The sequence below is a fragment of the Pseudocitrobacter corydidari genome, from assembly GCF_021172065.1.
GTDB lineage: Bacteria > Pseudomonadota > Gammaproteobacteria > Enterobacterales > Enterobacteriaceae > Pseudocitrobacter > Pseudocitrobacter corydidari.
The window spans coordinates 2,987,667-3,103,009 of the sequence record NZ_CP087880.1 but is presented as its reverse complement, the minus strand read 5'-3'; the positions used below and the strand labels follow the sequence as shown (position 1 = coordinate 3,103,009).

The 115,343-nt window shown below is 54.1% G+C and carries 99 protein-coding genes, 1 pseudogene and 1 riboswitch (2 of these 101 cut by a window edge); of the genes and pseudogenes, 59 read left to right on the top strand and 41 right to left on the bottom strand.

Annotated elements, in window-relative coordinates; translation table 11 throughout:
* From G163CM_RS14440 to nhaR, 7 genes are all read left to right on the top strand, one after another.
* A protein-coding gene (locus G163CM_RS14440) for an RHS repeat domain-containing protein (protein ID WP_231825423.1) crosses the window boundary here: on the top strand, positions 1-4,302 show its 3' portion. It extends 540 nt beyond the left edge of the window; only the last 4,302 of its 4,842 coding nucleotides appear in the window; its start codon lies off the left edge, out of view; its stop codon occupies positions 4,300-4,302.
* A 158-nt stretch (positions 4,303-4,460) separates the two neighbouring features.
* The gene (locus G163CM_RS14435) at positions 4,461-5,390 is read left to right on the top strand and encodes a hypothetical protein (protein WP_231825422.1); all 930 of its coding nucleotides are present in this window, start codon (positions 4,461-4,463) and stop codon (positions 5,388-5,390) included.
* A 16-nt stretch (positions 5,391-5,406) separates the two neighbouring features.
* A complete protein-coding gene (locus G163CM_RS14430; protein WP_231825421.1) occupies positions 5,407-6,033 on the top strand; it encodes a hypothetical protein in 627 nt (208 codons plus the stop codon).
* Positions 6,017-6,376 carry a hypothetical protein gene (locus tag G163CM_RS14425; protein WP_231825420.1) on the top strand — a complete coding sequence of 120 codons (360 nt, stop codon included), beginning with the start codon at positions 6,017-6,019 and terminating at the stop codon, positions 6,374-6,376. The genes G163CM_RS14430 and G163CM_RS14425 overlap by 17 nt, the downstream gene beginning before the upstream one ends.
* A 136-nt stretch (positions 6,377-6,512) precedes the next feature.
* Positions 6,513-6,869, top strand: coding sequence for a phage holin family protein (locus G163CM_RS14420; protein ID WP_231825419.1), 357 nt, complete (start codon positions 6,513-6,515; stop codon positions 6,867-6,869).
* A 143-nt stretch (positions 6,870-7,012) separates the two neighbouring features.
* Positions 7,013-8,182 (top strand): Na+/H+ antiporter NhaA, encoded by a 1,170-nt coding sequence (nhaA, locus tag G163CM_RS14415; protein WP_231825418.1) that lies wholly within the window; start codon positions 7,013-7,015, stop codon positions 8,180-8,182.
* A 71-nt stretch (positions 8,183-8,253) separates the two neighbouring features.
* Positions 8,254-9,150 (top strand): transcriptional activator NhaR, encoded by an 897-nt coding sequence (gene nhaR / locus G163CM_RS14410; RefSeq protein ID WP_015965986.1) that lies wholly within the window; start codon positions 8,254-8,256, stop codon positions 9,148-9,150.
* A 64-nt stretch (positions 9,151-9,214) separates the two neighbouring features.
* On the opposite strand, the gene rpsT is transcribed toward nhaR, so the two are convergent.
* Positions 9,215-9,478 (bottom strand): 30S ribosomal protein S20, encoded by a 264-nt coding sequence (gene rpsT, locus G163CM_RS14405; RefSeq protein ID WP_041686324.1) that lies wholly within the window; start codon positions 9,476-9,478, stop codon positions 9,215-9,217.
* 106 nt (positions 9,479-9,584) lie between these two features.
* Between rpsT and G163CM_RS14400 the strand changes: the two are divergent.
* The 11 genes and pseudogenes from G163CM_RS14400 to caiF all read left to right on the top strand — a co-directional run bounded on the left by G163CM_RS14400 (position 9,585) and on the right by caiF (position 23,178).
* Positions 9,585-9,801 (top strand): annotated as a pseudogene (locus G163CM_RS14400) (DUF2575 domain-containing protein).
* Between the two features lie 7 nt (positions 9,802-9,808).
* Positions 9,809-10,747 (top strand): bifunctional riboflavin kinase/FAD synthetase, encoded by a 939-nt coding sequence (ribF, locus tag G163CM_RS14395; RefSeq protein WP_015965984.1) that lies wholly within the window; start codon positions 9,809-9,811, stop codon positions 10,745-10,747.
* A gap of 36 nt (positions 10,748-10,783) precedes the next feature.
* Positions 10,784-13,633, top strand: coding sequence for an isoleucine--tRNA ligase (gene ileS, locus G163CM_RS14390; RefSeq protein ID WP_231825417.1), 2,850 nt, complete (start codon positions 10,784-10,786; stop codon positions 13,631-13,633).
* Complete coding sequence (lspA, locus tag G163CM_RS14385; protein WP_041686323.1) at positions 13,633-14,130, top strand: signal peptidase II; 498 nt, start codon at positions 13,633-13,635, stop codon at positions 14,128-14,130. Before ileS ends, lspA begins: the two co-directional genes overlap by 1 nt.
* Positions 14,131-14,247: 117 nt before the next feature.
* Positions 14,248-14,697 carry an FKBP-type peptidyl-prolyl cis-trans isomerase gene (gene fkpB, locus G163CM_RS14380; protein ID WP_015965981.1) on the top strand — a complete coding sequence of 150 codons (450 nt, stop codon included), beginning with the start codon at positions 14,248-14,250 and terminating at the stop codon, positions 14,695-14,697.
* A 1-nt stretch (position 14,698) separates the two neighbouring features.
* Complete coding sequence (ispH, locus tag G163CM_RS14375) at positions 14,699-15,649, top strand: 4-hydroxy-3-methylbut-2-enyl diphosphate reductase (RefSeq protein ID WP_015965980.1); 951 nt, start codon at positions 14,699-14,701, stop codon at positions 15,647-15,649.
* Positions 15,650-15,716: 67 nt separating this feature from the next.
* On the top strand, positions 15,717-16,631 hold the full coding sequence (gene rihC, locus G163CM_RS14370; RefSeq protein ID WP_231825416.1) for a ribonucleoside hydrolase RihC: 915 nt from the start codon (positions 15,717-15,719) through the stop codon (positions 16,629-16,631).
* 265 nt (positions 16,632-16,896) lie between these two features.
* A complete protein-coding gene (gene dapB / locus G163CM_RS14365) occupies positions 16,897-17,718 on the top strand; it encodes a 4-hydroxy-tetrahydrodipicolinate reductase (protein WP_231825415.1) in 822 nt (273 codons plus the stop codon).
* A gap of 454 nt (positions 17,719-18,172) precedes the next feature.
* On the top strand, positions 18,173-19,321 hold the full coding sequence (gene carA / locus G163CM_RS14360) for a glutamine-hydrolyzing carbamoyl-phosphate synthase small subunit (protein ID WP_015965977.1): 1,149 nt from the start codon (positions 18,173-18,175) through the stop codon (positions 19,319-19,321).
* Positions 19,322-19,339: 18 nt separating this feature from the next.
* A complete protein-coding gene (gene carB / locus G163CM_RS14355; RefSeq protein ID WP_231825414.1) occupies positions 19,340-22,561 on the top strand; it encodes a carbamoyl-phosphate synthase large subunit in 3,222 nt (1,073 codons plus the stop codon).
* 221 nt (positions 22,562-22,782) lie between these two features.
* Entirely contained in the window at positions 22,783-23,178 is a 396-nt protein-coding gene (gene caiF / locus G163CM_RS14350; protein WP_015965975.1) for a carnitine metabolism transcriptional regulator CaiF, read from the top strand.
* 38 nt (positions 23,179-23,216) lie between these two features.
* On the opposite strand, the gene caiE is transcribed toward caiF, so the two are convergent.
* The 6 genes from caiE to caiT all read right to left on the bottom strand — a co-directional run bounded on the left by caiE (position 23,217) and on the right by caiT (position 30,447).
* The gene (gene caiE, locus G163CM_RS14345) at positions 23,217-23,807 is read right to left on the bottom strand and encodes a carnitine operon protein CaiE (protein WP_231825413.1); all 591 of its coding nucleotides are present in this window, start codon (positions 23,805-23,807) and stop codon (positions 23,217-23,219) included.
* A 114-nt stretch (positions 23,808-23,921) separates the two neighbouring features.
* Positions 23,922-24,707: a crotonobetainyl-CoA hydratase gene (gene caiD / locus G163CM_RS14340; protein ID WP_231825412.1), complete on the bottom strand. Its 786-nt coding sequence runs from the start codon at positions 24,705-24,707 to the stop codon at positions 23,922-23,924.
* A gap of 104 nt (positions 24,708-24,811) precedes the next feature.
* Positions 24,812-26,353: a crotonobetaine/carnitine-CoA ligase gene (caiC, locus tag G163CM_RS14335; RefSeq protein WP_231828381.1), complete on the bottom strand. Its 1,542-nt coding sequence runs from the start codon at positions 26,351-26,353 to the stop codon at positions 24,812-24,814.
* A 60-nt stretch (positions 26,354-26,413) separates the two neighbouring features.
* On the bottom strand, positions 26,414-27,634 hold the full coding sequence (gene caiB, locus G163CM_RS14330) for an L-carnitine CoA-transferase (RefSeq protein WP_231825411.1): 1,221 nt from the start codon (positions 27,632-27,634) through the stop codon (positions 26,414-26,416).
* Positions 27,635-27,759: 125 nt separating this feature from the next.
* Positions 27,760-28,902 (bottom strand): crotonobetainyl-CoA dehydrogenase, encoded by a 1,143-nt coding sequence (caiA, locus tag G163CM_RS14325; RefSeq protein ID WP_015965970.1) that lies wholly within the window; start codon positions 28,900-28,902, stop codon positions 27,760-27,762.
* A 30-nt stretch (positions 28,903-28,932) separates the two neighbouring features.
* Positions 28,933-30,447, bottom strand: coding sequence for an L-carnitine/gamma-butyrobetaine antiporter (gene caiT, locus G163CM_RS14320; RefSeq protein ID WP_149463062.1), 1,515 nt, complete (start codon positions 30,445-30,447; stop codon positions 28,933-28,935).
* A 482-nt stretch (positions 30,448-30,929) separates the two neighbouring features.
* Here caiT and G163CM_RS14315 point away from each other — a divergent pair, with 482 nt between their 5' ends.
* The 9 genes from G163CM_RS14315 (at position 30,930) to folA (ending at position 39,276) form a co-directional block, all read left to right on the top strand.
* On the top strand, positions 30,930-31,703 hold the full coding sequence (locus tag G163CM_RS14315; protein WP_015965968.1) for an electron transfer flavoprotein FixA: 774 nt from the start codon (positions 30,930-30,932) through the stop codon (positions 31,701-31,703).
* An 11-nt stretch (positions 31,704-31,714) separates the two neighbouring features.
* A complete protein-coding gene (locus G163CM_RS14310; protein ID WP_231825410.1) occupies positions 31,715-32,656 on the top strand; it encodes an electron transfer flavoprotein subunit alpha/FixB family protein in 942 nt (313 codons plus the stop codon).
* A 51-nt stretch (positions 32,657-32,707) separates the two neighbouring features.
* Positions 32,708-33,994: an FAD-dependent oxidoreductase gene (locus tag G163CM_RS14305; RefSeq protein WP_231825409.1), complete on the top strand. Its 1,287-nt coding sequence runs from the start codon at positions 32,708-32,710 to the stop codon at positions 33,992-33,994.
* Entirely contained in the window at positions 33,991-34,278 is a 288-nt protein-coding gene (gene fixX / locus G163CM_RS14300; protein WP_149463066.1) for a ferredoxin-like protein FixX, read from the top strand. The genes G163CM_RS14305 and fixX overlap by 4 nt, the downstream gene beginning before the upstream one ends.
* A gap of 123 nt (positions 34,279-34,401) precedes the next feature.
* Positions 34,402-35,733 (top strand): MFS transporter, encoded by a 1,332-nt coding sequence (locus tag G163CM_RS14295; protein ID WP_231825408.1) that lies wholly within the window; start codon positions 34,402-34,404, stop codon positions 35,731-35,733.
* Positions 35,734-35,835: 102 nt separating this feature from the next.
* Complete coding sequence (locus G163CM_RS14290; protein ID WP_015965963.1) at positions 35,836-36,069, top strand: YgdI/YgdR family lipoprotein; 234 nt, start codon at positions 35,836-35,838, stop codon at positions 36,067-36,069.
* Positions 36,070-36,206: 137 nt separating this feature from the next.
* Positions 36,207-36,737: a glutathione-regulated potassium-efflux system oxidoreductase KefF gene (kefF, locus tag G163CM_RS14285; RefSeq protein ID WP_231825407.1), complete on the top strand. Its 531-nt coding sequence runs from the start codon at positions 36,207-36,209 to the stop codon at positions 36,735-36,737.
* The gene (gene kefC / locus G163CM_RS14280; protein WP_015965961.1) at positions 36,730-38,598 is read left to right on the top strand and encodes a glutathione-regulated potassium-efflux system protein KefC; all 1,869 of its coding nucleotides are present in this window, start codon (positions 36,730-36,732) and stop codon (positions 38,596-38,598) included. The genes kefF and kefC overlap by 8 nt, the downstream gene beginning before the upstream one ends.
* Positions 38,599-38,796: 198 nt before the next feature.
* Entirely contained in the window at positions 38,797-39,276 is a 480-nt protein-coding gene (gene folA / locus G163CM_RS14275) for a type 3 dihydrofolate reductase (protein WP_041686321.1), read from the top strand.
* Between the two features lie 63 nt (positions 39,277-39,339).
* Here the strand turns inward: folA and apaH are convergent, their stop codons facing one another.
* From apaH to lptD, 6 genes are read right to left on the bottom strand one after another with little or no spacing between them, the layout of a single operon-like run.
* Entirely contained in the window at positions 39,340-40,188 is an 849-nt protein-coding gene (gene apaH / locus G163CM_RS14270) for a bis(5'-nucleosyl)-tetraphosphatase (symmetrical) ApaH (protein WP_015965959.1), read from the bottom strand.
* 6 nt (positions 40,189-40,194) lie between these two features.
* Positions 40,195-40,572, bottom strand: a complete 378-nt coding sequence (gene apaG / locus G163CM_RS14265; protein ID WP_015965958.1) for a Co2+/Mg2+ efflux protein ApaG — start codon at positions 40,570-40,572, stop codon at positions 40,195-40,197.
* Between the two features lie 3 nt (positions 40,573-40,575).
* Positions 40,576-41,397 (bottom strand): 16S rRNA (adenine(1518)-N(6)/adenine(1519)-N(6))-dimethyltransferase RsmA, encoded by an 822-nt coding sequence (gene rsmA, locus G163CM_RS14260; RefSeq protein ID WP_015965957.1) that lies wholly within the window; start codon positions 41,395-41,397, stop codon positions 40,576-40,578.
* Positions 41,394-42,383 (bottom strand): 4-hydroxythreonine-4-phosphate dehydrogenase PdxA, encoded by a 990-nt coding sequence (gene pdxA / locus G163CM_RS14255; RefSeq protein ID WP_231825406.1) that lies wholly within the window; start codon positions 42,381-42,383, stop codon positions 41,394-41,396. Before pdxA ends, rsmA begins: the two co-directional genes overlap by 4 nt.
* On the bottom strand, positions 42,383-43,669 hold the full coding sequence (gene surA / locus G163CM_RS14250) for a peptidylprolyl isomerase SurA (protein WP_015965955.1): 1,287 nt from the start codon (positions 43,667-43,669) through the stop codon (positions 42,383-42,385). The genes pdxA and surA overlap by 1 nt, the downstream gene beginning before the upstream one ends.
* A 56-nt stretch (positions 43,670-43,725) precedes the next feature.
* Positions 43,726-46,065, bottom strand: a complete 2,340-nt coding sequence (gene lptD / locus G163CM_RS14245; RefSeq protein ID WP_231825405.1) for an LPS assembly protein LptD — start codon at positions 46,063-46,065, stop codon at positions 43,726-43,728.
* 184 nt (positions 46,066-46,249) lie between these two features.
* On the opposite strand from lptD, the gene djlA reads away from it, so the two are divergent.
* Positions 46,250-47,068, top strand: coding sequence for a co-chaperone DjlA (gene djlA, locus G163CM_RS14240; RefSeq protein WP_149463075.1), 819 nt, complete (start codon positions 46,250-46,252; stop codon positions 47,066-47,068).
* Positions 47,069-47,217: 149 nt separating this feature from the next.
* Here djlA and rluA read toward each other — a convergent pair whose 3' ends face one another.
* The 5 genes from rluA to G163CM_RS14215 all read right to left on the bottom strand — a co-directional run bounded on the left by rluA (position 47,218) and on the right by G163CM_RS14215 (position 54,540).
* Complete coding sequence (rluA, locus tag G163CM_RS14235; protein ID WP_231825404.1) at positions 47,218-47,877, bottom strand: bifunctional tRNA pseudouridine(32) synthase/23S rRNA pseudouridine(746) synthase RluA; 660 nt, start codon at positions 47,875-47,877, stop codon at positions 47,218-47,220.
* A gap of 12 nt (positions 47,878-47,889) precedes the next feature.
* Complete coding sequence (rapA, locus tag G163CM_RS14230; RefSeq protein ID WP_231825403.1) at positions 47,890-50,796, bottom strand: RNA polymerase-associated protein RapA; 2,907 nt, start codon at positions 50,794-50,796, stop codon at positions 47,890-47,892.
* A gap of 132 nt (positions 50,797-50,928) precedes the next feature.
* On the bottom strand, positions 50,929-53,286 hold the full coding sequence (gene polB, locus G163CM_RS14225; RefSeq protein WP_231825402.1) for a DNA polymerase II: 2,358 nt from the start codon (positions 53,284-53,286) through the stop codon (positions 50,929-50,931).
* An 81-nt stretch (positions 53,287-53,367) separates the two neighbouring features.
* Entirely contained in the window at positions 53,368-54,003 is a 636-nt protein-coding gene (locus G163CM_RS14220) for a hypothetical protein (RefSeq protein ID WP_231825401.1), read from the bottom strand.
* 6 nt (positions 54,004-54,009) lie between these two features.
* Entirely contained in the window at positions 54,010-54,540 is a 531-nt protein-coding gene (locus tag G163CM_RS14215) for a hypothetical protein (RefSeq protein ID WP_231825400.1), read from the bottom strand.
* A 1,002-nt stretch (positions 54,541-55,542) separates the two neighbouring features.
* Here G163CM_RS14215 and G163CM_RS14210 point away from each other — a divergent pair.
* Positions 55,543-56,007 (top strand): hypothetical protein, encoded by a 465-nt coding sequence (locus G163CM_RS14210; RefSeq protein ID WP_231825399.1) that lies wholly within the window; start codon positions 55,543-55,545, stop codon positions 56,005-56,007.
* A 520-nt stretch (positions 56,008-56,527) separates the two neighbouring features.
* Here the strand turns inward: G163CM_RS14210 and G163CM_RS14205 are convergent.
* The 4 genes from G163CM_RS14205 to araB all read right to left on the bottom strand — a co-directional run bounded on the left by G163CM_RS14205 (position 56,528) and on the right by araB (position 61,373).
* A complete protein-coding gene (locus G163CM_RS14205) occupies positions 56,528-57,058 on the bottom strand; it encodes a hypothetical protein (protein ID WP_231825398.1) in 531 nt (176 codons plus the stop codon).
* 93 nt (positions 57,059-57,151) lie between these two features.
* Positions 57,152-57,847 carry an L-ribulose-5-phosphate 4-epimerase gene (araD, locus tag G163CM_RS14200; protein WP_015965948.1) on the bottom strand — a complete coding sequence of 232 codons (696 nt, stop codon included), beginning with the start codon at positions 57,845-57,847 and terminating at the stop codon, positions 57,152-57,154.
* Between the two features lie 303 nt (positions 57,848-58,150).
* The gene (gene araA, locus G163CM_RS14195) at positions 58,151-59,653 is read right to left on the bottom strand and encodes an L-arabinose isomerase (protein WP_231825397.1); all 1,503 of its coding nucleotides are present in this window, start codon (positions 59,651-59,653) and stop codon (positions 58,151-58,153) included.
* Between the two features lie 10 nt (positions 59,654-59,663).
* A complete protein-coding gene (araB, locus tag G163CM_RS14190; RefSeq protein WP_231825396.1) occupies positions 59,664-61,373 on the bottom strand; it encodes a ribulokinase in 1,710 nt (569 codons plus the stop codon).
* Positions 61,374-61,711: 338 nt separating this feature from the next.
* Here araB and araC point away from each other — a divergent pair, with 338 nt between their 5' ends.
* Positions 61,712-62,557, top strand: coding sequence for an arabinose operon transcriptional regulator AraC (gene araC, locus G163CM_RS14185; RefSeq protein WP_015965945.1), 846 nt, complete (start codon positions 61,712-61,714; stop codon positions 62,555-62,557).
* A gap of 129 nt (positions 62,558-62,686) precedes the next feature.
* Positions 62,687-63,454, top strand: a complete 768-nt coding sequence (locus G163CM_RS14180; RefSeq protein WP_015965944.1) for a DedA family protein — start codon at positions 62,687-62,689, stop codon at positions 63,452-63,454.
* Between the two features lie 36 nt (positions 63,455-63,490).
* On the opposite strand, the gene thiQ is transcribed toward G163CM_RS14180, so the two are convergent.
* The 4 genes from thiQ to sgrR all read right to left on the bottom strand — a co-directional run bounded on the left by thiQ (position 63,491) and on the right by sgrR (position 68,590).
* Positions 63,491-64,222, bottom strand: a complete 732-nt coding sequence (gene thiQ / locus G163CM_RS14175) for a thiamine ABC transporter ATP-binding protein ThiQ (RefSeq protein ID WP_231825395.1) — start codon at positions 64,220-64,222, stop codon at positions 63,491-63,493.
* Positions 64,206-65,816, bottom strand: coding sequence for a thiamine/thiamine pyrophosphate ABC transporter permease ThiP (thiP, locus tag G163CM_RS14170; protein ID WP_231825394.1), 1,611 nt, complete (start codon positions 65,814-65,816; stop codon positions 64,206-64,208). The genes thiQ and thiP overlap by 17 nt, the downstream gene beginning before the upstream one ends.
* Positions 65,792-66,775, bottom strand: coding sequence for a thiamine ABC transporter substrate binding subunit (gene thiB / locus G163CM_RS14165; RefSeq protein ID WP_231825393.1), 984 nt, complete (start codon positions 66,773-66,775; stop codon positions 65,792-65,794). The genes thiP and thiB overlap by 25 nt, the downstream gene beginning before the upstream one ends.
* Before the next feature lie 30 nt (positions 66,776-66,805).
* Positions 66,806-66,898: riboswitch (TPP riboswitch) on the bottom strand.
* A gap of 36 nt (positions 66,899-66,934) precedes the next feature.
* Complete coding sequence (sgrR, locus tag G163CM_RS14160; RefSeq protein WP_231825392.1) at positions 66,935-68,590, bottom strand: HTH-type transcriptional regulator SgrR; 1,656 nt, start codon at positions 68,588-68,590, stop codon at positions 66,935-66,937.
* Between the two features lie 87 nt (positions 68,591-68,677).
* On the opposite strand from sgrR, the gene sgrT reads away from it, so the two are divergent.
* Both sgrT and G163CM_RS14150 read left to right on the top strand, forming a co-directional pair.
* On the top strand, positions 68,678-68,830 hold the full coding sequence (gene sgrT, locus G163CM_RS14155) for a glucose uptake inhibitor SgrT (RefSeq protein WP_231825391.1): 153 nt from the start codon (positions 68,678-68,680) through the stop codon (positions 68,828-68,830).
* A gap of 85 nt (positions 68,831-68,915) precedes the next feature.
* On the top strand, positions 68,916-70,094 hold the full coding sequence (locus tag G163CM_RS14150) for a sugar efflux transporter (RefSeq protein ID WP_231825390.1): 1,179 nt from the start codon (positions 68,916-68,918) through the stop codon (positions 70,092-70,094).
* 201 nt (positions 70,095-70,295) lie between these two features.
* Here the strand turns inward: G163CM_RS14150 and leuD are convergent, their stop codons facing one another.
* The 5 genes from leuD to leuL all read right to left on the bottom strand — a co-directional run bounded on the left by leuD (position 70,296) and on the right by leuL (position 75,156).
* Positions 70,296-70,901: a 3-isopropylmalate dehydratase small subunit gene (leuD, locus tag G163CM_RS14145; RefSeq protein WP_231825389.1), complete on the bottom strand. Its 606-nt coding sequence runs from the start codon at positions 70,899-70,901 to the stop codon at positions 70,296-70,298.
* A 10-nt stretch (positions 70,902-70,911) separates the two neighbouring features.
* A complete protein-coding gene (leuC, locus tag G163CM_RS14140; protein ID WP_231825388.1) occupies positions 70,912-72,312 on the bottom strand; it encodes a 3-isopropylmalate dehydratase large subunit in 1,401 nt (466 codons plus the stop codon).
* Between the two features lie 2 nt (positions 72,313-72,314).
* Entirely contained in the window at positions 72,315-73,406 is a 1,092-nt protein-coding gene (leuB, locus tag G163CM_RS14135; protein ID WP_231825387.1) for a 3-isopropylmalate dehydrogenase, read from the bottom strand.
* On the bottom strand, positions 73,406-74,977 hold the full coding sequence (gene leuA / locus G163CM_RS14130; RefSeq protein WP_231825386.1) for a 2-isopropylmalate synthase: 1,572 nt from the start codon (positions 74,975-74,977) through the stop codon (positions 73,406-73,408). Before leuA ends, leuB begins: the two co-directional genes overlap by 1 nt.
* 92 nt (positions 74,978-75,069) lie before the next feature.
* The gene (leuL, locus tag G163CM_RS23550) at positions 75,070-75,156 is read right to left on the bottom strand and encodes a leu operon leader peptide (RefSeq protein WP_108475533.1); all 87 of its coding nucleotides are present in this window, start codon (positions 75,154-75,156) and stop codon (positions 75,070-75,072) included.
* A gap of 599 nt (positions 75,157-75,755) precedes the next feature.
* On the opposite strand from leuL, the gene leuO reads away from it, so the two are divergent.
* The 23 genes from leuO to mutT all read left to right on the top strand — a co-directional run bounded on the left by leuO (position 75,756) and on the right by mutT (position 102,951).
* Entirely contained in the window at positions 75,756-76,727 is a 972-nt protein-coding gene (gene leuO, locus G163CM_RS14125; RefSeq protein ID WP_231825385.1) for a transcriptional regulator LeuO, read from the top strand.
* 388 nt (positions 76,728-77,115) lie between these two features.
* Positions 77,116-78,840 (top strand): acetolactate synthase 3 large subunit, encoded by a 1,725-nt coding sequence (ilvI, locus tag G163CM_RS14120; protein WP_231825384.1) that lies wholly within the window; start codon positions 77,116-77,118, stop codon positions 78,838-78,840.
* Between the two features lie 2 nt (positions 78,841-78,842).
* The gene (gene ilvN / locus G163CM_RS14115; RefSeq protein ID WP_015965932.1) at positions 78,843-79,334 is read left to right on the top strand and encodes an acetolactate synthase small subunit; all 492 of its coding nucleotides are present in this window, start codon (positions 78,843-78,845) and stop codon (positions 79,332-79,334) included.
* Positions 79,335-79,511: 177 nt separating this feature from the next.
* Complete coding sequence (gene cra / locus G163CM_RS14110) at positions 79,512-80,516, top strand: catabolite repressor/activator (RefSeq protein ID WP_015965931.1); 1,005 nt, start codon at positions 79,512-79,514, stop codon at positions 80,514-80,516.
* Between the two features lie 591 nt (positions 80,517-81,107).
* Positions 81,108-81,566, top strand: a complete 459-nt coding sequence (gene mraZ / locus G163CM_RS14105) for a division/cell wall cluster transcriptional repressor MraZ (RefSeq protein WP_041686318.1) — start codon at positions 81,108-81,110, stop codon at positions 81,564-81,566.
* A 1-nt stretch (position 81,567) separates the two neighbouring features.
* The gene (rsmH, locus tag G163CM_RS14100; protein ID WP_231825383.1) at positions 81,568-82,509 is read left to right on the top strand and encodes a 16S rRNA (cytosine(1402)-N(4))-methyltransferase RsmH; all 942 of its coding nucleotides are present in this window, start codon (positions 81,568-81,570) and stop codon (positions 82,507-82,509) included.
* Positions 82,506-82,871 carry a cell division protein FtsL gene (ftsL, locus tag G163CM_RS14095; protein WP_015965928.1) on the top strand — a complete coding sequence of 122 codons (366 nt, stop codon included), beginning with the start codon at positions 82,506-82,508 and terminating at the stop codon, positions 82,869-82,871. The genes rsmH and ftsL overlap by 4 nt, the downstream gene beginning before the upstream one ends.
* A 15-nt stretch (positions 82,872-82,886) precedes the next feature.
* Entirely contained in the window at positions 82,887-84,653 is a 1,767-nt protein-coding gene (gene ftsI, locus G163CM_RS14090; RefSeq protein ID WP_149463100.1) for a peptidoglycan glycosyltransferase FtsI, read from the top strand.
* Positions 84,640-86,127, top strand: coding sequence for a UDP-N-acetylmuramoyl-L-alanyl-D-glutamate--2,6-diaminopimelate ligase (gene murE, locus G163CM_RS14085; protein WP_015965926.1), 1,488 nt, complete (start codon positions 84,640-84,642; stop codon positions 86,125-86,127). The genes ftsI and murE overlap by 14 nt, the downstream gene beginning before the upstream one ends.
* Complete coding sequence (gene murF / locus G163CM_RS14080; RefSeq protein ID WP_231825382.1) at positions 86,124-87,482, top strand: UDP-N-acetylmuramoyl-tripeptide--D-alanyl-D-alanine ligase; 1,359 nt, start codon at positions 86,124-86,126, stop codon at positions 87,480-87,482. Before murE ends, murF begins: the two co-directional genes overlap by 4 nt.
* Positions 87,476-88,558, top strand: coding sequence for a phospho-N-acetylmuramoyl-pentapeptide-transferase (mraY, locus tag G163CM_RS14075; protein WP_015965924.1), 1,083 nt, complete (start codon positions 87,476-87,478; stop codon positions 88,556-88,558). The genes murF and mraY overlap by 7 nt, the downstream gene beginning before the upstream one ends.
* Before the next feature lie 2 nt (positions 88,559-88,560).
* Entirely contained in the window at positions 88,561-89,877 is a 1,317-nt protein-coding gene (murD, locus tag G163CM_RS14070) for a UDP-N-acetylmuramoyl-L-alanine--D-glutamate ligase (protein ID WP_015965923.1), read from the top strand.
* A complete protein-coding gene (gene ftsW, locus G163CM_RS14065) occupies positions 89,877-91,121 on the top strand; it encodes a cell division protein FtsW (RefSeq protein WP_015965922.1) in 1,245 nt (414 codons plus the stop codon). Before murD ends, ftsW begins: the two co-directional genes overlap by 1 nt.
* The gene (murG, locus tag G163CM_RS14060) at positions 91,118-92,185 is read left to right on the top strand and encodes an undecaprenyldiphospho-muramoylpentapeptide beta-N-acetylglucosaminyltransferase (protein WP_231825381.1); all 1,068 of its coding nucleotides are present in this window, start codon (positions 91,118-91,120) and stop codon (positions 92,183-92,185) included. Before ftsW ends, murG begins: the two co-directional genes overlap by 4 nt.
* A 55-nt stretch (positions 92,186-92,240) precedes the next feature.
* Complete coding sequence (gene murC / locus G163CM_RS14055) at positions 92,241-93,716, top strand: UDP-N-acetylmuramate--L-alanine ligase (protein ID WP_015965920.1); 1,476 nt, start codon at positions 92,241-92,243, stop codon at positions 93,714-93,716.
* Entirely contained in the window at positions 93,709-94,629 is a 921-nt protein-coding gene (locus tag G163CM_RS14050; protein ID WP_231825380.1) for a D-alanine--D-alanine ligase, read from the top strand. The genes murC and G163CM_RS14050 overlap by 8 nt, the downstream gene beginning before the upstream one ends.
* Before the next feature lies 1 nt (position 94,630).
* Complete coding sequence (gene ftsQ / locus G163CM_RS14045; RefSeq protein WP_015965918.1) at positions 94,631-95,464, top strand: cell division protein FtsQ; 834 nt, start codon at positions 94,631-94,633, stop codon at positions 95,462-95,464.
* The gene (gene ftsA, locus G163CM_RS14040; RefSeq protein WP_015965917.1) at positions 95,461-96,723 is read left to right on the top strand and encodes a cell division protein FtsA; all 1,263 of its coding nucleotides are present in this window, start codon (positions 95,461-95,463) and stop codon (positions 96,721-96,723) included. The genes ftsQ and ftsA overlap by 4 nt, the downstream gene beginning before the upstream one ends.
* A gap of 114 nt (positions 96,724-96,837) precedes the next feature.
* On the top strand, positions 96,838-97,989 hold the full coding sequence (ftsZ, locus tag G163CM_RS14035) for a cell division protein FtsZ (RefSeq protein WP_015965916.1): 1,152 nt from the start codon (positions 96,838-96,840) through the stop codon (positions 97,987-97,989).
* 100 nt (positions 97,990-98,089) lie between these two features.
* Complete coding sequence (gene lpxC, locus G163CM_RS14030; RefSeq protein ID WP_015965915.1) at positions 98,090-99,007, top strand: UDP-3-O-acyl-N-acetylglucosamine deacetylase; 918 nt, start codon at positions 98,090-98,092, stop codon at positions 99,005-99,007.
* 214 nt (positions 99,008-99,221) lie between these two features.
* Positions 99,222-99,734 carry a secA translation cis-regulator SecM gene (gene secM, locus G163CM_RS14025; protein WP_015965914.1) on the top strand — a complete coding sequence of 171 codons (513 nt, stop codon included), beginning with the start codon at positions 99,222-99,224 and terminating at the stop codon, positions 99,732-99,734.
* 60 nt (positions 99,735-99,794) lie between these two features.
* A complete protein-coding gene (secA, locus tag G163CM_RS14020; protein ID WP_231825379.1) occupies positions 99,795-102,500 on the top strand; it encodes a preprotein translocase subunit SecA in 2,706 nt (901 codons plus the stop codon).
* Between the two features lie 58 nt (positions 102,501-102,558).
* The gene (mutT, locus tag G163CM_RS14015) at positions 102,559-102,951 is read left to right on the top strand and encodes an 8-oxo-dGTP diphosphatase MutT (protein WP_015965912.1); all 393 of its coding nucleotides are present in this window, start codon (positions 102,559-102,561) and stop codon (positions 102,949-102,951) included.
* 218 nt (positions 102,952-103,169) lie between these two features.
* Here mutT and yacG read toward each other — a convergent pair whose 3' ends face one another.
* From yacG to coaE, 3 genes are read right to left on the bottom strand one after another with little or no spacing between them, the layout of a single operon-like run.
* The gene (gene yacG, locus G163CM_RS14010; RefSeq protein WP_015965911.1) at positions 103,170-103,364 is read right to left on the bottom strand and encodes a DNA gyrase inhibitor YacG; all 195 of its coding nucleotides are present in this window, start codon (positions 103,362-103,364) and stop codon (positions 103,170-103,172) included.
* Positions 103,365-103,373: 9 nt separating this feature from the next.
* Complete coding sequence (gene zapD, locus G163CM_RS14005) at positions 103,374-104,117, bottom strand: cell division protein ZapD (RefSeq protein WP_231825378.1); 744 nt, start codon at positions 104,115-104,117, stop codon at positions 103,374-103,376.
* Positions 104,117-104,737 (bottom strand): dephospho-CoA kinase, encoded by a 621-nt coding sequence (gene coaE, locus G163CM_RS14000; protein ID WP_231825377.1) that lies wholly within the window; start codon positions 104,735-104,737, stop codon positions 104,117-104,119. The genes zapD and coaE overlap by 1 nt, the downstream gene beginning before the upstream one ends.
* 228 nt (positions 104,738-104,965) lie before the next feature.
* Here coaE and G163CM_RS13995 point away from each other — a divergent pair, with 228 nt between their 5' ends.
* Positions 104,966-106,009 (top strand): GMP reductase, encoded by a 1,044-nt coding sequence (locus G163CM_RS13995; RefSeq protein ID WP_015965908.1) that lies wholly within the window; start codon positions 104,966-104,968, stop codon positions 106,007-106,009.
* Positions 106,010-106,040: 31 nt separating this feature from the next.
* On the opposite strand, the gene hofC is transcribed toward G163CM_RS13995, so the two are convergent.
* From hofC to nadC, 4 genes are all read right to left on the bottom strand, one after another.
* Entirely contained in the window at positions 106,041-107,243 is a 1,203-nt protein-coding gene (hofC, locus tag G163CM_RS13990; RefSeq protein ID WP_231825376.1) for a protein transport protein HofC, read from the bottom strand.
* Positions 107,233-108,618, bottom strand: a complete 1,386-nt coding sequence (gene gspE, locus G163CM_RS13985; protein WP_231825375.1) for a type II secretion system protein GspE — start codon at positions 108,616-108,618, stop codon at positions 107,233-107,235. The genes hofC and gspE overlap by 11 nt, the downstream gene beginning before the upstream one ends.
* Before the next feature lie 13 nt (positions 108,619-108,631).
* A complete protein-coding gene (ppdD, locus tag G163CM_RS13980) occupies positions 108,632-109,069 on the bottom strand; it encodes a prepilin peptidase-dependent pilin (protein WP_231825374.1) in 438 nt (145 codons plus the stop codon).
* 201 nt (positions 109,070-109,270) lie between these two features.
* On the bottom strand, positions 109,271-110,164 hold the full coding sequence (gene nadC, locus G163CM_RS13975; protein ID WP_015965904.1) for a carboxylating nicotinate-nucleotide diphosphorylase: 894 nt from the start codon (positions 110,162-110,164) through the stop codon (positions 109,271-109,273).
* An 87-nt stretch (positions 110,165-110,251) separates the two neighbouring features.
* On the opposite strand from nadC, the gene ampD reads away from it, so the two are divergent.
* The gene (gene ampD / locus G163CM_RS13970) at positions 110,252-110,815 is read left to right on the top strand and encodes a 1,6-anhydro-N-acetylmuramyl-L-alanine amidase AmpD (RefSeq protein WP_015965903.1); all 564 of its coding nucleotides are present in this window, start codon (positions 110,252-110,254) and stop codon (positions 110,813-110,815) included.
* A complete protein-coding gene (ampE, locus tag G163CM_RS13965; RefSeq protein ID WP_231825373.1) occupies positions 110,812-111,666 on the top strand; it encodes a beta-lactamase regulator AmpE in 855 nt (284 codons plus the stop codon). The genes ampD and ampE overlap by 4 nt, the downstream gene beginning before the upstream one ends.
* Before the next feature lie 113 nt (positions 111,667-111,779).
* On the opposite strand, the gene G163CM_RS13960 is transcribed toward ampE, so the two are convergent.
* From G163CM_RS13960 to aroP, 3 genes are all read right to left on the bottom strand, one after another.
* Positions 111,780-112,730 (bottom strand): glycoside hydrolase family 43 protein, encoded by a 951-nt coding sequence (locus G163CM_RS13960; protein ID WP_231825372.1) that lies wholly within the window; start codon positions 112,728-112,730, stop codon positions 111,780-111,782.
* The gene (locus G163CM_RS13955; RefSeq protein WP_231825371.1) at positions 112,730-114,136 is read right to left on the bottom strand and encodes a glycoside-pentoside-hexuronide (GPH):cation symporter; all 1,407 of its coding nucleotides are present in this window, start codon (positions 114,134-114,136) and stop codon (positions 112,730-112,732) included. Before G163CM_RS13955 ends, G163CM_RS13960 begins: the two co-directional genes overlap by 1 nt.
* Positions 114,137-114,299: 163 nt before the next feature.
* Positions 114,300-115,343, bottom strand: the 3' portion of a protein-coding gene (gene aroP / locus G163CM_RS13950) for an aromatic amino acid transporter AroP (RefSeq protein ID WP_231825370.1). 333 nt of this gene lie beyond the right edge of the window; only the last 1,044 of its 1,377 coding nucleotides appear in the window; the start codon falls outside the window, past its right edge; its stop codon occupies positions 114,300-114,302.

Here is a 115,343-nt window from a genome sequence, read left to right as displayed (position 1 = left end):
GGTTTTACTGCTATCACTGTATGGCCAGGCAGTATTGAGGAAAAAAACATTAGAATTATTCAAACGAATAATCAATTAACTTCTTTCAGCATTTTAAAAGACACTGATAGCCCACAGTGGAATCTTCAGTATCAAACAATTGGTACAATTACTTTGCTTAAAGGAATGAGTACCCCGTCGGGAATGTCAGAAAGTGTCATTTATGTAGCGAACCAAATTCAATTTCCAGGGACAGCGAAACAAGCCTCTCTGCCTCGGGTCACCTCGCATACGCGCTCCCCAGGTGCTTTACAGCCGCCTATTACGCGGACTTATCAGTATTCAACGAATAATTTTCTGGGATATGGACTCACCGCGCCATGGTCTTCCGGGAGTGATTATTTATACAATATTGCAGTTGATTATAAATACTGGAGTGAAGAGAGAATGAGTAGCGCGGATGAACTCATTGTTACGCGCCGAGTTTTTGATAAATTCCACTTGCTACGAGAAGAAAAAATACTTCAAAGTAGTTCTCAGCAGCTGACTACTACAGATTATTATGCTATCGAAAATGCGACATATGATCAGCAACCTGGAAATTTTCTGTGTCAAAAAAACAAGGTCGTCACGTTTAGTGATATCGTTACTGGAGCTGCACGTAGCGAAATAACAACGTATGAGTATAGTACCGAAGGGAATATTTTGAGTCAGACGGAATCTGATGGTAAAAAAACGTCATGGGAATATTATCCTGCTACTGCCAGCGCCGAATGTCCGGCTGATCCTCATGGCTTCTGTCGTTATATCAAAAGAGAGATTATTACTCCTGCACCATCAGACTTCACTGCAGTAATCAAAGTAAAATATTATACCTATAGCAATATAGCTGTTGCTACTGGTGCTAAAGAGCACCTGGAAAGAGCTGTCGTAAAAAGCGCTGAACTCTCACTTGCCAATGATAACCTTCTCATGAGGGTTGTGCCTGAATACCTGGAGGATAACTCATCTCCGTATTATGGACGCGTTAACAAAAAGACTATTGAAAAAGCGGGTGAAGAAGGGGAGGAACTAAATTATGTTTCGGTAGAGGAAACAACCTGGCAAGAAGAAAACGATTTTGCTACCCGGGATGTCATCTTTTATCCATATGATTATAATTCTGATAACTCCACATCAACAAAGGTAACATACTATCCGTTGTCATTAAAGGAATTCATTGTCACGGATAGTGATGGTAATACTCTGGAATACCACTATGATGAGCAAGATCGAATTATACAAAGTATAAAAAATAAAAATACTGAATATGAAGCCAATGTTTACTATTCTTACCAAATGGAAGAATTAGAGGAGGGTGTTTTTGCACCAGTGATGGTTGTCACTGACGAAAAAGGGAATATTTCCAAGAATATATATGATGGTTTGGGTAATCTCATTCAGCAGCTGAAGCTTATAAATAATGTTTGGATGATTTTATTAACAAGACAATATGATGAATTTGGACGTGAGCATTATAATGAAAGACATGATCAGTATGATGATGTTACTGCTGTTGTCTCTCAGACTATGTCATATAATAACTGGGGGATCGTTAACTGCATTAGTTATAATGATGGTCATTATGAATATAATGAGTATAATCCTATTACCTTGCAAGCGATGCTTTGGCAGGAATCACCTGATGCTTTTACTGGTAAAGTCGTCACAACCTATAATGTAAATGGAGATGTTATTGCGCAAGCAAAAATTGATGAAAAGGGCGAATCTATTGGTCTGAAAAAACTCAAGTATGATGGATTGAGGCAGCTAAGAGAAATCCTCGATGAGAATAATTATTCACTATCATACGAGTATGATAGTTATGGCCGCGTCAAAAACACCATATTGGCTGATGGTACTATTATTCGGAAATTTTATGCGCCACATACAACGGAAAAACTAACAACACGAATTCTCGTCAATGGACAGCTAATAGGTGAGCAAAAATTTGATGGTCTGGGCCGTTTGAAAGAATCAAACGTTGCTAACCGCCTCGAACAGTATTTTTATGATTATGATAGTAAATATCCTTACCAAACTATCAGGCCAGATGGTGAGGTACTACAATATGAGTATATCCCTGAATTAGCCTATGTAGTTAAGAAGGTAAAAGATGGCAATGGGCTTATTCTCCAGGAGCTTAGCTACGACCCAGCGACCGGTGATGTATTGAGCGGACAAACTGTCGAAGGCGCTCGTTTTGTAAATACCTATAATTCAGATTCATCATTATCTAGCGAAACTATTACCGATAATGGCCGGACAGTATCAACCGGTTATACCTTCTCTCCTCAAGGGGTATTAACTAACTATGTTGGCGTTGCGAATGATGTTCGGCACCTTAAGTTTAATACACTTGGTCAGTGCTGGCATATGGATGATGGCGCCATTAGTACGGAAAATGAATTTGATACACTTGGGCGTGTTAGTAAAATCACGACAAAAGACAATAATACCAATGTGGAAAGTGTCGTTGATATTATCTATGATTATTTTGGACGAGAATGGATTCGAAATTTCAAATCAGGTAATGATAGTCGTTCAATTGAACAACTCTACTTTCCTGATGATAAGTTACAGACCCGTATTACGCGGCAGGGAGACAACGTTTTACTGACTGAAAACTATTCCTATACGAATCGCAATCAACTATATACTTATTCTGCTACCGGAAGTCTGCAGCCTACAGACAAATATGGTAACAGCATCCAGTCTCAGGTTTTTACATATGATGAATTAGGGAATATTCAATCCATCCAAACTATTTTTTCTGAAGGGGTTAATGACGCTGTTTATTATTATGACCAAACCGATCCGTGCCAGTTGAAACGTATATCTAATTCCCATAGCAGCTACCCCTTAGAGGTGATTTTGAAGTATGACCTCTCTGGGCGTTTGACAATTAATGAAGTTGGGCATCAGCTTGCTTACGACAATCTTGGTCGAATTAGTCATGTTCAGCAAGCGGGAAATACACTGGCAACCTATCGCTATGATGCTCTGGATCGGTTGATCCGGCAGGACACCGTATCTGATGGCAGCAAGAATATTTACTATCGTGGTGAAAGTGTTGTGGCTGAATATGATGAGGAGGCATCACAGGATATTGCATTCGTCAAAATAGCAGAAAATATGCTGGCAAATGTTAATCCAGAACAGACACAAATATTCCTGACAGACTTTAAAGGGACGCCGCTAAGCTTAATTGATTCACATACTCGTTCAATCACTGATGCTTCCTTCACTGCATTTGGCTCTCTATCTACAGATGTATTAACTGCCATGAGCCCTGCTTTTAATGGAAAACTACGGGATGCAGTTACAGGATACTATCATCTGGGAAACGGTTATCGCGCCTATAATCCTGAGTTGATGCGTTTTAATACCCCGGATTCCTGGTCTCCATTTGGTTTCGGAGGCATTAATCCCTATGCTTATTGCCAGAATGATCCTATTAATTTTGTGGATCCTACGGGGCATATGAGTTGGCAGGCGGGGGTAAGTATTGGGCTCAGTGTGCTGAGTCTGGTGTTGACCATTGTGACGGCAGGCGCGGCGATCATTGTGGCTGGAGGTGTCGCAGCAGCAGCGGCCTCTGCGGGAATTGCCACCATTGTGTTGGGTACAGTAGGTGTTATCGGTGATGTTGCATCGATAACTTCGACAGCGCTCGAGGAGACTAACCCAGAGCTATCAAATGCTTTTGGCTGGGTTTCTAAAGCTTGCTCAATTATCAGTTTTGGCAGCGTCATTCCTAAAGTTCCGGGATATATTAAGCAAGCGCCGGAAACGATCGTCGAGTTGTGGTCGAAGGCGCGCGGGCATACTGGGTCTTATGTTGTGAATAAGATACATGATACTCGTGGCCTTCTTATCAAAACGGCAGATCGCTATTTGGAAATTACGGATTCCACTGCGTTTAGTGTTGCTTATCACGTGGCAACTGGCGGTACACGATTGGGAGTGAAAGTCTATGATTTCGTCTCGCAAAAGAAAGAGGACTCAACGTCAGCCAAAAGTGGAAGCCAGCCATACGATAATAATAATGTACAGCCAGATTCCGGGGACCTCAAGTCATTGACTCGAATGAAACATTACTATTCCAGTAATGGTATGCAAACTGTGGAGGAAACTGAATCACGAGTTAAATATGTATCTCGTTCCAGTGATATGACTGATGCTTTATCACCGCTGGTAACCCAACTTAAGCAAACCGGCGTTCGTCTGGTGAATAAGAACAGCTTAGTACCATGGTTTTCAACTGTAAAAACTAACGCGTAATCAATATGGAAGCCGACAAAACCCTGTTGGCTTCCATGATCCCCATCTAAATTAAGAATATTTGTGGTTGTTTATATTGTTTTATCTTTATTGATTTATTGAATGGGTTAAAGCTGTTTATGATAGCTCACGCAAATTAATATATTTTTGAGGGAAATATGAGTAAGTTATTTGAGTATGTTTCTTATCTTAATGTAAGCTTAAGTTCAGGCAGCGATCGTGATTATCTTTATGCGAATGAACGCAATCAGGTTGCATTAATCATTGATTTTGTGGTTACTGATATTAATTATAATCAGATTATTTTAACAAAAGAACAGATTCTCCAGTGTGTTTTTGTGGGGGACTATCATACAGGAAAATTTTTCAGCCAAAACAATCTGTCGGATGGTTGGATCTATAGTGATGAACCAGGAGAGTTTATTACTGCTAGCATTCAACATCTTGAATGTAAAGAGGCGTTAACATCGGAGCAAAACAGCCAATTACAGCATCAAACTATTACTTATTACATGGGATGTAAAGAGTATGAAGTGTTCTCTCGAACCTTTTGTGCATTTTTGACTCCCGATAACTTCGATACCTATTTTACCACTGGGTTAGGCACTCAATTTGACTCTGGTGTAACCATCACACCGCGTCCACCCATCTCATATGATTACACCGATCTTGATTTTGAGCGTGTAGATGATAGTTCTGCTGATTACGGCAACCATCATGTTGATCAGGACGATTATTATGCGTCGATTCCCTCCATTGATATCAAAAAAACCGTATATTCTGTTTACACACAAGCTAATTATTATCTCATGGATATCGCTGAAAGCGAATATCGGCAGTATTGCTACAATGTTGGTCCTGAAGGAACGTATGATATCATTCTTGAAGATAAAACCAGGATCCCGCTTGTTTACAATAAGCGTGCCGGGAAGCTTAATTTGATTAGATTAAGCATCTCATCTGCAACAGCATCCTACCTGCGTGACGACAAATGCTATATCAGCATCTTTGATATTTATGGGAATAGGGGATATCTCCACTTCTACCCAACAGAAAATGGCAATCGTATTGAAATGGAAAATGCATAATTTAAAGGTTAATAAGATGTCAAAAAATTTCTCATATCTATCGTTCTTAAAGGTTTCTTTGCGTAGTAACATTCAAAACGGTCTTATCTATGCTAATGCGCGTAATGAAGTTGAAGTTGTCGTAAGTTTCATTGCGCTTGATGATAATGGGGCGCAAATTTTTCTGTCTGACTCTGAAATTAATTCATCTCTCTCGCTTTGCGACTATTATACACGCGAATCAATTGAGAGGGCCGGTTGGCATGTCGGTGCCGGAAATGGAGAGTTTATCTCAGATGGGATTCTCCTGGATCATTATTCGAGGTCAAGTGATACAGTGGACACCCTCAAACTCAAAAGTGCAGGGGGCCCCGGCTATCTTACCCCACAAAGTTTTTTGCTGCGGGTCTCAGTCGAACATAATGTTTATGCAACCAAATCCATTGCTGCCATGCTGTTCGATGGCGACAAAACTACTTACGATACGGCGAATAATGGAGGATATGACTCTTGCGTAGTATTAACTCCCGTTTCGGAGAAAACCTATACCACGAGTGATATGTTCTTTTGCAATAGTGCCAATATTGAAACCGTAGGTGGGGAAATTATTAACACGCATTGGGATATCAATAAGCATAGTTTTTTCTATGCTTATCAAAGATAAAAATTTATATATCAAAAAGGTTGTTTATCCCGATACTACTGATTTAGTACTTCGTACTCAGTATCAAGAAGATAGTGCCCACTATACCCGAATTTATGTTGACGGGCAGAATTCCGGCAAGGTGTTACAGGTAAAGGGGCCTGATGGAATCGTCTACACCTTCACAAAAAACGAAAGAGCCGGCCAGGTTTGCTTCACCCGCATTGATGGTTTTCATGCTGGCGTAGATGTTGATTTTTCAACAACTATTAGCGTAACGCTCTATGATCAATATGGGAATAAAGGTGTGTTTGATATCACGACAACTGATGACGCTTCTGCAGAGATAATTATTACTGACTAATTATTAGTTGCTGAGTTGATAGAGGGATAAAGAATCTTTATCCCCTTTTTAAACAATGTGCTGATGATGTGCATCAAGCATTCATACGATATCAATGTTTGCTTAGCATGCTGGAATATTGATACAGGAAACGTATATGACTATTAGTAATCATCTTGAAACGTCTAAGGTCGTTTTACTTGAAGTTGAAGTTTTTTTCACCCTTGTTGCAACAGGTGCGTGGGGGGGGCTGGTTAACTATATTATCAGGAAAAAGACCCGGACAGCGAAAAGCGCGGCTGAAGGGATTGCGAGTTGTTTAAAACAAATGGTGGTTTCCTGCTTTACCAGCTTTCTGCTGAGTGCGGTTGCTATTGAGAAAGGATGTAGTTTTAACTTTGTTTTGCTCTCTGCAGGATTAGGCGGTTTTTTTGCCGGCCCTATACTCAAATTGTTTGGCGGGCTGGTAAAACGTTTTTTTAAGGATTTCCCCTTTCAGGTAAATAGGCGCTAAGTAAGGAGGTATTAAAGCCATTTGAAGACTCCTTACAGATCGTAATTTTCGAGTTATAATCCAGATATAAACTGATTTTACCGATCTTTCTTTCACGATACCCTAGTTTAATCGATGAATAAGCAGTAAAAGAGAGAGTAAAAGTGAAACATTTACAGCGTTTCTTTCATAGTGATGCTTCTGGCGGGATTATCCTGATTATTGCGGCGAGCCTCGCCATGCTTCTGGCTAACATGGGCGCGACCAGCGGTCTCTACCATGCGTTCCTGGACACGCCGGTCCAGTTGAAAGTGGGCGCCCTTGAAATCAATAAAAACATGCTGCTGTGGATCAACGATGCGTTGATGGCGGTCTTCTTCCTGTTGATTGGCCTTGAGGTCAAGCGCGAGATGGTTGAAGGCGCGCTGGCGACCCGTCGTCAGGCGATTTTTCCGGTGGTGGCTGCCCTGGGCGGTATGGTGGTGCCAGCGCTGGTCTATCTGGCGTTCAACTTCCAGGATCCTGTTGCCAGCAGCGGTTGGGCGATCCCGGCGGCGACAGATATCGCTTTTGCCCTGGGTGTGCTGGCGCTGCTCGGCAGTCGCGTACCGGCGTCGTTAAAAATCTTCCTGATGGCGCTGGCGATTATCGATGACCTGGGCGCGATCGTTATTATTGCGCTGTTTTATACCCATGACCTGTCGCTGTTGTCCCTGGCGATTGCGGCGGCGGCCATTGCGGTGCTGGCTATCCTGAATGTCAGCGGTGTGCGTCGCACCGGGCTCTATATTCTGGTGGGGGTTATCCTGTGGACGGCAGTGCTGAAATCGGGCGTGCACGCCACGCTTGCCGGGGTGATTGTCGGCTTCTTTATTCCGCTGAAAACGGAAAACGGTAAATCACCGGCCAAACAGCTGGAGCATGTGCTGCATCCCTGGGTAGCGTTTATGATTCTGCCGCTGTTCGCCTTTGCCAATGCGGGCGTATCCTTGCAGGGCGTGACGCTGGAAGGGCTGACCTCACTACTGCCGCTGGGCATTATTGCCGGCCTGTTTATCGGTAAGCCGCTGGGGATTTCCCTGTTCTGCTGGCTGGCGCTGAAGCTTAAGCTGGCGCGTCTGCCGGAAGGGGCAAACTTCTCGCAGATCATGGCGGTTGGTTTGCTGTGCGGCATCGGCTTTACTATGTCTATCTTTATCGCCAGCCTCGCGTTTGGCGCGGTCGATCCAGAGCTGATCACCTGGGCCAAGCTGGGCATTCTGCTGGGCTCGCTGCTGTCGGCAGTAGTGGGATACAGTTTGCTGCGTATGCATCTCAAGCCTGAGCAGGCATAATTAGCGTGAATGATTTGCCGGATGGCTACGTTGCCATCCGGCGCGATAACATTTCAGGGAGGAAACCATAGATGTCGCACATTAACTACAACCATCTCTACTACTTCTGGCATGTCTATAAAGAGGGCTCGGTCGTCGGCGCGGCAGAGGCGCTGTATCTGACGCCGCAGACCATTACCGGGCAGATCAAAGCCCTTGAAGAGCGTTTGCAGGGCAAGCTCTTTAAACGCAAAGGCCGAGGCATTGAGCCCAGCGAACTGGGGGAACTGGTATTTCGCTACGCCGATAAGATGTTCACCCTGAGCCAGGAGATGCTCGATATCATCAACTACCGCAAAGAGTCGAATTTGCTGTTTGATGTGGGCGTGGCGGATGCGTTATCTAAACGGCTGGTGAGCGGCGTGCTGGACGCCGCCGTGGTGGAAGATGAACAAATCCATCTGCGCTGCTTTGAGTCCACGCACGAGATGCTGCTGGAGCAGCTCAGCCAGCATAAGCTGGATATGATTATCTCCGATTGTCCGATCGATTCCACCCAGCAGGAAGGGCTGTTTTCGGTGAAGATTGGCGAATGTGGCGTTAGTTTTTGGTGCATGAACCCGCCGCCGGAAAAAGCGTTTCCCGCCTGCCTGGAAGAGCGTCGTTTGCTAATACCGGGTCGCCGCTCGATGCTTGGGCGCAAGCTATTGAACTGGTTTAACACCCAGGGGCTGAAGGTCGAAATCCTCGGCGAGTTTGACGATGCGGCACTGATGAAAGCGTTCGGCTCGGCTCACAATGCGATTTTCGTGGCCCCCACGCTTTACGGGCACGATTTCTTTGCCGATGAAAACATTATCGAGATTGGCAGAATGGAGAGTGTTATGGAGGAGTACCACGCCATATTTGCTGAGAGAATGATTCAGCATCCGGCGGTGCAGCGGATTTGTAACCGGGATTATTCTGCGCTATTTGCGCTGCCGCAATAAAATACAGACGTAAAAAAACCCGCACGAGGCGGGTTTTTTCAACAAAGCGATAACAAGCAGGCGATTAAGCCAGTTTGTTGATCTGAGCGGTCAGGTTTGCTTTATGACGCGCAGCTTTGTTTTTGTGGATCAGACCTTTAGCAGCCTGACGGTCCACGATCGGTTGCATTTCGTTAAATGCTTTAACTGCAGCAGCTTTGTCGCCAGCTTCGATTGCTGCGTATACTTTCTTGATGAAAGTACGCATCATAGAGCGACGGCTTGCGTTGTGCTTGCGAGCCTTTTCAGACTGAACGGCGCGCTTCTTAGCTGATTTGATATTAGCCAAGGTCCAACTCCCAAATGTGTTCTATATGGACAATTCAAAGGCCGAGGAATATGCCCGTTTAGCCTTCTTTTGTCAATGGATTTGTGCAAATAAGCGCCGTTAATGTATCAACGCTTCATTACGTATTGATGGCGCAGGATTCTACCAGCTTGTGGTCGATGAATACAGCCTTTCCGGCATAAAATTCGCACGACCGGCACAGATTTTCTTGCCTTTTATCGTGATGCTGATGAAATCATTGTCTCTTTCCCTGTACAAGGTGCAATCGCCGGTTAACGTCGACTGCTGTACAAGGTATACTTTGGCGATTTTCACTCTTTTGAGCCAGACATGAAGCTGATACGCGGCATACAAAATCTCAGTCAGGCCCCGCACGGGTGTGTGCTGACCATTGGAAATTTCGACGGTGTGCATCGTGGCCACCAGGCGTTGCTACAGGGTCTGCGTGCCGAAGGGCGTGCGCGTAATCTGCCTGTCGTGGTAATGATTTTCGAACCGCAGCCGCTGGAGCTGTTTGCGGGCGATAAGTCCCCCGCGCGTCTGACGCGTCTGCGTGAAAAGCTACGCTATCTGGCCGAGAGCGGTGTCGATTATGTCGTCTGTCTGCGTTTTGATCGCCGCTTTGCCGCGCTGAGCGCGCAGGACTTTATCCGCACCCTGCTGGTGAAGCGTTTAGGCGTACAGTTTTTGGCTGTGGGTGATGATTTCCGCTTTGGCGCTGGTCGTCAGGGTGATTTCTTGTTATTACAGAAGGCGGGCGCTGAGTTTGGCTTTGATGTCACCAGTACACAAACCTTCTGCGAAGGTGGCGTGCGCATCAGCAGCACCGCCGTGCGCCAGGCGCTGGCGGATGACCAGCTCGAACTGGCTGAAAATTTACTGGGGCATCCTTTTACTATCTCCGGGCGCGTAGTGCACGGCGATGAATTGGGGCGCACCATCGGTTTCCCGACGGCGAATTTACCGCTGCGTCGTCAGGTCTCCCCGGTTAAAGGGGTTTATGCGGTAGAAGTGACGGGGCTTGGCGACAAATCTTATACAGGTGTCGCCAATATTGGTACCCGCCCAACGGTTGCGGGCGTGCGTCAGCAACTGGAAGTGCATCTGTTGGACGTTGTAATGGACCTCTACGGTCGCCATATAGACGTTATCCTGCGTAAAAAAATACGCAATGAGCAGCGATTTGCATCGCTGGATGAGCTTAAAGCGCAAATCGCGCGTGACGAATTAACGGCCCGCGAATTTTTTGGGCTTTCAAAACCGGCTTAATGCCTGAATACGTTTAAATACGGAATCGAGAATCTAATGAGTGACTATAAATCTACCCTGAATTTGCCGGAAACAGGGTTCCCGATGCGCGGCGATCTCGCCAAGCGCGAACCGGGAATGCTGGCGCGTTGGACCGAAGATGACCTGTACGGCATCATTCGTGCCGCGAAAAAGGGCAAAAAAACCTTCATTCTGCATGATGGCCCTCCTTATGCGAATGGCAGCATTCATATTGGTCACTCTGTAAACAAGATTCTCAAAGACATTATTATTAAGTCCAAAGGTCTGACGGGTTACGACTCTCCGTACGTACCGGGCTGGGACTGCCACGGCCTGCCGATTGAGCTGAAAGTCGAGCAAGAGTTCGGTAAGCCGGGCGAGAAGTTTACCGCCGCAGAATTCCGCGCGAAATGCCGTGAATACGCAGCAGGCCAGGTGGATGGTCAGCGTAAAGACTTCATCCGTCTGGGCGTGCTGGGCGACTGGCAGCACCCGTACCTGACCATGGATTTCAAAACCGAAGCCAACATCATTCGTGCGCTCGGTAAAATCATCCATAACGGCCACATGCTGAAAGGAGCGAAGCCGGTTCACTGGTGCGTCGACTGCCGTTCCGCGCTGGCTGAAGCAGAAGTGGAATACTATGACAAAACCTCTCCGTCCATCGACGTGGCCTTCCACGCGGTTGACGCGGATGCGGTAAAAGCGAAATTCGGTGTTGCCAACGTCAACGGCCCGGTGTCTCTGGTTATCTGGACCACCACCCCGTGGACGCTGCCAGCGAACCGCGCAATTTCGCTTTCCAAAGAGTTCGACTATGCGCTGGTGCAGGTTGACGGCCAGGCCGTTATCGTGGCGAAAGATCTGCTCGATGGCGTAATGAAACGCATCAACGCGGCGGATTACACCGTGCTGGGCACCGTAAACGGCGCAGAGCTTGAACTGATGCGCTTCCAGCATCCGTTCATGGGCTTCGACGTACCGGCGATTCTGGGCGACCACGTTACGCTGGACGCGGGTACCGGTGCGGTACATACCGCTGGTGGTCACGGCCCGGACGACTACACCATCAGCCAGAAATACGGTCTGGAAATCGCCAACCCGGTTGGCCCGGACGGCGCTTACCTGGCGGGTACTTACCCAGGTCTGGACGGTGTTAACGTCTTCAAAGCGAATGATAAAATTGTTGAGCTGCTGCAAGAGAAAGGCGCACTGCTGCACGTAGAAAAAATGCAGCACAGCTACCCTTGCTGCTGGCGTCACAAAACGCCGATCATCTTCCGTGCGACTCCGCAGTGGTTCATCAGCATGGATCAAAAAGGCCTGCGTATTCAGTCGCTCAAAGAGATCGACCGCATTGAGCAGGATGGTCTGGCGAAAGAGAATCTGAGCGGCTGGATCCCTGCCTGGGGTAAAGCGCGCATCGAATCGATGGTGGCAAACCGCCCTGACTGGTGTATCTCCCGTCAGCGTACCTGGGGTGTGCCGATGTCGCTGTTCGTGCACAAAGACACCGAAGAGCTGCACCCGCGTACCACTGAACTGATCGAAGAAGTTGCAAAATACGTTGAGAAAGACGGTATTCAGGCGTGGTGGGATCTCGACCCGCGTGACATCCTCGGCGATGACGCAGACAACTACGTGAAAGTGCCGGATACTCTGGACGTGTGGTTTGACTCCGGGTCAACCAGCTACTCCGTGGTTGATGCGCGCCCGGAATTTGGCGGCCATACGCCGGATATGTATCTGGAAGGTTCTGACCAGCATCGCGGCTGGTTCATGTCTTCTTTGATGATCTCCACGGCGATGAAAGGCAAAGCGCCTTACCGCCAGGTACTGACTCACGGCTTCACCGTCGATGGTCAGGGCCGTAAGATGTCTAAATCTATCGGTAACACCGTTTCTCCGCAGGACGTGATGAACAAACTCGGCGCGGATATCCTGCGTCTGTGGGTGGCATCGACCGACTACACCGGTGAAATGGCCGTTTCTGATGAAATCCTGAAACGTGCTGCCGACAGCTATCGCCGTATCCGTAACACCGCGCGCTTCCTGCTGGCGAACCTGAACGGGTTCGATCCGCTGAAAGACATGGTGAAACCGGAAGAGATGGTGGTGTTGGATCGCTGGGCGGTTGGCTGTGCGAAAGAAGCGCAGGAAGATATCCTGAAAGCCTACGAATCCTACGATTTCCACGAAGTGGTACAGCGTCTGATGCGCTTCTGCTCCGTTGAAATGGGCTCGTTCTATCTCGACATCATCAAAGACCGCCAGTACACCGCGAAAGCGGACAGCGTGGCGCGCCGTAGCTGCCAGACTGCGCTGTACCACATTGCCGAAGCGCTGGTGCGCTGGATGGCGCCGATCATGTCCTTCACCGCAGATGAAATCTGGGGCTACCTGCCGGGCGACCGCGAGAAATACGTGTTCACCGGTGAATGGTATGAAGGCCTGTTTGGCCTGGGCGAAACCGAAGCTATGAACGACGGCTTCTGGGACGTTCTGCTGCAGGTGCGTGGCGAAGTGAACAAGGTTATCGAACAGGCGCGTGCGGATAAGAAAGTTGGCGGCTCTCTGGAAGCGGCAGTGACCCTGTACGCGGAACCAGAACTGGCGGCGAAACTGACCGCGCTGGGCGAAGAACTGCGATTTGTCCTGTTGACCTCCGGTGCCAACGTTGCGGAATATAGTGCCGCACCTGCTGATGCTCAGCAGAGCGAACTGCTCAAAGGGCTGAAAGTGGCGCTGAGCAAAGCCGAAGGTGAGAAGTGCCCGCGCTGCTGGCATTACACTCAGGACATCGGCAAGGTGGCGGAACACGCAGATATCTGCGGACGCTGTGTCAGCAACATCGCCGGTGACGGTGAAAAACGTAAGTTTGCCTGATGAGTAAATCGATGTGTTCAACAGGGCTACGCTGGCTGTGGCTGGTGGTGGTCGTGCTGATTATCGATCTGGGCAGCAAATTCCTGATCCTCCAGAACTTTGCTCTGGGGGATACGGTACCGCTGTTCCCGTCGCTTAATCTGCATTATGCGCGTAACTATGGCGCGGCGTTTAGCTTCCTCGCCGACAGCGGCGGCTGGCAGCGTTGGTTCTTCGCAGGTATCGCTATTGGTATCTGCGTGGCGCTGACGGTGCTGATGTACCGCTCGAAGGCCACTCAGAAGCTCAATAACATCGCCTATGCGCTGATTATTGGCGGCGCGCTGGGCAACCTGTTCGACCGCCTGTGGCACGGCTTCGTGGTCGATATGATCGACTTCTACGTCGGCGACTGGCACTTTGCCACCTTCAACCTGGCCGATAGCGCAATCTGCGTCGGCGCGGCGTTGATCGTGCTGGAAGGTTTCTTACCTTCCAAAGAGAAAAAAGCCGCATAAAAAAATGCCGGATGGCGCTTGCGCTAATCCGGCCTACAATTATTGCGATCCTTGTAGGCCCGGTAAGCGTAGCGCCACCGGGCAGACAGGCGGCGCCATTTTAAAGAGCAAACCTGCATGTCTGAATCTGTACAGAGCAACAGCGCCGTTCTGGTGCATTTCTCACTGAAACTCGATGACGGTTCTACCGCCGAATCGACCCGCAACAACGGTAAACCGGCGCTGTTCCGCCTGGGCGATGGCTCGCTCTCTGAAGGGCTGGAACAACATCTGCTGGGCCTGAAAGCGGGTGACAAAAAAGAATTTTCTCTGGAGCCGGATGCCGCGTTTGGCGTCTCGACACCGGACCTGATTCAGTACTTCTCCCGCCGCGAATTTATGGATGCGGGCGAACCTGAAATCGGCGCAATCATGCTCTTTACCGCTATGGATGGCAGCGAGATGCCAGGCGTGATCCGCGAGATTAACGGCGACTCCATTACCGTTGATTTCAACCACCCGCTGGCTGACCATACCGTTCATTTTGATATTGAAGTACTGGAGATCGATCCGGTACTGGAGGCCTGAAATGCAGATCCTGTTGGCTAACCCGCGCGGTTTTTGCGCAGGTGTAGACCGCGCTATCAGCATTGTTGAAAACGCGCTGGCGATTTATGGCGCGCCAATCTACGTGCGTCACGAAGTCGTACACAACCGTTATGTGGTCGACAGCCTGCGCGAGCGCGGGGCGATTTTCATCGAACAGATCAGCGAAGTGCCGGATGGCGCCATCCTGATCTTCTCCGCTCACGGTGTGTCTCAGGCTGTGCGCAACGAAGCGAAAAGTCGCGATCTGACCGTCTTCGACGCTACCTGCCCGCTGGTGACTAAAGTCCATATGGAAGTGGCCCGCGCCAGCCGCCGTGGTGAAGAATCCATTCTGATTGGCCATGCTGGTCACCCGGAAGTGGAAGGCACCATGGGCCAGTACAGCAACCCGGAAGGGGGAATGTACCTGGTGGAATCGCCGGAAGATGTCTGGACGCTGGATGTTAAAAACGACGCCAAATTGTCGTTTATGACCCAGACCACGCTCTCCGTTGATGATACCTCTGATGTGATTGACGCGCTGCGTAAACGCTTCCCGAAAATCGTCGGCCCGCGTAAAGATGATATCTGCTACGCCACCACTAATCGTCAGGAAGCCGTGCGTTCGCTGGCGGAACAGGCTGACGTGGTGCTGGTCGTGGGTTCGAAAAACTCCTCCAACTCCAACCGTCTGGCTGAACTGGCGCAGCGGATGGGCAAAGCCGCCTATCTGATTGATGACGCGACGGATATTCAGGAGGAGTGGGTGAAAGACGCCGCCTGCGTCGGTGTTACCGCCGGTGCATCTGCGCCGGATATTCTGGTGCAGAATGTGATTGCGCGCCTGCAAACTCTCGGCGGCGGCGAAGCGATTCCACTGGAAGGCCGCGAAGAGAACATTGTCTTTGAAGTACCGCGCGAGCTGCGTGTAGATGTTCGTGAAGTCGAGTAAGTTATTCCCTTCATAAATATGACAATATGCCAGACTTAGTGTCTGGCATTTTTTTTATGGAGGAAATATGCGCCTGCCGATTATTCTTGATACCGACCCCGGCATCGACGATGCCGCCGCCATTGCGGCTGCGTTGTTTGCCCCGGAACTGGATCTCCAGCTAATGACGACTGTGGCGGGCAACGTTTCCGTCGAAAAGACCACGCGTAACGCTCTCCAGTTGCTGCATTTCTGGGAGGCTAACGTTCCGCTGGCTCAGGGGGCGGCAAAGCCGCTGGTGCGCCCGCTGCGCGATGCGGCCTATGTGCACGGGCAGTCCGGCATGGAAGGTTACGATTTTATGGAACATCAGCGCCAGCCGCTGGAGAAACCGGCGTTTATCGCCATTCGCGATGCGCTGATGCACTCACCTGAACCTGTCACGCTGGTCGCCATCGGCCCACTCACCAATATCGCGCTGCTGCTCTCTCAGTATCCGGAGTGCCAGTTTAATATTCGTCGCCTGGTGATTATGGGTGGATCTGCCGGGCGCGGTAATTTCACGCCAAACGCCGAATTCAACATCGCTATCGACCCGGAAGCCGCTGCGCAGGTATTCCAGAGCGGGTTAGAAATTGTGATGTGCGGCCTGGATGTGACTAACCAGGCGGTACTAACGCCGGATTATCTGGCAACCCTCCCGACGCTCAACAAAACCGGCAAAATGCTGCATTCGCTGTTCAGCCACTACCGCAGCGGCAGTATGCAAAGCGGCCTGCGCATGCACGATCTCTGCGCTATCGCGTGGCTGGTGCGACCGGAACTGTTTACCCTGAAACCGTGCTTTGTTGCCGTCGAGACGCAGGGAACCTACACCGCCGGTACCACCGTGGTGGATATTGAGGGCCGACTCGGCCAACCGGCGAATGTGCAGGTTGCGCTGGGGTTGGATGTGGACGGATTCCGAGCGTGGGTGGCGGAGATGTTTCGCCTGGCGCCATAGGTGTCTTTTTTCCGCAGAGAATGATTCTGTTGGGAAATGACAATAACTCAGACACTTTCCATTAGAACGGTGTAAAAGCGTTAGATTTACGCCTTAACCTTTCAGCTTTAGCCATGATTCGTCCTTTCCGATGAATCATGGCTTTTACTGATATTCCCCTCTGTTTATCATTTAATTCTAATTATGGGCGTTTTCGGCTGGCGGCCTCCGGGCGGGCTGGTTACTCTGAGAACGGTTTACGCAAAATTAACAAAAGAGAATAGCTATGCATGATGCACAAATCCGTGTCGCCATTGCCGGGGCCGGTGGACGTATGGGGCGCCAGTTAATTCAGGCGGCGATTGCAATGGACGGCGTTCAGTTGGGCGCGGCGCTGGAGCGCGAAGGTTCCAGCCTGCTGGGCAGTGATGCGGGCGAACTGGCGTGTGCGGGGAAAACGGGCGTGACCGTTCAGAGCAGCCTCGACGCGGTTAAAGATGATTTTGATGTGTTTATCGATTTTACCCGCCCGGAAGGCACGCTGACGCATCTGGCGTTCTGCCGTGAGCACGGGAAAGGCATGGTTATCGGGACCACCGGTTTTGATGATGCCGGCAAGCAGGCTATTCGCGATGCTTCTCAGGAGATAGCGATTGTCTTTGCCGCCAACTTCAGCGTGGGTGTGAACGTGATGCTGAAGCTGCTGGAGAAAGCGGCCAAAGTGATGGGCGACTATACCGACATCGAAATTATTGAAGCGCACCATCGTCACAAAGTGGATGCGCCATCAGGCACGGCGCTGGCGATGGGTGAGGCGATTGCCTCGGCGCTGAATAAAGATCTGAAAGAGTGCGCGGTTTACAGCCGTGAAGGTTATACCGGTGAGCGCGTGCCGGGCACTATCGGTTTTGCGACCGTGCGTGCGGGCGATATCGTCGGCGAACATACGGCGATGTTCGCCGATATTGGTGAACGCGTTGAGATTACGCACAAAGCGTCCAGCCGCATGACGTTTGCCAATGGCGCGGTGCGTTCGGCTTTATGGCTCAAGTCGAAGCAAAACGGTCTTTTTGATATGCGTGATGTGCTTAATCTTAATGAATTATAGTATTTATTACCCATCGTGATGTGGTATTGCAGTCGGTAAGGTATTGATTGCATAGGGCGATATTTTATCGCCCTTTATTTTATTGGTTACATATAGTTTTGTATGCGAAATGCATAAAATAATAACTTATCCTGGTGTTATTGGTTGTTTAAATGTAAATTTTGACCATCCGGTCTACTTTTTTCTCCTCTCAAACGTTTTTTAACATTCTTTCAGCCCCGCAAGCGTTTTCTGATGTGAGTTAGGTGATCTTTTTGCCTGTTAAAAGCGTCAGTTAAAGCCAGTGGCGCAAAATAATAATAAAAAATGCCCTTTAAGGTAGACTTTTGTCTGGGCTCTCTCTAGAATGCCGCCGTTTGCCAGAAATTCAAAGGTAAGCAGATTTGCATTGATTTATGTCACCATTGTGAATTAATATGCAAATAAAGTGAGTGAATATTCTCTGGAGGGTGTTTTGATTAAGTCAGCGCTATTGGTTCTGGAAGACGGAACCCAGTTTCACGGTCGGGCCATAGGGGCAACAGGTTCGGCGGTTGGGGAAGTCGTTTTCAATACTTCAATGACCGGTTATCAAGAAATCCTCACTGATCCTTCCTATTCTCGCCAAATCGTTACTCTTACTTATCCTCATATCGGCAATGTCGGCACCAATGCTGCTGACGAAGAGTCTTCTCAGGTTCATGCGCAGGGTCTGGTTATCCGCGACCTGCCGCTGATTGCCAGCAACTACCGCAATACTGAAGACCTTTCTTCCTACCTGAAACGTCATAACATCGTGGCGATTGCCGATATCGATACCCGTAAGCTGACGCGTCTGCTGCGCGAGAAGGGTGCACAGAACGGTTGCATCATCGCAGGGGATAACCTCGATGCGGCGCTGGCGCTGGAAAAAGCGCGTGCGTTCCCGGGCCTGAACGGAATGGACCTGGCGAAAGAAGTCACCACCCGCGAATCCTACAGCTGGACGCAGGGTAGCTGGACGCTGGCAGAAGAGCTGCCGGAAGCCAAAAAAGAAGAAGAGCTGCCATTCCACGTCGTTGCCTACGATTTTGGCGCGAAACGCAATATTCTGCGTATGCTGGTTGACCGTGGCTGCCGCCTGACCATCGTTCCGGCGCAAACTTCTGCGGAAGATGTGCTGAAGATGAACCCGGACGGTGTGTTCCTCTCCAACGGCCCAGGCGACCCGGCACCGTGTGATTACGCGATTACCGCGATTCAGAAATTCCTCGAAACCGACATTCCGGTCTTCGGCATCTGCCTTGGCCATCAGCTGCTGGCGCTGGCGAGCGGTGCGAAGACCATCAAGATGAAGTTCGGCCACCACGGCGGCAACCATCCGGTGAAAGATATCGATAAGAACGTGGTGATGATTACCGCGCAGAACCATGGTTTCGCGGTGGATGAAGCAACGCTGCCTGCGAATCTGCGCGTGACGCATAAATCCCTGTTCGACGGCACCCTGCAAGGTATTCACCGTACCGATAAGCCAGCGTTCAGTTTCCAGGGGCACCCGGAAGCGAGCCCAGGCCCGCACGATGCCGCACCGCTGTTCGACCACTTTATCGAGCTTATTGAGCAATATCGTCAGTCCGCGAAATAATCAGGAGTTATAAGAGCCATGCCAAAACGTACAGACATAAAAAGTATCCTGATTCTGGGTGCGGGCCCGATTGTTATCGGCCAGGCGTGTGAGTTTGACTACTCCGGCGCCCAGGCGTGTAAAGCGCTGCGTGAAGAGGGTTACCGCGTCATTCTGGTAAACTCCAACCCGGCAACCATCATGACCGACCCGGAAATGGCAGATGCGACCTATATCGAGCCGATTCAGTGGGAAGTGGTGCGCAAGATTATTGAAAAAGAGCGCCCGGATGCGGTGCTGCCGACCATGGGCGGCCAGACGGCGCTGAACTGCGCGCTGGAACTGGAACGTCAGGGCGTGCTGGAAGAGTTCGGCGTGACCATGATTGGCGCGACCGCCGACGCGATTGATAAAGCAGAAGACCGCCGCCGTTTTGACGTGGCGATGAAGAAAATCGGCCTCGATACCGCACGTTCCGGTATCGCGCACACCATGGAAGAAGCGCTGGCGGTTGCCGCAGACGTTGGCTTCCCTTGCATCATCCGTCCATCCTTTACCATGGGCGGCACTGGTGGCGGTATCGCTTATAACCGCGAAGAGTTCGAAGAAATCTGCGAACGCGGTCTGGATCTCTCCCCAACCAACGAGCTGCTGATTGATGAATCACTGATCGGCTGGAAAGAGTACGAGATGGAAGTGGTGCGTGATAAAAACGACAACTGCATCATCGTCTGCTCTATCGAAAACTTCGATGCGATGGGTATCCACACCGGTGACTCGATCACTGTCGCACCAGCCCAGACCCTGACCGACAAAGAATATCAAATCATGCGTAACGCCTCGATGGCGGTACTGCGCGAAATCGGCGTCGAAACCGGCGGTTCCAACGTTCAGTTCGCGGTGAACCCGAAAAACGGTCGTCTGATTGTTATCGAAATGAACCCGCGCGTGTCTCGCTCCTCTGCACTGGCATCGAAAGCGACGGGCTTCCCGATTGCTAAAGTGGCGGCGAAACTGGCGGTGGGTTATACCCTCGACGAACTGATGAACGACATCACCGGTGGCCGCACTCCGGCTTCCTTCGAACCGTCCATCGACTACGTTGTGACCAAAATTCCTCGCTTCAACTTCGAGAAATTCGCCGGTGCGAACGACCGTCTGACCACTCAGATGAAATCCGTCGGGGAAGTGATGGCGATTGGCCGCACGCAGCAGGAATCCCTGCAAAAAGCACTGCGTGGCCTGGAAGTGGGCGCGACTGGCTTCGACCCGAAAGTGAGCCTGGATGACCCGGAAGCGCTGACCAAAATCCGCCGCGAGCTGAAAGACGCTGGCGCAGAGCGTATCTGGTATATCGCCGATGCGTTCCGTGCGGGCCTGTCCGTAGACGGCGTGTTCAATCTGACCAACATCGACCGCTGGTTCCTGGTTCAAATTGAAGAGCTGGTGCGCCTGGAAGAGAAAGTGGCGGAAGTCGGTATCAACGGCCTCGACGCAGATTTCCTGCGTACACTGAAGCGCAAAGGCTTTGCCGATGCGCGCCTGGCTAAACTGGCGGGCGTGCGCGAAGCGGAAATCCGCAAGCTGCGTGACCAGTACAATCTGCACCCGGTCTACAAGCGTGTGGATACCTGCGCGGCCGAATTCGCCACCGACACCGCGTACATGTACTCCACCTATGAAGAAGAGTGCGAATCCAACCCGTCTAACCGTGACAAAATCATGGTACTCGGCGGCGGTCCGAACCGTATCGGTCAGGGTATCGAATTCGACTACTGCTGCGTACACGCCTCACTGGCGCTGCGCGAAGACGGTTACGAGACCATCATGGTTAACTGTAACCCGGAAACCGTCTCCACCGACTACGACACGTCCGACCGTCTCTACTTCGAACCGGTAACTCTGGAAGATGTGCTGGAAATCGTGCGCATCGAGAAGCCGAAAGGCGTTATCGTTCAGTACGGCGGCCAGACCCCGCTGAAACTGGCGCGCGCGCTGGAAGCCGCTGGCGTACCGGTTATCGGTACCAGCCCGGATGCTATCGACCGTGCGGAAGACCGTGAACGCTTCCAGCATGCGGTTGACCGTCTGAAACTGAAACAACCGGCAAACGCCACCGTCACCGCTATCGAAATGGCGGTTGAGAAAGCGAAAGAGATTGGCTACCCGCTGGTGGTGCGTCCGTCCTACGTCCTTGGCGGCCGCGCGATGGAAATCGTCTACGACGAAGCTGACCTGAAACGCTACTTCCAGACTGCCGTCAGCGTCTCTAACGACGCGCCGGTACTGCTCGACCGCTTCCTCGACGATGCGGTAGAAGTGGACGTGGACGCTATCTGCGACGGCGAAATGGTGCTGATTGGCGGCATCATGGAGCACATCGAGCAGGCGGGCGTACACTCCGGTGACTCAGCATGTTCTCTGCCAGCGTACACGCTGAGCCAGGAAATTCAGGATGTGATGCGTCAGCAGGTGCAGAAACTGGCCTTCGAATTGCAGGTGCGCGGCCTGATGAACGTGCAGTTTGCGGTAAAAGATAACGAAGTCTATCTGATTGAAGTTAACCCGCGTGCGGCGCGTACCGTACCGTTCGTCTCTAAAGCCACCGGTGTTCCGCTGGCGAAAGTGGCGGCGCGTGTGATGGCAGGCAAAACGCTGGCCGAGCAGGGCGTGACCAAAGAAATTATCCCGCCGTACTACTCGGTGAAAGAAGTGGTGCTGCCGTTCAACAAATTCCCGGGCGTTGACCCGCTGTTGGGGCCAGAAATGCGCTCTACCGGGGAAGTGATGGGCGTGGGCCGCACGTTCGCAGAAGCCTTTGCGAAAGCGCAGCTGGGCAGTAACTCCACCATGAAGAAACAGGGCCGCGCGCTGCTCTCCGTGCGCGAAGGCGACAAAGAGCGCGTAGTCGACCTGGCGGCGAAACTGCTGAAGCATGGCTTCGAGCTGGACGCGACGCACGGCACGGCGATTGTGCTGGGCGAAGCGGGTATCAACCCACGTCTGGTGAACAAGGTGCATGAAGGTCGTCCGCACATTCAGGACCGTATCAAGAATGGCGAATATACCTACATCATCAACACCACCGCGGGTCGTCAGGCAATTGAAGACTCCAAGCTGATTCGCCGCAGCGCGTTGCAGTACAAGGTACATTACGACACCACTCTGAACGGCGGTTTCGCAACGTCCATGGCGCTGAATGCGGATGCGAAAGAGAAAGTGATTTCGGTGCAGGAAATGCACGCGCAAATCATCAAGTAAGCGCATTTCTCTCGTCTGATTAAACGGTTCCTGTAAAGGAACCGTTTTTTTTCGCCTTCAGAACATTCCTGGCGCCTTAATCTCTTTTCATTGTAACAACCACGATTTAGATCACATCCCTCAACATTTAAGTCGCTTACCATTTCACATAACCCTGATTTTAATGTGGCTTAATGTAAGCAGGCCATAACAGATTTTTAATTCGTAAAAATGGTGTGAATATGAGTGAACAATGTGTTGGTAAGCCACTCTACTTGTTAATTGCCGAATGGATCATGGCAGAAGATCGTTGGGTAACCGCAAGAGAGATCTCCATTCATTTCGATATTGAACACAGCAAAGCGATTAATACACTTTCCTATATTCTCTCTGAGGTGGGAGAAATTAGCTGTGAAGTCAAAATGATCCCCAATAAGCTGGAAGGGCGAGGGTGTCAGTGTCAGCGGTTGGTAAAAGTGGTGGCCATTGATTCTCAGCTGTATGAGCGAGTCAATCATCATGTACGGGAAAAAATGGCTGGTGTGAGGAAAACGCCGCACATACCTGCGGTACCGCCAGCCGGGCTTAATCGTGAGCAAAAATGGCAAATGATGTTGTCTAAGAGTATGCGTCGATAAGGCCGCATCGCCGGATGGTTTCGCGCCATCCGGCAACATCAGCGTTTCGGTTGTACCTCCGTCGTGCCCTTCAGGCGCGGTCGATTTTCTTCCTTCTCGGTTAACGGTTCGGTTAAACGTAATCCCGTTTTGCAGCGCGCTGCCAGATCCTGATATTCCTGCGTGTTGAGCCGTTTCCAGCGCATCTCTTCGTCGGTCACTTCTCGCAGAAAACGTGCCGGGGAGCCGACCAGCATCTGCCGGGGCGCGCCGATATAACCGGCTTTCACAAAGCTCATGGCGGCGACAATGCTTTCATCACCAATCACCGCGCCGTCCATAATGACGCTGTTCATGCCGACTAGCGCGTCGCGGCCAATCACGCAGCCGTGAAGGATTGCGCCGTGGCCGATATGGCCGTTTTCGCGCACGATGGTATCCGTGTCGCAATAGCCATGCATGATGCAGCCATCCTGGAGGTTTGACCCGGCCTCAAGGATTAACCGCCCGTAATCGCCGCGCAGCGAGGCGTGCGGGCCGACGTAGACACCCGCCCCGATAATGACGTCGCCAATCAACACTGCGCTGGGGTGGACGTAAGCCTGCGGGTGAACGACGGGGATCAGGCCTTCAAAGGCGTATATGCTCATGTTGACTCCTGTGCCTTGGGTTGCCGGATGGCGGCGTAAACGCCTTATCCGGCCTACGGGGCATTGCCGGGTGGCGGCGTAAACGCTTTATCCGGCCTGCGGGGCGTTGCCGGGTTAACGCCCCTTCCACACTGGTTCGCGTTTTTCGGCGAATGCTAATGGGCCTTCGATGGCGTCTTCGGAATGCAGCACCGCCGGGTAATGTTTTAATGCACCGCTGCGCATGAAGCGGTAACCCTCTTCAACGGTCATTTCGCTGGTGGTGCGGTAAATTTCTTTCAACGCCGCCAGCGCCAGCGGGGCGCTTTGCACCAACTGCTGAGCCAGTTCGCGGGCGCTTGCCAGCAGTTCCGGCTGCGACACCACGCGGTTTACGATGCCCCAGCGCTGCGCTTCTTCCGCCGTCATGCGACGCCCGGTCATCACCATTTCGTTGAGGATTGCCGGAGGCAGATATTTCGGCAGACGCAGCACGCCGCCGCTGTCCGGAACGATACCGAGTTTGGCTTCCGGCAGGGCAAAGCTGGCGTTATCTGCGCACAGGATAAAATCAGCGGCCAGCGCCAGTTCGAAGCCACCGCCAAAGGCGTAGCCGTTCACGGCAGCAATAACCGGTTTATCGAGGTCGAAAATTTCGGTTAATCCGGCGAATCCGCCAGGGCCAAAATCGGCATCTGGCGCTTCCCCTTCGGCGGCGGCTTTCAGGTCCCATCCCGCAGAGAAAAACTTCTCGCCCGCGCCGGTAATAATGGCGACGCGCAGTTCCGGGTCATCGCGGAAATTGAGAAAGACTTCGCCCATTTCGAAACTGGTTTTTGCATCGATGGCATTGGCTTTCGGGCGGTCGAGGGTTATTTCCAGAATCGCGCCGTTACGGGTCAGATGTAATGAATCACTCATGTTCCACTCCTTTTTCTGTTTTCAGCGGGCAATACCGGCCCCACAAAAACAGATGCGTTTTTGTTTTCAGAGAATATTCAGCGGCATGACTGCCGCTGTGGTTGTTATCTCAGGTTCTTCTTAATTATTTTCCCTGAGCAGTTCCGGGGCAGGTCAGTTCTGATCTCCATATAAGACGGCACTTTAAATTTCGCCATATGCGTTTCGCAGAAGTGAAAAAACTCTTCCTGACTTAACGTTTCGCCTTCATTGAGTACCACAAAAGCTTTTATGGCTTCGTCGCGAATATCGTCTTTAATACCAATCACCACGATGTCCTGAATTTTGGGATGCGCGGCGATAATATTTTCCAGCTCGACGCAGGAGACGTTTTCTCCCCCGCGTTTAATCATGTTGCAGCGGCGGTCAATAAAATAGAAAAAGCCTTCGTCGTCGCAGTAGCCGGAATCGCCCGTGTGCAGCCAGCCATCCGCCTGTAATGTGCTGGCGGTGGCATCCGGGCGCAGATAGTACTCTTTAAAAAGCGTCTTCCCCGGCTCGCCTTTAATGCAAATTTCACCGATTTCACCCGGCGGGAGTGGCCGGTTCTGGTCATCACGAATTTCCGCCTGATAGCAAAAACCGGGGCGGCCAATCGACGGCCAGCGCCGTTTGTCACCAGGCCGGTCGCCAATAATGCCGACGATGGTTTCAGTCATGCCATACGAGGTGAGCAGCCGCACGCCAAAGCGCTCGATAAACGCGTCTTTCTCCGCGACCGAAAGATTCAGGTAATACATCACTTCGCGCAGGCGATGCTGCCTGTCGGTCGGGGCAGGTGGCTGTACCATCAGCGTGCGGATCATCATCGGAATGCATTCCGTGACCGTGGCGCCGTAGTGACGAACCTGCCCCCAGAAGGCGCGGGCGCTGTATTTTTCAATCAGCACAAACGTCGCCCCGGCCGAAAAGGCAGCCATCGCCGCGGTACACTGACAGTCGATATGAAACGCGGGCATCACCGTCAGATAAACATCGTCTGCGCGCAACGCACACTGCCAGGAGGAGTAATAGCCCGCGAAACGCAGGTTGTAGTGGGTGATCACCACGCCTTTGGGGCGCGACGTGGTGCCAGAGGTAAACAGAATTTCGGCGGTATCTTCCGGGCTTAACGGTGGCCTATAGCGCAGTGTGGCGGGTTGCTCCGCTTTCAGGCGTTGAAAATCAAACTCTTCGTCTTCGCCATCTATCAGACAGATCGTTTCCAGTTGGGTGGTGCGCGCCGCGCGAATCTGGCGATACATCGGATAAAAACGTGTGGAGGTCACCAGCAGGCGTGCCTGGCAGTGATGTAAAATCCATGCGCTCTCTTCCTGTAACAACCGCGCGTTAATCGGCACCATAATCGCGCCGATTTTGGCCAGCCCAAACCAACAGAAAATAAACTCCGGGCAGTTATCAAGATGCAGGGCAACCTTGTCGCCTTTACGCACGCCCAGCGCGTGAAACAGGTTTGCTGTGCGCGTGATTTCCGCATTGAGCGATGCATAACTGAATTGCTGCACGTCGCCCGCGCAGGATTCCACTATCAGCGCCGTTTTCTCACCGTAAACTTCCGCCAGACAGTCCCACATCTGACGCAAGTGTTGCCCGCCAACCATATCCATTGCGCATTCACCCACAAAATAGTCCTGGTGGTTAGCCGGTGGCCCGGCTAACGCATCCTGTTAATCCTCAACTTTGGCCAGCCCTTTGCCAACCAGTGCCTGAATATCGCTCTCGCTGTAGCCGATATTTTTCAGAATGGCGGCGGTGTCCATGCCGTGCGACGGCATACCACGCCAGATTTTCCCTGGGTTGTTTTTAAATTTCGGCATTACGTTCGGGCCTTTGCAGGTGCGACCGTCCATGGTTTGCCATTCGGTGATGGATTCTCGAGCGACGTACTGTGGGTTGCCTTCCAGTTCAGGGATGGTCAGCACTTTGGCGCAGGCAATATGCAACTCGGCAAAGCGGGCCTGGACCTCGGCGATGGTGTGCGCCGCCAACCATTCATCAAGCTTCTCTTCTACCAGTGGACCATAGGGGCACTCAATGCGATGGATCAACTGTGTGCCTTCTGGTACTTCTGGCGTACCCAGAATGTGCGCGAGACCAATATCTTTAAAGCATTCATTGATTTGTGTAATGCCAACCAGTTCCATCACGATGTAGCCATCGGCGCACTTATAGAGCCCGCAACCGGCGTAGTAGGGGTCTTTCCCTTTGGTCATGCGTGGGCAGATTTCGCCGCCGTTGAAATAGTCCATCATGAAGTACTGGCCCATGCGGAGCATGACTTCATACATCGCGATATCAATGCTTTCGCCTTTACCCGTTTCGCGCACTTTATACAGCGCCGCGAGGGCGGAGGTGGTGGCGGTCATCCCCGAGAAATAGTCTGCGGTGTACGGGAACGCGGGCATGGGCTGGTCGACATCACCGTTTTGGATCAAATAGCCGCTAAAGGCCTGAGCGATAGTGTTGTAAGCCGGAAGATTGGTGTACTCCTCCGTGCCGTACTGACCGAAGCCGGAGAGATGAGCGATAACCAGTTTCGGATTGTGCTGCCACAGTACCTCGTCAGTGATGCCGCGACGCGCAAATGCCGGGCCTTTACTGGCTTCGATAAAGATATCGGTGGTTTCCATTAACTTCAGAAACGCTTCGCGGCCTTCGTCTTTGAAAATATTGAGCGACAGCGCGCGCAGGTTGCGGCGTGACAGCTGTGGGTAGTTTGGTTGCACGCGAATGGTGTCGGCCCAGGCGACGTTTTCAATCCAGATAACTTCCGCGCCCCATTCGGCAAACATCTGCCCGGCGAACGGCCCGGCGATTTCAATACCGGAGAAAACCACGCGTAGCCCGGCGAGAGGGCCAAAAGCAGGCATCGGTAAATGAGTGGTCATGATATAGCTCCTGTTGCCGGATGGCGGCTGCGCCTTATCCGGCCTACAAAATCACAGGCCCGGGGTAGGTCGGATAAGGCGCAGCCGCCATCCGACATCGAAACCGCACCGGGCATGTTGCCTGTTTAGCGATATTGCTTCAGCACGGCACGGCCCAGCGTCAGGATCTGCATTTCATCAGAGCCGCCGGAGACGCGGTCTACGCGCAGGTCACGCCAGAAGCGAGTGATACGGTGGTTACCCGCAATCCCCACGCCGCCGAGTACCTGCATCGCGGTATCGACCACTTCAAACGCGGCATTGGCGCAGAAATATTTACACATCGCCGCGTCACCAGAAGTAATAGTGCCGTTATCCGCTTTCCAGGCTGCTTCAAAAAGCATATTTTTCATGGAGTTAAGTTTGATAGCCATATGGGCGAACTTCTCCTGAATCAGCTGGAAGCGGCCAATGGTTTCGCCAAACTGCACGCGCTGGTTGGCATAGCGGGCGGCGTCTTCGAAGGCGCACATCGCGGTGCCGTAGTTGGTCAGCGCCACCAGGAAACGTTCGTGGTCAAACTCTTCTTTCACGCGGTTGAAACCGTTGCCTTCGCGGCCAAACATGTCTTTCTCTTCCAGCTCAACGTCGTCGAAGGTCAGCTCGCAGCAGCTGTCCATGCGCAGGCCGAGTTTTTCCAGCTTGTTGATCTTGATGCCCGGTTTGCTCATATCGACACACCATTCGGTGTAAATCGCTTTGTCCGGCGATGCGCCATCGCGCGCCATCACCACCACGTATGGGGTGTAGGCGCTACTGGTGATGAAGCATTTGCTGCCGTTGAGGTAGACCTTGCCGTTTTTGCGGGTGTAGGTGGTTTTCAGGCTGCCGACGTCAGAGCCCGCGCCCGGTTCGGTGATCGCCGAGTTCCACATCTGTTTCCCGGTGCCCTGGAAGGCCATGATCTTATCGATCTGCTCCTGGGTGCCTTCGCGCAGGAAGGTGTTGAAGCCGCCCGGTAATTGATAGAGCACGTAGGTCGGCGCGCCAAGGCGGCCCAGTTCCATCCATACCGCCGCCACGGTGACGAACCCGGCGTCCAGTCCACCGTGTTCTTCCGGCAGCAGCAGGCTGTCGATCCCCATATCGGCCAGCGCTTTCACAAAACGTTCCGGATAGACGCTGTCGCGATCGCACTCGGCAAAATAGGCTTCCCAGTTTTCACTGGCCATCAGTTCACGAATACCGGCGACAAACAGTTCCTGCTCATCATTCAAATTGAAATCCATCTTCTAACCTCTTAATCGTGTTGGGTTTAATTAGTCTTTCCAGTTCTGCTTCGCGTCTTTGATAAAGGAGAGCGTCACCATGATGTTGACGAAGAACAGCGGGCAGCCGCCGGCGATGATCGCCGTTTGTATCGGTTTGAGGCCGCCGAGCGCCAGCAGGACAATGCCGATAATGCCGACCAGGATTGACCAGCCGATACGCACCAGCAGCGGCGGTTCTTCGCCATCGCGCACTTCGCGACAGGTGGACATCGCCAGGGTGTAGGAGCAGGCGTTAATCAGCGTGACGGTGGCAATAAAGCAGAGGATGAAGAATCCCCACATGGTGGCGGTACTGAGCGGTAATGCGGCCCAGGTTTCGATGATGGCGCGCGCCACGCCGTGTTGTTCAATCAGTTGCGGAATGTTGAGGATGTTTTTATCCATCAGCAGCAGGGTGTTGCTGCCAAGGACGGTCCACAAAATCCAGGTCGATGCGGTCAGGCCAAGCACCATACCGAAGCAGAGTTCACGCACGGTACGGCCACGGGAAATACGCGCGAGGAAGATACTCATCTGGATGGCGTAAATGACCCACCATGCCCAGTAGAACACCGTCCAGCCCTGCGGGAAGCCGCCTTTACCGATCGCGTCGGTATAGAACAGCATGCGCGGCAGATACATCAGCAGCATCCCGACGGAATCGGTGAAGTAGTTCATGATGAAGCTGGCGCCGCTGACGATAAACACCCAGCCGAGCATCAGGAAGCTTAAGTAGCTGCGCACGTCACTGGCGATCCTGACCCCTTTTTGCAGGCCGCAGGCGACGCAGATGGCGTTGAGGATAATCCAGCAGGTGATGATGATGGCGTCGAGTTGCAGCGTATGCGGAATGCCAAACAGCCACTGCATACACTCGGTGACCAGCGGTGTCGCCAGACCCAGACTGGTGCCCATCGCGAAGATTAACGCCACCAGGTAGAAGTTATCGACGATGGTACCGAACAGACCTTTCGCATGTTTTTCGCCAACCAGCGGCACCAGGGTGGAGCTGGGGCGAATCACGTCCATCTTGCGCACAAAGAAGAAGTAAGCAAACGCCACGGAGAGGAAGCTGTAGGTTGCCCACGGCAGCGGCCCCCAGTGGAACAGACTATATGCCAGGCCAATCTCCTTCGCGCCGGTTGAGTTAGGTGCCAGTGCGAACGGCGGTGTGGAGATGTAGTAGTAGATTTCGATGGAGCCCCAGAACAGCACGGCAGCCGACGTACAGGAGGCGAACATCATAAAAATCCAGCTGGCGGTGCTAAATTCCGGCGGTTCGTTACCGAGTTTCTTTTTAGCGTACGGGCCAAACACCAGCCAGAACCAGCCAAACAGCATGACGACCATGTACCATTCAAATGCCCAACCCCAGACATTGGTGACATAGCTAAATACGGCATTAATAACGACGTTCGCCGCGTCGAGATCGCGAACGGTTAGCCAACAAAGTATTCCAACAATAATTAACGGCGGGAAAAAAACCTTCGGCTCTATTCCTGACTTTCTCTTTTCATTTTTCATGAGTCAATTCCACTGTGAAGACTAAAATTATTTAGCGTTCCCGGTTGTTCCATTTTTTGTCTATTATTGTTAATAATTTATTAATAACTATTTAACCTCAAAGTGGCGTTAGAAAGTAATTCATAATGGGTATTCGAATTCAGGCGTTCTGTGATTTTAGTCACACTTTTTCGCGTGGGTGTGTTTGCGGTAAAAATGATAAATTATCTTTATTAATCATGATGATACTTGTTTTAATGTGGCTAATTCAGGCCGTTGTCTTTCAATATTGGTGATCCGCCAAACAATATTGAAAATCTTATAAATGAGAACCATGCGTTCAATATTGTTGAGATAGATAACATTATTGAAAGTTGTATTTTTCAGCGTGTGACATTTTCAATATTGGTGATTATTGTTTTATTTCCGAATTAAAGTGCGTGATATCTATATTTACCACCGCCGATATGGACGATGATCCCTTCATGATTTCTGGAGATGCAATGAAGATAATTACTTGCTACAAGTGCGTGCCTGATGAACAGGATATTGCGATCAATAACGCTGATGGTTCATTAGATTTCAGCAAAGCGGATGCGAAGATCAGCCAGTACGATCTCAACGCCATCGAAGCCGCTTGCCAGTTAAAACAACAGGCCGCAGACGCTCAGGTGATTGCCATGAGCGTGGGCGGTAAGGCGCTGACCAACGTCAAAGGCCGCAAAGATGTGCTCTCTCGCGGGCCGGATGAACTGGTTGTGGTGATTGACGATCAATTCGAACACGCGCTGCCGCAACACACCGCCGCCGCGCTGGCCGCCGCGGCACAGAAGTCCGGCTTTGATCTGATTCTGTGCGGTGACGGATCTTCTGACCTTTATGCGCAGCAGGTGAGCCTGCTGGTGGGCGAAACCCTCGGCATCCCGGCGGTGAACGGCGTCAGCAAGATCCTGTCACTTACCGACAACACGCTCACCGTTGAGCGCGAGCTGGAAGATGAAACCGAAACGCTGGCTATCCCGCTGCCGGCGGTTGTGGCTGTCTCAACCGATATCAATACCCCACAGATTCCTTCAATGAAAGCCATTCTGGGCGCGGCGAAAAAACCGGTTCAGGTCTGGTCGCCGGCGGATATTGGTTTCACCGCGCAGGAAAGCACCTCTTCGCAGCAGGTTGCCGCGCCGAAACAGCGCGAGCGTCAGCGCATCATCATTGAAGGCGATGGCGAAGAACAGGTCGCCAAATTTGTCGATCATCTGCGCAAAATCATTAACTAATAGGGGATGTTATGAGCAAGTTTTCCAGTGTCTGGGTATTCAGCGATACCCCTTCTCGCCTGCCGGAACTGATGAGTGGTGCACAGGTATTAGGCGAAAAAATTCATACGTTCACCCTCAGCGACGCGGATAGCGTGCTGGCGTTCCAGCTGGGTGCCAATCAGGTATGGCAGCTGTGTGGCAAGCCGGACGATCGCATGATGGAAGATTATGCGGGCGTGATGGCCGATACCATCCGCCAGCAGGGGGCCAATGGCCTCGTGCTGTTGCCAAACAGCCGTCGCGGTAAATTGCTGGCAGCGAAACTCGGCTTCCGCTTGTCGGCGGCGGTGTCCAACGATGCCAGCGCGGTGGTGGCGCAAGAGGGGCGCGTTGCGGTTAAACACATGGTGTATGGCGGCCTGGCGATTGGCGAAGAGACGATCTGCTCGCCGTTCGCGGTGATGACGCTCAGTAGCGGAACGTTTGATGCCGTACAGCCGAACGCATCGCTCAGCGGCGAGGCGCAGAAAGTCGAGTGGCAAGCCCCTGCGGTGGCCATTACCCGCACGGCGACGCAGCCGCGCCAGAGCAGCAACGTCGACCTGGACAAAGCGCGTCTGGTAGTCAGCGTGGGTCGCGGTATCGGCAGCAAAGAGAATATCCCGCTCGCCGAGGCGCTGTGTCAGGCGATTGGTGCTGAACTGGCCTGTTCGCGTCCGGTCGCGGAAAACGAAAAATGGATGGAGCATGAGCGCTATGTCGGCATCTCTAACCTGATGCTGAAGCCGGAGCTCTATCTGGCGGTCGGTATTTCCGGGCAGATCCAGCATATGGTTGGCGCGAACGGTGCGCAGACGATCTGTGCGATCAACAAAGATAAAAATGCGCCGATCTTCCAGTATGCCGATTACGGCATCGTGGGCGATCTGATGAAGATCCTGCCTGAGCTGACCCGCGCGTTAGCCCGCTAGCGCCTCTGTACAGGGCGTTTCGCGCCCTGTCTTCTGACTTCTGGAGTGGTTATGTCTGAAGATATCTTTGATGCCATTATTGTCGGTGCCGGGCTTGCGGGTTCGGTGGCGGCGCTGGTGCTGGCCCGTGAAGGCGCCGATGTGCTGGTTATCGAACGCGGTAACTCTGCGGGCGCGAAAAATGTCACCGGCGGGCGTATTTATGCCCATAGCCTGGAGCGCATCATTCCAGGTTTTGCCGACACAGCGCCCGTTGAGCGGCGCATCACCCATGAAAAACTCGCCTTTATGACCGAAAAAGGGGCGATGACCATGGACTATCTCAACGGTGAAGAGGCCGGTGCATCGCAGGTCTCTTATTCGGTGCTGCGCAGTAAATTTGACGCCTGGCTGATGGCGCAGGCGGAAGAGGCGGGCGCGCAGCTGATCACCGGGATCCGCGTCGATAACGTCGTGCAGCGCGACGGCAAAGTGGTCGGCGTGGAAGCCGATGGCGATATCCTCGAAGCGAAAGTGGTGATCCTCGCCGATGGCGTGAATTCTCTGCTGGCGGAAAAACTCGGCATGGCGAAGCGCGTGGATGCCGCCAACGTGGCCGTCGGGGTGAAAGAACTGATCGAACTGCCGAAATCGGTGATTGAAGATCGCTTCCAGCTTCAGGGCAACGAAGGCGCGGCCTGCCTGTTTGCCGGCTCACCGACGGACGGCCTGATGGGCGGTGGTTTCCTCTATACCAATGAAGATACGCTCTCGCTGGGCCTGGTCTGTGGCTTGCATCATCTGAAAGATGCAAAGAAATCCGTGCCGCAAATGCTTGAAGATTTTAAACAGCATCCCGCTGTCGCCCCGCTGATCGCGGGCGGAAAAATGGTGGAGTATTCGGCGCACGTGGTGCCGGAAGCGGGCATGAATATGCAGCCGGAACTGATCGGCGACGGCGTATTAATCGCCGGTGACGCCGCCGGGATGTGCATGAATCTTGGCTTTACCATTCGCGGCATGGATCTGGCGGTAGCCGCGGGTGAAGCGGCGGCGAAAGCGGTGTTATCCGCGAAACAAAACAATGACTTCAGCCGCAACGGCCTGGCGTCCTATCGCCAGCATCTCGATAACGGCCCGATGCGCGATATGCGCATGTATCAGCGCCTGCCCGCGTTCCTCGATAATCCGCGCATGTTCACGCGTTATCCGGAAATGGTGGTCGGTGTCGCGCGCGACCTGTTCACTGTTGATGGCAGCGCGCCGGTGCCGATGCGCAAGAAAATCCTTCAGCATGCGAAGAAAGTGGGCTTTATCAATCTGATGAAGGACGGCATTAAAGGAGTGACCGTACTATGACTTCCCCTGTGAACGTCGACGTCAAACTGGGCGTCAATAAATTCAATGTCGATGAAGAAAACCCGCACATCATTTTGAAAACAGATCCCGATAAAGCGGCGCTGGATGTGCTGGTGAAAGCCTGCCCCGCCGGGCTGTATAAAAAGCAGGATGACGGCAGCGTGCGCTTTGACTACGCGGGCTGTCTGGAGTGTGGAACCTGCCGCATTCTTGGCCTCGGGACGGCGCTGGAAAAATGGGAATATCCGCGTGGCACGTTTGGCGTGGAATTTCGCTATGGCTGAGGTTTGTGCCGGATGGCGGCGACGCCTTATCCGACCGGGAAAAACTAACGAATGCTCTTCAGGAATATGTAGGCCGGATAAGCGTTAGCGCCATCCGGCAAAAGGTACAAACAGGACACCACCATGCCGCAGCCCAGAAACTTTGATGACATCAAATTCTCCTCTATTCACCGCAGGATCATGCTGTGGGGAAGCGGCGGGCCGTTTCTGGATGGCTATGTACTGGTGATAATCGGCGTTGCGCTGGAGCAGCTCACGCCTTTCCTGAAACTGGATGCCGAATGGATTGGCCTGCTGGGTGCGGCGACGCTGGCGGGGTTATTCGTTGGCACCACGCTGTTCGGCTACATTTCCGATAAGGTCGGACGGCGGAAAATGTTCCTCATCGATATTATCGCCATCGGGCTGATATCGGTGGCGACGATGTTTGTCTCTTCCCCCGCCGAGCTGCTGGTGATGCGCGTGCTGATTGGCATCGTGATTGGCGCGGATTACCCCATCGCCACTTCCATGATCACCGAGTTTTCCAACACCCGTCAGCGGGCGTTTTCCATCGGTTTTATCGCCGCGATGTGGTATGTCGGCGCAACCTGCGCCAACCTGGTGGGATACTGTTTGTATGACGTTGAAGGCGGCTGGCGCTGGATGCTGGGCAGCGCGTTTATTCCTTGCCTGATCATTCTGATTGGTCGTTTCGACCTGCCGGAATCGCCGCGCTGGCTGCTGCGCAAAGGAAGGGTGGAAGAGTGCCAGCAGATGATGATCAAACTCTTTGGCGAACCCGTCACATTCGACGATGAACCGCCGAAAGAGACGCGTTTCCTGCAACTCTTCAATCGCCGTCACTTCCCGTTTGTGCTGTTTGTCGCCGCCATCTGGACCTGTCAGGTGATCCCTATGTTCGCCATCTACACCTTCGGGCCGCAAATCGTCGGCCTGTTGGGCTGGGAACAGGGCAGAAGCGCGGCGCTCGGCAACGTGGTAATCAGCCTCTTCTTTATGCTGGGCTGCGTGCCAGCGATGTTCTGGCTTAACAGCGTCGGGCGACGAATGTTACTTATTGGCAGCTTCCTGATGATGACCCTGGCGCTGGCCTTACTTGGCGTGGTGTCTAACCTGGGAATTGGGCTGGTGGTGTTCGCGTTTGCGGTATACGCGTTTTTCTCCGGCGGGCCGGGCATCCTGCAATGGCTCTATCCGAATGAACTCTTCCCGACGGACATTCGCGCGTCTGCCGTGGGGGTAATTATGTCGCTGAGTCGTGTGGGAACGATTATCTCCACCTGGGCGCTGCCGGTGTTTATCACCCGCTATGGGATCAACAATGTGATGCTCATTGGCGCGGGCATTTCTTTTGTCGGGCTGGCGATTTCCGTGATGTTTGCGCCAGAAACGCGCGGAATGTCGCTGACGCAGACGGCAAACATGACGATTCGCGGGAAGTCTGTCTCCTGAAAGAGACCTTAGGAGTGTTCTGGTTCTGTTATGTACATCAGCACGTTAGTCTATAGTTAACAATTAATTGACATAATATGACTGAGAAGCAGGGAGAACACCATGCAAAAACGTATCGTAATCACCTCTATTTTAACTGCCGCAGCACTGTTTACCGTCGCGGGCTGTTCATCGAATCAGTCCGTTAAAACCACCGATGGCCGCACAATTGTGACCGATGGCAAGCCGCAGGTCGATGATGACACCGGGCTGGTCTCCTATGAAAATGCGGAAACCGGCAAAACTGAGCAGATTAACCGTGACCAGGTTAAATCCATGAACGAGCTCAACAACTGATTTTGATTTGACGATGGGTGGCCGCGCCACCCACGTGCCTGTCGCGCAACTCCCCCCTAATTGTTCTGTTAGCCAGGCCTCTGGCGGTCTACACTGTGGTTGTTACATAACAATAATGCAGTGATAACAGGCTAAACATGATTCTCATTATTTATGCGCATCCTTATCCGCAGCACTCGCATGCGAATAAGCGAATGCTTGAGCAGGTAAGGACGCTGGACGACGTAGAGGTTCGCTCGCTCTACAGCCTCTATCCAGATTTCAATATCGATATCGCCGCGGAGCAGGACGCGCTTAGCCGTGCCGACCTCATCATCCTTCAACACCCCATGCAATGGTACAGCACGCCGCCGCTGCTCAAACTGTGGATGGACAAAGTGCTGTCGCACGGCTGGGCCTATGGTCACGGCGGAACTGCGCTGCACGGCAAAAGTATGCTGTGGGCGGTCACCACCGGCGGGGCGGAAAGCCATTTTGAGATTGGCTCACACCCTGGGTTCGATGTGCTGGCGCAGCCGCTGGAAGCAACGGCGATTTACTGCGGCCTGAAGTGGCTGCCGCCGTTTACTCTCCACAGCACCTTTATCTGCGACGAAGAAACGCTGCAGGCGAAGGCGCGTCATTACAAACAGCGTTTGCTGGCCTGGCAGGAGGATAATCGTGGATAACCATACTCTGATTCAGGCGCTGATCTATCTGGGCTCCGCCGCGCTGATTGTACCGATTGCCGTGCGTCTCGGGCTGGGTTCGGTGCTCGGCTACCTGATTGCCGGTTGTATTATCGGCCCGTGGGGCTTGCGCCTGGTGACCGATGCCGAGTCTATCCTGCACTTCGCCGAAATTGGCGTGGTGCTGATGCTGTTTGTCATCGGCCTTGAGCTGGACCCAAAACGTCTGTGGAAACTGCGCGCCTCGGTATTTGGCGGCGGCCTGCTGCAAATGGTGGTGTGCGGTGCGTTGATTGGCCTGTTCTGTATGTTCCTCGGCCTGCGCTGGCAGGTGGCAGAACTGATTGGCATGACGCTGGCGCTCTCTTCAACGGCGATAGCCATGCAGGCAATGAACGAGCGTAATCTGACCGTCTCCCAGGTCGGGCGTAGCGCGTTTGCCGTACTGCTGTTCCAGGATATCGCGGCGATCCCGCTGGTGGCGATGATCCCGCTGCTGGCAACCAGCGGTGCATCCACCACGTTGGGCGCGTTTGCCTTTTCTGCGCTTAAAGTTGCAGGGGCACTGGTGCTGGTGGTCCTGCTGGGGCGCTACGTCACGCGCCCGGTGTTGCGTTTTGTGGCACGTTCCGGCCTGCGGGAAGTGTTCAGCGCCGTGGCGCTGTTCCTGGTTTTTGGTTTCGGTTTCCTGCTGGAAGAAGTGGGCTTGTCGATGGCGATGGGCGCGTTTCTGGCGGGCGTATTGCTGGCGAGTTCGGAGTATCGACACGCGCTGGAAAGCGATATTGAACCGTTTAAAGGCTTGCTGCTGGGGCTGTTCTTCATTGGCGTCGGCATGTCTATCGACTTCGGTACGCTTATCGATCATCCGCTGCGCATCATTACGCTGCTGTTTGGCTTCCTGATTATCAAATCGGTCATGCTGTGGCTTATTGCTAAACCGTTGCAGGTGCCGCGCTCGCAGCGCGCCTGGTTTGCGGTGCTGCTGGGGCAGGGAAGTGAATTCGCGTTCGTCGTCTTTGGCGCGGCGCAGATGGCAAACGTGCTGGATGCTGACTGGGCAAAAGCCCTGACGCTGGCGGTGGCACTCTCCATGGCGGCGACGCCGATTCTGCTGGTGCTGCTGACCCGTATGGAAGCACGTAAAAGCGGCGGTGAGCAGCGTGAAGCCGATCAGATTGATGAAGAACAGCCGCGCGTGATTATCGCGGGCTTTGGTCGTTATGGTCAGATTACCGGCCGTCTGCTGCTCTCCAGCGGCGTGAAAATGGTGATCCTCGATCACGACCCGGATCACGTCGACACCCTGCGTAAGTTCGACATGAAGGTGTTCTACGGCGATGCGACGCGCGTTGATATGCTGGAATCCGCCGGGGCGTCGAAAGCGGAAGTGCTGATTAACGCCATTGACGATCCACAAACCAGCTTACAGCTGACCGAACTGGTGAAAGAGCACTTCCCGAACCTGACGATTATTGCCCGTGCCCGCGACGTTGAGCATTACATTCAACTGCGTCAGGCCGGGGTGGAATCGCCGGAACGTGAAACCTTCGAAGGCGCGCTGAAATCGGGCCGCATGGCGCTGGAATCGCTGGGGCTGGGCGCTTACGAGGCGCGTGAACGCGCTGACCTGTTCCGCCGCTTTAACACCCGCATGGTGGAAGAGATGGTCGAAATGGCTGAAAACGATGCGTCGACGCGTGCGGCGGTGTTCAAACGCACCAGCGCGATGCTGACGGAAATCATCAATGAAGACCGTAATCATCTGTCGGTTATCCAGCGTCACGGCTGGCAGGGAACGGAAGAGGGCAAACACAGCGGTAACCCTGCGGACGAGCCCGAAATAAAGCCTTCTGCCTGAGCGTAAAAATGTGATGTTACGCAGGGTTTACGGCTAACTCGCTGTTTCTACTTACCTGTAATGCTGGCGGTCCACTTCACTCTCGTGGGCTCGCCAGCAATTCTGAAAATTTTCGTATTCTTTACTCTGCGCCCAGTCGACGAAAGATTATGCTTTCCGTATAGTGGCGACAATTTTTTTGTATCCGGGAAACACTCAATGATCAGTCTGATTGCTGCGCTAGCGGTAGATCGCGTCATCGGCATGGAAAACGCCATGCCCTGGAATCTCCCCGCCGATCTGGCGTGGTTTAAACGCAACACGCTTAACAAACCTGTCGTAATGGGTCGTTTGACCTGGGAATCGATCGGTCGCCCGCTGCCGGGCCGTAAAAACATCGTTATCAGCAGCCAGCCAGGCACCGACGATCGCGTCCAGTGGGTGAAGTCGGTGGATGAAGCTATTGCCGCCTGCGGCGATGTGGAAGAGATTATGGTGATTGGCGGTGGTCGTGTTTACGAGCAGTTCCTGCCGAAAGCGCACAAGCTGTACCTGACGCACATTGATGCGGAAGTGGAAGGCGACACGCACTTCCCGGATTACGATCCGGACCAGTGGGAATCTGTATTTAGCGAATTCCACGACGCGGACGAGCAGAATTCGCATAGCTACTGTTTTGAGATTTTAGAGCGTCGTTGATTCCGCGCCGGCAGGATGAAGTCGTGTAGGGCGGGCAAGCGAAGCGCCCCCGCCTTATTTCGCTCAGGACGCCACAGCCTCGCCCATTCCGGGATCGATATGTCGATTCGATGCCTGAGTAAAGTACTGCTTATCTTCCCAGCGCAGGCAGGTTAAATCCCCACCCCAGCAGCAGCCCGTATCCAGTGCGTACACGCCTTCCGGCGTACCGCGACCTTCCAGAGACGCCCAGTGGCCGAACACCACGCTGTACTCCTCCGTCACCGGCCCTGGTATGGCAAACCATGGTTTGAGCGGCGCAGGGGCGTTTTCCGGCGCTTCTTTGGTGTACATATCCAGTTGCCCGTTGGGGAAACAGTAACGCATGCGGGTGAATGCGTTAGTGATAAACCGCAGACGTGCCAGGCCCGTTAACTGTGGCGACCAGTTATTCGGCATATCGCCATACATCGCGTCGAGGAAGAAGGGATAGGAGTCGCTCGACAGCACCGCTTCTACGTCGCGGGCGCACTGTTTTGCTGTTTCCATGTCCCATTGCGGGGTGATCCCGGCGTGGGCCATCACCAGCTTCTTCTCTTCATCCACCTGCATCAGCGGCTGACGACGCAGCCAGTTGAGCAGGTCGTCGGCGTCAGGGGCCTCCAGCAGCGCGTTAAGCCTGTCTTTGGGTTTGTTGCGGCTGATCCCCGCAAACACGGCCAGCAGATGCAGGTCGTGGTTGCCGAGGACGATACGCACGTCGTCGCCCATCGATTTAACATAGCGCAGCACGTCCAGAGAGCCGGGGCCGCGCGCGACCAGGTCGCCGGTCAGCCACAGCGTGTCTGTCCCTGGGGTAAACTCCACCTGATCGAGCAATGCGATCAACTCATCAAAGCAACCATGAATGTCGCCAATAAGGTATGTAGCCATGTGTTTTTAATGGATTAGTGTCGGGACAAAGAGACGGAATACGGGAATGTCGATAGAGAACGGCCTGCCGTCGATATCGATCATTTCATAGTGGCCCTGCATGGTGCCAAGCGGGGTTTCGAGTACCGCACCGCTGGTGTACTGATATTCGTCACCGGGTGCGATATGCGGCTGGACGCCAACGACGCCCTCGCCCTGTACTTCGGTTTCACGACCATGACCGTTGGTGATGAGCCAGTAGCGGCCCAGGAGCTGAACCTGAGTTCGCCCGAGATTGCGGATGGTTACCGTGTAGGCGAAGACATAACGCTCTTCGTCCGGTAGAGACTGCGATTCAATGTAAACACTTTGAACCTGGACGCAAACTCGAGGCGAATCAATCATGGTTTAGCTCTCCTTCGGCGGCGCGTTCTCTGCCAGATAGTTGGCCATCTTGCAGTACTGCGCAACAGAGATATTTTCTGCCCGCATCGTCGGGTCGACGCCCAGCTCCGTCAGAACTTCAACGCTGAACAGGTTGCCGAGACTGTTGCGGATCGTTTTACGACGCTGGTTAAACGCCTCTGTGGTGATGCGGCTCAGCACGCGAACGTCTTTCACCGGATATGGCTTGGTGCTGTGTGGCACCAGGCGCACGACGGCAGAATCGACTTTAGGCGGCGGCGTAAAGGCGCTCGGCGGCACTTCGAGTACCGGGATAACCTGGCAGTAATACTGCGCCATCACCGTTAAACGACCATACGCCTTGCTGTTCGGGCCTGCAACCAGACGGTTAACCACCTCTTTTTGCAACATGAAGTGCATGTCGGCGATCGCATTAGTATAGCTAAACAGATGGAACATCAGCGGCGTCGAGATGTTATACGGCAGGTTGCCGAATACGCGCAGCGGCTGGCCCAGCGTTTGCGAAAGCTCACCGAAGTTCATGGTCATGGCGTCCTGCTGATAAATGGTCAGCTTCGGCCCCAGGAACGGGTGCGTTTTCAGACGTGCGGCGAGGTCACGGTCAAGCTCGATGACGGTCATTTCGTCAAGACGTTCGCCAACCGGCTCGGTCAATGCGGCAAGACCCGGGCCGATTTCAACCATCGCCTGGCCTTTCTGCGGATTGATCGCCGAAACGATGCTGTCAATAACGAACTGATCGTTAAGGAAGTTTTGCCCGAAACGTTTACGGGCTAAGTGGCCCTGATGGACTCGATTATTCATTTAGAGTTAACAATCATTTTGATGGCGAGATTAAGCGCCGTAATAAAACTGCCGACCTCTGCTTTTCCGTGACCTGCCAGTTCAAGGGCAGTGCCGTGGTCAACAGAGGTTCGAATAAAGGGTAAACCGAGGGTGATATTCACGCCACGGCCAAAGCCCTGGTATTTTAGCACGGGTAAGCCCTGATCGTGGTACATTGCGAGCACCGCGTCGGCATTATCAAGATACTTAGGCTGGAAAAGAGTATCGGCAGGCAGCGGCCCGCTCAGATTCATTCCTTTCGCGCGCAGCGTATTCAGCACCGGGATAATGGTGTCTATTTCTTCCGTGCCCATATGGCCGCCTTCGCCCGCGTGCGGGTTGAGGCCGCACACCAGAATATGCGGCGTAGCGAGGCCAAATTTGGTTTGCAGATCGTGATGCAGAATGGTGATCACTTCGTCGAGCAAATCGACCGTGATCGCATCGCTTACGTCCTTTAACGGCAGATGCGTCGTCGCCAGCGCCACGCGCAGTTCTTCCGTCGCCAGCATCATCACCACTTTCGGTGCGTGCGAGCGCTCTTCAAAGAACTCCGTATGCCCGGTAAAGGGCACGCCCGCGTCGTTGATGATGCCTTTGTGCACCGGCCCGGTAATCAGGGCGGCAAATTCGCCACTCAGGCAGCCGTCACAGGCGCGTGCCAGCGTATCCACCACATAGTGACCGTTCTGCACGTTAAGCTCGCCTGGCGTCACTGGCGCGCGTAGCGGCACAGAGAGCAGGGTGAGCGTACCGGCGGGTTGCGGTTGGGCGGATTCGTCAGGGGAGTAAGGCAGAAGAGAAAGCGGAAGGCCGAGGAGCGTGGCTCGCTCACTGAGGAGTGCGCCATCGGCGCACACCACCAGTTCAACGGGCCAATCGCGCTGGGCGAGCTGGATAACCAGATCCGGACCAATCCCGGCGGGTTCGCCGGGCGTGATCACCACACGATGGGTTGTCGTCATTAGTTGCTCAGAATTTTGACATAAGCGCTGGCGCGCTGTTCCTGCATCCAGGTTGCCGCTTCTTCAGAGAATTTACGGTTCATCAGCATGCGGTACGCTTTGTCTTTCTGCGCGGCATCGGTGCGGTCAACCTTGCGGGTATCCAGCAGCTCGATCAGGTGCCAGCCGAAGGAAGAGTGAACCGGGGCGCTCATCTGGCCTTTGTTCAGTTTCATCAGCGCATCGCGGAACGCAGGATCGTACATATCCGGCGTTGCCCAACCTAAATCACCGCCCTGGTTAGCAGAACCTGGGTCCTGAGACAGCTCTTTTGCCGCTTTATCGAAGGTGGTTTTACCGCTACGAATATCCGCAGCAACCTGCTCCAGCTTCACACGCGCCTGTTCGTCGGTCATGATCGGCGACGGTTTCAGCAGAATGTGGCGAGAATGCACTTCGGTCACGGAGATGCTCTGAGAGCCGCCACGCATATCGTTGATTTTCAGGATATGGAAGCCGACGCCGGAGCGGATCGGGCCGACGATATCGCCTTTTTTGGCGGTAGTCAGCGCCTGCGCGAAGATACCCGGCAGTTCCTGAATGCGGCCCCAGCCCATCTGGCCGCCTTTCAGTGCCTGCTGATCAGCAGAGTAGGAGATAGCGAGTTTGCCAAAATCAGCACCACCGCGCGCCTGCTCAACGATAGACTCCGCCTGGCTCTGCGCTTCGTTCACCTGGTCAGAAGACGGGTTTTCCGGCAGCGGGATCAGGATGTGGCTTAGATTCAGTTCAGTGCTGGCGTCGTTCTGGTCGCCAATCTGGCTTGCCAGCGCGTCTACTTCCTGCGGCAGGACGGAAACGCGACGACGCACTTCGTTGTTACGCACTTCAGAGATGATCATCTCTTTGCGGATCTGGCTGCGATAGGTGCTGTAGTTCAGGCCATCGTAAGCCAGACGGCTGCGCATCTGATCGGTTGTCATGTTGTTCTGCTTCGCGATGTTGGCGATAGCTTGATCCAACTGATCGTCAGAAATTTTGACGCCCATTTTCTGACCCATCTGCAGCATGATCTGGTCCATGATCAGACGTTCCAGGATCTGGTGGCGCAGAGTTGCGTCGTCCGGCAGTTGTTGCCCCGCCTGGCCCGCGTTGAGCTTGACGGATTGCATCAGACCGTTGACGTCGCTCTCAAGTACGACACCATTGTTTACGACGGCTGCTACTTTATCGACAACCTGTGGGGCGGCGAAACTGGTATTCGCGACTAACGCGATACCAAGAAGCAGCGTTTTCCAGTTCTTCATACTTTTTCCATTTCAATTAACAAACCGCTCGGCGGCTTAAGTTTCTGTCAGTGTCGTTACAATGAGTTCTGGTAAGGCAGAATGTTCGAACGCAGCATTTGCTGGGTACCCAGACCATAGTTCGAACTCAATCCACGAAGCTCAATATTAAAGCCGATTACGTTGTCGTAGACGGCGTGTTCTCTACTTTCATTTTTGTCCCAACCGTTCAGCTTACGTTCGTAGCCGACACGGATGGCGTAGCAGCAGGAGTTATACTGCACGCCCAGCATTTGATCGGCCGGTTTGTGACTATTGGTGTCAAAGTAGTACGCGCCCACAACAGACCAGCGATCGGCAATCGGCCAACTGGCTATGCCGCCTACCTGCGAGATCCCGTTCTTATACTGCTCTGACGACGAGTAGTTAGGCGGCAATGTCGCCTGGATATATTCCGGGCTGGCGTAACGGTAGCTCAACTGGACTAAACGGTCCTGGTCACGGCGATACTCAAGGGTGGTGCTGCTGGTGGAGATGTTATCCAGACGTTTATCGTACTGGATGCCGCCACGCAGGCCCCAACGGTCGGTCAGACGTAAATAGGTGTCTCCCGCCCACACCAACGAACCGGTGTTGTCATCATTTTGCCAGGTCGTTGTATCATCACCGGTACGAGACTCGGTGAAATAGTAGATTTGACCAACAGAAACGTTAAAACGTTCAATCGCCGATTCATCATATACGCGAGATGTGAGGCCGGTCGTCACCTGGTTGGCTGACGCAATGCGGTCAAGGCCGCCGTAGGTACGGTCACGGAACAGCCCGCTGTAGTCGGATTGCAGCAGCGAAGAGTCGTAGTTGTAGATGTTGCTCTGGTCACGATAAGGCACGTACAGATACTGCGCGCGCGGTTCCAGCGTCTGGGTATAACCCGCAGACCAGTCCATATCGCGCTCAAACACCATCTTACCGTCGACTTTAAACTGCGGCATCGTGCGGTTTACCGAGTCATCGTACTGGGTGTTTTCAACGTTCTTCTGCTGGTAGTGAGTCGCAAGCAGCTTCGCTTCAGTGTTCAGACTTCCCCAACCGTTAGACAGCGGCAGGTTAATCGTCGGCTCAAGGTGCAGACGCGTCGCTTCCGGACGATCGCTGTTAGTGTTAACAAAATTCACCGCCTGGCCGTAGATACGCGTATCGAACGGCCCAACGTCGTTCTGATAGAAGTTCACATCCAGCTGCGGTTCAGCAGAGTAGGAGTTACTGCTGGTTCGGTCGAAGACCTGGAACTGTTTCGTTGACACGGTGGCGTTGAAGTTCTGCACCGCATAGCCGACGCTGAATTTTTGCGTCGCGTAGCCGTCGGTACTGGAACCGTATTTGGAGTCAAAGTCGTTGAAGTAGTTCGGGTCGCTGACTTTGGTGTAGTCGACGTTGAAGCGCCATACCTGATCCAGCACGCCCGCATGACGCCAGTAGAACATCCAGCGACGGCTGTTATCGTCATCCGGGTGCTCATCGCTATAGACTTTATCCGATGGCAGGTAATCGAGCTCCATCAAACCCGCGCCCGCTTTGGTCAGATAGCGGAATTCGTTCTCCCACATGATGCCGCCACGTCGGTGCATATAGTGTGGCGTGATGGTCGCATCCATGTTCGGTGCGATGTTCCAGTAGTAAGGCAGATAGAACTCAAAGTAGTTCTTCGTGCTGTACCGGGCATTGGGGATCAGGAAACCTGAACGACGTTTATCGCCGATTGGTAACTGTAAATAAGGGCTATAAAAAATCGGAACCGGGCCCACTTTAAAACGGGCGTTCCAGATTTCCGCGACTTCTTCTTCACGGTCCTGGATAACTTCAGAACCGACAACGCTCCAGGTGTTAGAACCCGGCAGGCACGACGTGAAGGTGCCGTTTTCCAGAATGGTGTAACGGTTTTCGCCACGCTGTTTCATCAGATCCGCCGTCCCGCGGCCCTGACGACCCACCATCTGGTAATCACCTTCCCAGACGTTGGTATCTTTGGTATTGAGATTCGACCAGGCTTTCGGACCTTTCAGGATCACCTGGTTATCGTCATAGTGTACATTACCGAGGGCATCGACCGTGCGCACTGGCGCAGTCTGACCTTCAGGCTGTTTTTGATGAAGCTGAACTTCATCGGCCTGCAAGCGGCTATTTCCCTGGTTAATGTCGACATTGCCCGTAAACACCGCGTCATCAGGGTAGTTCCCTTTTGCGTGATCGGCGTTAATCGTGACAGGCAGATCGTTGGTCTCGCCTTTCACCAATGGACGGTCGTAGCTCGGCACGCCCAGCATACATTGCGAAGCGAGATCGGCAGCCATGCCCTGCTGGCTGTACAAGGCACTGGCAATCATAGTCGCCAGGAGGGTGGGAATACGTTTTTTCATACGTTGTATTTGTTGTTCCGTCATCTATAGCATTGCGGCTTGCAAACGGTCAGAGACTAACGTACTCAACGGCTTGACGCTAGTACTTATCCTGCCCGTCCCGGCCAGAGGTGTTAGGCACGGCATTGAATGACGGGTATGATAATGCATATTTTAGCCGCTGGCATGACGATTTGGGGAGTATATGCAGTATTGGGGTAAAGTGATTGGTGTAGCCATCGCCTTAATGATGGGTGGCGGGTTCTGGGGCGTCGTCCTCGGATTGCTCGTGGGCCACATGTTTGACAAGGCGCGCAGCCGCCGGATGAACTGGTTTGCGAATCAACAGGAGCGTCAGTCTCTCTTTTTTGCCACCACCTTTGAAGTCATGGGCCACCTGACCAAATCGAAAGGGCGTGTCACGGAAGCGGATATTCATATCGCCAGTCTGTTAATGGACAGAATGAACCTGCACGGCGCTTCTCGCACCGCGGCACAGCAGGCGTTCCGCGTGGGCAAATCAGATAACTATCCGCTGCGCGAAAAAATGCGTCAGTTCCGTAGCGTCTGCTTTGGGCGTTTTGATCTGATTAGGATGTTTCTTGAAATTCAGATTCAGGCGGCATTTGCTGACGGTTCACTGCATCCGAACGAACGTGACGTGCTGTATGTGATTGCCGAAGAGCTCGGGATTTCTCGCGCGCAGTTCGATCAGTTCCTGCGCATGATGCAGGGCGGGGCGCAGTTTGGCGGCGGTTATCAGCAGCAGTCGCAGGGCGCAGGCGGTTGGCAACAGGCGCAGCGCGGCCCGACGCTGGAGGATGCCTGCAACGTGCTCGGCGTGAAAAGCACCGACGATGCGACGACCATTAAACGTGCGTACCGTAAGCTGATGAGCGAGCATCACCCGGATAAGCTGGTGGCAAAAGGTTTACCACCAGAAATGATGGAGATGGCGAAGCAAAAAGCGCAGGAAATCCAGCGTGCGTACGAGCTGATTAAGGAACAGAAAGGGTTTAAGTAACATGCGAGTATTGCCGGATGGCGGCTTGCGAACTCTCTTTTGTAGGCCCGGTAAGCGAAGCGCCACCGGGCATCGTGCACAGGTGCCGGATGGCGGCGTAAACGCCTTATCCGGCCTACGATACTTCGCATGCCGGGGTGGCTACTGCCTCAAAAATCCACCGGTGCTTTAAACGTCATACTGTTGCCAAACTCCGGATGCGTAATGGTCAGCGTCTGCGCATGCAGCAGCAGACGCGGGGCCATCGCCAGCGCTTCGGGCGTTGCGTAAAAGCGGTCGCCCAGAATCGGATGACCTAACGCCAGCATATGCACGCGCAACTGGTGCGAGCGCCCGGTAATCGGCTTAAGCAGCACGCGGGCGGTGTTATCGTCCGCGTACTCCAGCACCTCATACTCCGTTTGTGCCGTTTTGCCGGTTTCGTAACACACCTTCTGCTTCGGCCGGTTTGGCCAGTCGCAAATCAGCGGTAAATCCACCAGGCCCTCTTGCGGTTTAGGGTGCCCCCAAACGCGCGCCACGTACTGCTTTTTCGGCTCGCGTTCGCGGAACTGACGTTTAAGCTCGCGCTCAGCCGCTTTGGTCAGGGCCACCACAATGACGCCGCTGGTCGCCATATCCAGACGATGGACGGATTCGGCCTGCGGATAATCGCGCTGCACGCGCAGCATCACGCTGTCTTTATGCTCTTCCTGACGGCCCGGCACGGACAACAAGCCGCTTGGCTTGTTGACCACCATGATGTGCTCGTCCTGATAGAGAATAACCAGCCACGGATCCTGCGGCGGATTGTAGTTTTCCATTCCCATAGCGGGCTCCTGTTACTGGTGCGTCACAACGATCAGGCGCAACGCATCCAGACGCCAGCCAGCCTGCGACAGGCTTTCCATCACCTGCTGGCGGTTGCTTTCGATAGCGGAAAGCTCGTCATCACGAATGTTCGGGTTGACCGCTTTCAGGGCTTCCAGACGCGACAGTTCAGCACTCAGTTTTTCATCGGCTTCACTGCGCGCAGAATCGATCAGCGCCTGCGCGGCTTTGGCAATCTGGCCTTCGCCCAATTGCAGAATCGCGTGAACGTCCTGCTGTACGGCGTTAACCAGCTTGCTGCCCGTATGGCGGTTTACCGCGCTCAACTGGCGGTTGAAGGTTTCAAACTCCACCTGCGCCGCCAGGTTGGTGCCGTTTTTATCCAGCAGCATGCGTACTGGCGTTGGCGGCAGGAAGCGGTTGAGCTGCAGCTGTTTCGGCGCATTGGCTTCCACGACGTAGATCAGTTCAACCAGCAGCGTACCGACCGGCAGCGCTTTGTTTTTCAGCAGAGAAATGGTGCTGCTGCCCGTATCGCCGGAGAGGATCAGATCCAGACCGTTGTGGATAATCGGGTGTTCCCAGGTCAGGAACTGCGCATCTTCACGCGAAAGCGCCACGTCACGCTCGAAGGTGACGGTACAGCCATCTTCCGGCAGGCCAGGGAAGTCTGGCACTAACATATGGTCGGACGGCGTCAGAACAATCAGGTTTTCGCCACGATCGTCCTGGTTGATACCGACGATATCAAACAGGTTCATGGCGAAGGCGATCAGGTTGGTATCGTCATCCTGCTCTTCAATGCTTTCGGCCAGCGCCTGCGCTTTCTCGCCGCCGTTTGAGTGGATTTCCAGCAGGCGGTCGCGACCCTGTTCCAGCTGCGCTTTCAGTGCGTCATGCTGTTCGCGACAGGTTTTGATCAGATCATCAAAGCCTTCGCTGTTTTCCGGCGCGGCTAAGTAGTTAATTAATTGGTCGTGCACGCTGTCATAGATGGTGCGGCCGGTCGGGCAGGTATGCTCGAATGCGTCCAGACCTTCATGGAACCAGCGAACCAGCACGGACTGTGCGGTGCGTTCCAGATACGGCACGTGGATCTGAATATCGTGCGCCTGACCGATACGGTCCAGACGGCCAATACGCTGCTCCAGCAGGTCCGGGTTGAACGGCAGGTCGAACATCACCAGATTGCTGGCGAACTGGAAGTTACGCCCTTCAGAACCGATTTCAGAACACAGCAGCACCTGCGCGCCACTGTCTTCTTCACCAAACCAGGCCGCTGCGCGGTCGCGTTCGATGATCGACATTCCTTCATGGAACACGGCGGCGCGGATGCCCTCGCGCTCGCGCAGAACCTGTTCCAGTTGCAGCGCGGTGGCGGCTTTGGCGCAAATCACCAGCACTTTCTGTGAGCGGTGGCTGGTCAGGTAGCCCATCAGCCACTCCACGCGCGGGTCGAAGTTCCACCAGGTGCCGGTATCACCTTCAAATTCCTGATAAATCTGTTCCGGGTAAAGCATATCGCGAGCGCGTTCTTCCGCACTCTTACGCGCGCCCATAATGCCGGAGACTTTAATCGCCGTTTGATACTGGGTTGGCAGCGGCAGTTTGATGGTGTGCAGCTCGCGTTTCGGGAAGCCCTTCACGCCGTTACGGGTGTTACGGAACAGCACGCGGCTGGTGCCGTGCCGGTCCATCAGCATGCTGATCAGTTCCTGGCGTGCGGCTTCTGCGCCGTCGCGGTCGCTGTTCGCCGTTTGCAGCAGGGCTTCAATATCCTGCTCGCCAATCAGCTCGCCCAGGGTGTTCAGCTCGTCGTTGCTGAGTTTGTTGCCCGCCAGCAGCAGCGCGACCGCGTCGGCTACCGGGCGATAGTTTTTCTGTTCTTCGACAAACTGCTCAAAATCGTGGAAGCGGTTCGGGTCGAGCAGACGCAGACGCGCAAAGTGGCTCTCCATCCCCAGCTGTTCCGGCGTTGCGGTCAGCAGCAGGACGCCCGGCACGCGTTCTGCCAGCTGTTCAATACACTGATATTCACGGCTTGGCGCATCTTCGCTCCACACCAGGTGATGCGCTTCATCGACCACCATGATGTCCCATTCGGCGTCGCACAAATGCTCCAGGCGCTGCTTGTTGCGGCGCACGAAGTCCAGCGAGCAAATGACCAGTTGTTCGGTTTCAAACGGGTTATAGGCGTCGTGCTGCGCTTCGGCGTAACGCTCATCGTCAAACAGCGCAAAGCGTAGGTTGAAGCGGCGCAGCATCTCAACCAGCCACTGGTGCTGGAGAGTTTCTGGCACGATGATCAGCACGCGCTGGGCCGCGCCAGAGAGCAGCTGCTGATGCAGGATCATCCCGGCTTCGATGGTTTTACCTAAACCCACTTCATCGGCCAGCAGCACGCGCGGCGCGTGGCGACGGCCCACATCGTGGGCGATATTGAGCTGATGAGGGATCAGGCTGGTACGCTGCCCACGCAGGCCGCTGTACGGCATGCGGTATTGTTCGCTCTGATATTTACGCGCACGGTAGCGCAGGGCAAAGCGATCCATACGGTCGATTTGCCCTGCAAACAGGCGGTCCTGGGGTTTACTGAAAACCAGTTTGCTGTCGAGCAACACTTCACGCAGCACAACATTGGCTTCTTCAGTATCCAGACGGGTGCCGACATAGGCCAGCAGGCCTTTTTCTTCAATAACTTCATCAACGTGCAACTGCCAGCCATCATGGCTTGTAATCGTGTCGCCAGGATTGAACATCACGCGGGTCACGGGGGAGTCGCTTCGGGCATACAGACGGTTCTCTCCGGTAGCCGGAAAGAGCAGGGTGACGGTGCGTGCATCCATTGCAACTACAGTACCAAGTCCCAGTTCGCTTTCTGTATCGCTGATCCAGCGTTGACCAAGTGTAAAAGGCATAAGTGTTCGGCTCTATCTCTTTGTAAATTGCAGGCAATACCCATCCACCGCCTGATGAAGAGGCGGCGAATGAATGAGGTCCAGGAATGGAAAGGGCGCTATGGTACTGGATGGCGCGGCGTTAGTCACCTGTCAAAATAGCCCCAGTTGCCCTGTCACTATTGTAGCAAAATCGTCGTCGACAAAGGGGAGAATTCCTTCGGCAACGGGCTCTAATTGTTTTGTCAGGTAGTGCTCGTAATCAAGCGGCGACTGTTGATAATCCAGCGGTTCCGGGCCGCTGGTGGTCCAGACATATTTGATGCTGCCGCGCTGCTGATACTGAAGCGGGCGGCCCAGGCGCGCGTTGTGTTCGTCTGCCAGACGTGCGGCGCGCACATGCGGCGGCACGTTGCGCTGATATTCAGCCAGCGGGCGACGCAGGCGCTTGCGGTAGACCAGTTTGCTGTCGAGCTTGCCCGACATCAGGTTATCGATGGTTTCAAGAATATAGTCGCGGTAAGGCTCGTTGCGGAAGATGCGCAGATAGAGCTCCTGCTGGAACTGTTGCGCCAGCGGCGTCCAGTCAGTGCGCACTGTTTCGAGGCCTTTATAAAGCATTCTTTGTTCCGTGCCTTCCTGAATCATCCCGGCGTAGCGTTTTTTACTGCCGGTATCGGCACCGCGGATCGTCGGCATCAGGAAGCGACAAAAGTGGGTTTCAAACTCCAGCTCCAGCGCGCTGGTTAAGCCCGACTTTTGTAGCTCATCGGCCCACCACTGGTTAACAAATTCAACGAGATCACGGCCAATTTTCGCCGCGGCGTTTTCATCATGCGCTTTTTTAAGCCACACAAAGGTGGAGTCCGTATCGCCATAGATGACGTCGTAACCTTTGGATTCGATAAGCGCTTTGGTCTGGCGCATGATCGCGTGCCCGCGCATGGTGATCGACGACGCGAGGCGGGGATCAAAAAAGCGGCAGGCGCTGGTGCCGAGTACGCCGTAAAACGCGTTCATGATGATCTTCAGTGCTTGCGAGAGCGGTTTGTTTTTATGCTGTTTGGCTTCATCGCGCGCGTGCCAGATTTGGCTGACGATCCCCGGCAGGCAGTGTTTATCGCGTGAGAACCAGGCGCCAAGAAAACCTTCGGTACTGTGTTGCGCATCCGGCTGATTCATCCCTTCAACCAGCCCGACCGGGTCAATCAAAAATGAACGGATAATCGACGGATACAGGCTTTTGTAATCCAGCACCAGCACCGAATCGTACAAACCGGGGCGTGAATCCATCACGTAGCCGCCGGGGCTCGCCTGCGGTGGTACTTCGCCTAAATTAGGTGCGACATAACCCAGGCGATGCATACGCGGGAAATAGAGGTGGCTAAAGGCGGCAACCGAGCCACCGTGACGGTCAACCGCCAGCCCGTTAACCGTGGCGCGTTCCAGCAGGAATGGCATAATTTCCGTTTTGTGGAAAATCTGCGTTACCAGCTCGCAATCTTTGAGGTTATATTTCGCCAGCGCAGGCTTATCTTCGGCGAAACGGCGGTCAATTTCGTCCATTCTGTCCCACGGGTTATCAATGGCTTTGCCTTCGCCCAGCAGCTCCTGCGCTACCGCCTCCAGCGAAAACGAAGAGAAATTCCAGAACGCGGATTTCAGCGCTTCAATGCCGTCGAGAATCAGCCGCCCGTTAGCCTGGGCGAAAAACACACCGTTCTTAAACCCGTGTTCGCGCCACTCCAGCTCGCTGTTGCCACGGCCCAGCATCAGCGGAATACGGTAGCGCTCGGCGTGTTTTTGCAGCACGCGTAAATCGAACTGCACCACGTTCCAGCCGATGATGACATCCGGGTCGTGCTGAGCGAACCAGGCATTCAGTTTTTCTAAAAGTTGTGGGCGGCTGGCGACGTACTCCAGCTCAAAATCTACCGCCGAGGCATCTCCGTTGGCCGGGCCGAGCATGTAGACCACGCGCTGGCCGCAGCCTTCAATGCCGATGCAATACAGCTCGCCGTGACGGGTGGTTTCGATATCGACAGAGGCCCACTTCAGCGCCGGGCGATAGGTGTCATGGGGTTTTAGCCGTGCATTCACCAGCCCATTACCGCGTGCGTCGCCATCGAACCACACCGGGGCGGTGATAAAGCGCTCCATCAGATAGCGTTCTGGCGGACGAATGTCTGCTTCATACACGGTGATGCCGTTTTCGCGCAGCAGTTTATCGAGGCGCATCAACTGGCGATGAGAGCGGCAGTAGAGGCCGAACACCGGCTGGCGGTGAAAATCTTGTAAGGTGAGCGGGGCAAGGCGGGCATCGCGCTCACCCTGTAACAGGCGTTCCGTCTGCGCGCGCTGCGCTTCCGGGATAAAGGCGACCGACTCCTGGGGCGGCAGCGTCACGGCAAGCGGACCTGCATCCGTCGCCAGCCAGAAGGTGACTTCTGTCCCCTGAGGAGTGTCCCGCCAGTGGCGGGTTAAGATAAAGCCAGCTTGCGCCTGCGCCACACGCGTTTCTCACCTGATGAATAAGCGCTGATTATAACCTGGTTTAGTTGGTTTTAACTGGTTTTTTGTACAGGTGCGTTTTCAATAGGACTGAAATTTGCCCGGCTCGCCTTCGCAGTAAAACGCCACCTGCTCACACAGAGACTGGTAGTCGGAAAAAATAACCCACTTAGTACCGTGGCCATATCCCAGAAACCAGGTGGTTTTGTTTCCCGCGTGGTCTGCGATCGCCAGATGGTATTTTTTATTCATTGGGTAAATATTTGGGGTGAGTTTTATGGTCTCAATGTTTTTCCATTGCCAGGTTTTATCATCAATTGTGATGGCTTCGGCGCTGAGAACAATCTGCTCCGGTGTTCTTGATTTTATCCAGTGGGCATAAATAAACATCGCCAGGGCTAACAGCAACTCTGCAACCAGTGTTACGCCGAGCGCACCCAGCGCCATTGAGAGAAACGGTACGCCGATAAACATTGAAAAAATGAGTAGAATCAGCAGGCTGACGGGAATGGTTGCCACGATAAAAAAGTTATCTTCGAGAACGATACGGGAGATCACTTTTTTGTTGAGGGGGTATTTTATTTCAGAGGCCAAGATAAAGGCTCCATTATATTCATGATGTAAATGAATAACGGTTTTTGTTGGTGGGTAAAATAGCGTGATTGGTATTAAAATTAAAGGGGGGGCAGGCAAATCTAAAAAGAATGATCTCTGCATAGAGAGCTATTTTTCTTTAAATGCTGATGTGTTATTTCTGAACAAGAATTTAACATGTTCGCAGAATGTTGAGTAGTTCTCGAAGATCATCTCTTCGGAGGCAAAGCCACAGCCTAAAAAAAAGCGATGCTTTTTATTATCATGCCCGATGATGGTTAAGTAACATTTTTCATTCTTCGGGTAAATGTCAGGCGTCAGCTGTAGCGTTTTAATGTCATTTAATGACCAGCACTGATTATCGACACGGATATGATTTTGGGCGAGGGCTATCTCTGCGGGAGTGCGGAACTGGATCCGTTTTCTGTTGGCGAAGGCGACAGGAAAAAACATGCCTTGAACTATCAAGCCGAAAATAAACATTAATATGAAAATAGCCAAAGTGAATAATATTAACGTGATTGCGCTTACCCCCAGGAAGAAACCCAGTGCGCCATAGAAGAGACATGTGCCTGTAGCTGTACTCAAGGGTGATACATAATCTATTTTTAATGATTTGGTGATAATTGATTTGTTTAATTTATATATTGTTTCGATCATCTGTTCAATTCCATTGAGTTTAGGGATGATTGTACCTCTCCACTCTTGAAAAGAGTAAATCGTAAGCAGGTATTTTTGATAAGAAATTCAGTATGAAGTTGGTTTCTGAGTTGTATATGGTAATTTTAATAATTTATTAAGATGATGTGGGAAAGTTTTCAGTTGTGCGAAATAAACATATTCTTGTAACTCTCAAGAAAGGCTTCCTATGTAAACTATTTATATGACCAGTTCTACAGGTCTAGTTGAAATTTACCAGGTATATCACGGCACAGGAATTCCATATGTTTACACATTATCGAATATTGTGGGCACGATAAATGTTGACTTTTTTCGTTATACCCAAGGAAGTATTTTTTATTTGTACCTTTTTTATCGATGATTTTAAGAAATCTTTTATGATATGGGCCATAATTTGGTGGGGTGAGTGAACATAAAACTATGTCATTTAATATAAATGTGGAGTTATCAATAATGATTTTATGTTGTTGTAATGTGATATGTGAAGGGGTATTTATTCTTAACGATAACGCCCTGAAAAACATCAAGGTAAAACATAAGAGCTCTAATAATACAGTTATTAATAAAAAAATAAAATTTGTCTCAGAAGTGGCGATACCTTTCATATAAAGACTAAATCCCAGAATAAAGACAGAAAGAGGGATGGATATTAATATGAAAAGGGATCGCCATATAATCAATCTTAATAGTGGCTTCTTATAATTCATGTATGTCACAATCTCATTGATTATATAAACACCATCTTTGTTAGCGAGATTATTATACGCACGTCACAATATTATTGTTGTCAATGCTTGGTATCGTATACTAAAAAATAACCATCATTTTTTCTATTAAATAGTAGAGCATCATTATTCTTTAATGTAAAGATGTAATCTAATAAACACAAATAAATATAGCCTAAATTTAAAGTGGCATGGTATTCTATGTATTAAGGTATGAATGTATTATTCATAATGGAAATGAATTTTGGAGTGTTATATGGAATATTTATTTATAAACAAGAATAAAAAAGTAGTTGGACACATTCTTGTAGGGATAATAACATTATTATGGACACTTGTTTTTTGGTCAGGAGGCTCATTTGCTCTAACAAGATTGCCATCAATCGCAGCGATGGATGCTATAAAATTTATGGTGATACCTTCTGTTGTTTTTTATTTTTTTATCTTTAAGCTTTATATCAGTGGCCCCGATTTTAGAGTGACTGAAACACACCTTGAATTTATAAAAAAAGGAAGGGTTATTCAATCGTTCTCTTTTCAAGAATGTAAAATAACAACCACGGTGACGACTTTTAAAGTCAATGGTATTTCATCTGGGAAGCTTAGGGAGATTAATGTGGATGATGGGAGGTGTATCAAAAAATATGGAATTCATCTTGGTAAGGATGATTTTAATAAAATGATGTCCTTGGTAAATCACTACAGTGCGAGTGAGAATTGAAAAATGAAGTTTGATAACTTGCGTTTTTTGTGGAGTATATTTTATTACGTGGTAATAAGCTGTATAAATAGATTATTTTGATGGTTTTGCATAAAGATTATGCTATTTATTGGCATGCGCCTTTGTTTTTTATTTCTATACTTTTAAAATAAAAATATTTATTTCTTGTAATAAGCGCCTGACCTTTAGGCGCTTATTACTATTCACTATCCGTAACACGCTTTTGCACCATGCTTACACAGATAGTGCTAATTCAGCCGCATATCCGATAGCAGCTATGCCAGCTGGCGGCAGAGGATATCTATGTCGGCCACTTCTTTCAGTACATGGTAGCGGTATGTACCGCGTCTTCCACATTCTCGCCCGATGCGAACTGCACCAGCATGCTCGGCATTTACACAGCGTTGATGTCCTGTCTTCAAGGTTTTCAATAATCTCGTTATCTTTTCCCAATCGTACTCGTGCTTGATTTCCGCGTAGGTCATTTTGCGCGTGCAGGTTTATGGTTTAAACACTTCTATTATTTTTCTTTAAATGCAGAAGTGTTATTTCTGAACAAGAATTTAACATGTGCGCAAAATGTTGAGTAGTTCTCGAAGATCATCTCATCGGAGGCAAAGCCACAGCCTAAATAGAAGCGATGTTTTTTGTTATTATGCGTAATGATGGTTAAGTAACATTTTTCATTCTTAGGGTAAATGTCAGGCGTCAGCTTTAGCGTTTTAATGCCATTCAATGACCAGCACTGATTATCGACACGGATATGATTTTGGGAGAGGGCTATCTCTGCGGGCGCGTTTATGAAAGCACGAACCTTCGACGTGACGGTAAAAGGATAAATGATAAACTCGACTATCATACTGTAAATAAAGGTTAATAGAAAAACCAGTAAACAGCCTGCAAATAATGCTCCGAGACTTCCGCTCAGAAAGAGACACATGGCACCATATAAAAGCATTGTACCGATTGCCGCACCGAACGGTGAGTTAAAATCAATTTTAAGTTTTTTGGGAATAATTGATTTATTTAGCTTATATATTGTTTCTTCCATGCTATTCATTCCATTGAATGCCACGGAATGACTATAAATGAAAGAGTAGAAGAATTAAAGCCAGCGCCAGCGATCAGGCGCTGACGCTGTTATTCACTGCCCGTAATACGCCTTCGCGCCATGCTTACGCAGATAGTGCTTATCCAGCAGCGTTTGCTGCATATCCGGCAACTGTGGCGCAAGCTGGCGGCAGAAAATGCCCATGTAGGCCACTTCTTCCAGCACGATGGCGTTATGTACCGCATCTTCCGCGTTTTTTCCCCACGCGAACGGGCCATGAGAGTGCACCAGCACGCCCGGCATTTGCGCGGCGTCGATGCCCTGTTTTTCAAAGGTTTCGACAATCACGTTACCGGTTTCCCACTCGTACTCGCCGTTGATTTCCGCATCGGTCATTTTGCGCGTGCAGGGAATGGTGCCGTAGAAATAGTCGGCGTGAGTGGTGCCGGTCGCCGGGATGGATTGGCCTGCCTGCGCCCAGATGGTGGCGTGGCGGGAGTGAGTGTGCACAATGCCGCCGATGGTCGGGAATGCCTGATAGAGCAGGCGGTGGGTGGGCGTATCGGAAGAGGGTTTTTTGTTGCCTTCCACCACCTCGCCGGTCGCGATGCTGACCACCACCATATCGTCGGCGGTCATCACGCTGTAATCAACACCGGAGGGTTTAATCACAAATACACCTTTCTCCCGATCGACGGCGCTGACGTTGCCCCAGGTGAGGGTGACCAGGTTGTGTTTTGGCAGCGCCAGGTTGGCGTCGAGCACCTGGCGTTTGAGATCTTCTAGCATATTGGCTCCTGTGTGCCGGATGGCGCTGCGCTTATCCGGCCTACAAATGGCTCTTGTGTGCCGGATGGCGCTGCGCTTATCCGGCCTACATATGGCTCCTGTGTGCCGGATGGCGCTGCGCTTATCCGGCCTACATATGGCTCTTGTGTGCCGGATGGCGCTGCGCTTATCCGGCCTACATATGGCTCCTGTGTGCCGGATGGCGCTTCGCTTATCCGGCCTACATATGGTTCTTGTGTGCCGGATGGTGCTGCGCTTGTAGGCCCGGTAAACGTAGTGCCACCGGGCAATCGTGCGCAGGACTTAACGTTTAAACCCGTAATAAACCTCGTTCCAGCGCAGCGCGTCTTTAAACGCGGGCAGGCGGGTGTCGTTGTCGATAACCGTAATCTCGATGCCGTGCAGTTCAGCGAACTGGCGCATATCGTCCAGCGTCAGGGCATGGCTGAAGACGGTGTGGTGCGCGCCGCCGCCGATGATCCACGCTTCGGAGGCGGTTGCCAGATCCGGCTGCGCTTTCCACAGGGCGTTGGCGACCGGGAGTTTCGGCAGATCGTGCGGGGTTGCCACCGTTTCGATGGTGTTGACCAGCAGGCGGAAACGATCGCCCAGATCCACCAGGCTTGCGACAATCGCCGGGCCGGTTTGGGTGTTGAAGATCAGGCGTGCCGGATCGGCTTTGCCACCGATACCCAGAGGCTGCACATCGAGGATCGGTTTTTCTTCCACCGCGATCGACGGGCACACTTCCAGCATGTGCGAGCCGAGCACCAGGTCGTTGCCGTTATCGAAGTGGTAGGTGTAATCCTCCATAAAGGAGGTGCCGCCCTGCAGACCGGTTGACATCACCTTCATGATGCGAAGCAGGGCGGCAGTTTTCCAGTCGCCTTCGCCCGCAAAGCCGTAGCCCTGCTGCATCAGACGTTGTACCGCCAGGCCCGGAAGCTGTTTCAGGCCGTGGAGATCTTCAAATGTGGTGGTGAAGGCGTGGAAACCACCCTCTTCGAGGAAGCGTTTCATCCCCAGCTCGATGCGCGCGGCATCCAGTACGTTCTGGCGTTTATCACCGTTGATCTGCGCGGCAGGTGTCAGGCGGTAGCTGCTTTCGTATTCGTCGACCAGCGCGTTGATATCGCCATCGCTGACCGCGTTGACCACCTGCACCAGGTCGCCTACCGCCCAGGTGTTGACGGAGAAACCAAACTTAATCTGTGCCGCGACTTTATCGCCGTCGGTCACCGCCACTTCACGCATGTTGTCGCCAAAGCGGCACACTTTCAGATGGCGGGTATCCTGCTTCGACACCGCCTGGCGCATCCATGAGCCGATACGTTCGTGCGCGTTTTTATCCTGCCAGTGGCCGGTTACCACGCTGTGCTGCTGACGCATACGCGCGCCGATAAAGCCGAACTCCCGGCCACCGTGTGCGGTCTGGTTCAGGTTCATAAAGTCCATATCGATGCTGTCCCACGGCAGGGAGGCATTGAACTGGGTATGGAATTGCAGCAGCGGTTTGTTGAGGATAGTCAGGCCGTTGATCCACATTTTGGCCGGTGAGAAGGTGTGCAGCCACACTACCATGCCCGCACATTTATCGTCGTAGTTGGCATCGCGGCAAATCGCGGTGATCTCATCCGGGCGTGTGCCCAGCGGTTTCAGCACCAGTTTGCACGGCAGTTTTGCTTCCGCATTCAGGGCATTGACCACCTGTTCTGCATGCTGCGTGACCTGACGCAGCGCTTCCGGGCCGTAAAGGTGCTGGCTGCCAATTACAAACCAGACTTCATAATTATTAAAAATGGTCATCGTCGTATCCTTAATGAGTCAGCGCTGCTGTGGCGGACGGCGTGGTAGCCGATGGCGCAGCGACAGGGAGATAGTGTTGTTCGGCACTCAGCGCCCATTGCTGGTAGCGCTGATAAAGCTCTTCAAAGCGCTGCGCCTGTTGCGGGCGTGGCTGGAGCGTACTTTCGACGCGGCTTGCCATTTGCGACTGCGCGGCAGGGATATCGCGGTAAACGCCTGCGGCGACGGCGGCAAAGATGGCAGCGCCGAGCGCGCAGCACTGGTCTGAGGCGACAATCTGCAACGGACGGTTGAGCACGTCGCAGCAGGCCTGCATGATGACGCGGTTTTTACGCGCAATGCCGCCCAGCGCCATCACGTTATTTACCGGGATACCCTGGTGGGTGAAGCACTCCATAATGGCGCGCGCGCCAAAGGCGGTGGCAGCAATCAATCCGCCAAATAATGCCGGTGCGTCGGTGGCCAGATTCAGGTCGGTGATCACCCCTTTCAAACGCTGGTTGGCGTTTGGCGTGCGGCGGCCGTTAAACCAGTCGAGTACCACTGGCAGATGATCGAGAGACGGATTGTTGGCCCAGGCTTCGGTCAGCGCAGGCAGGAGTTGCTTCTGGTTCTCTTTAATTTGCGTCTTCAGTTCAGGATGCTGAGCGGCGAGCTGTTCCAGCGGCCAGCCCAGCACGCGGCCAAACCACGCATAGATATCGCCGAACGCCGACTGGCCCGCTTCCATGCCGATAAAATCAGGCACTACGCTGCCGTCAACCTGGCCGCAAATGCCTTTCACCGTGCGATCGCCCACGCTCTCTTTCTCCGCGACAAGAATGTCGCAGGTGGAGGTGCCGATAACTTTCACCAGCGCGTTAGGCTGTGCGCCCGCGCCGACTGCGCCCATATGGCAGTCAAACGCACCGCCGGATATCACTACTTTCTCGGAAAGCCCCAAACGCTGCGCCCATTCCGCGGTGAGCGTGCCCACCGGAACATCGGCGGTCAGGGTGTCGGTAAAGAGCGGGCAGGGAAGGTGCTGATTAAGGATTGGGTCCAGCTCATCAAAGAACGACGCCGGTGGCAGCCCGCCCCAGCTCTCATGCCACAGGGATTTATGCCCGGCGCTACAGCGGCCACGGCGAATATCCTGCGGACGCGTGGTGCCGGAAAGCAGCGCCGGAACCCAGTCGCACAGCTCAATCCATGACGCGGCGGCCTGTGCGACCGCGCTGTCTTCGCGGGTAACGTGCAGAATTTTGGCCCAGAACCATTCGCTGGAGTAAATGCCGCCAATGTAGCGCGAGTAGTCTTCTTTGCCCGGCTGATGGCACAGGCGAGTGATGGCTTCGGCTTCTTCCACGGCGGTGTGGTCTTTCCACAGCACAAACATGGCGTTCGGGTTTTCGGCGAACTCGTCGCGCAGCGCCAGTACGTTGCCGTCGGCGTCAATCGGCGCAGGGGTTGAACCGGTGCTGTCAACGCCAATCCCGACCACGTCGGCCCGTTGAGCGTCGGTGAGCTGTGCCAGCACGCTTTTTAGCGCCGCTTCCATCGACTCAATGTAGTCGCGCGGGTGGTGGCGAAAACGGTTATTCGGGGCGTCGCAGAAGCGGCCCTCCTGCCAGCGCGGATACCATTCAACGCTGGTGGCGATCTCTTCGCCATTCGCGCACTCCACTGCCAGGGCGCGGACCGAGTCGCTGCCAAAATCGAGGCCAATTGCGATTGCCATCGTGTCACTCCATCGTAATAAAACAGGATGGGTTAACACTAGCGATCGCCCGGAAAAATCGTCAGGCAGGAACCGCTAATCTTATGGATAATTTTGCTGTCACATCCCAAAGTGTGACGCTGTGCAAATATTCAATGTGGACTTTTCTGCCGTCTTTATAGACACTTCTGTTACACGCCAGAAACCGTATGTCTCGCGGAATTGTTATCAAAATCGCGGTTTGTCGCGGGGTTAAATGTTTATCGTGAGCGGTGATGGTTTGCACAGGTCGCCGGGAAGGGTGAAAACGTGAATATGGATAATTGGTTTCTTCAAAACATGCGGAGAGCAGACTGAAAATGCCTGAATTGCAAAACGATCCCCTGCTGCCGGGTTACTCCTTTAACGCGCACCTGGTCGCCGGGCTAACACCGATTGATGCCGGAGGCTATCTCGATTTCTTTATCGACCGGCCGCTGGGCATGAAGGGGTTTATTCTTAACCTGACGGTGAAAGGGGAAGGCGTAATTGAAAATCAGGGGCAACAGTTTATTTGTCGCGAAGGCGATATGCTGCTCTTTCCGCCTGGCGAAATTCATCACTACGGGCGTCATCCGGACGCCAGCGAATGGTATCACCAGTGGGTTTACTTCCGCCCTCGCGCCTACTGGCATGAATGGCTGAACTGGCCGACCATTCATGCGCAAACTGGTTTTTTCCGCCCGGATGAAGCGCATCAGGCGTCGATTTCCGCGCTGTTTGGGCAAATTATTGATGCCGGGCAGGGTGTTGGGCGCTATTCAGAACTGCTGGCGATCAACCTGCTGGAACAGCTACTGCTGCGACGCATGGAAGCCATCAATGAATCGCTGCATCCGCCGATGGATAACCGGGTACGCGATGCCTGCCAGTACATCAGCGATCACCTCGCCGATAGCCATTTCGATATCGCAAGCGTTGCCCAACATGTTTGCCTGTCACCGTCGCGGCTGTCGCATCTGTTTCGCCAGCAGCTTGGCGTCAGCGTGCTGAGCTGGCGCGAAGATCAACGCATCAGTCAGGCGAAATTGCTGCTCAGCACTACGCGTATGCCGATTGCTACCGTGGGGCGTAACGTCGGTTTTGAAGATCAGCTCTATTTTTCTCGCGTCTTTAAGAAATGTACCGGCGCCAGCCCGAGCGAATTCCGCGCAGGTTGTGAATAAAAAGTAAAGAAAAGGAAAGGCGGTGTGTGGAGTATTGTCTTTGACAGTAAACTATTCAGACAATTGATGGCTTGACGAAAGTCGGGGTGATGACCAGAATCCCCGATTCGTTTTCAAACCGGACACACTATGCAAGCACTGCTGGAACACTTTATTACCCAGTCCACGACCTATTCACTTGTCGCGGTGGCGCTGGTGGCTTTTCTGGAATCATTAGCGCTGGTCGGTCTGATTTTGCCGGGCACGGTGATGATGGCGGGTCTGGGCGCACTGATTGGTAGCGGCGAGGTTAATTTTTGGCAGGCGTGGCTGGTCGGTATTGTCGGCTGTTTGCTGGGCGACTGGATCTCCTTCTGGCTCGGCTGGCGCTTTAAAAAGCCGCTGCACCGCTGGTCGTTTATGAAAAAGAACAAGGCGCTGCTGGATAAAACCGAGCACGCGCTGCACCAGCACAGCATGTTCACCATTCTGGTTGGGCGCTTTGTCGGGCCAACGCGTCCGGTGGTACCGATGGTCGCCGGGATGCTCGACCTGCCGGTCGCAAAGTTTATTCCGCCGAATATTATTGGTTGCCTGCTCTGGCCGCCGATTTACTTCCTGCCGGGGATTCTGGCGGGGGCCGCGATTGATATTCCTGATGATATGCAAAGCGGTGGCTTTAAGTGGTTGCTGCTGGGTACGGCGCTGCTGTTATGGGTAGCCGCGTGGCTTTGCTGGCGCTTATGGCGCAGCGGAAAAGCAGCGAAAGATCGTCTGACCGATTACCTGCCGCGCCAGCGTTTGCTGTGGGTGGCTCCGCTGATGCTCGGAGTGGGCGTCGTGGCGCTGGTGGCGGCAATCCGCCATCCGTTGATGCCCGTTTACATCGAAATTTTGCGTAAGGTGGTTGGGCTTTAGCGCAGTTTGCCGGATGGCGGCGTACAAAAATGGATGTTAACGAGTAGGCCGGATAAGCGAAGCGCCATCCGGCGCAGCGATGCCGAGTAAGTGCGACGCGCTGGCGTGTCCGCTTAATAGCGCCGTCGTTTCGCCATCCCACGCAATACGCCCGTCGGCGACCACTATCGCGCGTGGCGCAATCCGCGCCGCATCTTCCACGCTATGCGACACCATCAGCAGCGTCATCTGCTCGCGTTCACATACCGCTTTCACCAGTTGCAACATCTCCTGGCGTAGTGCCGGGTCGAGGGCGGAGAAAGGTTCATCCAGCAGCAAAATCGGCTGCTGACGCACCAGACAACGCGCCAGCGCCACGCGTTGACGCTGGCCGCCGGAAAGCTCACCGGGCAGGCGCGTCAGCAAGGACTCAAGCCCCATCTGGTGCGCGATTGCCTGCAACTTCTGCTTTTGCGCGTCGTTCAGCTTCAGCGAAGGCGACATCCCCAGCCCGATGTTTTGCTGCACGCTCAGGTGGCTGAACAAGTTGTTTTCCTGAAACAGCATCGATACCGGGCGACGCGCGGGCGGCGTGCGGGTATGCGTTTCGCTGTTAATCACAATTTCACCGCTGGCGGGCGTCAGAAAACCGGCAACCAAATTCAGCAGCGTACTTTTCCCCGCCCCGCTCGGCCCAAGAATAGCGAGGGTTTCGCCCTGCGCCACGGAGAGGCTAAAGCGCATCGGCAAATGCTGATAAAGCCAGGTAACATCATTGAGTTTTAGCATGGCGTCCCGGTAGTTTTTCAATCACGGTAAAAAGCAGGAAACAGAGCAACAGCAGAAGCAGGGCGGTCACCGCGCCATCCTGGCTGCGATAAGAGCCTATTTGCTGATAAAGATAAAACGGTAGCGTGCGGAAATCGTCATTGCCAAACAGCGCCACCACGCCGAAATCGCCAATGGAGAGCACGCAGGCGAAAGCCAGCGCCTGAGCCAATGGGCGTTTTAGCGCGCGCAGTTCCACCACCTTCAGGCGATTAAAACCGGCCAGCCCCAGCGACTCACACAGCGGTGTATAACGCGCGGTAATATCGCGCATCGGCGTTTCCAGTACTTTCAACGCGTAGGGGATGGCCATCAGCGCATTGGCGAAAATCACCATGCCATCGGCGGAATCGGGCAGACCGACGGTGTTGTTCAGCAGCAGGAAAAAGCCGGTCGCAAGCACAATCCCCGGCATAGCAAGAATCAACATGCCGCTCAGTTCCAGCGTCTGCCCGGCGAGTGGCGCGTTATGCGCGCGTAGCTCGCGGCTGCTCCACAGCAGCATCATGGTCAGCACCACGCTGAGCACGCCAGCGGCGACGGCGATGCGCAGCGAGGTCCACAGCGCCTGCCAGAGCGGCGGCTGTAGCAGGGCGTTGAGCATTGCCGGGTTGATGCCATCGACCAGCACCGCCAGCAGCGGCGGCAGCATCAATAACAGGGCCAGCGTGATCAGCAGGCCATCGCCAAGACGGTTGTACAGACGATCGTCCGGGTCACGCCAGCCCTGCATTTGCGTATTACCGACGGCAATCGCCTTGCTCAGACGCTGGCTAACCAGCACCAGCGTCAGGCAGCACGCCATCTGGATAAGCGCAAGCATCGCCGCTCGCGCCGGGTCATAATCAAAATTAAGCGCCTGATAAATCGCCAGTTCAATGGTCGTTGCTTTCGGCCCGCCGCCCAGCGATAGCACGGTGGCAAAGCTGGCAAAACAGAGCATAAAGATCAGCGTGCTGATGGGCAGAATTTGCCGACGCAACCAGGGCCATTCCACGAAGCGAAAGAAGTTAAATCCGCGCATACCAAGCTGCGCGGCAAGCTGGCGCTGCTCGCCGGGAATTTGTTCCAGCGCCTGAAGCAGCAGGCGGGTCGCCATTGGCATGTTGAAGAAGACGTGCGCCAGCAGGATGCCCTGCAATCCATAAGGCGAGAAATGCCACTCCAGCCCGAGTGATGTGAATATCTGCGCCAGCCAGCCCTGACGCCCGTAGACGCTGAGGATGCCGAATACCGCGACCAGCACGGGCAAAATCAGCGTCATGGCGCACAGGCGCAGCAACGTTTCGCGGCCAGGGAAACGGCGGCGATAGAGCGCGCGGGCGAGGAAAATAGCGGGCACCACCGACAGTAGCGCGGAGAGAAACGCCTGCCAGAAGGAGAAACGCACGACGTGCCAGAGGTAGCTATCTGCCAGCAGCGTCTGCCAGCTGGCTTCCGGGGCGCTAAACCACAGTGCCAGAAAGGCGGCCAGGGCCACGGCGACGATAAGCGTCGCCGCCGTCATTCCTGGCCAAATCCAGCCGGGAATTAACGGCTGACGGCGCGTTGCCATGTCGCAATCCAGTTCTGACGCTGTGCAGCGACGTCCTGCGGGGTAAATTCCAGCGCAGTTTGCGGTTTGACGAGTGAATCAAAGCCTTTTGGCAGCGTCACGTCGGCCACCGGATACATCCAGTTACCCGTCGGGATGGCCTGCTGGAACGCCGGGGAAACCATAAACTTGAGGAATTTTTCGGCCAGCTCAGGCTGTTTGCTGGCGGCGGTACGCGCGGCGACTTCGACCTGCAGGTAGTGCCCTTCGGCAAATGAGGCGGCGGCGTAGTTCTCTTTTTTCTCTTCGATAATGTGATACGCCGGAGAGGTGGTGTAGCTCAGCACCAGGTCGCTTTCCCCTTTCAGGAATAAACCATACGCTTCGCTCCAGCCTTTGGTCACGGTGACGGTTTTCGCCGCCAGTTTCTGCCAGGCTTCAGCTGTTTTGTCGCCATACACTTTTTGCATCCACAGCAGCAGGCCCAGGCCCGGCGTGCTGGTGCGCGGGTCCTGATAAATCACGCGCCATTTCTGGTCGCTCTCGACCAGTTCTTTCAGGCTTTTCGGCGGGTTCTTCAGTTTGTTTTTATCGTAAACGAAGGCGAAATAGCCGTAATCGAAGGGAACAAAGGTGTCATCTTTCCAGCCGCCGGGAACGGTAACGGCGCTTGCCGGAATGCCGCTTTTGGCGAACAATTTTGTCTGGCTGGCGGCCTGCAGCAGATTGTTATCCAGCCCCAGCACCACGTCGGCTTTGCTCTTTTTCCCTTCCATGCGCAGGCGGTTAAGCAGTGATACGCCATCTTCCAGCGCCACGAATTTCAGCTCGCAGGCACAGTCGGCTTCAAAGGCTTTTTTCACCACCGGGCCTGGGCCCCAGTCGGCGGCGAAGGAGTCGTAGGTGTAAACCGTGAGTACCGGTTTGGCGAAAGCTGGCAGGGCGAGAAGCGCCAACAGCGGCAGACATTTTTTTAACACTTTGCACCTCAGTGAGCAGGTGGCAAAGGATTTTGAGTTGGCCTCAAATCCCTCCGCCGGCGTTATCCGGATCAGGTTCGACGGGTTTAATCTCAGCAGACTTCTGCACCCCGTTGAGTAGCTCGCTATTGTAATGATTACGTGAATAAATCAAAAGCGCTATGGATCCGGCGGAGCGAACCACGCGGATTTAAAGTCGAACCAGCCGAGGGTGTTCATGCGCACGCCGCGCATACTGCGTTGCCCCTGAATGCGCAGCCAGTGGTGGATGAGCGGCACAATCGCCTGCTGCTCCAGCAACTGCTTGCACCAGGTGGGGAGATCCAGCTCGCCCGCATGCCACTGGCGGATATCTGCCTGCCAGTCGCGGGCGATGCAGTGTTGAAGCAGCGGCACTTCGCAAAGATGCGCGAACAGGGAGAAGTTTAACGGTAGCGTGAAGTTGGCGCTGTTGAGCCACACATCGCTAACCACTTCGCCGCTGTGCCATTCGTCGTAGTCCACTTCGTTGACCTCCAGTGTGACCTGATGTTCGGCCAGCAGTTGCGCCATGATGCGGGCAATCACTTTATGTTCGACGTGGTCGCGATAGAAACCAATCGTGATGCGCTCCAGCCCAGCGGGTTTTTCGTGGGTTTTACTGTGCGCGTGGTGCCAGCGCGGCAGCAGGCCGTAGGCCGGGAACCAGTACTGCTGATACTGTTCGCTGGCGTGATAGAGCAAATTCGCCGGGGCCAGCACGTGGCTTAGCCACTGGCGTACGTGGTGATTGGCGCCGCGCGACGAGCGGGCGTCAAACAGCAGATAGTAGCACCCCTCTTCAAGACGACTTTCGACGGCCTGTTCGCTCTGGGTGGTGCCCTGCAACGTCAGGCCACAGCTGAGATCTTCCGCCACGTCGGGTAACACCCAAACATTCACTTCATCTATTAATGCACGAAAACCGAAATACTCTTCGAAAGCGTGGATTTTGAGCTGGTTCTGGTTATTGCGCACCACCGCGTAAGGGCCGGTACCTACCGGCTGGCGGGAGAAATGCGGCATGGATGACCACTCGTGCGGCAGGATCATTGCCGGAGTATGACCGAGCAGCCACGGTAGCCAGCGGTCCGCGTGGGAGAGATGGATATCCAGCGTCCATGCGGTCGGTGACACTATTTGAGTGATATGAGAATAGAGCGGCAGCCTGTTAATGCGTTCCAGCGAATGGATAATGTCTTCCATCTCCAGCTCGCGACCATGATGGAAATGAATGCCGGGGCGCAAATAAAAGCGCCAGTGCAGAGGGGATATCTCCTTCCAGTGGTGCGCAATATCGGCTTCCAGTTCCCCGTTTTCCTCATTTATGCGCGTCAGGGCGCTGAAAATTTGCCGCGCGATATGGGTTTCTGATCGACGTAACGCCGTACCGGGCAACAGATTTTGCATCGGGCGGTAGTAGAGCACGCGCAGAATGTGCTTCCCCTGGCGAAAGCTGCGTCCCAGGTGGGAGACCAGCATTTGTCGCACCGTCGATTTGTCGCCAACCAGCTGCACCAGTTGGTCAATTCTGTCCTGCTCCAGCAGGTCTTCCGCCCGCTGCTGCTGCAATGCCAGCCCGGTATAGAGGAAGGTTAAACGCGAGCGTTTACCCCGCCCGGCCTCGGCTTCCCAGGTTAGCCAGCCCCGCGCTTCCATGGTGTTTAACAGGGTTCGCATATGGCGACGCGAGCAGCTCAGCAGCTCCGCCAGTTCGTTCAGCGTCGTTTCCTGCGCTTTGCCGTCGCAGCATTGCCACAAACGGATGAATTGTTGTTGCAGTCGACCAGAAGGCATAAAAGAGGAACTCCTGATAAAAACTCAGCAATTTATTAATCCCTATATTAAGCCAATAATCAATCTCGATGAAGCGGGGAGGTGAACATGAAGAGGTCAACCACACGTCAGTTTTATCAGCGCTATTTTTACGCAACACGTCATGTTTCCTGGCTGGCCCGCCAGTTGGCAGGGATGCGCCTTAAAATGCTTGAAGAACTGATGCAGTGGGAGGTTACGCGCTCGACCTCTGAACACTAAATCGCCAAATCATGTGTGACTGAGTATTTGCCAGCAGGTATTATCTGCTGGCTTTTTTTATTTCTCGCGCGCTAAAGGATTTCTCATGCTCTGGATTATGACGATGGGACGACGTCTCAACGGTGTCTACGCGGCCTTTATGCTGGTGGCGTTTATGATGGGCGTGGCGGGGGCGCTGCAGGCGCCGACGCTGAGCCTGTTTCTCAGTCGGGAAGTTGGCGCTCAGCCATTCTGGGTTGGGCTGTTTTACACGGTCAACGCCATCGCCGGGATTCTGGTCAGCCTGTGGCTGGCGAAACGCTCCGACAGCCAGGGCGATCGCCGCAAGCTCATCATGTTCTGCTGCCTGATGGCGGTGGGTAACGCGCTGCTGTTCGCGTTTAATCGCCACTATTTAACGCTGATCACCTGCGGCGTTTTGCTGGCGTCGATCGCCAACGCCGCGATGCCGCAGCTGTTTGCGCTGGCCCGCGAATATGCCGACAGCTCGGCGCGGGAAGTGGTGATGTTCAGCTCGGTGATGCGTGCGCAGCTCTCGCTGGCGTGGGTCATTGGCCCGCCGCTGGCGTTTATGCTGGCGCTTAATTACGGCTTTACGATGATGTTCGCCATTGCCGCCGGAATTTTTGCCATCAGCCTGGCGATGATTGCGCTGATGCTGCCCTCGGTGGCGCGTATTGAGCAGGCGGCGGACGTTGAAATCACTCAGATCAGCGGCTGGAACGATCCTAACGTGCGGATGCTGTTTATCGCCTCGACGCTGATGTGGACCTGCAACACCATGTATATCATCGACATGCCGCTGTGGATCAGTAGCGATCTCGGCCTGCCGGATAAACTGGCCGGGATCCTGATGGGTACCGCCGCCGGGCTGGAAATTCCGGCGATGATCCTCGCGGGGTATTACGTCAAACGCTTTGGTAAGCGTCGTATGATGGTGACATCGGTGGCGTTTGGCGTGCTGTTTTATATTGGCTTAATTCTGTTTCACAGCGAAACGGCGCTGCTGATTTTGCAACTGTTTAACGCGGTGTTTATCGGCATTGTTGCCGGGATCGGCATGCTGTGGTTCCAGGATTTAATGCCGGGGCGTGCAGGCTCAGCAACGACGTTGTTTACCAACAGTATTTCCACGGGCGTGATTCTGGCCGGGGTGATTCAGGGGGCCATTGCGCAAAGCTATGGTCACGCGATGGTGTATTGGGTGATTGCCGGGATTTCGCTGGTGACGCTGTTTATGACCAGCCGGGTGAAAGACGTTTAAGGGCGTTGCGCATCAAACCGCCGGATGGCGGCTACGCCTTATCCGGCCTACAAAGGATTCATGCCCGTAGGCCGGATAAGCGCAGCGCCATCCGGCAACCAACGGCTCCGTTCCGTAGGCCGAATAAGCGCAGCGCCATCCGGCAACCAACGGCTCCGTCCCGTAGGCCGGATAAGCGCAGCGCCATCCGGCGCAGCTGCACTAGCGCATAAACGCCGGCTGCTTATTCTCATACGCCGAAATGGCGTCTTCGTGTTGCAGTGTCAGGCCGATGCTGTCCAGGCCGTTCAACATGCAGTGGCGGCGGAAATCATCAATCTTAAAGCTATAAGACTTCTCGCCTGCTTTCACCACCTGCGCTTCCAGATCCACCTCAAAGGTGATGCCCGGATTCGCCTGCACCAGCGCGAACAGTTCATCAACCTGCGCATCGCTGAGCGTCACCGGCAGCAGCTGGTTGTTGAAGCTGTTGCCGTAGAAGATATCAGCGAAGCTTGGGGCAATGACCACTTTAAAACCGTAATCGGTCAGCGCCCACGGCGCGTGTTCACGCGAGGAGCCGCAGCCAAAGTTTTCCCGAGCCAGCAGAATCGACGCGCCTTTGTACACCGGGAAGTTCAGCACGAATTCCGGGTTTGGCTGCTCGCCTTTATCGTCCAGAAAACGCCAGTCGTTGAACAGGTGCGCGCCAAAACCGGTGCGAGTCACTTTCTGTAAAAACTGTTTTGGAATGATGGCGTCGGTATCGACGTTCGCCGCGTCCAGCGGAACCACCAGCCCGGTATGTTGGGTAAATTTCTCTGCCATGATGGTTTCCTTATTTCAGACTGCGAATATCGGCGAAATGACCGCTAACGGCAGCTGCCGCTGCCATTGCCGGGCTGACCAGATGCGTGCGGCCACCACGGCCCTGACGGCCTTCAAAGTTACGGTTGCTGGTGGATGCGCAACGCTCACCTGGGTTCAGGCGATCGTTGTTCATCGCCAGGCACATGGAGCAGCCCGGTAAGCGCCACTCAAAGCCGGCTTCGATAAAGATCTTATCCAGACCTTCCGCTTCTGCCTGCGCTTTTACCGGGCCGGAGCCAGGCACAACCAGCGCCTGCACGCCCGGTGCGACTTTACGCCCTTTGGCGATTTCCGCCGCCGCGCGCAAATCTTCGATGCGCGAGTTGGTGCAGGATCCAATAAACACTTTATCGATCGCCACTTCCGTCAGCGGTACGCCCGATTTCAGGCCCATATAGGCCAGCGCTTTTTCCGCCGACGCGCGTTCAACCGGATCGGCAAACGAAGCCGGATCGGGAATGTTGTCATTAACAGAGATAACCTGCCCTGGGTTGGTGCCCCACGTCACCTGTGGAGCGATCTCTTCGGCCTGCAAGGTGACGGTGGCGTCAAATTTCGCGCCTTCATCCGTATGCAGGGTTTTCCAGTACGCGACCGCATCGTCGAAATCTTTCGCTTTCGGCGCGTGCAGGCGGCCTTTGACGTAGTTAAAGGTGGTGTCATCCGGGGCGACCAGGCCCGCTTTCGCGCCCATTTCAATCGCCATGTTGCACAGGGTCATGCGGCCTTCCATGCTCAGCGCACGGATGGCATCGCCGCAGAATTCGACCACATATCCGGTGCCGCCTGCGCTGCCGGTTTTGCCGATAATCGCCAGCACGATGTCTTTCGCGGTGATGCCCGGTGCGGCGGTGCCTTTGACTTCAATCTTCATGGTTTTGGCGCGACCCTGTTTCAGGGTTTGCGTCGCCAGCACGTGTTCCACTTCGGAGGTGCCGATACCAAACGCCAGCGCGCCAAATGCGCCGTGGGTGGCGGTGTGGGAGTCGCCGCAGACGATGGTCATGCCCGGCAGGGTGATGCCCTGTTCCGGCCCCATCACGTGCACGATACCCTGATACGGGTGGTTCAGGTCGTACAACTCAACGCCGAACGCGTTGCAGTTTTTAATCAGTTCCTGCATCTGAATACGGGCCATCTCGCCGGACGCGTTGATATCTTTGGTTTGCGTCGAAACGTTGTGGTCCATAGTGGCGAAGGTTTTACCCGGCTGACGTACCGGGCGATTGTGCGCGCGCAGGCCATCAAACGCCTGTGGCGAGGTGACTTCGTGCACCAGATGACGGTCGATGTACAGCAGCGGCGTTTCGCTGGGCGCTTCATAAACCACGTGGGCATCGAACAATTTTTCATACAGCGTCTTTGCCATGATTACACCCCTTCAGCGATATAGCGGGCCACGATATCGCCCATTTCATCAGTACTGACCGCCGCGCCGCCGCGTGCTAAATCACCGGTGCGAATACCTTCTTCCAGCGCGCGGTTAATCGCATTTTCAATGGCATCTGCCGCGTCGTTCGCGTCCAGGCTGTAGCGCAGCAGCAGCGCCAGCGACAGGATCTGAGCGATCGGGTTGGCGATGTTTTTCCCGGCGATATCCGGCGCAGATCCGCCCGCCGGTTCATACAGGCCGAAACCTTGCTCATTCAGGCTGGCGGAAGGCAGCATGCCCATTGAGCCGGTAATCATCGCGCATTCGTCAGAGAGAATGTCGCCGAACAGGTTGGAGCACAGCACCACGTCAAACTGCGACGGATCTTTGATCATCTGCATGGTGGCGTTATCGATATACATATGGTTCAGCTCAACGTCGGCATACTCGCTGCCAATTTCGGTAACGATTTCACGCCACAGAATGGAGGACTGCAATACGTTGGATTTATCAATTGAGGTCACTTTGTGACGGCGTTTACGCGCTGATTCAAACGCGATGCGCGCAATACGTTCGATTTCGAAACGGTGATACACCTCGGTATCAAACGCTTTTTCGTACTGACCACTGCCTTCGCGGCCTTTCGGCTGGCCGAAGTAGATACCGCCGGTCAGTTCACGCACGCAGAGAATGTCGAAACCGTTGGCGGCGATATCGGCGCGCAGCGGGCAGAACTCCTCCAGCCCCTGATACAGTTTGGCCGGGCGCAGATTGCTGAACAGTTTGAAGTGCTTACGCAGCGGCAGCAGCGCGCCGCGTTCAGGTTGATCGTTTGGCGGCAGGTGTTCCCATTTCGGGCCGCCTACGGAGCCAAACAGCACCGCGTCAGCCTGCTCGCACCCTTCAACGGTGGCTTTCGGCAGCGGCGTACCGTGATTATCAATCGCGATACCGCCCACATCGTAGTGGCTGGTGGTGATACGCATATCGAAACGTTGACGAATCGCTTCCAGTACTTTCAAAGCCTGTGTCATGACTTCCGGGCCAATACCGTCACCTGGTAACACAGCAATATGGTAATTCTTCGACATTACACGGTTTCCTTTTTGTTCTCGTTATTCTGAGCTTTGCGTTGCAACTCTTTTTCAACTTCGGCGGCGCGCCAGATGTTATTCAGGACGTGAACCATCGCTTTCGCTGAGGATTCAACGATGTCAGTCGCCAGGCCCACGCCGTGGAAGCGACGACCGTTATGGGTAACGACGATATCCACCTGACCCAGCGCATCTTTGCCGTGGCCTTTGGCGCTCAGGCCGTATTTCACCAGTTCGATGTCGTATTGCGTGATACGGTTAATCGCGTGGTAAATGGCATCGACCGGGCCGTTACCGTTGGCGGCTTCGGCTTTCACTTCATCGCCGCAGGCCAGTTTGACGGAGGCGGTGGCGATATCGCTGGAACCTGACTGCACGCTGAAGTAGTCCAGACGGAAATGTTCTGGCTCTTCCTGCTGTTTGTTGATGAACGCCAGCGCTTCCAGGTCGTAATCGAAGACCTGGCCTTTTTTGTCTGCCAGCTTCAGGAAGGCGTCGTACAGCTGATCCATGCTGTAGTCGGTTTCTTTGTAGCCCATCTCGTCCATGCGGTGTTTCACTGCCGCACGGCCAGAGCGAGAGGTCAGGTTCAGCTGTACCTGATTCAGGCCGATAGATTCCGGGGTCATGATTTCGTAGTTTTCGCGGTTTTTCAGCACGCCGTCCTGGTGAATACCGGAGGAATGGGCGAAGGCGCCGCTGCCGATGATCGCTTTGTTCGCCGGAATTGGCATATTGCAGATCTGGCTAACGGTCTGGCTGGTACGCCAGATTTCATTGTGGTTGATGTTGGTGTGCAGATCCATGATGTCTTTGCGCACCTTAATGGCCATGATGACCTCTTCCAGCGAGCAGTTACCGGCGCGCTCGCCGATACCGTTCATCGCGCCTTCAACCTGACGGGCACCGGCATGGACTGCGGCAATGGAGTTGCCCACGGCCAGGCCTAAATCGTCATGGGTGTGAACGGAGATAATCGCTTTATCGATATTCGGTACGCGCTCATACAGGCCAGTGATGATATTACCGAACTCGAACGGCATGGTGTAACCGACGGTATCCGGAATATTGATGGTAGTAGCGCCCGCGTTAATGGCCGCTTCAACCACGCGCGCTAACTGGTCAATTGGTGTACGCCCCGCATCTTCACAAGAGAACTCGACGTCGTCGGTGTAGTTACGCGCACGTTTCACCATGTACACCGCGCGCTCAATCACTTCGTCCAGCGTGCTGCGCAGCTTGGTGGCGATGTGCATCGGTGAGGTGGCGATAAAGGTATGAATACGGAATGCTTCGGCCACTTTCAGGGACTCGGCTGCCACATCAATGTCGTGCTCGACGCAACGAGCCAGTGCGCAGACGCGGCTGTTTTTAATGTTGCGGGCAATGGTCTGTACCGATTCGAAGTCGCCCGGTGAAGAGACCGGAAACCCGACTTCCATCACATCGACGCCCATACGCTCAAGGGCGAAGGCAATCTGCAGTTTTTCTTTCACACTCAGGCTTGCCTGTAACGCCTGTTCGCCGTCACGTAAGGTGGTATCGAAGATAATGACTTGTTGGCTCATGTTTGAGGTCCTTAGTTCACTTGGGGCGCCTTGCTACGAGCGAAAAAAAACCCGCGCAACGGCGCGGGTTCTGATTCTTACTGGATGATGACTTAACGCTTAACGTCGTCCAGCAGTCTACCGCGCACAAAAGAGGCGTTTAGTAGTAGTAGACCGTTGAAACGAGTAGTGCGGATCATTGTCGTCATGCTCCAGATGAATTCGATATGCTTTTAGTGGTACTGGATATGATGATTGATGTCAACACTTGTTGGTTAAAAGCCTCTGCCAATGACCTTCCTGGATAGGGTTTGAATTAGCTAATTGTGCTGACGGATGTCACAAAATGCAGAGGATCGTTTTTGGGTCTGGCAATCATTTTTATATTTTGTCGCAAATAAAAATATTTTTTGGCAATCGCTTACGATGTTGTGGAGCCAGGGCCGCTGGCTTATCGCGCTGATTTAATAGTGTTTCTTCAACTAAAATATTTTTATTGTGAATATATCGGAAGTGGGATTGCTAAAAAAACGTTAATAAATTTCAACGGGAAATATAACAGTTTAATAAAACTTAAAGTATCGTTAATTATAAGTGCTGTTGTTTATTTACCAAATCTATGGGTAAACTATATCTAATTAGTTTTTCTGATATGAATTCCCTTCTGGCTTCTGTGGACTCGGCTCCTCTGGGCCTTTATGAATTCCTAATTTTATCAATTTCTCTTTTTTGGATCTTATATGCATGGTAAATCATATTGTCATAATATATTTCTGCGATTTTGCAAAGGGAGTTTAGCATGACAGTGGAGTCAGAAAGTGTAGTAATGAAACCGGAACAGCATAGCGGTAATCTTCATGAAAGTAGCAAACCTCAACTCAGAATGGTTGACCTCAACTTGCTGACTGTGTTTGACGCCGTGATGCAGGAACAAAACATTACTCGTGCCGCACATATGCTGGGTATGTCGCAGCCTGCGGTCAGTAACGCGGTGGCGCGTTTGAAGGTGATGTTTAATGATGAGCTATTTGTGCGCTATGGTCGTGGTATTCAACCCACCGCGCGTGCATTCCAGCTTTTCGGTTCTGTTCGCCAGGCTTTACAACTGGTGCAAAATGAACTGCCAGGGTCGGGTTTTGAACCTGTCAGTAGCGAACGCGTATTTAATCTTTGCGTATGTAGCCCACTGGATAACTATTTAACATCGATTATTTTTAACCGTGTTGCAGAAATAGCACCAAATATCCATTTAGTATTTAAGTCATCCTTAAATCAGAATACCGAACATCAGCTGCGCTACCAGGAAATTGAATTCGTTCTGGGATATGAAGAGTTCCGTCGCCCGGAATTTGCCTGCGTACCGTTATTTAATGATGAGATGGTATTGGTCGCCAGCAAAAAACATCCGCGCATCAATGGGCCGTTAACCGAAAACTCTGTGTATCAGGAAGAGCATGCCGTTGTCGCGTTGGATCGCTATGCATCATTTAGCCAACCATGGTATGACACACCGGATAAACAAAGTCGCATTGCTTATCAGGGCATGGCGCTGATCAGCGTATTAAATGTGGTGTCGCAAACGAATCTTGTCGCCATTGCGCCACGCTGGCTGGCTGAAGAGTTTTCCGAGAAGTTGGCGCTGCAGGTTCTGCCGCTGCCAATGAAGGTAAATAGCCGTACCTGCTATCTTTCCTGGCATGAAGCTGCCGGCAGGGACCGTGGTCATCAGTGGATGGAAGAGCTGCTGGTGAACGTTTGCCGTCATCAGTAATACAAAAGAATAGCCGGATGTGAAAGCATCCGGTTTATTTTGTACTGAAGTAAAAATAAAGAATTTTATTCTGTTGTTGCCCGTGATGATTTGTCGTCGGGTGATAAAAAATGGAGGTTTTGCTACGAAACGCGTATTCCTCCGAGTATCTGCCAAACGCTTTTCTTATCGTTGAATTATTCCACCACCTTTATTGTTGTTTGCTTTCTTTTCTTCTTTTTCCCCTTTAAGACTCCGTAGTTACGCCGATTGCCTGCCTGATGCTGAGCGGTTATGTTGTTTCATTATGGTAATTACATAAGCATGCGCGGTCAGTTGGCTGACCGTGCGGCATGATTGCGCGGAAATGAATTCTGCCATCATCAAAATATCAGCCTGGAGGCAAACCATGGAGATGTTGTCTGGCGCCGAGATGGTCGTCCGGTCGTTAATCGATCAGGGCGTGAAGCAGGTCTTTGGCTATCCCGGGGGCGCGGTCCTCGATATCTACGATGCGCTGCATACCGTTGGCGGAATCGATCATGTGCTGGTGCGCCATGAGCAGGCGGCGGTGCATATGGCGGATGGCCTTGCGCGCGCGACCGGTGAAGTCGGCGTGGTGCTGGTGACATCCGGGCCGGGCGCGACCAACGCGATTACGGGTATTGCAACAGCGTATATGGACTCCATCCCGTTGGTGGTGCTTTCAGGTCAGGTGGCGACCTCGCTGATTGGCTATGACGCCTTTCAGGAGTGCGACATGGTGGGGATCTCCCGCCCGGTCGTGAAGCACAGCTTCCTGGTGAAGCAGACGGAAGATATTCCGGGTGTACTGAAGAAAGCCTTCTGGCTGGCGGCCAGCGGTCGCCCTGGCCCGGTCGTCGTGGATCTGCCGAAAGATATTCTCAACCCGGCGAATAAGCTGCCGTATCACTACCCCGATTCGGTCAGCATGCGCTCCTATAACCCGACCACCACCGGGCACAAAGGGCAAATTAAGCGCGCGCTGCAAACGCTGGTGGCAGCTAAAAAACCAGTCGTTTACGTCGGTGGCGGGGCGGTTAACGCCGAGTGCCATGAACAATTACGCACGCTGATTGAAAAACTGAATCTGCCGGTGGCGTCATCGCTGATGGGGCTCGGCGCATTCCCGGCAACGCATCAGCAGGCGCTGGGTATGTTGGGCATGCACGGCACCTATGAAGCCAACATGACGATGCACAATTCCGATGTGATCTTCGCCGTTGGCGTGCGCTTTGACGATCGCACCACCAATAATCTGGCGAAATACTGCCCGGATGCCACCGTGCTGCACATTGATATCGATCCGACCTCGATCTCGAAAACCGTTGCGGCGGATATTCCGATCGTTGGCGATGCGCGGCTGGTGCTGGAGCAGATGCTGGAACTGCTGGATCAAGAAGAGACAATGCAGCCGCTGGATGAGATCCGCGACTGGTGGCAACAAATCGAGCAGTGGCGCGCGCGTCACTGCCTTAGCTACGACAAAAACAGCGATCAAATCAAGCCGCAGGCGGTCATCGAAACGATCTGGCGGCTGACGGAAGGTGAGGCTTACGTAACCTCCGACGTGGGGCAGCATCAGATGTTCGCTGCACTCTATTATCCATTCAATAAACCGCGTCGCTGGATCAACTCCGGCGGTCTTGGCACGATGGGCTTTGGCCTGCCCGCTGCGCTGGGCGTGAAAATGGCGCTGCCGGATGAAACGGTAGTCTGCGTGACCGGCGATGGCAGTATTCAGATGAACATTCAGGAACTCTCCACCGCCTTGCAGTACAACCTGCCGGTGCTGGTGCTGAACCTGAATAACGGTTATCTCGGCATGGTGAAGCAGTGGCAGGACATGATTTACTCCGGTCGCCACTCGCAATCCTATATGCAATCGTTGCCGGATTTCGTGCGTCTGGCGGAAGCGTATGGCCATGTGGGAATACGCATCACCACGCCTGACGAGCTGGAAAGCAAACTGGCACAGGCGCTGGAGCAGGTGCGCAACAACCGTCTGGTGTTTGTCGATGTGGCGGTTGATGGCAGTGAGCATGTCTATCCGATGCATATTCGCGGTGGCGGAATGGACGAGATGTGGTTGAGTAAAACGGAGAGAACCTGATTATGCGCCGGATATTATCTGTATTGCTGGAAAACGAATCGGGCGCGCTGTCACGCGTAATTGGTCTTTTCTCACAGCGTGGCTACAACATTGAGAGCCTGACCGTTGCACCCACCGACGACCCAACCCTCTCGCGTATGACCATTCAAACGGTCGGCGATGACAAAGCCATTGAGCAGATTGAAAAGCAGCTGCACAAGCTGGTGGATGTGCTGCGGGTGAATGAAATCGGCCAGGGCGCGTACGTTGAGCGTGAAATCATGCTGGTTAAAGTGCAGGCCAGCGGTTACGGGCGCGACGAAGTGAAACGCAACACGGAAATCTTCCGTGGGCAAATTATCGACGTCACGCCCTCTATTTATACCGTTCAACTGGCGGGCACCAGCGACAAGCTGGATGCGTTCCTTGCGTCGCTGCGTGATGTTGCCCGAATCGTTGAAGTGGCGCGCTCGGGCGTAGTGGGGCTCTCGCGCGGCGATAAGATCATGCGTTAGTGCAGAACTCATCCGTTTTACGTAGCCCAGCGTCGCGTTGGGCTTTTTTTTGCGAAACGGGCAGTAACTGCGAACAAAAGCTATTGCCGCTGCCAGGAATCTGCGGTTAGATGTTATAAATTTTATTCCATAATTTAACAATGGTTATGGATTGTACAAGTTAAGCAAGGGGCAATTGTGAAACTGGATGAAATCGCCCGGCTTGCCGGTGTGTCACGAACCACCGCCAGCTATGTGATTAACGGTAAGGCCAAGCAGTATCGCGTCAGCGATAAAACAGTCGAAAAAGTGATGGCCGTGGTGCGCGAGCATAACTACCATCCTAACGCCGTCGCTGCCGGGTTACGTGCGGGACGCACGCGTTCCATCGGGTTGGTGATCCCTGACCTGGAAAACACCAGCTATACCCGTATTGCGAACTATCTTGAACGCCAGGCGCGTCAGCGTGGGTATCAGCTGTTGATCGCCTGTTCGGAAGATCAGCCCGACAACGAGATGCGCTGTATTGAGCATCTGCTGCAACGCCAGGTCGATGCCATCATCGTTTCCACGTCTCTGCCGCCGGAACATCCTTTCTATCAGCGTTGGGCGAATGATTCATTCCCCATCGTCGCACTGGACCGCGCGCTGGATCGCGAACATTTCACCAGCGTCGTCGGGGCCGATCAGGACGATGCCGAAATGCTGGCGGAAGAGCTACGTAAGTTCCCGGCAGAAACGGTCCTCTATTTAGGTGCGTTACCGGAACTCTCCGTGAGCTTCCTGCGTGAACAGGGCTTCCGTACCGCGTGGAAAGATGACCCTCGCGAAGTTCACTACCTCTACGCCAACAGCTATGAGCGCGAAGCGGCTGCCGTGCTGTTTGAAAAATGGCTGGAAACCCATCCTATGCCGGATGCGCTGTTCACGACGTCATTTGCCTTGTTGCAGGGCGTGATGGACGTGACGCTGCGCCGCGAAGGGAAGCTGCCTTCAGAGCTGGCGATTGCCACCTTCGGCGATAATGAACTGCTCGATTTCCTGCAGTGCCCGGTGCTTGCCGTGGCGCAGCGTCACCGCGATGTGGCCGAGCGGGTGCTGGAAATTGTGCTGGCGAGTCTCGATGAACCGCGCAAACCGAAGCCAGGCCTGAGCCGCATTCGTCGTAATCTTTACCGTCGGGGCAGTCTGAGCCGTCGTTAAGCCTGCTGGCGATAGAGCATTTATATTGTCTTTATCGCCAGATCATTAGCTGCCTTATATTATTCAGAATAATCCTCATTTTTTTAAGGTTCTTATTTCATTTACCGCATTATCCGTTTGATACGTCGTCAATTAAGTAAATGGAAAGTAAAATTAACTCAATTATGAATTATTTTGTTACATTCATAACGACGAATGCTGAAATAACAGCCACTTCTTAAGACAGCCCTCCGCGCCGCGCCAGACAAGCCTTTTAAATACCGATAACGGACATAACAAGGGCTGTTAACGAACATCAGAATGTCCTAAAATGCCGCTCGCGTCGCAAACTGACACTTTATATATTCTATTGACGATATTTAGTGACCGTAAAATGTTACGAATCTGTTGAGTTTTTTTCTTACACATATTCATGACGTTAATTTGCCTCGACAGTAGTACGGAATTTAATCGGGGCTATTAATGGCCGCAAAGAGTGGGTTTTTAAGCTCCGTTGGCATAGATGCTGGCTTGACAAGCTTTTCCTCTGCTCCGTAAACTCCTTCAGGTGGGAATTTGTGGGTTAAAGTGGCGAGAAGGGGTGAAGCTGGCATGTTCCGGGGGGCAACGTTAGTTAATCTCGACAGCAAGGGGCGTTTAGCCGTCCCTACCCGGTATCGGGATACGCTGATTGAGAACGCTACCGGTCAAATGGTGTGCACCATTGACATCCATCACCCATGCCTGCTGCTTTACCCCCTGCCCGAATGGGAAATCATCGAGCAAAAACTCTCGCGTTTGTCGAGCATGAATCCCGCAGAACGCCGCGTACAGCGGTTGTTGTTAGGGCATGCCAGCGAATGCCAAATGGATAACGCGGGGCGACTCTTGATCGCACCGGTTTTACGGCAACATGCCGGATTGACAAAAGAAGTGATGCTGGTTGGGCAGTTCAACAAGTTTGAACTGTGGGATGAAACGACCTGGTATCAACGGGTCAGGGAAGATATCGACGCTGAGCAAACCGCTTCAGACGCGCTTTCGGAACGGTTGCAGGATTTGTCCTTATAAAATGATGGAAACTTTTAAACATAAAACGGTACTGCTGGACGAAGCCGTCAACGGCCTGAATATTCGCCCGGATGGTATCTACATCGATGGTACTTTTGGTCGCGGTGGCCACTCGCGTCTTATCCTCTCGCAGCTTGGCGAGCAGGGGCGACTGCTGGCTATCGATCGCGACCCGCAGGCTATTGCCGTAGCAAACACCATTGATGATCCTCGCTTCTCCATCATTCATGGTCCTTTCTCCGCATTGGCTGACTATGTTAGTGAGCGCGAACTTACAGGCAAGATCGACGGCATTCTGCTCGATCTTGGTGTCTCTTCACCACAGCTTGACGATGCTGAACGCGGCTTCTCTTTCATGCGCGACGGGCCGCTGGATATGCGTATGGACCCGACGCGCGGCCAGTCTGCCGCCGAATGGCTGCAAACGGCAGATGAAGCGGATATCGCCTGGGTGATTAAAACCTACGGTGAAGAACGCTTCGGTAAACGTATTGCCCGCGCCATCGTTGAGCGTAATCGCATTGAGCCCATGACCCGCACCAAAGAGTTGGCGGAAGTGGTGGCGGTGGCGATGCCGGTGAAAGACAAATTCAAACATCCCGCGACCCGTACCTTCCAGGCGGTGCGCATCTGGGTGAACAGTGAACTGGAGGAGATAGAGCAGGCGCTAAAAGGCTCGATCGACGTGCTGGCCCCGGGTGGGCGGCTGTCGGTTATCAGTTTCCACTCGCTGGAAGACCGTATTGTAAAACGCTTTATGCGTGAGCAAAGCCGCGGTCCGCAGGTTCCGGCAGGGTTACCGATGACTGAAGAGCAACTCAGGAAGCTGGGTGGCCGTCATTTACGAGCGCTAGGCAAGTTGATGCCGGGCGAAGAAGAAGTGGCTGAAAATCCACGTGCCCGTAGTTCAGTGCTGCGTATCGCAGAGAGGACGAACGCATGATCAGCAGAGTGACAGAAGCCCTAAGCAAAGTTAAGGGATCGATTGGAAGTAACGAGCGCCATGCCTTGCCTGGCGTTATCGGAGACGATCTTTTGCGGTTTGGGAAGCTGCCACTCTGCCTGTTCATTTGCATCATTGTTACGGCTGTCACCGTGGTGACGACGGCGCACCATACCCGTCTGTTAACCGCCCAACGCGAGCAGCTGGTGCTGGAACGTGATGCGCTGGATATCGAATGGCGCAACCTGATTTTAGAAGAGAACGCCCTCGGCGATCATAGCCGGGTTGAGCGTATCGCTACGGAAAAGTTGCAAATGCAACATGTTGATCCGTCAAAAGAAAACATAGTTGTACAGAAATAAGGATTATCGCAACGCATGAAAGCAGCGGGAAAGACGCTTAAACCAAAACGTCAGGAAGAACAGGCCAACTTTATCAGTTGGCGTTTTGCGTTGCTGTGCGGCTGTATTCTGGTGGCTCTCGGCTTCCTGCTGGGCCGCGTGGCCTGGTTGCAGATAATCAATCCGGATATGCTGGTGCGTCAGGGCGATATGCGTTCCCTGCGCGTTCAGGAAGTGTCAACTTCTCGCGGGATGATCACCGACCGCTCTGGCCGCCCGCTGGCGGTAAGTGTACCGGTAAAAGCCATCTGGGCCGACCCGAAAGAAGTGCATGATGCGGGCGGCGTGAGCGTCGGCGATCGCTGGAACGCGCTCTCTACCGCGCTGAATCTGCCGCTGGATCAGCTGGCAAATCGTATCAATGCGAACCCGAAAGGGCGCTTTATCTACCTTGCTCGCCAGGTTAACCCTGACATGGCGGACTACATCAAAAAACTCAAACTGCCGGGCATTCATCTGCGTGAAGAGTCGCGCCGTTACTATCCGTCGGGCGAAGTTACCTCTCATCTCATTGGCTTCACTAACGTCGATAGCCAGGGGATCGAAGGCGTCGAGAAGAGCTTTGATAAATGGCTCACCGGGCAACCGGGCGAACGTATCGTGCGTAAAGATCGCTACGGTCGCGTTATCGAGGATATCTCCTCAACGGACAGCCAGGCGGCGCACAACCTTGCGCTGAGCATCGATGAGCGTTTACAGGCGCTGGTGTACCGCGAACTGAACAACGCCGTGGCGTTTAACAAAGCGGAATCGGGCAGCGCAGTGCTGGTGGATGTGAACACCGGCGAAGTGCTGGCGATGGCGAACAGCCCGTCTTATAACCCAAACAACTTCTCCGGCACGGCCAAAGACACCATGCGTAACCGCGCCATCACCGACGTGTTTGAACCGGGTTCAACGGTTAAACCGATGGTGGTGATGACCGCGTTGCAGCGCGGCGTGGTGCGTGAAAATACCGTGCTGAATACTATTCCTTACCGTATTAACGGCCACGAAATTAAAGACGTGGCGCGCTACAGCGAATTGACCCTGACCGGGGTACTACAGAAGTCGAGTAACGTCGGTGTTTCCAAGCTGGCGTTAGCGATGCCGTCCTCAGCGTTAGTAGAGACTTACTCACGTTTTGGATTGGGAAAAGCGACCAATTTGGGGTTGGTCGGAGAACGCAGTGGCTTATATCCTCAAAAACAACGGTGGTCTGACATAGAGAGGGCCACCTTCTCTTTCGGCTACGGGCTAATGGTAACGCCGTTACAGTTAGCGCGAGTCTACGCAACGATAGGCAGCTACGGGGTTTACCGTCCGCTGTCGATAACCAAAGTTGACCCTCCGGTTCCAGGCGAACGTATCTTCCCGGAATCCATCGTACGTACCGTGGTTCACATGATGGAAAGCGTGGCGCTGCCTGGCGGCGGCGGCGTGAAAGCGGCGATCAAAGGCTATCGCATCGCCATCAAAACCGGTACGGCGAAAAAAGTGGGGCCAGACGGGCGTTACATCAATAAATATATTGCTTACACCGCGGGCGTTGCGCCAGCCAGCCAGCCGCGTTTTGCGCTGGTGGTGGTCATCAACGACCCGCAGGCAGGTAAATACTACGGCGGCGCCGTTTCCGCGCCGGTCTTCGGTGCCATCATGGGCGGCGTTCTGCGCACCATGAACATCGAGCCGGATGCGCTGGCAACGGGCGAAAAAAGTGAATTTGTGATTAATCAAGGCGAGGGAACAGGTGGCAGATCGTAATTTGCGCGACCTTCTCGCTCCGTGGGTGCCAAATGCGCCGGAGCGAGCACTGCGAGAGATGACACTCGACAGCCGTGTGGCTGCATCGGGCGATCTCTTCGTAGCGGTGGTTGGTCATCAGGCGGACGGGCGTCGTTATATCCCGCAGGCAATTGCGCAAGGTGTAGCTGCCATTATAGCCGAGGCAAAAGATGAAGCGACCGATGGCGAAATCCGTGAAATGCACGGCGTCCCGGTTATTTACCTCAGCCAGTTGACGGAGCGCTTATCGGCACTGGCCGGGCGCTTTTACCATGAACCGTCAGACCGTTTGCGCCTCGTGGGCGTGACCGGCACCAACGGTAAAACCACCACCACCCAACTGCTCGCACAGTGGGGGCAACTGCTGGGCGAAACCAGCGCGGTGATGGGCACGGTCGGTAACGGCCTGCTGGGTAAAGTGATCCCAACAGAAAATACCACCGGTTCAGCGGTTGATGTTCAGCACGTGCTGTCCGGCCTGGCAGACCAGGGCGCGACGCTGGCGGCAATGGAAGTCTCTTCTCACGGGCTGGTACAGCACCGCGTGGCGGCACTGAAATTTGTGGCTTCCGTGTTTACCAACCTGAGCCGCGATCACCTTGATTATCATGGTGATATGGAACATTACGAAGCAGCTAAATGGCTGCTTTACTCCACGCACCACTGTGGTCAGGCGATTGTTAACGCCGATGACGAAGTGGGTCGCCGCTGGCTGGCAAGATTGCCGGACGCGGTTGCAGTGTCGATGGAAGATCACATCAATCCGAACTGCCACGGGCGCTGGTTAAAAGCGACCGAGGTGAACTATCACGACAGCGGCGCAACCATCCGTTTCAGCTCGACCTGGGGTGACGGCGAAATCGAAAGCCGCCTGATGGGCGCGTTCAACGTCAGCAACCTGTTACTGGCGCTGGCCACGCTGCTGGCGCTCGGTTATCCGCTGGCGGATCTGCTGAAAACCGCTTCCAGCCTGCAACCGGTTTGCGGCCGTATGGAAGTGTTCAGCGCGCCGGGTAAACCGACGGTGGTTGTCGATTACGCGCACACGCCGGATGCGCTGGAAAAAGCGCTCGAAGCGGCGCGTCTGCACTGCGCGGGCAAACTGTGGTGCGTCTTTGGTTGCGGCGGTGACCGCGATAAAGGTAAACGTCCGCTGATGGGCGCGATTGCCGAGCAGTTTGCCGATATCGCCGTGGTCACCGATGACAACCCGCGTACCGAAGAGCCGCGTGCCATCATCAACGACATTCTGGCGGGCATGCTTGACGCCGGCCACGCCAAAGTGGTGGAAGGACGTGCGCAAGCGGTCACTAACGCCATCATGCAGGCGAAGCCTGATGACCTGGTGCTGCTGGCTGGTAAAGGTCATGAAGATTATCAAATTGTCGGCACTCAACGTCTCGACTATTCCGACCGTGTAACCGCAGCGCGTCTGCTGGGAGTGATCGCATGATTAGCGTAACGCTTAGCGAACTGGCTGGCATCCTGCACGGTGAACTGAACGGTTCTGATCTGCGTATCGACGATGTCACCACCGATACGCGCAAATTAACGCCGGGCTGCCTGTTTGTGGCCCTGAAAGGCGAGCGTTTTGACGCCCACGATTTCGTCGAAAAAGCGAAAGAGGGTGGGGCGGGCGCGCTGTTAGTCAGCCGTAAACTGGATATCGATCTGCCGCAACTGGTGGTGAAAGATACCCGTCTGGCGTTTGGTGAACTGGCGGCATGGGTACGCCAGCAGGTGCCAACGCGCGTTGTCGCGCTGACCGGCTCCTCCGGCAAAACGTCTGTAAAAGAGATGACCGCCGCCATTCTCGGCCAGTGCGGCAACACGCTGTATACCGCAGGCAATCTCAATAATGACATCGGCGTGCCGATGACATTACTGCGCCTGACGAAAGAACACGAATTCGCGGTGATTGAACTGGGTGCCAACCATCAGGGCGAAATCGCCTGGACGGTGAGCCTGACTCGCCCGGAAGCGGCGCTGGTGAACAATCTCGCGGCGGCGCATCTGGAAGGGTTCGGATCGCTTGCGGGCGTGGCAAAAGCCAAAGGTGAGATTTTCACCGGCCTGCCGGTTAACGGCATCGCTATCCTGAATGCCGATAACAACGACTGGCTGAACTGGCAAGCGATTATTGGCTCGCGCAAAGTGTGGCGCTTCTCGCCGAATGCGGCGAACAGCGATTTCACCGCGACCAATATTCACGTTACCAGCCACGGCACCGAATTTACGCTGCAAACGCCAACCGGCGACGTAGACGTACTGCTGCCGCTGCCGGGTCGCCACAACATTGCTAACGCGCTGGCCGCGACGGCACTGGCGATGGCGGTGGGTGCAGACTTAAACGCGGTGAAAGCCGGGCTGGCGAAGCTGACCTCCGTTCCGGGGCGTTTGTTCCCGATTCACCTGAGCGACACCCAACTGCTGCTCGACGACTCCTATAACGCCAACGTCGGTTCGATGACCGCCGCGGTGCAGGTGCTCGAAGAGATGCCGGGTTATCGCGTGCTGGTGGTTGGCGATATGGCCGAACTGGGTGCGGAAAGCGAAGCCTGCCACATTCAGGTTGGCGAAGCTGCGAAAACGGCGGGCATCGATAAAGTCTTAAGCGTTGGTAAATTAAGTCAGGCAATCAGTTCTGCCAGCGGCGTCGGCGAGCATTTCACTGACAAAGCAGCAGCCATTGCGCGTCTTAAAACGCTCATTAATGAACAGCAAACCCTCACCATTCTGGTGAAAGGATCACGTAGTGCCGCCATGGAAGAGGTAGTACGCGCATTACAGGAGAACGGGACATGTTAGTTTGGCTGGCCGAACATTTGGTCAAATATTATTCCGGCTTTAACGTCTTTTCCTATCTGACGTTTCGCGCCATTGTCAGCCTGCTGACCGCGCTGTTCATCTCATTGTGGATGGGCCCGCGCATGATCGCCCATTTGCAGAAACTCTCCTTCGGCCAGGTTGTGCGTAACGACGGCCCGGAATCGCACTTCAGTAAACGCGGTACGCCGACAATGGGCGGGATCATGATCCTCACCGCGATTGTGGTTTCCGTGTTGCTGTGGGCTTATCCGTCTAACCCGTACGTCTGGTGCGTGCTGGTGGTGCTGGTCGGCTACGGCATTATTGGTTTTGTCGATGACTATCGCAAAGTTGTCCGTAAGGACACCAAGGGCCTGATCGCGCGCTGGAAATATTTCTGGATGTCGGTGATTGCGCTGGGCGTGGCGTTCGCGCTGTATCTGGCGGGTAAAGATACGCCCGCCACGCAGCTGGTGGTGCCGTTCTTTAAAGACGTGATGCCGCAGCTGGGGCTGTTCTACATTCTGCTGGCCTATTTCGTGGTAGTGGGCACCGGTAACGCGGTGAACCTGACCGATGGTCTGGATGGTTTAGCGATTATGCCAACCGTCTTCGTCGCCGGTGGTTTTGCGCTGGTCGCCTGGGCGACCGGTAACATGAACTTCGCTAACTATCTGCATATTCCGTATCTGCGGCATGCGGGGGAGCTGGTTATCGTCTGCACCGCGATTGTCGGGGCAGGGCTGGGCTTCCTGTGGTTCAACACCTATCCGGCGCAAGTCTTTATGGGCGATGTCGGTTCGCTGGCGCTGGGCGGCGCACTGGGCATTATCGCCGTGCTGCTGCGTCAGGAGTTCCTGCTGGTGATTATGGGCGGTGTGTTTGTGGTTGAAACGCTGTCGGTGATTTTGCAGGTCGGTTCCTTCAAGCTGCGCGGTCAGCGCATCTTCCGTATGGCGCCGATTCACCACCACTATGAACTGAAAGGCTGGCCGGAACCGCGCGTCATTGTGCGCTTCTGGATTATTTCGCTGATGCTGGTGCTGATTGGCCTGGCTACGCTGAAGGTACGTTAATCATGGCAGATTACCAGGGTAAAAATGTTGTCATTATCGGTCTTGGTTTGACCGGGCTCTCCTGCGTCGATTTCTTCCTGGCGCGTGGCGTAACGCCGCGCGTGATGGATACGCGAGCCACTCCCCCTGGGCTGGATAAACTGCCGGAAGAGGTTGAGCGTTACGTTGGTAGTCTGAATGATGACTGGTTGCTGGCTGCGGATTTGATTGTCGCCAGCCCTGGCATCGCGCTGGCACACCCGTCTCTGAGCGCAGCGGCTGATGCAGGCGTCGAGATTGTCGGTGATATCGAACTCTTCTGCCGTGAAGCGCAAGCGCCAATTGTGGCGATCACGGGTTCCAACGGGAAAAGCACCGTGACCACGCTGGTCGGTGAAATGGCCAAAGCGGCGGGCGTGAACGTTGGCGTTGGCGGCAATATTGGCCTGCCCGCGCTGATGCTGCTCGACCCGACGCGCGAACTCTATGTTCTGGAACTCTCCAGTTTCCAGCTGGAAACCACGTCCAGCTTGCAGGCTGCGGCGGCAACCATTCTGAACGTCACAGAAGATCATATGGACCGCTACCCGTTTGGCCTGCAGCAGTACCGTGCTGCCAAACTGCGCGTCTATGAAAATGCCAAAACCTGCGTGGTGAACGCCGATGATGCGTTGACTATGCCGATTCGCGGTGCCGATGAGCGCTGCGTGAGCTTTGGCGTCGATGTCGGTGATTACCACCTGAATCGCCAGCAGGGCGAAACCTGGCTGCGCGTGAAAGGTGAAAAAGTTCTCAACGTTAAAGAGATGACTCTTACCGGGCAGCACAACTACAGCAATGCGCTGGCGGCGCTGGCGCTGGCGGATGCCGTCGGCCTGCCGCGTGCCAGCAGCCTGAAGGCGCTGACCACCTTCGCCGGGCTGGCGCATCGCTTCCAGGTGGTGCTCAATCACAATGGCGTTCGCTGGATCAACGACTCAAAAGCGACCAACGTCGGCAGTACGGAAGCGGCGCTCAACGGCTTACACGTTGACGGCACGCTCTGGCTGCTGCTGGGCGGCGACGGGAAATCCGCCGATTTTAGCCCGCTGGCCCGCTACCTGACCGGGGATAATATTCGTCTTTACTGCTTTGGTCGCGACGGCAGCGAGCTTGCCGCATTGCGCCCTGAAATCGCCACGGAAACCGAGACTATGGAACAGGCGATGCGCGCCATTGCCCCGCAGCTGAAAGCGGGCGATATGGTGCTGCTATCCCCGGCCTGCGCCAGCCTCGATCAGTTTAAAAGTTTCGAGCAGCGCGGCGACGTGTTTGCGCGACTGGCGAAGGAGTTAGGTTGATGCGTTTATCCCTCCCGCGCCTGAAAATGCCTCGCCTGCCAGGGTTCTTCATCCTGGCGTGGGTATTTGCCGCGCTGAAAGGCTGGGTGATGGGCTCCCGGGCACAGGATAACGACAGCCTGGTGATGTACGATCGCACCCTGCTGTGGCTGACCTTCGGCCTGGCGGCGATCGGTTTCATCATGGTGACCTCGGCATCCATGCCGGTCGGTCAGCGTCTGGCGAACGATCCTTTCCTGTTCGCCAAACGTGATGGTCTCTATATCGTGCTGGCGTTTGCGCTGGCAATGATCACCCTGCGTCTGCCGATGGAATTCTGGCAGCGCTACAGTACCTCGATGCTGATTGCGTCTATCGTCATGCTGCTGATTGTTCTGGTCGTCGGCAGCTCGGTTAACGGGGCATCTCGCTGGATTGCCTTCGGCCCGCTGCGTATTCAGCCAGCGGAGTTCACCAAGCTGTCGCTGTTCTGCTACATCGCCAACTACCTGGTGCGTAAAGCCGACGAAGTACGTAACAACCTGCGCGGCTTTTTAAAGCCGATGGGCGTCATTTTCGTGCTGGCGATTTTACTGCTGGCACAGCCGGACCTCGGTACGGTCGTTGTGCTGTTCGTGACCACGCTGGCGATGCTGTTCCTGGCCGGTGCGAAGCTGTGGCAGTTCATCGCCATCATCGGTATGGGGATTTCAGCGGTGGTGCTGTTGATCCTCGCCGAGCCGTACCGTATTCGACGTGTGACCTCGTTCTGGAACCCGTGGGAAGATCCGTTTGGTAGCGGTTACCAGCTTACCCAATCACTGATGGCTTTTGGTCGCGGTGAAATGTGGGGGCAAGGGCTGGGCAACTCGGTGCAAAAACTGGAGTATCTGCCGGAAGCGCATACCGACTTCATCTTCGCCATTATCGGCGAGGAACTCGGTTATATCGGTGTGGTACTGGCGCTTTTAATGGTATTCTTCGTCGCTTTCCGCGCGATGTCCATTGGGCGTAAAGCGCTGGAACTCAACCAGCGATTCGCCGGTTTTCTGGCCTGCGCTATTGGCGTGTGGTTCAGTTTCCAGGCGCTGGTTAACGTCGGCGCGGCAGCCGGTATGCTGCCGACCAAAGGTCTGACACTGCCGCTTATCAGTTACGGTGGTTCCAGTCTGCTGATCATGTCGACGGCGATTATGTTCCTGTTACGTATAGATTATGAAACACGTCTGGAAAAAGCCCAGGCGTTTACCCGAGGTTCCAGATGAGCGGTGAAACGAAGCGGTTAATGGTGATGGCAGGCGGTACCGGCGGGCATGTGTTCCCCGGGCTGGCGGTTGCGCACCATTTAATGGACCAGGGCTGGCAAGTACGCTGGCTGGGTACCGCCGATCGTATGGAAGCGGATCTCGTGCCGAAACACGGTATCGAAATCGACTTTATTCGTATTTCTGGCTTGCGTGGCAAAGGTGTAAAAGCATTACTGCTTGCGCCGCTGCGCATCTTTAATGCCTGGCGTCAGGCGCGCGCGATCATGAAGCGCTTTAAGCCGGACGTGGTGCTGGGCATGGGCGGTTATGTTTCTGGCCCTGGCGGTCTGGCGGCATGGTCGCTGGGAATTCCCGTCGTGCTGCACGAACAGAATGGCATTGCTGGCCTGACCAACAAATGGCTGGCGAAGATCGCGAAAACCGTGATGCAGGCGTTTCCCGGCGCATTTCCTGGTGCGGAAGTGGTGGGTAACCCGGTTCGCGTCGATGTGCTGGCGCTGCCGCTGCCGGAACAGCGTCTGGCGGGGCGTGAAGGCCCGGTACGTGTGTTGGTCGTGGGCGGTTCGCAGGGTGCGCGCATCCTGAACCAGACCATGCCGCAGGTGGCGTCGAAGCTGGGCGAAACCATTACCATCTGGCATCAGAGCGGTAAAGGTGCGCAGCAAACCGTCGAGCAGGCGTATGAAGACGCGGGCGAGCCGCAGCATAAAGTCACCGAGTTTATCGATGATATGGCTGCCGCGTATGCCTGGGCTGATGTGGTGGTGTGCCGTTCCGGTGCGCTGACCGTCAGTGAAATCGCTGCGGCCGGTCTGCCGGCTATCTTTGTGCCGTTCCAGCATAAAGACAGACAGCAGTACTGGAATGCGCTGCCGCTGGAACAAGCCGGCGCGGCGAAAATTTATGAGCAACCGCAGTTTACCGCTGAAGCGGTTGCCACCACGCTCGAACTATGGGACCGCAAAACCCTGCTGGAAATGGCAGAGCGCGCACGCGCAGCGGCAATCCCGGATGCAACAGAGCGAGTAGCAAAAGCAGTAAGCCTGGCAGCTCAGGCTTAACCCTCGCGGCGCGCATTGCGCTGCACGAATTTTAGAAGTCGATGGCGTTGAGAGAATGAATACACAACAACTGGCGAAACTGCGTTCCATTGTGCCCGAGATGCGTCGCGTCCGGCACATTCACTTTGTGGGTATCGGCGGTGCCGGTATGGGCGGTATCGCCGAAGTTCTGGCCAACGAAGGGTATCAGATCAGCGGTTCCGATTTGGCACCGAACCCGGTTACGCAGCAGCTGTCGCAGCTGGGCGCCACGATCTATTTCAACCATCGCCCGGAAAACGTCCGCGATGCGAGCGTGGTGGTGGTCTCAACGGCAATTTCTGCTGATAACCCGGAAATCGTTGCTGCACATGAAGCGCGAATTCCGGTGATTCGCCGCGCTGAAATGCTGGCTGAACTGATGCGTTTTCGTCACGGCATCGCCATCGCCGGGACGCATGGTAAAACGACCACCACCGCGATGGTCTCAAGTATTTACGCGGAAGCCGGGCTGGACCCGACTTTCGTCAACGGTGGTCTGGTAAAAGCCGCGGGCGTGCATGCGCGTCTGGGCCACAGCCGTTACCTGATTGCGGAAGCGGATGAGAGCGACGCGTCGTTCCTGCATCTGCAACCGATGGTGGCGATTGTCACCAACATTGAAGCCGACCACATGGATACCTACCAGGGCGACTTCGAGAATTTGAAGCAGACGTTTATCAACTTCCTGCACAACCTGCCGTTTTACGGTCGTGCGGTGATGTGTGTGGACGATCCGGTGATCCGCGAGCTGCTGCCGCGCGTAGGCCGTCAAACCACCACTTACGGTTTTAGCGATGACGCGGATGTACGCGTCGAAGACTATCAGCAGGTGGGGCCGCAGGGGCACTTCACGCTGGTGCGTCAGGATAAAGAAAACCTGCACGTCACCCTGAATGCGCCGGGGCGTCATAATGCCCTGAACGCCGCCGCCGCCGTCGCGGTCGCCACGGAAGAGGGCATTGAAGACGACGCCATTCTGCGCGCGCTGGAAAGCTTCCAGGGCACAGGCCGCCGCTTCGATTTCCTCGGTGAATATCCGCTGGACGAAGTGAATGGCAAAGCGGGTACTGCGATGCTGGTTGATGACTATGGCCATCACCCAACGGAAGTGGACGCCACCATTAAAGCCGCACGCGCGGGCTGGCCGGATAAAAATCTGGTGATGGTGTTCCAGCCGCACCGTTATACCCGTACGCGCGACCTGTACGATGATTTTGCCAACGTGCTGACGCAGGTTGACGCATTGCTGATGCTGGATGTGTATCCGGCTGGCGAAGCACCGATTCCGGGCGCAGACAGCCGCTCGCTGTGCCGCACGATCCGCGGTCGAGGTAAAGTTGACCCGATTCTGGTCTCCGACCCGGCTCAGGTCGCTGAAATGCTGGCACCGGTACTGACGGGCAACGACTTAGTGCTGATTCAGGGCGCTGGAAATATCGGCAAAATCGCGCGTAACTTAGCTGAAATCAAACTCAAGCCGCAAACTCAGGAGGAAGAGCGTCATGGCTGATAAAATCGCTGTCCTTCTGGGGGGCACCTCCGCAGAGCGTGAGGTTTCGCTGAACTCCGGGGCCGCCGTGCTGGCTGGCCTGCGTGAGGCGGGTGTCGATGCGCATCCGGTCGACCCGAAAGAGGTCGATGTTACCCAGCTGAAAAATATGGGCTTTCAGAAAGCGTTTATTGCACTTCACGGTCGAGGCGGGGAAGATGGCACGTTACAGGGATTACTGGAACTGCTAAAACTGCCCTATACCGGTAGCGGCGTGATGGCATCGGCCATTTCGATGGACAAACTGCGCAGCAAACTGCTGTGGCAGGGCGCGGGTTTACCGGTTGCGCCATGGGTGGCAATCACGCGTAAAGAATTTGAGTCAGGGCTGAATGACGAAGTAAAACAGCAGCTTACCGAACTTGGTTTGCCGCTCATCGTCAAGCCGAGCCGTGAAGGCTCAAGTGTTGGGATGTCAAAAGTTAACGAGAGTGGTGAATTGACCCAGGCGTTAACGCTGGCGTTTCAACATGATGAAGAAGTTCTGGTGGAGAAATGGCTCAGTGGCCCCGAATTCACCGTTGCGGTGCTTGGCGAAGAAATTTTACCGTCAATTCGCATCCAACCTGCCGGAACCTTCTATGATTATGATGCGAAGTATCTCTCTGATGAGACGAAGTATTTCTGTCCTGGTTGCGAAGATAACGCCCAGGAAGCAGCAATGCAGTCTCTGGTGTTAAAAGCATGGACTGTTCTTGGCTGTCGTGGCTGGGGTCGAATTGACGTGATGCAAGACCGTGATGGTCAGCTTTATCTGCTGGAGGCGAATACCTCTCCGGGGATGACCAGCCACAGTCTGGTGCCGATGGCGGCGCGTCAGGCGGGAATGAGCTTCTCGCAACTGGTAGTACGAATTCTGGACCTGGCGGGGTGATATGTCGCAGGCTGCGCTGAATACGCGGAACCGTGAAGAAGAAGAGTACAATTCTTCGCGGCGCAATAATGGAACGCGTCTTGCAGGAATTATCTTCCTGCTGGCGGTGTTGTTGACCGTGTTGATTAGCGGCTGGGTCGTGCTGGGCTGGATGGAAGATGCGCAGCGTTTGCCTATCTCGAAACTGGTGGTCACCGGCGAGCGGCACTACACGCGCAACGACGACATCCGCCAGTCTATTCTGGCGCTCGGGTCGCCAGGCACCTTTATGACTCAGGACGTGAACATCGTTCAGGGGCAAATTGAACGCCTGCCGTGGATTAAGCAGGCGAGCGTAAGAAAGCAGTGGCCAGACGAATTGAAGATTCATCTGGTTGAATATGTGCCGATTGCACGTTGGAATGATCAGCATATGGTGGATGCCGAAGGCAACTCCTTCAGCGTACCCGCCGATCGCGCCAACAAGCAGAGTTTGCCCATGCTGTATGGCCCTGAAGGCAGCGAAAGCGAAGTCTTGCAGGGATACCGCGACATGGGAGCCGTGCTGGCGAAAGGGAAGTTCACATTAAAAGTGGCGGCAATGACGGCGCGCCGTTCCTGGCAGTTAACGTTGGGCGATGGTATCAAGCTCAACCTGGGACGGGGTGACACCATGAAGCGGCTTGAGCGCTTTTTAGAACTGTATCCGGTTCTTCAGCAGCAGGCGCAAACAGAAGGTAATCGGATTAGCTACGTTGATTTGCGCTATGACTCAGGGGCGTCAGTAGGTTGGGAGCCTGCCCCTGTCGAAGAAACCAGTCAACAACAGAATCAGGCACAGGCAGAACAACAATGATCAAGGCGACGGACAGAAAACTGGTAGTTGGACTGGAGATTGGCACCGCGAAGGTCGCCGCTTTAGTAGGGGAAGTTCTGCCCGACGGCATGGTCAATATCATCGGCGTGGGCAGTTGCCCATCGCGGGGTATGGACAAAGGTGGGGTAAATGACCTCGAGTCGGTAGTGAAATGCGTACAGCGCGCTATCGACCAGGCTGAATTGATGGCGGATTGCCAGATCTCCTCTGTATATCTGGCGCTTTCCGGCAAACACATAAGCTGTCAAAATGAGATTGGCATGGTGCCTATCTCAGAAGAAGAAGTGACGCAGGAAGATGTCGAAAACGTGGTGCATACGGCGAAATCCGTTCGCGTCCGCGATGAGCACCGTGTTTTGCACGTTATTCCGCAGGAATACGCGATTGATTACCAGGAAGGGATCAAAAACCCGGTCGGCTTGTCTGGCGTGCGTATGCAGGCCAAGGTTCATCTGATTACCTGCCACAACGATATGGCGAAAAACATCGTTAAAGCTGTGGAACGTTGTGGCCTGAAAGTTGACCAACTGATATTTGCCGGGCTGGCAGCCAGTTATTCGGTCCTGACGGAAGATGAACGTGAACTGGGTGTCTGCGTAGTAGATATCGGTGGTGGTACAATGGACATCGCCGTTTATACTGGCGGGGCGCTGCGCCACACCAAAGTCATCCCTTATGCAGGGAACGTGGTCACCAGCGATATCGCTTACGCCTTCGGTACGCCGCCGAGCGATGCCGAAGCGATTAAAGTGCGCCATGGTTGTGCACTGGGCTCCATTGTGGGCAAAGATGAGAGCGTTGAAGTGCCGAGCGTGGGCGGTCGTCCGCCGCGCAGCCTGCAACGCCAGACGTTGGCAGAAGTGATTGAGCCGCGCTACACCGAGCTGCTTAATCTGGTCAACGAAGAAATTTTGCAGTTACAGGAACAGCTTCGCCAGCAAGGGGTCAAACATCACCTCGCGGCGGGGATTGTGCTCACCGGTGGCGCGGCGCAAATTGAAGGCCTGGCGGCCTGCGCCCAGCGCGTGTTCCATACGCAGGTGCGTATTGGCGCGCCGCTGAATATCACCGGTTTGACGGATTACGCCCAGGAGCCGTATTACTCAACGGCTGTGGGCCTGCTGCACTACGGGAAAGAGTCCCATTTGAGTGGTGAAGCAGAAGTAGACAAGCGCGTAACCGCATCGGTTGGTTCATGGATTAAGCGATTGAACAGCTGGCTGCGAAAAGAGTTTTAATTTTTTAAGAGAGCGCAGAAAATTAGCGCTTTCAGGCGACAGGCACATACACGATGTCTTTCAGGCTGTGGTAGAGCGGTCTGATGGAAAAAGTGTATAAAACGGAGAGAGACTATGTTTGAACCTATGGAACTGACCAACGACGCGGTGATTAAAGTCATCGGCGTCGGTGGCGGCGGCGGTAATGCCGTTGAGCACATGGTGCGCGAGCGCATCGAAGGTGTTGAATTTTTCGCAGTGAATACCGACGCTCAGGCGTTACGTAAAACTGCTGTTGGCCAGACTATCCAGATCGGTAGCGGTATTACCAAAGGTCTGGGTGCGGGTGCAAACCCGGAAGTGGGCCGTAATGCTGCTGATGAAGACCGCGAAGCACTGCGCGCTGCATTAGATGGCGCAGACATGGTCTTTATCGCCGCAGGCATGGGTGGTGGCACCGGTACGGGTGCAGCGCCTGTTGTGGCTGAAGTGGCTAAAGATTTAGGTATTCTGACCGTTGCTGTCGTGACTAAGCCTTTCAACTTTGAAGGCAAAAAGCGTATGGCATTCGCGGAACAGGGTATCACTGAACTGTCCAAACACGTGGACTCCCTGATCACCATCCCGAACGACAAGCTGCTGAAAGTGCTGGGTCGCGGTATCTCTCTGCTTGACGCCTTCGGCGCGGCAAACGACGTACTGAAGGGCGCGGTTCAGGGTATCGCCGAGCTGATTACTCGCCCGGGTCTGATGAACGTCGACTTTGCTGACGTGCGTACCGTGATGTCAGAAATGGGCTATGCCATGATGGGCTCTGGCCTGGCAAGCGGTGAAGACCGTGCTGAAGAAGCGGCTGAAATGGCGATCTCTTCTCCACTTCTGGAAGATATCGACCTGTCTGGCGCTCGCGGCGTGCTGGTCAACATCACCGCTGGCTTCGACCTGCGTCTGGATGAGTTCGAAACGGTGGGTAACACCATCCGTGCATTTGCATCGGATAACGCGACCGTGGTTATCGGTACTTCTCTTGACCCGGATATGAACGACGAACTGCGCGTGACTGTTGTTGCAACCGGTATTGGTATGGACAAACGTCCGGAAATTACCCTGGTGACCAACAAGCAGACTCAGCAGCCGGTTATGGATCGCTACCAGCAGCACGGCATGACGCCGCTGACGCAGGAGCAGAAACCAGCCGCTAAAGTGGTTAACGACAATACGCCGCAGACCACCAAAGAGCCGGACTACCTGGATATCCCAGCGTTTTTACGTAAGCAGGCTGATTAAGAATTAGCTCAAAGTTGGGAATCCCCGCTCTTTGTGCTAAACTGGCCGTCCGAATGTATAGTACACTTCGGTTGGATAGTTAATTTGGCGAGATTATACGATGATCAAACAAAGGACACTTAAACGTATCGTTCAGGCGACTGGCGTCGGTTTACACACCGGCAAGAAAGTCACACTGACCTTACGCCCTGCGCCGGCCAATACCGGGGTCATCTATCGTCGCACCGACTTGAATCCACCGGTAGATTTTCCGGCCGATGCCAAATCTGTGCGTGATACAATGCTCTGTACTTGTCTGGTGAACGAGCATGACGTGCGGATTTCGACCGTAGAGCACCTCAACGCCGCATTGGCGGGGCTGGGTATCGACAACATCGTTGTTGAAGTCGATGCGCCAGAAATCCCAATTATGGATGGCAGTGCTGCGCCGTTCGTTTATCTGCTGCTGGATGCCGGCATCGATGAACTGAACTGCGCGAAGAAATTTGTTCGCATCAAAGAGACCGTACGTGTCGAAGATGGCGACAAGTGGGCTGAATTCAAACCGTACAATGGTTTTTCGTTGGACTTTACCATCGACTTTAACCATCCGGCGATTGATGCCAGCACCCAGCGCTATGCAATGAACTTCTCTGCCGACGCGTTTATGCGCCAGATTAGTCGTGCACGTACCTTCGGTTTCATGCGTGATATCGAATATCTGCAGTCCCGTGGCCTGTGCCTGGGCGGCAGCTTCGATTGTGCCATCGTTGTTGACGATTATCGCGTACTGAACGAAGACGGTCTGCGTTTTGAAGATGAATTCGTTCGTCACAAAATGCTGGATGCGATCGGTGACTTGTTCATGTGTGGTCACAACATTATTGGTGCATTTACCGCGTTCAAATCCGGTCATGCGCTGAATAACAAACTTCTGCAGGCGGTCCTGGCAAAACAGGAAGCCTGGGAATATGTGACCTTCGAAGACGACGCCGAACTGCCACTGGCGTTCAAAGCACCGACAATGGTTCTGGCATAAGCCTGACCATTTCATAAATTCGACTGGCAACCTGGCACTCTCTCCGGTCAGGGAACCAGTCGTTTTTTATTTCCCCTCGAAAATTCCTGTTTTTGTGCGATTGCTGTTTTCTTGCGCACTTTTCAGCGACGTTCTCTTCATTGATGCTGTCGATATCCAGCATTAATGGTAATATCTGTGCGCGAAAAATAATAATCTCTGGGGTAGACATTACGTGAGTGGGTTACTGACGCGTTGGCGACAGTTAGGTAGACGCTATTTCTGGCCGCATCTCCTGTTGGGGATGGTTGCTGCCAGTTTCGGCCTGCCTGCGCTCGCAAATAACGCCGAACCTGCTTCGCCTGCCCGCGAGACGTCCAGCAATCATAACCCTGCCGCGAAAGTCAATTTCACGCAGCTGGCCCTGCTGGAAGCGAATCGTCGCCCATCGTTTAACGTGGATTACTGGCATCAGCATGCCATCCGCACGGTGATTCGCCACCTCTCATTTGCCATGGCGCCACAAGCGCTGCCTGTCGCTGAAGCGACGGCCACCACGCCATTGCAGGCCGCCCAGCACCTTGCCTTGCTGGACACCCTTAATGCGTTACTCACGGTTGAAAGCAAGCCGCCGGCCATTGTGCGTCAGGCTGCCGTTGCCCCGTCGGTCGCACCTTCCGTATTTAGCATCCCTGCGTGGGTGAGCCAGGTTCAGGGCATTCGCGCCGGGCCGCAGCGCCTCGTCTGAAAATAGTCGTCTTTCTTTTATTTTCCTGACTCCGCAAAGCGGGGCGTTTGAGATTTTATTATGCTAATCAATTTATTAACGAAAGTATTTGGTAGTCGTAACGACCGTACCCTGCGCCGTATGCGCAAAGCGGTAGCTGTCATTAATGCGATGGAACCGGAGATGGAAAAACTCTCCGATGACGAGCTGAAAGGCAAAACCGCGGAATTCCGCGCGCGCCTGGAAAAAGGCGCCAGCCTGGAAAGCCTGCTCCCGGAAGCGTTCGCGGTCGTCCGTGAAGCCAGTAAACGCGTCTTTGGCATGCGTCACTTCGACGTGCAGCTGCTCGGTGGTATGGTCCTTAACGATCGCTGCATCGCGGAAATGCGTACCGGTGAAGGTAAAACTCTGACTGCGACCCTGCCAGCGTATCTGAATGCGCTGACCGGTAAAGGCGTTCACGTCGTGACCGTCAACGACTACCTGGCGCAACGTGACGCCGAAAACAACCGTCCGCTGTTCGAATTCCTCGGTATGAGCGTTGGCATCAATATGTCTGGCCTGCCAGCCCCGGCAAAACGCGAAGCGTACGCAGCCGACATCACTTACGGCACCAACAACGAATACGGCTTTGACTACCTGCGCGATAACATGGCGTTCAGCCCTGAAGAGCGCGTGCAGCGTAAACTGCACTATGCGCTGGTGGATGAGGTCGACTCCATCCTTATCGATGAAGCGCGTACCCCGCTTATCATTTCCGGCCCGGCTGAAGACAGCTCGGAAATGTATAAGAAAATGAACAAAATTATTCCGCATCTGGTTCGTCAGGATAAAGAAGACTCCGAGACTTTCCAGGGCGAGGGCCACTTCTCTGTTGATGAGAAAGCGCGTCAGGTTAACCTGACTGAACGTGGTCTGGTACTGATTGAAGAGCTGCTGGTTAAAGAAGGCATCATGGAAGAGGGCGAGTCGCTGTACTCCCCGGGCAACATCATGATGATGCACCACGTTACCGCTGCGCTGCGCGCGCACGTGCTGTTCACCCGTGACGTTGACTACATCGTGAAAGATGGCGAAGTCATCATCGTCGATGAACATACGGGCCGTACCATGCAGGGTCGCCGCTGGTCCGATGGCCTGCACCAGGCCGTTGAAGCGAAAGAAGGCGTGGAAATCCAGAACGAGAACCAGACGCTGGCATCCATCACCTTCCAGAACTACTTCCGTCTTTACGAAAAACTGGCCGGTATGACCGGTACCGCAGATACTGAAGCCTTCGAATTCAGCTCTATCTACAAGCTGGATACCGTGGTGGTACCGACCAACCGTCCGATGATCCGTAAAGACATGCCGGACCTGGTCTACATGACCGAAGCGGAAAAAATCCAGGCGATCATTGCGGACATTAAAGAACGTACTGCCAATGGTCAGCCGGTGCTGGTCGGTACTATCTCCATCGAGAAATCCGAAGTGGTTTCTAACGAGCTGGTAAAAGCGGGTATCAAGCATAACGTTCTGAACGCCAAATTCCACGCCAACGAAGCAGCGATTGTTGCGCAGGCGGGTTATCCGGCAGCGGTTACCATCGCTACCAACATGGCGGGTCGTGGTACCGATATCGTGCTCGGTGGTAGCTGGCAGGCGGAAGTTGCCGAGCTGGAAAATCCAACGCCGGAACAGATCGCACAGATCAAAGCTGACTGGCAGGTTCGCCACGATGCCGTGCTGGCATCCGGTGGTTTACACATTATTGGTACCGAACGTCACGAATCTCGCCGTATCGATAACCAGCTGCGTGGCCGTTCAGGCCGTCAGGGTGATGCCGGTTCTTCCCGCTTCTACCTGTCGATGGAAGATGCGCTGATGCGTATTTTTGCCTCTGACCGTGTTTCCGGCATGATGCGTAAACTGGGCATGAAAGAAGGCGAAGCTATTGAACACCCGTGGGTGACCAAAGCGATTGCCAACGCGCAGCGTAAAGTTGAAAGCCGCAACTTCGATATTCGTAAACAGCTGCTGGAATACGATGACGTCGCCAACGACCAGCGTCGCGCCATCTACACCCAGCGTAATGAACTGCTGGATGTGAGCGATGTGAGTGAAACCATCAACAGCATCCGTGAAGATGTCTTTAAAGCAACCATCGATGCGCACATTCCGCCGCAGTCGCTGGAAGAGATGTGGGACGTGCCAGGGTTGCAGGAACGTCTGAAAAACGACTTCGACCTCGAACTGCCGATCTCCGAATGGCTGGACAAAGAGCCGGAACTGCACGAAGAAACTCTGCGTGAGCGTATTCTGCAGAGCGCAGTTGAAGTCTACCAGCGTAAAGAAGAAGTGGTTGGTGCTGAGATGATGCGTCACTTCGAAAAAGGCGTGATGCTGCAAACCCTCGACTCCCTGTGGAAAGAGCACCTGGCGGCGATGGACTACCTGCGTCAGGGTATCCACCTGCGTGGCTATGCGCAGAAGGATCCGAAGCAGGAGTACAAACGCGAATCCTTCTCCATGTTCGCGGCGATGCTGGAATCACTGAAATATGAAGTGATCAGCACGCTCAGCAAAGTACAGGTTCGCATGCCGGAAGAAGTGGAAGAGATGGAACAGCAGCGTCGTGAAGAGGCCGAGCGCCTGGCACAGATGCAGCAGCTTAGCCACCAGGACGAGAACACTGCGGCGGCACAGGAACTGGCAGCACAAACGGGCGAACGTAAAATCGGCCGTAACGATCCGTGCCCGTGTGGTTCCGGTAAAAAATACAAACAGTGCCATGGCCGTTTGAGCTAAGGTCTGATAAAAAAGCAAAAGGCGCAGAGATCTGCGCCTTTTTTTTGGATGAGACACTATGAAAATACTGCAAATCGCCGTCGGCATTATTCGCAACGATGCGGGGGAGATTTACATTACCCAACGCGCCGCTGATGCTCACATGGCAAATAAATGGGAATTTCCGGGTGGTAAAATTGAAGCGGGTGAAACAGCCGAAGAGGCGATGATCCGCGAGCTTGAAGAAGAAGTTGGTATTACCGCCAGCGAACCGCAGCTGTTTGATAAGCTGGAGTACGCGTTCCCCGATCGCCATATCACGCTGTGGTTCTGGCTGGTGGAAAACTGGCAGGGTGAGCCATGGGGAAAAGAGGGGCAACCGGGACGATGGGTTGCACAGAATGCGCTGATTGCCGATGAGTTTCCGCCAGCCAATGCCCCAGTTATCGAAAAATTAATACAAACCCCGTAGGCCTGATAAGCGAAGCGCGTCAGGCATTGTGCGCGTTAAGTGTCGGATGCGGCTTCGCCTTATCCGACCTACAATCGGCGTATAGCCGTAGGCCTGATAAGCGAAGCGCCATCAGGCATAGTGCGGCAGTGGTGTCGGATGCGGCTTCGCCATATCCGACCTACAATCGGCGTATTGCCGTAGGCCTGATAAGCGAAGCGCCATCAGGCATCGCAGAATTACTGCGGGGTTTCACTCCAGTCGTCGCTATCAGATAAATCACCTGCGCTCGGAATGCGTTTCTCTTCTGCCGCCCATTCACCTAAATCAATCAGCTGGCAGCGTTTAGAACAAAACGGACGGTACGGGCTTTGCTCGCCCCAGACAACCGGCTTCTGGCAGGTGGGGCAGTTAACGATAGTTTCTTCAGACATAGTGTCTCCTTAGCAACAAGCCAGTTCGAAATCCAGACGTTCAGGAATGACGCCATTCTCGCTGTCCAACGGCACAAAGCGGATGGCAAAGCGGCTTTTATGCCCGGAAATTTGCGGGTAAAGCTGTGAGGACAAATCCAACTGTAAGCGCAGCAGGTCGGCATCTTCGCCGTTATCCTGGTAGAAACCGTTGAGGCTGGTCTGCTTGCGGAAAGGGGCGGAGTTACGCACCAGATCGAGGATCAGATCCAGCGCCTGATTCAGCGGCTCGAGGCTGGCAAGCCAGATTTCTACCTGCGCATCACGCTGCTGCTGTGGCGCATGCAGCCACATGTGCAGCGTGGGCAGATCGAAACTGCAACAGCCGCCGGGAATACTTAAACGCTGACGCACAAGGGCAATCAGGCGATCTTCGCGCAGGAACTGACCGATACGCGGCGCGGCCATCAGAATGCTGCCGCTGTTTTTCAACTGCTGACGGACCGCATCAATACGGCTCTGGTCAACGCCTGGTACTTCATTCCAGGCCTGCAATTTACGTTGCTGGCGCTCCAGCTCTTTGAGCATCTCTGTGCGAACATCGCCACGTTCAAACACATCCAGTAAATCCCCTAAATTACGAAAAAAGTGTAATGCGCTGGCGTGATCCGTGATGGGTAGCTGGGTGTGTAGCTGCTGGTTGAGAAACTCAATACGCAGCCAGGTACGCATTTTTTCGTTCAGGGGGTGCTCAAAAAGGATGTGGGTGTGCATTAAGGTTTTTCCTGTGATACAGCCTGCGCCGCGAGCTCAAGATAGCGTGCGTGAAGGCGGGCAACATCCGAAGCAATCGCCTCTGGTGTGCCGTTGTTATCAATGACGTCATCAGCCACCGCAAGCCGCTGTTCGCGCGTCGCCTGGGCGGCAAGTATGTGCTCAGCATGCTCTCGCGACACCTGGTCGCGCTGCATGGTACGAAGAATTTGCGTATCGCGTGTAACATCCACCACCAGCACGCGATCGGCGCGGGAAGCAAGATTGTTTTCTACCAGCAATGGCACCACCCACAGAACGTACGGCGAGGTGGCCTGCTGCATTTGCTGCTGGGTTTCCCGCTGAATAAGCGGATGAAGCAGGGCGTTAAGCCAGGCTTTTTCATCAGGGTTAGCGAAAATGCGCTCGCGTAAAACGCGGCGATTAAGGGCGCCATCCGGCGTCAGGGTTTGAGGGCCAAAGTGTTCCACAATGGCACGTAAAGCCGGGGTTCCCGGTTCGACAACCTGACGGGCGAGGATATCGGCATCAATAACGTTAATTCCCAGGTGAGAAAATGCATCAGCGACGGTACTTTTGCCACTGCCAATGCCACCCGTTAACGCTACGGTATACACCATTCCTCTGAATCCTGATGAGAATTGATTAGATAAATCAATTGGTTAAAAACAAAACACTTTTGCGCCTGTTTGCGTGCGCTCATGTTCACCGAACTAATGGTAAATTTATAGGATTGTAGCGTAAAAAAAGTGAAAATCGCAGTCTTGCGAAGCCCTGATTAGTGCGTATGATAACGTTACTGGAGTTGTGCTCTTATAATTAATGCCATTAACCCCAGGAATCCGCACATGCGTATCGAAGAAGATCTGAAATTAGGTTTCAAAGACGTTCTTATCCGCCCTAAACGCTCTACTCTTAAAAGCCGTTCCGATGTTGAACTGGAACGCGAATTCACCTTTAAACATTCTGGCCAACGCTGGTCCGGTGTGCCGGTTATCGCCGCGAATATGGATTCCGTGGGTACCTTCGCAATGGCAAAAGCGCTGGCGTCTTTCGATATTCTGACGGCAGTGCATAAACACTATACCGTTGAAGACTGGAAAGTTTTCGCTCAGAACGAATCTGAAGAGGTTCTGAAACACGTGATGGTGTCTACGGGCACCTCTGACGCCGATTTCGAGAAAACCAAACAGATTCTGGCGCTGCACCCGATGCTGAACTTCGTGTGCATTGACGTCGCAAACGGCTACTCCGAGCACTTCGTTCAGTTCGTGGCGAAAGCGCGTCAGGCCTGGCCGACCAAAACCATCTGCGCGGGTAACGTTGTCACCGGCGAAATGTGCGAAGAGCTGATTCTTTCCGGTGCGGATATCGTAAAAGTAGGCATCGGCCCAGGTTCCGTATGCACCACGCGCGTAAAAACCGGCGTCGGTTATCCGCAGCTTTCCGCAGTTATTGAGTGCGCGGATGCAGCGCACGGCCTGGGCGGCCAAATCGTCAGCGATGGCGGTTGTACGGTTCCGGGCGACGTGGCGAAAGCCTTCGGCGGAGGCGCAGACTTCGTGATGCTCGGCGGTATGCTGGCAGGTCACGAAGAAAGCGGTGGCTCTATCGTTGAAGAGAACGGTGAAAAATTCATGCTCTTCTACGGCATGAGCTCTGAATCTGCGATGAATCGTCACGTTGGCGGCGTTGCTCAGTATCGCGCTGCGGAAGGCAAAACCGTTAAACTGCCGCTGCGCGGCCCGGTAGATAACACCGCGCGCGATATCCTTGGCGGCCTGCGTTCAGCGTGCACCTACGTCGGTGCTTCTCGCCTGAAAGAGCTGACCAAACGCACCACCTTTATCCGCGTGCAGGAACAAGAGAACCGCGTGTTCAACAGCCTGTAATGCTTCGCGCTGGCGCTTTCTGCGCCAGCGCTTATCCCGCTCCGCTAATCGCATCCCCCAAATGAAATATCGGCAGATACATCGCCACGACCAGCGTGCCGATGATGGCGCCTGTCACTACCAGTAGCATCGGCTCCAGCAGCGACGTTAGATTCTCCGCCAGTTGATGCGTCTTCTCACTGTGGTAGTCCGACAGATTTTGCAGCATCTGGTCCAGCGCGCCGGACGCTTCCCCGGTTCGTACCAGTTGAATACACAGCGGCGTGAAGACCTGGCTATTTTCCATCGCCTGCCAGATGGGGCTTCCCTGCGAAATGTCATGATGAAGTCTGCTAATGACTTCCCGCCAGAGCGGTTGAGTGACGGTTTCCTCGACGGTTTCCAGCCCCTTTAAGAAGGCGATACCCGCGCTTTGCGTCAGTGACAGGACGGTAAAAATGTGGCTAAGCATCTGCCCGCGAACCAGATTGCCCATCACCGGCAGTGAAAGTGCGACCCGCGCCTGAAGCCGCTGCCAGCGCGGATTGTTTTTCAGTATTATGCCGGGAAGAAAAGGCAGCGTCAGGAACAGCGCAATCAGCCCGTAATGCAGTTTAACGGCATCCGCCATGTTCATGACGACTTGTGTGAGCACGGGCAGCGGCGTATTAAAGGTGCGATAAATTGCCGTGAATTCCGGCAGCACAAACCCCAGCATCGCCACCACCACAGCGATAGCCAGCAGCAAAATGATGCACGGATAGCGCAGCGCTTTTTTTACCTTCTGCGTCATGGCCTGCTGCGATTTTTGTTGTTGTGCCAGCGCGCGACAGCAGATATCCAACTTGCCCGTTATCTCACCGGTGCGAATCATCGCCAGATAGAGCGGCGGAAAGGCTTCCGGCCACTGGCGTAACCCGTCGGAAAGCGAAACACCTTCCGCCAGCCGTTGAGAGAGCGTGCCGAGCAGGGCCTGCCACTGCGCAATGGGATGCTGGCGAGCCAGCATCTCCAGCCCATCCGAGAGCGTGAGGCCAGCATGTAGCAGCGTCGCCAGCTGTTCAATAATTTCGCAGCGCCAGTTTGTCTGCCAGTATGCGGCCCTGACGGTGCAGCGGCGAAGCGTCAGCGCCGTGATGCCCTGCTGCTGCAATGAAACCAGCGCTTCCGGGCGATTAGGCGCCCACAGCGTTCCGTACCGTTCTTCAGCCTGAAGCGTCAGGCCGCGCCAGCGCCAGAGTTGATTAGCTGCCATGCGGAAGCCCCATCACGCGCAGTAACTCTTCCTGCGTGGTAAGCCCGCGCTCGACGGCCATACAGCCGTTCTCGAACAGGGTTGTCATTCCCGCCAGACGCGCTTTCTGTACCAGTTCTTCGGTCCCGCGACCTGCGGCAATGGCGTGGCGTAGATCGTTGTTAAGCGGCAGGATCTCAAAGATCGCCGCCCGACCAAGATAGCCGTGATAGCAATGCTGGCAACCCGTCGCCTGCCAGTGAGGTAAAGCGCGGGGCCAAAGCGTGTGCGGCAGCGGTGCTTCTACACCGTTTTTCTCCCGGCAGTGCGGGCACAGTTTACGCACCAGCCGCTGGGCCACCACAAGCTGAAGCGCCGATGAGATCATCCAGCGCGCCACGCCCATTTGTTCCAGGCGTACCAGCGTTTCAACGGTTGAATTGGTGTGCAGCGTAGAGAGCACCAGATGCCCGGTTTGCGCGGCTTTGATGGCAATTTCCGCCGTTTCGCCATCGCGAATTTCACCGACCATCACAATATCCGGGTCCTGCCTTAGCAGGGCACGTAGTACACTCTGAAACGTCAGCCCGGCGCGAGGGTTGATTTGCGTTTGATTCAGCCCTTCGATGGGTATTTCAACCGGGTCTTCCACGCTGCAAATATTGACGTCGCTGCGATTACGCCGTTGCAGGGCGCTGTACAGCGTCACGGTTTTACCGCTGCCCGTCGGCCCGGTCACCAGGATCAGCCCCTGTGGCTGATTGAGCGCATCGCCGAACAGCGCCAGTTGATCGCCACTCATGCCGAGTTGATGGATATCCAGCGCCTGTTCAACGTTATGCAGCAGGCGCAGAACTACCTTTTCACCGTAACGACACGGCAGCGTCGCGATGCGAAAAGAGACGGACTGACCGGCGATCTCCACGGTAAATTGACCATCCTGTGGAATGCGACGTTCGGCAATATCGAGATTGCCCAGCACCTTTAAACGTGCGGTGAGCGTTGCCGCCAGTGAAAGCGGTAGCGTGGTCAGTAAATGCAGCACGCCGTCGACGCGCAGCCTGAGACGCAGGTGATGCTCGCCGGGTTCAAAATGAATATCTGATGCGCGCTGGAGCAACGCCTGCTCCAGCGAGCGGTTCAGCAGATCGACCGCGCTGCGGGAGTCGTCATTGGCGGCGGGTTGGCTGGCGGTTGCCGTGAGCTTCAAATGTTTATCCATCCGCTCCTGGCTCCAGCACTCGATATCGACGCGTTTTTGCGTTGCAAAACGCAGCGCATCCATCAGTTCATCCGACGGCGCACCGACAACGGCGATGCTTAACACGCTCTGATCGTTGCCGATCAACAGGGCGTGATGCTTTTTACACAGAGCAAGCAACTGATCCTGATTCATCGCGGCCTCCGGGTTACTGCGCATCGAAGCGGAAGACATCTTCGCAGGCTTGTTGCAGGGCGCTGTCGCTCTGGATAGCGCAAACGCGCGTCCAGCCGGTCACGCCGTTGGCGTTATCCCAGCCCGGCGTCATGGTGACCGACAGGCCGTTCAGGCTCTCCTGGCCGGTGAGAACGACCACGCCTTTGGCGATACTCATGCCAGAGACATAACGCGTGGTGGTGGGCGAGGGAATACCGTTACTGCCGCCATCACAGCTGTTCAGCCCGCCGTGGTCGAGGGCGCACAATTCAATTGCCGTACGGTAGGGAACGAAGGTTTGCAACATGTCGGTGAGCGCGGCTTTGCGCAGGTAGTTTTGATACGCCGGGATACCGATGGCGCTTAAGATGGCGATGATGCCGATCACCACCATCAGCTCGATAAGGGTAAATCCTTTTTGCTTTTCCATAATGCACTCCTGGTTGAGATGGCGGGAGTGTGTCAGTCAGGCGGAGCGGGCGCGAGGGGCAAAAAGGAATTCAGGAAAGCGCCTTCCAGAGAGTTTTTCTGCGTTGCAGAAGACAACATTAAAAATGGAAGCGGGTGCGGAAAATTTTTGGATGGCGTGGGCTTATCCGGCCTGCGCAGCGGGCAGGCCGGATTGCGGGAATTAACGGAAACGCATGGAGAGGTCTAACGCGCGCACGTGTTTGGTCAGCGCGCCAACGGAGATGTAATCCACGCCGGTTTCGGCGAATTCGCGAATGGTGTCAAAGGTGACGTTGCCGGAGACTTCCAGCCGTGCCTGGCCTTTGGTGATGGCGACAGCTTTGCGCATCAGCTCAGTGTCAAAGTTATCGAGCATGATGATGTCGGCCCCGGCTTTCAGCGCGTCTTCCAGCTCTTCCAGATTTTCCACTTCCACTTCCACCGGCACATCCGGGTGCAGCCAGAAGGCTTTTTCTACCGCCTGGCGCACGGAGCCGGAAGCGATGATGTGGTTTTCTTTAATCAGGAATGCATCGGAAAGACCCAGGCGGTGATTCGCACCGCCGCCGCACAGCACGGCATATTTCAGCGCAGTACGCAGGCCGGGCAGGGTTTTGCGGGTATCCAGCAGCTGTGTTTTGGTGCCTTCCAGCAGGTCGACATAGCGACGCACTTCGCTGGCCACGCCCGAGAGCGTTTGCACGAAATTCAGCGCGGTACGCTCGCCGGTCAGCAGGACGCGGGAAGGGCCATCGATTTCAAACAGCGGCTGGTCGGCTTTCAGCAGGTCGCCATCTTCGACGTGCCACGTCAGCGTGACGTCGTCGCCCGCCAGTTGAATAAACACCTCTTCAACCCAGCGTTTACCGCAGAACACGCCGTCTTCGCGGGTGATAACCACCGCGTGAGAGCGCGTTTCCGCTGGCAGAAGTTGTGCGGTAATGTCGTTATTGGCATCCACTTCTCCGCCCAGATCTTCACGGAGCGCCTGTGCCACGGCGTTGGGAATGTCGAGATTGATACGTTCCAGAAGCGCGTCACGTCGGTGGTCTGGGTTGTAGCGGCGAGGCGGCATGATAAAACTCCAAATTGGTAACGATTCGAAAGGTTTAAACATGCTACTCTGAACCGAGAATCAGCACCACACATAAGGAGATCCAGCATGTTGTTAGATGAGGGTTGGCTGGTGGGCGCGCGTCATGTACCGTCGCCACACTTTGACTGCCGCCCGGACGATGAAACCCCGTCATTGCTGGTTGTTCATAATATCAGTTTACCCCCTGGCGAATTTGGCGGCCCATGGATAGATGCACTGTTTACCGGTACGCTCGACCCGAACGCCCATCCTTTTTTCGCCGAGATTTCTCACCTGCGCGTTTCTGCCCATTGTCTGATTCGCCGCGATGGGGAAATTGTGCAGTATGTTCCTTTCGATAAGCGCGCCTGGCACGCGGGTGTGTCGGAATATCAGGGCCGCGAGCGCTGCAATGATTTCTCGATAGGCATTGAGCTGGAAGGCACCGATACGCTGGCCTACACCGATGCGCAGTATCAGCAACTGGCGGCGTTAACCCAGTCGCTGATAACGATTTACCCGGCTATCGCCGATAATATGACAGGACACTGTGATATCGCGCCCGTGCGCAAAACCGATCCGGGCCCGGCGTTTGACTGGGTTCGCTTTCGCGCACTGGTCACCCCTTCGTCAGATAAGGAGATGACATGACGCTGTTTACCACGCTACTGGTGCTGATTGCCGAGCGTTTATTTAAGCTGGGCGAGCACTGGCAGCTCGACCACCGTCTGGAAGTGCTGTTCCGTCGCATCAAACGCTTCTCTTTTGTCGCTACGCTTGCAATGACCGTGGTGGCGATGGCAGTGGTGTTTTTGATTCAGCGCGCGCTCGACGGGCTGCTGTTTAACGTGCCGCTGCTGGTGTTCTGGATTTTACTCGGCCTGTTGTGCATCGGGGCAGGGCGCGTGCGGCTGCACTATCACGCTTACCTGAAGGCGGCATCACTCAATGATAGCCACGCGCGGGATGCGATGGCCTGCGAGCTAACGATGATCCACGGTGTGCCATCGGGCTGTGATGAGCGCGAGTTTCTGCGCGAGCTGCAAAATGCGCTGCTGTGGATTAACTTCCGCTTCTACCTTGCGCCACTGTTCTGGTTTGTGGTCGGCGGCCCGTGGGGCCCGGTACTGTTAATGGGGTATTCTTTCCTGCGTGCATGGCAGTCGTGGCTGGCACGTTACCAGACGCCGCATCACCGTTTGCAGTCTGGCATTGATGCCATTTTGCATATTGTGGACTGGCTTCCGGTGCGGCTGGTGGGCGTGGTTTACGCCCTGCTTGGTCACGGTGAGAAAGCGCTGCCTGCATGGTTTGCTTCGCTGGGCGATCGCCATACTTCGCAGTACCAGGTCCTGACGCAGCTGGCGCAGTATTCGCTGGCGCGCGAGCCACACGTTGACCGCGTTGAGACGCCAAAAGCGGCGGTATCGATGGCGAAGAAAACCTCGTTTGTGGTGGTGGTGATTATGGCGCTGCTGACCATATATGGGACGCTGGTGTAAGAATTTTGCTTGGGGCGCGAGTAGTGCCGGATGGCGCTGACGCTTATCCGGCCTACGGGGGCTCGGGTATTGTTTTGTAGGCCCGGTAAGCGCGAGCGCCACCGGGCACCGACTCAAATCGTATCCGCAGGCGGCACGCCGAAATCCGGCATGCCATCTTCCTGCCAGCGCACCAGTTTCAACCGCGTATGGCGATTCGGGTCATATAACGGGTCGCCTTCAATCTCCGTGTAATTCCTCGCGTGATACACCAACACATCCTCGCCGTCCGGCGTTTGGGTAAAGCTGTTGTGCCCCGGCCCGTACTGGCGGTTTTCATAGCTGGTGGTGAACACCGGTTGCGGTGATTTATGCCAGTTTTCCGGCTTTGTGATGTCAGCGTTCAGGTCAATCCACAGCAGGCCCATGCAGTAATTCTCATCGGTGGCGCTGGCGGAGTAGCTGACAAAGAGTTTATCGCCATGCACCAGCACCGCAGGCCCTTCGTTGACCAGAAAACCCCGACACTCCCAGTCGAACTCTGGTTTGCTGAGCATCACCGGCTCGCCTTTTAGTGTCCACGGATTTTCCAGTTCTGCCAGATAGATATTGGAGTTTCCAGCAATGTCTGGCGATTTTTGCGCCCACAGATACCACTGTTTTCCCTGATGATGAAACGTCGTGGCATCCAGACAGAAAGTATCGAACGGCGTTTTCACCTGGCCTCGCTCAACCCATTTTCCGCTAAGTGGATCCGCATCATCGCAGGTCAGCGCATACATCCGGTGCTGGAACATACCGAGAGAGTCCAGCGCCTGCGTATGCGCGGCGGCGAAGTAGATCACCCATTGACCGTCAATCTTATGCAGTTCCGGTGCCCAGATAAGCTCGCACATCGGGCCGCTTGCGGGTTTACGCCAGACCACAACCGCGTCGGCGCTGCGCAGCCCTTCAAGCGTGCTGGCGCGGCGAATCTCCAGCCGATCGTATTCCGGCACCGAGGCGATAAAGTAGTACTCTCCCTGATGATGCAAAATGAAAGGGTCGGCGCGTTGTTCAATAAAAGGGTTTGGCCAGCGGTTCATTATGCTTTCCTTACGTGTTCGGTGATTTTACCGGTCTGGTAGTCATTCAGTTCGCGATAGTTCTCGCGACGTTTTTCCAGGTCAGACTGAATCTGTTTCATGAGTTCGCGGTCAACTTTCAGCATCCGCACAATCCCGGCGGTCAGCAGATACCCGATGCCAGGAATGACGGTAAACAGCAGCATGATACCGTTGAGCGTGGTTTCGCTTTGCTGCTTCGCGCCCGCATCGTAGCCATACCAGGAGAGCAGGAAGCCCACCATCGCGCCGGCAATCGCCAGCCCGACCTTGAGGAAGAAAAGGTTGCCGGAGAAGCTGATCCCGGTGATGCGTTTACCGGTTTTCCATTCGCCGTAGTCATCGACATCCGCCATCAGCGACCAGTGCAGCGGGGACGGGATCTGATGCAGGATGTTGAGCAGGAAGTAGAGCACCACAATCATGATCGTCGCATGCGGGTCGAAGAAGTAGAAGGCGATAGAGAAAATCGCCAGCGCGATGTTAGTCCAGAAGAAGACCTTAAGCTTACACCAGCGGTCGGTGAGTACCTTCGCCAGCATGCTACCGAACATCATGCCGACGACGCCGAGGCTGATAAACAGCGTGGCGAAATGTGTGCTCTGGCCCATCACCCAGGTGACGTAATACATGGTCGCCGCCATACGGATAAAACCGGGGCAGACGTTGCACAGCGTCAGCAATAAGATGCGCACCCACTGGTCGTTTTTCCATACATCTTTCAGGTCTTGCTTCAGTTCATCATTGGTCTGCACGGCGGGTTTAACGCGCTCACGCACCGTGGCAAAGCAGAACAGGAACATACACATGCCGATAAACGCCAGTACGGTCATCGCCATCTGGTAGCCTTTAGCTTTATCACCGCCGCCAAACCAGTCAACCATCGGCAGCAGGGTCAATGAGAGCAGCAACGTGGCGATACCTACCAGCACGAAGCGATAGGACTGGCAGGCAACGCGCTCTTTGGGGTCGTTGGTGATGACGCTACCCAGCGAGCAATAGGGAATATTGATGGCGGTGTAGGTAATCGACAGCAGGAAATAGGTGACAAACGCATAGATAACTTTGCTGCTGTAGGTCCAGTCCGGGGTGGTAAACATCAGTACGCTGAATAGCGCGTAAGGGAACGCTATCCACAGCAACCATGGACGAAATCGCCCATATTTACTGCGGGTACGGTCGGCGAGTGCGCCCATGATGGGATCGGTGACGGCGTCAATTACGCGAACGGAAAGCAGCAGAACGCCGACCAGCGCCGGGGCGAGACCAAAAATATCGGTATAAAAGTAGTTAACGAACAGCATGATAGCGCCGAAGATGATGTTGCATCCGGCGTCGCCCATGCCATAACCAATTTTCTCTCTGACTGATAACTTATTGTTATTCATTGCCGAAACTCCCTCTGACGGTATGGAGAGAATTATTGGCTGGCGGCCCGCGAAATGCGTTGCAGTATAACGGTGAGGATATGGACGAAATAGCTGAGAAAAGGAAAGTGTGAAGCGGGTAACAGAGCCGGCCCCTTCCACAGGGAAGGGGCCGGGGGAGAGATTAATGTGCCTTCACGGCTGTTTTCGCACCCTTCTGTTTAACCATGTAGCCAACGCCCAGAATGCAGATCCATACGGGGATCAGATACACGGAGATCGCCATGCCCGGCGTCATCAGCATGATAACCAGCACCGCCGCCATAAACAGCAGGCAGATCCAGTTGCCAAGCGGGTAGAGCAGCGCCGGGAAGCGCGGCGTAACGCCCTGTTGCTGTTTCGCTTTGCGGAATTTCATGTGCGCAAGGCTAATCATCGCCCAGTTGATCACCAGCGCAGAAACCACCAGCGCCATCAGCAGGCCAAACGCAGATTCCGGTGCCAGGTAGTTGATCAGCACACACAGCGCGGTCACCACAGCGGAGACCAGAATGGTGTTGACCGGTACGCCGCGTTTATCGACGGAGAGCAGCGCTTTCGGCGCGTTCCCCTGCTGGGCGAGGCCGAACAGCATGCGGCTGTTACAGTAGACACAGCTGTTATAAACGGAGAGCGCTGCGGTCAGAACCACAACGTTCAGGGCGTTAGCCACCAGCGTATCACCCAGTTCGTGGAAGATAAGCACAAACGGGCTGACATCAGCGGTGACGCGCGTCCACGGCAGCAGAGAAAGCAGGACCGCCAGCGAACCCACATAGAAAATCAGAATACGATAAATCACCTGGTTGGTGGCTTTGGGAATGCTTTTTTCCGGGTTGTCGGCTTCTGCGGCGGTGATCCCCACCAGCTCAAGCCCACCGAAAGAGAACATGATGATAGCCATCATCATCACCAGCCCTTGCATGCCGTGCGGCAGGAAGCCGCCCTGTTCCCACAGGTTGCGAACTGTCGCCTGCGGGCCCGCGCTACCGCTGAACAGCAGCCAGCCGCCGAACAGGATCATGCCCACAACCGCGACCACTTTAATAATCGCGAACCAGAACTCCATTTCCCCAAACACTTTTACGTTGGTGAGGTTAATGGCGTTAATCAGAATAAAGAAGGCCGCTGCGGAAGCCCAGGTCGGGATTTCCGGATACCAGAACTGGATGTATTTGCCGACCGCGGT

What these genes read in the sequence shown, in the direction of transcription:
- ftsQ (WP_015965918.1), top strand. Translation starts at nt 94,631, where the DNA reads ATGTCGCAGGCTGCGCTGAATACGCGGAACCGTGAAGAAGAAGAGTAC.
- G163CM_RS14305 (WP_231825409.1), top strand. Translation starts at nt 32,708, where the DNA reads ATGTCTGAAGATATCTTTGATGCCATTATTGTCGGTGCCGGGCTTGCG.
- ileS (WP_231825417.1), top strand. Translation starts at nt 10,784, where the DNA reads ATGAGTGACTATAAATCTACCCTGAATTTGCCGGAAACAGGGTTCCCG.
- araA (WP_231825397.1), bottom strand. Translation starts at nt 59,653, where the DNA reads ATGACCATTTTTAATAATTATGAAGTCTGGTTTGTAATTGGCAGCCAG.
- thiP (WP_231825394.1), bottom strand. Translation starts at nt 65,816, where the DNA reads ATGGCAACGCGCCGTCAGCCGTTAATTCCCGGCTGGATTTGGCCAGGA.
- mraY (WP_015965924.1), top strand. Translation starts at nt 87,476, where the DNA reads ATGTTAGTTTGGCTGGCCGAACATTTGGTCAAATATTATTCCGGCTTT.
- ilvI (WP_231825384.1), top strand. Translation starts at nt 77,116, where the DNA reads ATGGAGATGTTGTCTGGCGCCGAGATGGTCGTCCGGTCGTTAATCGAT.
- apaG (WP_015965958.1), bottom strand. Translation starts at nt 40,572, where the DNA reads ATGATTGATTCGCCTCGAGTTTGCGTCCAGGTTCAAAGTGTTTACATT.
- leuA (WP_231825386.1), bottom strand. Translation starts at nt 74,977, where the DNA reads ATGAGCCAACAAGTCATTATCTTCGATACCACCTTACGTGACGGCGAA.
- ampD (WP_015965903.1), top strand. Translation starts at nt 110,252, where the DNA reads ATGTTGTTAGATGAGGGTTGGCTGGTGGGCGCGCGTCATGTACCGTCG.
- sgrR (WP_231825392.1), bottom strand. Translation starts at nt 68,590, where the DNA reads ATGCCTTCTGGTCGACTGCAACAACAATTCATCCGTTTGTGGCAATGC.
- murG (WP_231825381.1), top strand. Translation starts at nt 91,118, where the DNA reads ATGAGCGGTGAAACGAAGCGGTTAATGGTGATGGCAGGCGGTACCGGC.
- folA (WP_041686321.1), top strand. Translation starts at nt 38,797, where the DNA reads ATGATCAGTCTGATTGCTGCGCTAGCGGTAGATCGCGTCATCGGCATG.
- caiF (WP_015965975.1), top strand. Translation starts at nt 22,783, where the DNA reads ATGAGTGAACAATGTGTTGGTAAGCCACTCTACTTGTTAATTGCCGAA.
- ampE (WP_231825373.1), top strand. Translation starts at nt 110,812, where the DNA reads ATGACGCTGTTTACCACGCTACTGGTGCTGATTGCCGAGCGTTTATTT.
- rsmA (WP_015965957.1), bottom strand. Translation starts at nt 41,397, where the DNA reads ATGAATAATCGAGTCCATCAGGGCCACTTAGCCCGTAAACGTTTCGGG.
- lspA (WP_041686323.1), top strand. Translation starts at nt 13,633, where the DNA reads ATGAGTAAATCGATGTGTTCAACAGGGCTACGCTGGCTGTGGCTGGTG.
- secA (WP_231825379.1), top strand. Translation starts at nt 99,795, where the DNA reads ATGCTAATCAATTTATTAACGAAAGTATTTGGTAGTCGTAACGACCGT.
- leuC (WP_231825388.1), bottom strand. Translation starts at nt 72,312, where the DNA reads ATGGCAAAGACGCTGTATGAAAAATTGTTCGATGCCCACGTGGTTTAT.
- ribF (WP_015965984.1), top strand. Translation starts at nt 9,809, where the DNA reads ATGAAGCTGATACGCGGCATACAAAATCTCAGTCAGGCCCCGCACGGG.
- dapB (WP_231825415.1), top strand. Translation starts at nt 16,897, where the DNA reads ATGCATGATGCACAAATCCGTGTCGCCATTGCCGGGGCCGGTGGACGT.
- rihC (WP_231825416.1), top strand. Translation starts at nt 15,717, where the DNA reads ATGCGCCTGCCGATTATTCTTGATACCGACCCCGGCATCGACGATGCC.
- ftsA (WP_015965917.1), top strand. Translation starts at nt 95,461, where the DNA reads ATGATCAAGGCGACGGACAGAAAACTGGTAGTTGGACTGGAGATTGGC.
- lpxC (WP_015965915.1), top strand. Translation starts at nt 98,090, where the DNA reads ATGATCAAACAAAGGACACTTAAACGTATCGTTCAGGCGACTGGCGTC.
- rapA (WP_231825403.1), bottom strand. Translation starts at nt 50,796, where the DNA reads ATGCCTTTTACACTTGGTCAACGCTGGATCAGCGATACAGAAAGCGAA.
- G163CM_RS14310 (WP_231825410.1), top strand. Translation starts at nt 31,715, where the DNA reads ATGAGCAAGTTTTCCAGTGTCTGGGTATTCAGCGATACCCCTTCTCGC.
- araD (WP_015965948.1), bottom strand. Translation starts at nt 57,847, where the DNA reads ATGCTAGAAGATCTCAAACGCCAGGTGCTCGACGCCAACCTGGCGCTG.
- mraZ (WP_041686318.1), top strand. Translation starts at nt 81,108, where the DNA reads ATGTTCCGGGGGGCAACGTTAGTTAATCTCGACAGCAAGGGGCGTTTA.
- nhaR (WP_015965986.1), top strand. Translation starts at nt 8,254, where the DNA reads ATGTCGCACATTAACTACAACCATCTCTACTACTTCTGGCATGTCTAT.
- G163CM_RS14210 (WP_231825399.1), top strand. Translation starts at nt 55,543, where the DNA reads ATGGAATATTTATTTATAAACAAGAATAAAAAAGTAGTTGGACACATT.
- surA (WP_015965955.1), bottom strand. Translation starts at nt 43,669, where the DNA reads ATGAAGAACTGGAAAACGCTGCTTCTTGGTATCGCGTTAGTCGCGAAT.
- kefF (WP_231825407.1), top strand. Translation starts at nt 36,207, where the DNA reads ATGATTCTCATTATTTATGCGCATCCTTATCCGCAGCACTCGCATGCG.
- murF (WP_231825382.1), top strand. Translation starts at nt 86,124, where the DNA reads ATGATTAGCGTAACGCTTAGCGAACTGGCTGGCATCCTGCACGGTGAA.
- leuL (WP_108475533.1), bottom strand. Translation starts at nt 75,156, where the DNA reads ATGATCCGCACTACTCGTTTCAACGGTCTACTACTACTAAACGCCTCT.
- G163CM_RS14430 (WP_231825421.1), top strand. Translation starts at nt 5,407, where the DNA reads ATGTCAAAAAATTTCTCATATCTATCGTTCTTAAAGGTTTCTTTGCGT.
- leuB (WP_231825387.1), bottom strand. Translation starts at nt 73,406, where the DNA reads ATGTCGAAGAATTACCATATTGCTGTGTTACCAGGTGACGGTATTGGC.
- ftsW (WP_015965922.1), top strand. Translation starts at nt 89,877, where the DNA reads ATGCGTTTATCCCTCCCGCGCCTGAAAATGCCTCGCCTGCCAGGGTTC.
- ftsL (WP_015965928.1), top strand. Translation starts at nt 82,506, where the DNA reads ATGATCAGCAGAGTGACAGAAGCCCTAAGCAAAGTTAAGGGATCGATT.
- sgrT (WP_231825391.1), top strand. Translation starts at nt 68,678, where the DNA reads ATGAAGAGGTCAACCACACGTCAGTTTTATCAGCGCTATTTTTACGCA.
- araC (WP_015965945.1), top strand. Translation starts at nt 61,712, where the DNA reads ATGCCTGAATTGCAAAACGATCCCCTGCTGCCGGGTTACTCCTTTAAC.
- G163CM_RS14050 (WP_231825380.1), top strand. Translation starts at nt 93,709, where the DNA reads ATGGCTGATAAAATCGCTGTCCTTCTGGGGGGCACCTCCGCAGAGCGT.
- rluA (WP_231825404.1), bottom strand. Translation starts at nt 47,877, where the DNA reads ATGGGAATGGAAAACTACAATCCGCCGCAGGATCCGTGGCTGGTTATT.
- leuO (WP_231825385.1), top strand. Translation starts at nt 75,756, where the DNA reads ATGACAGTGGAGTCAGAAAGTGTAGTAATGAAACCGGAACAGCATAGC.
- G163CM_RS13995 (WP_015965908.1), top strand. Translation starts at nt 104,966, where the DNA reads ATGCGTATCGAAGAAGATCTGAAATTAGGTTTCAAAGACGTTCTTATC.
- gspE (WP_231825375.1), bottom strand. Translation starts at nt 108,618, where the DNA reads ATGAATCAGGATCAGTTGCTTGCTCTGTGTAAAAAGCATCACGCCCTG.
- hofC (WP_231825376.1), bottom strand. Translation starts at nt 107,243, where the DNA reads ATGGCAGCTAATCAACTCTGGCGCTGGCGCGGCCTGACGCTTCAGGCT.
- zapD (WP_231825378.1), bottom strand. Translation starts at nt 104,117, where the DNA reads ATGCACACCCACATCCTTTTTGAGCACCCCCTGAACGAAAAAATGCGT.
- leuD (WP_231825389.1), bottom strand. Translation starts at nt 70,901, where the DNA reads ATGGCAGAGAAATTTACCCAACATACCGGGCTGGTGGTTCCGCTGGAC.
- G163CM_RS14205 (WP_231825398.1), bottom strand. Translation starts at nt 57,058, where the DNA reads ATGGAAGAAACAATATATAAGCTAAATAAATCAATTATTCCCAAAAAA.
- caiA (WP_015965970.1), bottom strand. Translation starts at nt 28,902, where the DNA reads ATGGATTTCAATTTGAATGATGAGCAGGAACTGTTTGTCGCCGGTATT.
- fkpB (WP_015965981.1), top strand. Translation starts at nt 14,248, where the DNA reads ATGTCTGAATCTGTACAGAGCAACAGCGCCGTTCTGGTGCATTTCTCA.
- G163CM_RS14180 (WP_015965944.1), top strand. Translation starts at nt 62,687, where the DNA reads ATGCAAGCACTGCTGGAACACTTTATTACCCAGTCCACGACCTATTCA.
- murC (WP_015965920.1), top strand. Translation starts at nt 92,241, where the DNA reads ATGAATACACAACAACTGGCGAAACTGCGTTCCATTGTGCCCGAGATG.
- thiQ (WP_231825395.1), bottom strand. Translation starts at nt 64,222, where the DNA reads ATGCTAAAACTCAATGATGTTACCTGGCTTTATCAGCATTTGCCGATG.
- G163CM_RS14220 (WP_231825401.1), bottom strand. Translation starts at nt 54,003, where the DNA reads ATGCAGAGATCATTCTTTTTAGATTTGCCTGCCCCCCCTTTAATTTTA.
- apaH (WP_015965959.1), bottom strand. Translation starts at nt 40,188, where the DNA reads ATGGCTACATACCTTATTGGCGACATTCATGGTTGCTTTGATGAGTTG.
- mutT (WP_015965912.1), top strand. Translation starts at nt 102,559, where the DNA reads ATGAAAATACTGCAAATCGCCGTCGGCATTATTCGCAACGATGCGGGG.
- G163CM_RS14295 (WP_231825408.1), top strand. Translation starts at nt 34,402, where the DNA reads ATGCCGCAGCCCAGAAACTTTGATGACATCAAATTCTCCTCTATTCAC.
- G163CM_RS14215 (WP_231825400.1), bottom strand. Translation starts at nt 54,540, where the DNA reads ATGATCGAAACAATATATAAATTAAACAAATCAATTATCACCAAATCA.
- ilvN (WP_015965932.1), top strand. Translation starts at nt 78,843, where the DNA reads ATGCGCCGGATATTATCTGTATTGCTGGAAAACGAATCGGGCGCGCTG.
- caiE (WP_231825413.1), bottom strand. Translation starts at nt 23,807, where the DNA reads ATGAGCATATACGCCTTTGAAGGCCTGATCCCCGTCGTTCACCCGCAG.
- ftsZ (WP_015965916.1), top strand. Translation starts at nt 96,838, where the DNA reads ATGTTTGAACCTATGGAACTGACCAACGACGCGGTGATTAAAGTCATC.
- fixX (WP_149463066.1), top strand. Translation starts at nt 33,991, where the DNA reads ATGACTTCCCCTGTGAACGTCGACGTCAAACTGGGCGTCAATAAATTC.
- nadC (WP_015965904.1), bottom strand. Translation starts at nt 110,164, where the DNA reads ATGCCGCCTCGCCGCTACAACCCAGACCACCGACGTGACGCGCTTCTG.
- pdxA (WP_231825406.1), bottom strand. Translation starts at nt 42,383, where the DNA reads ATGACGACAACCCATCGTGTGGTGATCACGCCCGGCGAACCCGCCGGG.
- coaE (WP_231825377.1), bottom strand. Translation starts at nt 104,737, where the DNA reads ATGGTGTATACCGTAGCGTTAACGGGTGGCATTGGCAGTGGCAAAAGT.
- araB (WP_231825396.1), bottom strand. Translation starts at nt 61,373, where the DNA reads ATGGCAATCGCAATTGGCCTCGATTTTGGCAGCGACTCGGTCCGCGCC.
- G163CM_RS13960 (WP_231825372.1), bottom strand. Translation starts at nt 112,730, where the DNA reads ATGAACCGCTGGCCAAACCCTTTTATTGAACAACGCGCCGACCCTTTC.
- caiC (WP_231828381.1), bottom strand. Translation starts at nt 26,353, where the DNA reads ATGGATATGGTTGGCGGGCAACACTTGCGTCAGATGTGGGACTGTCTG.
- lptD (WP_231825405.1), bottom strand. Translation starts at nt 46,065, where the DNA reads ATGAAAAAACGTATTCCCACCCTCCTGGCGACTATGATTGCCAGTGCC.
- murD (WP_015965923.1), top strand. Translation starts at nt 88,561, where the DNA reads ATGGCAGATTACCAGGGTAAAAATGTTGTCATTATCGGTCTTGGTTTG.
- caiD (WP_231825412.1), bottom strand. Translation starts at nt 24,707, where the DNA reads ATGAGTGATTCATTACATCTGACCCGTAACGGCGCGATTCTGGAAATA.
- G163CM_RS14315 (WP_015965968.1), top strand. Translation starts at nt 30,930, where the DNA reads ATGAAGATAATTACTTGCTACAAGTGCGTGCCTGATGAACAGGATATT.
- rsmH (WP_231825383.1), top strand. Translation starts at nt 81,568, where the DNA reads ATGATGGAAACTTTTAAACATAAAACGGTACTGCTGGACGAAGCCGTC.
- caiT (WP_149463062.1), bottom strand. Translation starts at nt 30,447, where the DNA reads ATGAAAAATGAAAAGAGAAAGTCAGGAATAGAGCCGAAGGTTTTTTTC.
- G163CM_RS14420 (WP_231825419.1), top strand. Translation starts at nt 6,513, where the DNA reads ATGACTATTAGTAATCATCTTGAAACGTCTAAGGTCGTTTTACTTGAA.
- G163CM_RS14150 (WP_231825390.1), top strand. Translation starts at nt 68,916, where the DNA reads ATGCTCTGGATTATGACGATGGGACGACGTCTCAACGGTGTCTACGCG.
- G163CM_RS14425 (WP_231825420.1), top strand. Translation starts at nt 6,017, where the DNA reads ATGCTTATCAAAGATAAAAATTTATATATCAAAAAGGTTGTTTATCCC.
- ispH (WP_015965980.1), top strand. Translation starts at nt 14,699, where the DNA reads ATGCAGATCCTGTTGGCTAACCCGCGCGGTTTTTGCGCAGGTGTAGAC.
- ppdD (WP_231825374.1), bottom strand. Translation starts at nt 109,069, where the DNA reads ATGGAAAAGCAAAAAGGATTTACCCTTATCGAGCTGATGGTGGTGATC.
- G163CM_RS13955 (WP_231825371.1), bottom strand. Translation starts at nt 114,136, where the DNA reads ATGAATAACAATAAGTTATCAGTCAGAGAGAAAATTGGTTATGGCATG.
- caiB (WP_231825411.1), bottom strand. Translation starts at nt 27,634, where the DNA reads ATGACCACTCATTTACCGATGCCTGCTTTTGGCCCTCTCGCCGGGCTA.
- djlA (WP_149463075.1), top strand. Translation starts at nt 46,250, where the DNA reads ATGCAGTATTGGGGTAAAGTGATTGGTGTAGCCATCGCCTTAATGATG.
- ftsI (WP_149463100.1), top strand. Translation starts at nt 82,887, where the DNA reads ATGAAAGCAGCGGGAAAGACGCTTAAACCAAAACGTCAGGAAGAACAG.
- G163CM_RS14435 (WP_231825422.1), top strand. Translation starts at nt 4,461, where the DNA reads ATGAGTAAGTTATTTGAGTATGTTTCTTATCTTAATGTAAGCTTAAGT.
- yacG (WP_015965911.1), bottom strand. Translation starts at nt 103,364, where the DNA reads ATGTCTGAAGAAACTATCGTTAACTGCCCCACCTGCCAGAAGCCGGTT.
- G163CM_RS14290 (WP_015965963.1), top strand. Translation starts at nt 35,836, where the DNA reads ATGCAAAAACGTATCGTAATCACCTCTATTTTAACTGCCGCAGCACTG.
- carB (WP_231825414.1), top strand. Translation starts at nt 19,340, where the DNA reads ATGCCAAAACGTACAGACATAAAAAGTATCCTGATTCTGGGTGCGGGC.